Source organism: Ktedonobacter robiniae, assembly GCF_016587375.1.
Classification (GTDB): domain Bacteria; phylum Chloroflexota; class Ktedonobacteria; order Ktedonobacterales; family Ktedonobacteraceae; genus Ktedonobacter; species Ktedonobacter robiniae.
Window position 1 is genome coordinate 3,323,700 of record NZ_BNJG01000001.1, and the last position, 115,343, is coordinate 3,439,042.

Below are 115,343 nucleotides of genomic sequence, written 5' to 3' on the forward strand. Positions count from 1 at the left end.
AGATGCCCAGGCCACGCCAACGGACACGGCCCCAACCCCAACCCCCACTACAGATCCCGGGCAGTATCCCGCTTCTCAATATGTCAGCGACGCCCAGATGGCGCATTCGGTGGATATGCAGACTGCCAAGCCGACGGATACGGGCGATACCTTTCAGGCGGGACAGAAAATGTATGTGACCTTTGGACTGCCTGCGGGCAAGGGTGGGGCGGCCTGCTTGCAGTGGTATATTGGTGACCAGCAATTTGCTACCTATCCTATCGCGGTCAAGGCAACCTCTACCAGGACGTACTCCTATGCTATTACAGGTGGCAAGGGGCAAGGTCACGTGGAGATTTACTGGGCCTCCTCGACCGCCTGTGGCGATAAGCAACTGGCACAGAAAGTTAATTATACTGTGCAGTAGCTTTTGTAACGGCATACTACTCGGCCCGACGCTACTAAAGTACGCGTCTGCATATGATTTAACAACATGCCCGTATCATCATATGCAGACGCGTACTTTAGTAGCGTCGGACTATCACAGCTACACGTGTGCTGCATCCATGGGCGTAGCTGCCAGGAGACGCGATAGTTGTTCGTGTTCAGGGGTGCTAAGTGGTTGCAGGGGCATACGTGGCCGCCCACCATAGCCGTTAAGGATCTCCAGAGCCGCTTTCAAGCCTGGGACGCCATAGGTGGTGGTTACTGCCGTATTGGCGGGAATCAGGCGCGCCTGAAGCGCACGAGCCTCCTCCAGTTGCCCTGCCTCAAAGAGGGCCTGTACCAGGCAGACCTCGTGGGGAAAGATATTGGCCAGCGCCGCAATGGTGCCAGCAGCGCCAATCGCCAGGGAAGGTAGCAGGAAACTGGCACTCCCGGCGAAAACACAGAAGTCTATTGGGGCCTGGGCGACGATGCTGGCCATTTTGGCGACGTTGCCGCTGCTGTCCTTGAGTCCAATGATATTTGGATGCTCGGCGAGTTGGCAAATAAGGTTGACATCCATGTCGAGGCCAGCAGTGTTGGCGGGCATGTTGTAGAGCAAAATTGGTATGGGGCTGGCGTCGGCAACGGCGCGATAGTGTTTTAGTAGCGCCTGAGAATCCATGCGGCCACGAAAATAAAAGGGTGGCAGGACGAGCGCAATGGTGGCGCCGGAGTGTGCCGCGAGCTGGCAATGGGCGATGGTTGTTCGTGTTGCTTGATCGCCACAACCAACTATCAGAGGAAGCGTGTCTGTGCTTTCATCCATCATCTCGCGTGCTGTGGATACGAGTTGAGCACGCTCTTCAGAGGTCACATGGGCTGCTTCTCCGTTGCTGCCTAACAAAACATAGCCCGCGATACCGCTCTCCTGGAGGGCTCGCATATGCCTTTGCAATGTGAAGAGGTCCAGATTCTCCTGGGCGTCGAAAAAGGTGGGTAGTGGGGGATAGACACCATTTGGTAGTAAGGTCTGCACGGTACGCCTCCTGTGCTGAGGATGAGTGCGAGAAGCCACTCGGGACGATGAATCGAAAAAATAAATGTGTCAAGCGAATACTCTATGACAGTATAAAAGGCATTGTAGCATCCACAAAATTTGGCCTGGCCTGGTCCCTCATTGGTCCTGTTTGGTTCTAGCGAAGAAAACCCAGGGCTATGATGCCTACAACAACGACAAACACTATGATCGTGCTAATCCAGACGAGGCGCTGGGTCTCCAATTTTTTGCGCAGCGTGCTTACACGATGATTTTCCGCCGGGCACCACTGTGACTGCCCACAATAGGGACAGAGCGGGAAGAGCTCGTAGGGAGGGCAGCGATCATCCCTGGTGTGATGTGGTTTGCTATAGGTATATGCACCTATCTCGTAGCGAATTTGTTCGCTTTCAAAAATAGCCTTGCAGTGGCTACAGCGCAGCAATAGATATTCCTGCCAGTCGCGCACATGACATTTTGGGCAGGCCTGGGGCAGCTCTCCTTTATGACCAGAGTGGCTCCAGTGATGGTGACAGCGATGACAGTAAAACTCATCATCCGTGGGACGGCGTGGGGCATTGCCACGTAACAGCCCCTGCTCAGCCAGGGTCAGGGCCTTGTCTGACGAGAGGGTATAACTCATCTCTCCCAGATCGACCACCATTGGCTCTCCAACCCTGTAGGCAGGGAAGGCATAGTGACGCAGGCGATCTCGCCTGGCACCCGGCGAGACCTCGTGCTTATTGCCACGGGCTGCCCCTCCAGGCGTGTATGCACTTCTGGCCTGTCCTGGGATGGTTGTGGCGCCATTCCCCCGCTTGCGTTGGGCGTCATAATTCTTGCGTTCTTCCGGATTATTAAGGGCCTGATAAGCCTTCAAGAGTTCGCTCATACGCTCGTTGGCGTCCGCGCTTTTATTGCGGTCGGGGTGATATTGCAAGGCCAGCTTCTTAAAGGCTTCCTTGATCTCGGCTGGCGTAGCGCTTGGGGCCACGCCCAGAACGGCGTAATAATCTTTCTCTGACTTCATATCCTTGTCGTTAATCTCGCTGCATGCTGGTCTGCGCGGTGGCAGGCTAAACATTTATTCCTCTATTGTATAACGGCAGAAGTCCAAAATGGTTGTAAGGAGAAAACTTTTCAGCGAATCGTACCGGAGGAAAAGAAAAGAGAGGATGAGCATTTGCTCATCCTCTCGCGGATCAACCAGGGAGAGTAGGAGGTGTGCTATTTGGTGGCGATCCGATTCTGCATCTCTTCGCGCCCGCCCACAAAGTGGGAAGCGTTCTGATGCGTGTTCTCAGGCTGGACGCGCCAGATGCGCGGCAGGACAAACTCCCACTGTTCCAGCAAGCGCTGCGCGTGGCTGCTATGCGTCTTGCGCGCGTGCCAGTCGATGACGGTGCGCAAGGCATCGCTCTCCTGGGTGTCCTGTACGCGTGCGAGTTGCGCGGCTGCCAGGTTGCAGCGCGTGGGGAAGGAGCCATCCATATCGAGCACATAGGCCACCCCTGAGGACATACCAGCGGCAAAGTTGGGTCCGGTCTCACCCAGGACCACTACCATACCACCAGTCATATATTCGCAGGCATGCGCCCCTACGCCCTCGACCACCGCCAGTGCACCGCTATTGCGGACGGCGAAACGCTCGCCAGCGCGACCCGCCGCGAAGAGCTGACCGCCTGTTGCGCCATAGAGCACTGTGTTGCCGAGGATCGTGTTCTTGTGCCCTTCGTAGGCTGCCTCCGCGGGCGGGAGTATCACGATCTGGCCGCCGGTCATGCTCTTGCCAACATAATCGTTGGCCTCGCCATTGAGGATGAGACGCATGCCGGGCATGCAGAACGCGCCAAAGCTCTGGCCCGCGGCCCCATGGAAGGTACAGGTAATGCTGTTGCGCGTCAGACCCTCGTTGCCATAGCGCCGCGCGATCTCGCCTGCCAGGACAGTACCCACGGAGCGATCATAGTTGGCGATAGGATGCTGGGTGAGGATGCTGCGCTCGCCATGCAGGGCGCTCTCAACCTCCGTTAAGAGTTCCTGCTCAACGCGAGCTGGCGCGTCGTGCATACGCTTTCCGGCTTCGGAGCGTACAGGAAGTGAAACCAGGAGCGAGGTAAGATCGATGGTGGCATCGGGCGCGCTCTCTAGCAACTCGGTGTGTCCAATCAAGTCTTCGAAGCGCGCGATTCCAAGCTGAGCCATGAACTCACGGACCTCTTCGGCGACCAGGGTCAGGTAGTTGACCAGGAACTGAGGGCGCCCGGTAAACTTGGCCTTCAGATCCTCGCGCTGTGTGGCAATGCCCGCTGGACAGGTGTTGAGATGGCACTGACGCGCCATATCGCAGCCCAGAGTGACCAGGGCCGCTGTGCCAAAGCCAAACTCCTCCGCGCCCAGGAGCGCGCCAATAATCACGTCACGGCCAGTCTTGAATCCACCGTCAACGCGTACTTTGATGCGCTTACGCAGGCCGTTGCGGACGAGCACCTGTTGTGCCTCGCTTAATCCAAGCTCCCAGGGCATGCCCGCGTGCTTGATAGATTGCAGGGGCGATGCCCCAGTGCCACCATCATTGCCGCTGATGAGCACATAGTCCGCGTGACCTTTGGCGACCCCGGCGGCGATGGTGCCCACGCCCAGGCAGGAGACCAGCTTGACACCTACTTTGGCTGTTGGATTAACCTGGTGCAGGTCGTAGATGAGCTGTGCGATATCCTCAATGCTATAGATGTCGTGATGGGGTGGAGGCGAGATGAGCGAGACGCCTGGCTCGGTATGGCGTAGGCGCGCGATAAAGGGTGTGACCTTGGCAGGAGGAAGCTGTCCGCCCTCACCTGGCTTAGAACCCTGAGCCATCTTGATCTCGATCTCTTCCGCGCGTACCAGGTACTCGGTGGTGATGCCAAAGCGGGCTGAGGCCACCTGCTTGATCTTGCTGCTGACGGGATAGCCTTCCAGCGTCTCATGATACCAGGCTGGATCCTCGCCACCTTCGCCGGTGTTGTTGCGTCCGCCAATGCTATTCATTGCGGCAGCGATGGTGCGATGCGTCTCAGGGCTGAGCGCGCCCACGGACATCGCGGAGACCACGAAGCGCGCGCGAATCGACTCCATCGACTCAACCTCTGCCAGAGGGATAGGTTGGCGAGTGGTAAAGCGTAGCTGGTCGCGCAGGTTGGTCGCGGGACGCTGATAGACCATACCGGTGTACTGGCGATAATCCTCTGTCAGGCCAGTCTGAGCCGCCTTCTGGAGCGAGCGAATGATGAGCGGGTTATAGGCGTGGTACTCGGCATCGCGGCGGAAGCGGAAGCGACCCATGTCGGCCAGCTTGCGCTTCCGCACGGCTGGACCCGTCGCCGGGGCCTGCTGCTCTTCTTGGATTTTCGTGACCTGCTTGCGTATCTCTTCATTGACCTGGGCGAAGGAGACCTTGCCGTAGCGGGCCGCCGAGTCGGTAAAGCAGCGCTCAACCAGTTCAGGAGCCAGGCCCAGGATCTCAAACTGGCCCGCGCCAATGATATTGCGCAGGGTAGAGATACCCATACGGGCCATGATCTTGCACAGCCCATCCTCAATCACGTGCCGGTAGCGTGCCACGGCCTCCTCAGGGGTAACATGCTCAAGGCGGCGTTCTCCAGCCAGCGCACGTACGCTTGCCAGTGCCAGGGTGGGGACGACGGCTTCAGCGCCGTAGCCAAGCAGGACCGCGATCTGGTGTACATCGCAGACCGTACCGGTCTCGCAGATCAAGGAGACGCGTGTGCGTTGCCCATGTTTGATCAAGGCATGGTGAACCGCGCCTACTGCGATAAGCATGGGTAGGGGTGGCTGCTCTAGAGTTGCGTCCTGGTCACTCAAGACTAAGAGGGTTGCGCCATCCTCAATGGCCGCGAGCGCCTCCTGCTCCAGGCGATCCAGCGTCATCTCGACAGTGTTGTCTGGATGGGTAATATCCAGGGTGGTCTTCAGTGTTGCGGGGCGCAGGTGGCTCTGGGTGGTATCGCGTAGAATGCTCAACTGCTTCTCGTCCAGGATCGGCGAGGTGAGACGGACCAGGCGTGCGTGCTCGGGAGTCTCTGTCAGCAGGCTCTGGCGAGGACCAAGGTAACTATCCAGGGACATTACAATGCGCTCGCGGAGCGGGTCAATGGGAGGATTGGTGACCTGGGCAAAGCGCTGGCGAAAGTAATCCGAAAAGGTGCGCGAGATGGTAGAGAGCGCGGCAAGTGGGGCATCATCGCCCATGCTCCAGGTTGGCTCTTTATTCTCAGCCAGGATTGGCCTGAGCACCATTTCGACATCTTCATGCGTATAGCCAAAGAGCTGCTGATGCGTGAAGAGCGTCTCGGGATCGCTCACAACCTCTTCTGACGAGGTCGCTTCCAGTTCTGTGAGATGCAGGAGATGATCTTCCAGCCATTGGTGATAGGGCTGGCGCTGCGCCAGGTCACTCTTGACCTCGACATTATGCAGTACTTTATGCGCGACCAGGTCGGCAGCGATAATCTCACCGGGTCCCAGGCCACCCTTCTCGGCGATATTCTCTGGATCGCATGGGACCACGCCGGCCTCGGAGGCGACGATAAGCAAGCCATCGCGAGTCAGAGTGTAGCGTGCGGGACGCAGTCCATTGCGGTCCAGCGCGGCCCCCACGATGCGCCCATCACTAAAGACCAGGGCGGCGGGTCCATCCCAGGGTTCCACCAGGCCTGCGTGATACTCACACCATGCGCGCTGGGCCTCGTCAAACTCGGTGTCCTGCTCCCAGGCGGGAGGCACAAGCATCTGCGCGCTATGTAGCAGGTCACGACCAGAATGTGTCAGAAGCTCAAGCGCGTTATCAAGCTGAGCCGAGTCGCTGCCAGTGGCGGGAATGACGGGTAGAAGGTCAGCGATCTTTTCCTGCCAGAGTGGGGATGCCAGCGCCTTCTCGCGGGCCTGCATCCAGTTCCGGTTGCCCTGAATGGTATTGATCTCACCATTATGCGCGAGCAGGCGGAAGGGCTGGGCTAGCGGCCAGGAGGGCAGGGTGTTGGTACTATAACGCTGGTGAAAGACCGCCAGCGCACTCACATAGTCAGGATCAACCAGGTCCAGGTAGAAGCTCGCGAGCTGGTTGGGGGCCAGGAGGCCCTTATAGATGATGGTGTTGCGTGAGAGCGAGGCGATGTAGCAATCCTCAAGCTTTGCCTGTGCAAGACGCTGTTCTATAAGGCGCCGTGCGTGGTAAAGCGCTCGGTCATACGCTTCAAGATCAAGTTGTTCGGGACGAGAGATAATGACCTGGCTGATGGTTGGAGCCGAGGCGCGCGCGCGTGTTCCCAGGGTGGCGTAGTTGATGGGAGGCGTACGCCAGGTAAGCGCCGGTATGCCCACTTCTTGTAAGGTCTGCATAATGATCTGGTGACTGTGCTCGTAGGCCTGGGGCGCGCGTTCCTGTTGGGGTAAAAAAAACATGCCTACGGCGAGATCTTGAACAGAGGAAGGAGAGATGTGCTGCCGTTCTAGCTCGGCATAAAAAAGTGGCAGGGGAATTTGTGTCAGGATGCCTGCACCATCGCTTGTCTCGGCGTCAGCATCCTGTGCTCCACGATGGGTAAGGTGTGTAAGTGCTGTTAGAGCGGTTTGCACGAGGGCATGATCGGCCTCGCCTGAAAGCCGGGCGAGAAAACCGGTGCCGCATGCATCATGTTCCCAGCGGGGATCATAGAGCGGATAGGTCGTGTGTTGTGCGGTGTGTTTGTGCTGCATGCAGTGTCCTCCCAAATAGATAATCACGGTCTAAGAGGGTACTGGGCACCTGCGTTGGAGCCTGTGTGTAGCGACGATCAAACAGCGAGCGTCGTAGTCATTGCTGTGAAGCTGTGCATAGTTCCCTTGTAAGGGGCTGGTCTGGTTTTGTAGGCGAAGATTGAGTGCGCAAGGCTCTGACCTTGCGTATGGGCAGCACCGGAGTATGAGCAACTTAGCCCAGGGGGTAAGGCAACATCACCTTATTAGAGCAAGTATAACATAGGGCCAAGAAAGCATACAAGGGTAAGAAAAGCCTTTTCTTGTCTGGTTGGTAGAAAATAAGGAAATTGTGCCTCTGATAGGAGTATAGGGAAGAGGTTATCTGTGTCTAGGAGGGTATGGATGTGCGATGGCCGTGGCGAACGCCACGGCCATCGCACATCCATACCCTCCTAGACGGGTGTTGTCAGCATCTCCTGGTAGACGTCATAGGTCTGTTTCGCGATCTGTTCCTGTGTATAGTTCTCAAGCACGCGCTGGCGACCGCGTTTGGCGAGATCTTTGTAGAGGGCGGGATCATCCAGGAGCTTGCGCACACAGGCGCTTAGCGCATCGGCGTCACCCTCCTTAAAGACCAGGCCAGCATCACCGAGTACCAGGGGAATCTCGCCTGAGCTAGAGCCAATAACCGGAGTTTCGCAGGCCATAGCCTCAATCAGGACGCGGCCAAACTGTTCCGCCCAGTTGGGGCGGCTCAGCGAGGGGAGGACATGAACGTCGATCTCCTGCATCGCGCGGGGAATTTCATAGCTGGGTAGGCTCCCCTTGAAGGTGACACGCTCGGCAACGCCCAATTCGGCAGCCTGCTTCTCCAGGACTTCGCGCATGGGGCCGACCCCGACAAAGACGACCTGGCAGTAGTCAGGAAGTTTGGGGAGGGCCTCAATCAAGGTAGGCAGGCCTTTGGGCTCGACCAGGCGCCCCACATAGCCAAGGAGGAAGGGTTCGCTTGCTTTGTGCTCTCGTGGAGGCAGCGTACGCTGGTAGATGCTTGGGTCAATGCCAAACTGGCGAATGACATGCAGGCTGCCCTTGTAGCCCTTACGTCGCAAGACATCGGCGGCATCCTGGTTCCCCGCCAGGGCCGTGGTGGCGTGCTTATAGTTGTAAAGCTCCATCTGGCGGAAAGGGAGGGGATATTCGCGGTAGAGGTTCTGGAAGGCGAAGAAGAGGGGGCGCGCCTTATGCTTGACCGCCAGCCGTGTGGCGTGATAGGTGGCGAAGTTGTATGGTTCCTCGTCGATGTGGACGATATCGGGCCGCACCTCGCGCATAATCTTGCCCAGCTCTGGATAATAGTGCAGGTGGTAGCGACCATTGAAGCGCATGGGTGTCTCGATTATGCGATAGCCGCTAGTGTAGAGCCGCTCAAGGGTTAGCTTGCTACCATCATCATGAAGCCAGTAGGGAGGCGTTACCAGGATCAGCTCGACGCCTGGGCATTTCGCCAGCTCCTCAAGCTTTTTCTGTGAGGTCCCCACAACGAGGGCCTTTGAGATCATCAGTACACGCATATATCTTTTCTCTTTTTTGTTTGCTAGGTAGGGACTGCTCGCCACTGTGTGGCTCACAGGGTAGGAGTATATGGACAGTTGCATGTCATGCCGAAGGCATGACATGCAACTGTCCATATACTCCTACCTTATTGTTTAAGGTGAGTGCGTTTGTAGGCCTGCTCGTAGACGTTGAGCGTCTGCGTCGCTGTCGTGTGCCAGCTAAAGATTTTGGCGCGTTCAAGCGAGCGGGCGCTAAGGTTGGCGTGAAGGGTTTCATCAGTAAGGACGCGGTACATGGCATCTACAAACTCACTCAGATTGTCTGGATCGATCAGGAGCGCGGCATCGCCCACCACCTCGGGCAGCGAGGTGCGATTGGAACATACCACCGGGGCGCCACAGCCCATGGCCTCCAGGGGATCGAGTCCAAAGCCCTCGTAGAGCGAGGGGAAGGCAAAGAGTCTGGCCCCGCTATAGATAGTAGGCTTATCTTCATCTTCGACAAAGCGGCAGATGACCTGCTTCTCGATCCCCAGCTCGCGGGCCACGGGACGTGGATCGGGGAAGAAAGGTCCGCTCTGTTTATCGGGATTACCGGAGATGAAGAGCTGTAAATCGGGATCCCCCAGTCGCTTATAGAGTTGCGCGAAGGCTCGCACCAGTTGCGGAACGTTCTTACGCTGGTCGATTCCCCCCAGGTAGAAGATATAGCGCTCGTTGAGGCCATAGCGTGCCCTGGCCCGAGCCAGCACTTCGGGATCACGAATGGGCTGGAACTGCTCGCCAGCAGCCTGGTAAATGACGTGAATGCGCTCCTCCGGTATTTTGAGTACCTCAATAATGTCTTGCCGGGCATGCTGGGAGATCGTAATCACCTCGGTCGCGTTATGCGCGGCCCTGGCGGCCAGATTCATATACGCCTGGACCTTCTTGTTGGGCAGGTAGGCCGGGAGGCGCAAGGGAATGACGTCATGAATAGTGACAACCGTAGGCACGCGTGGCAGGAGCGGAGGCGCGAAATAGGGGACATGCATCACATCGACCCTGGCTTTGCGCGCCGCGGTCGGAGCCGTCACCTGCTCCCAAAAGATTTTGCGCAGGTTCTCGTTGCGCTGCGCGAAGACTGGCACAGGTTGCACAACATAGGGATAGGATGAAGTCGTATTGCTGGCTGGCTGAGGCCCGAAAAGGACGTATTCATTTTGACGATCGATGGCGCTGAGCGCATCGAGCAGGTGGAACATATATTGTCCAGTCCCGGACGCGGGATGCTGGTAGAAAAGCGCGTTTATACCTATTTTCATGAAAGGGCGTCCTCGTCTGAGAAATTGGTTTTCCCCTCATAGAGGCGTTGATATACTGAGAGCATTTTACGGGCTGATTGCTCCCAGGTAAACTTTTGGGCCTGCGCATAGCCCTTCTGGCGTAGGTCATTGCGTAACTGTTCGTCACCGCTCAGGCGTGCGATGGCATGTGCAAGTTCATCGATATTATGGGGATCGACGAGGAGCGCGGCATCACCCGCGACCTCAGGAAGGGAGGAGATATTGGAGGTGATGACAGGCGCGCCACAGGCCATGGCCTCGATCGGCGGGATGCCAAAGCCCTCGAAGAACGAGGGAAAGGCGAAGATCTGCGCCATGCTATACAGGTGTACCAGCTCCAGGTCGCTCACACGGCCCAGGAAGCGCACGCGCTTCTCTAGTTTGAGTTGCTGCACCAGTTCGCGTGTCTCGTCGTAGAGCCAGCCTTTTCCGCCTGCAATGACCAGCATCGCGGGGGCCTTCTTCTGCTGGTAGAGCTGATAATACGCCTTGATCAGGCCCAGGTGATTCTTGCGTGGCTCCAGGGTTCCCACGGCCAGCAGAAAGGGGGGTTTCAGGCCAAACTTATTGCGCGTGGACTCAAGCAGCACAGGATCGGTGACGCGCTTAAAGTAGCTGCCAACGCCGTTAGGAATCACGGTCAACCTTTCGCGCGGGGCCTGAAAATGTTTGATGAGTGTACGACTGACCTCGTGCGAGACCGTAGCGATGACATCCGCCTCCTCCAGAGCCTCGGGAACAACTTTTTTTAAGTAGGCAGCCAGCGAAGGAGCGGCGTATTCGGGGTGCTCAAGAAAGGCTACATCATGAATGGTGACGACCTTGCGCGTCTTCTTGGGAAGTGGTGGTAGCACAAAGTCCGGGCCATGATAAATATCTGCGGCGCCTGTAAAGAGGGTCGCGGTGAGTGGCACGCGCCAGCGATACCAGAGAATATTGAGATAGCGGTCCGGGATGAGCACGCTGCGTCCACGCACTCGCTCTCCCTCTGGGAATGGTTGCTCCTGTGTTGGGCGCCCACTGGTCAAAAGTGTGTACGCGTTGGTGGTGTCCTGGTCAAGCATCGCGTCCACCAGGCGACGGACATAGGTGCCAATGCCTGCCCCTTGCCTGATGGCCGCGGTATAGTCAATTGCAATACGCATGAACAATTCCTTTATCTTGGAGGAAAGGGTGGCCAACCCATTGGCTTGCCGCCAAGCAGGTGGAAATGCAGGTGAAGTACGGATTGTCCTGCATGAGGGCCTACATTGGTGACGAAGCGGTAGCCATCCTCCAACTTGCGCTCGTGGGCTATCTGTTTAGCGACAGTAAAGATCTGGGCCAGGACCGGACCATCGTCTGGCTCAATGTCGCTCATTGAGGCGATATGACGCGTGGGAATGACCAGGAGATGTACGGGGGCCTGGGGATGAATATCTTCAAAGGCGACGACATGATCATCCTGGTACACAATTTTGCTCGGTATCTCGCCCGTGACAATTTTACAGAAGAGACAATTCTCCATCAAACTTATCAACCTTTCAACGTGGCACAAGGCACGCATCTACCTAGTGGCACGACGCTGCTAACCCCCATTCGGGGGCAAGCGCACGCGTCTACATATCATGGATCACTAGACAGTACTATTCTCTATGAGTATACGCGCTATAGGCTACCCGTGGCACGCTTGTAGCAAGCGAGAGGGGGTTGCCTGCTGGCTTCCTCCTCTCGGGACCGCGTTCGCGGTAGTCGCGCACAGAATAACTCTGGTTGTTTGCTAGTTTGTCGTCTGTTCGGGGGCCTCTGTTGGGACAGGGGCTTCCGCCGAGGCGGCTAGCTTTTCCTCCTCGGAGGGAGTGGAAGCTGATGTGGTGCCCTCAGGCTGTTGGGTTGCGCCTGTCTTTTGTTGCCCATTAGCTGGCTGATGGTGACTCGCGTTAAAGTCGCCATGCAGTGAGGGATCGTTATACTGCGGCAGGTTCATCTCCAGGCGAATGGCTTTAATGGCCTGGTATACGACGCCTGGCTTGACCGAGAGCTTCTCCGCAAGGATTTTATGGACGCCAACGGGGGGAATGGGGAGCAGCGGCAGATAGGCCTCTTTGATGCGCTCCAGCTCTTCATTGCTCCCTTTATAAGTCTGTACCTCCCACCAGCTCGGCATATGCTGCCGGTCGCGCAGGTCCTTTATAATTTTCTTGACCGCTTTTTTGGGGATACCTACCTCGGTGGCGATCTGGGTGCGGATACCATCATATTCCGAGGGTTTCGCGAGCTCTAGATAGCGCTGCTCAACCTTCTCCACCTGTTCGGTCGAAGGCTCAAAGGGCTGTGGTGGTGGAATCTTTTCGCGTTTGGGCTTAGCGATTGCCGCTGTGGGGCGTCCAGGCTTGCCTCTGGGAGGGCGATTGGGCATGGGACGACCCTGTCCTGGTCGCTCGGGTCGGGGACCACGTCCCGCGCCGTTGTCATAGGGAGGACGTGGGCGCTGGCCATAGGGGCCTGGCTGGCTCTGATCGCCGCCCTGGCGATAGCCGCCGCCTGGACTACGATTATACCCGCCTTCGCGCGGACCGCCACCTTGATACCCTTCGCGGTAACCGCCTGGGCCACGATTATACCCGCCTTCGCGGTAACCACCGGGACCACGGCTATATCCACCCTCGCGCGAACCACCTTCACGATAGCCTCTCGGTCCACGCTGGCCGCCTTCATGATAACCTCCAGGTCCACGCTGACCATATCCACGCTCGCCGTGATGTGCCTCGCCTGGCCCGTGCTCTTGCGGATGCGCTCCAGGAGCAGATGGGGGCGATAGTGGTGCGTTAAAGCCATTTGGCTGTTGTGTATGTTGTGTCTCGCGTGGTCCAGAGGGTGGCTGTGGTTTGGGGCGTGCTGGCTGGTCGGGCTCTGCGACCTTAATATCATCCAGGGCATCAAACCAATGACTGGTACCACTTTGCTCAGGCTTAGCTTTCGGTTTGGGTGGTGGTGTCTGACGTGTTGTGCCTGGGCCAACAGGCCTATTAGCTGGTGCGGACGGCGCATTTTTCGCCGCTAATTTTTCTTTCCTGGCCTTCTGCGTGCAATCGGGGCAAGTTACTTCTTTAGCATTTGCCGACTGAAACCACTTGCCGCAGGTGATGCATCGCATCTTAATTTTGCTCATGCGCGAACTCCCCTGTACCATCAGAATAAAACAACGTGTCGCGTGTCGGAATGCACTTTCTATTGTAGTTGTTCGCGCAGCCTTTGTCTACCGTTGGTATTTTAGGGGCGTTTGAGCTTATGACGATGTATATCTATCAATTGATAAGCTTTATTGCATGTCAGAAACAGAAGGCACCAGGGAGGGGCACTCTATCCCACTGGCGCCTTCTCTTTAAAGAAGCCCTGGACGTCACGCAGGTTGGATGAGCGCTGCGCGGGTGGCAGCGCGTTGAGCACGAGTTTGCCATAGCCCTTGGTATGCAGGCGCGTATCGAGGATGGCCATGACGCCAGTGTCGCTACGCGTGCGTAGCAGGCGGCCAATACCCTGCTTGAGGCGCAGGACGGCCTGTGGCAAGACATAGGTCCCAAACCAGTTCTCGCCCCGGGCTTTCATTTGAGCGACGCGGGCCTCGTGGACCGGGTCGTCGGGTGGATCAAAGGGGAGCTTGTCGATGACGACAAGGGAGAGGGCATCGCCCGCGATGTCTACGCCCTCCCAGAAGCTTTTCAGGCCGAAGAGGACCGAGCCTTTCTCCTCGCGGAAGCGCCGCGTGAGTTCCATGCGCGTCATCTCGCCCTGTTTGAGGCAGGGGAGGTTGAGGTTTAGCAGGTGCTCTTCCATTATTTCATAGGCGAAATCGAGCATGCGCTTGCTGGAGAAGAGCAGGAAGGCACGTCCCTGCGAAAGCCTGACCAGGGAATACATCTCGCGCGCGATGGCGAGCTGGTAGTCCCCCAGGCCATCACCAAAGGTGGGCGCGGGCAGATGGCGCGGTAGGTAGAGCAAGGAATTGCTCTCGTAGTCAAAGGCCAGGGGCAGGATGTTCTCCTGGACCTCAGGGCGCTCCTCCGGCTCCAGGCCAACGCGGCGACGAAAATAGTGGAAGTTTGCCGCGCGTTCCTCGGGACTGGAGGCCGTTGGATTGACGGTCGCCAGGGTTGCCGAGGTGCAGATAACGTTGCACTTATTGAAGAGGCGCTCCTTGAGCCAGCTGGTGACGTCCAGGGGCGAGGCCGAGGCCTGGAGGAGTGCGCCTCCACGTCCCCCCTCTACGCGGTCAACGTAGTAGACAAATTTGTCGGTCTCCGCAACCGAGAAGACGGTGCGCACGTTCTCGGAGAGGTTTTGAACCCGCTTGAGCAGCTTGTCATAGAGTTGCCCCTCTTTCTCTGGCAGGTCCTTGGGGCGCTGTTTGCGCAGAGAGTCCGCCAAGTCTGAGAGGGCGGAAGCCAGGCGCAGGCCCTCTTCCAGTGGTTGCTCTAAGTTCATACGCCCTTTATAGCCGGGATCGGCGACCTGTTCCAGGCTTACCCACATATTCTGCGCGGCGCGGAAGGCATCATCTTGCAGGCTGACCTGGCTATGATCCTTGAGCATGCGTTGGGCCAGCAGGGTCTGTACCTGGCCCGGGCTGATGGTAATCGTAAAGGAGCGCGTGGCCTCCTCTTCAAGATGGTGGGCCTCGTCCAGGATGATCACGTCGCGCTCAGGCAGCAAGAAGCCGCCCATGGCTGCGTCCAGCAGCAGGAGCGTATGATTGACGACGATGACCTGTGCTCGCTCGGCGCGTTCGCGCATCTGGCGCACATAGCAGTCAGAGAAATAGGTACACTTGCTCCAGGCACACTGGTCGCTATCCGTGGCGATGCGCCCCCGGACGTCGCCTGCTAGCTGAAAGTCCAGCGTCTCGAAGTCGCCAGTAAAGGTTGATTCAGGATCATTGACCATGTCGACCAGGCGCTGAAATTCCTTGTTTTTGGTATAAAACTGCATGCCGACGCGCTCGGTCTCCATGCGGTCGATGCAGAGATAATTATTGACGCCCTTGACCAGGGCGGCTTCAAAGGGCTGGATGTGCTTCTGCACAAAGGGAATATCTTTGTAGAAGAGCTGCTCTTGCAGGGCCTTATTGGCTGTGCTGATGATGGCAACCTTGCCGGAGCGTACGACGGGAACCAGGTAGGCCAGAGACTTACCCGTACCGGTGCCGGCCTCGATGATTGCGGGAATGTTCTGTGTGAGGGCGCGTGCCACGGTGCGCGCCATCTCGATCTGGGCCGGGCGCTCTTCATAACCTGGCAGGCGTCGCGAAAGCACGCCGCCCTGGCAGAGATCGGCCGTAATCTGGCGATAGAGCCTGGCGGTCTCCGAACTCTCGCCTTCGCCCTCACCAGGCTGCCTGGGTTCAGGCGTGCTGGCCATGGTCGTAAGCGGCAGTGAGTGGGGAATCGCGGCTGGCCTGGCTGCCTCGGCAGTTGCCTCGGCCTCGCTCTGCTTGCGCCGCGTGATGCGTAACGTTGCGGGGGCTGGCTTTTGTGCCTCGCTCTGCTTGTTGACTGGTTGGAGCATTGGTGGGTTCGCCAGCAGTGGTGTCCGGGCGGGTTCTTCAGGTGTGGGTTCTGGGGCCACTGGTGTCGGTATCGGTGTTGTTGGGATGGATCTGGGGGTGGCCAGGGGCGTGGCCTCCTGGATCGGCTGGTGCATCAGGGCGCGAATATAGTTATCAGCTAATGATTGAATGCGGCCAAAGCGCTCCCGGGGCTTACGCTCAAGCGCGCGTACCAGGACATGCTCGATATAAGGTGTAATCTTAGGATTTAGCGTGCTGGGCATAGGGAAAGCGGTTTCTTCCTGCTGGCGTAGGAGTTCATCGCGTTCAGTTGCCTCATAGGGACGGCGCCCGCAGAGCCATTCGTAGAGCATGACCGCCAGGGCGTACTGGTCGCTGGCATCGTCAGGCGTACCTCGCAAGTGTTCGGGTGCCATGTAGAGGAGGGCTCCTGACTCAGGTGTAAAGGGAGCATCAGGCGTAGGTAGCTGAAGCGCGAAATCGGTCAGGAGAATCTCGCTATTCTCGCTCATCAGCAGGATCTCGGGATACAGATTGCCGTGAATGACATGATGGGTATGGGCGTAGCTCAGAGCCGAGGCGCTCCGCGAGATTGCCAGGCGTACTTCATCGGGAGCGTATTGTTTCCCTGGCGCAAACCGCTCGCGAATGCTCTGCCCCGCCTGGTAGTTCATGACCAGGTAGGGGTGCTCGCCATCCAGGCCCGCGTCCACGGTTCTGATAATATTGCGGTTGATCAGCTTTTTTAGCTGTTTGGCACGCGCGAGAAAGGCTTCTTGCGCCTGTACGTCGCTGAGAGGAGCATGGAACTTCTTGATGAGGAGCGTCTTTTTGCGCTGCTGACTCAGGTATGTGGTGCTGGTTGGCCCGGTATGAAGTGTGGTGGTGATGGGATAAGAGCCGATTTGTTGCAGCTCGACTTCGGACATGATCTCCTCGCTTCCCCCGAAATATGAACATCTGTTTGGTGCGCATGTGCAGTATAGCACAGCGAGGGACGAGGAACAATGCCGTCACCCCCTGGTTGGGCTTGCCCTCCAGCGTAGGTGAAAACTATGCCTACTTGACAGGTGCTCATATTTACAGTACTATTAGTGTATATTCTACACTAATAGACCACATGCTGGCTTGCTGCCTGTTCGAAGGGAGTGCTCATTGGTGTAGAGGGTGTAACAGGAGATTGAGTGTCGAGTTTGTATAACAGTATTATACACCAGAAGACCGTAAGAAGTGAGACAGATGGAAGAGCAAAGTACAGCAAGTAATGGGCTGCAAGAAAGCGGGCGTGATGAGCCTCAGGGGCGGGAGGTAGTGGCGACGAGCGAGGCCGAGGCGCATAAATATGATGCCAGCAAGTATGAGCGTCCATCGGTCACCGTGGACGTTGTCATGATGAGCCTGCGGCAGAAGGATCTGCAAGTACTGCTTGTCAAGCGGCGATCATGGCCGTACGAGGGCATGTGGGCTATTCCTGGTGGCTTCGTCAATATCGACGAATCTCTGGAGGATGCAGCCAAACGTGAGTTACAAGAAGAGACGCAGGTAGAGAATGTCTACCTGGAACAGCTCTATACCTTTGGCGAGCCTGGGCGCGATCCACGTACGCGGGTCATCACCGTCGTATACTTTGCCCTGCTGGATTCAGAGCGCCTCCAGGTCAAGGCCGCGAGTGATGCTGTAGATGTTGACTGGTTTCCGGTGTATGATCTGCCGCCGTTGGCCTTCGATCATCAGCAGATTCTGGAGTACACGCTTAACCGCCTGCGTGGCAAGCTCGAATACACCACGATTGCCTTTAACCTCTTGTCAGAGCAGTTTACACTACGTGAACTGCAACGCGTCTACGAGATCATTCTGCATAAGAAGCTCGACAAGCGGAACTTTCGTAAGAAAATCCTCTCAACTGGTATTCTGGAGGACACGGGCGCGAAAAAGATGGAGGGCACGCACCGGCCTGCCCGCCTGTACCGCTTTAACCCGGCGGCTGAGCACGAGCTATAAGGTTTTTCTCTTGCGGATGTCGTGCTTGTGGGCAACCGGAGGTTGCCCACAAGCACGACATCCGCAAGAGAAAAAAATGCATAGGAGGCATAGACAAGCATGGCTCAATCCACTCTTCCCGAGAACTTTATTGAACAGGCAACTCCCTTCCTGCAGGAACTTGTCAACTGGGAGCGCGATCTGCCCTCGCTTGCCTGGGGTGATTTTGTGACCGAGGCGCAAAAAGGCCGTGTGACCCTCTTTAGCGTGGATATGATCAATGGTTTCTGCCACGAGGGGGCACTGGCCAGTCCACGCGTGAAAAACATCATTCCGGCGGTCTCCGCGGCCATCAAGGGGGCCTTTGGTATTGGCGTGCGCAACTTTGTGCTGGCCCATGACTGCCATCCGGAGGATGCCCCAGAGTTCGCGAATTTTCCTCCACACTGCCAGGTAGGTACTACCGAGGCCGAGACCATTCCTGAGCTGCTGGAGCTTCCCGCCGCCGATCTCTACACGGTGATCCACAAAAACTCGCTCAATGCCTTCCACAACACCGAACTGGGGGCCTGGCTAAGCGAGCATCCCGATCTGAGCGTGGCCGTGATCGTTGGCAATTGTACCGATCTCTGTATTCACCAGATGGCCCTGCACCTGAAGCTGCAAGCCAATGCCCAGCATCGCTCCCTGCGCGTGATTGTTCCCGAAAATGCCGTGCAGACTTATGATATGTCCGTAGAGACCGCGCAACAGGTTGGCGCTCTCCCGCATAATGGCGATTTTATGCACTTGCTCTTCCTCTATCATATGCAGCTCAACGGCGTTGAGATCGTGCGCGAGATCAAATAGCCTTTCCTCGGTATGCTGGGAGCCAGGCGTGGAGAGCAATCTTATGGCACTACTCTTGTGGGCTTTCCAGGCGTGCTGTACAATACGCCACCTGCGATGGGGTCCAGCCGATATAGTCGATGCGCGTCCCCAGGGGGGTATCAAGTAGCGTGCCCTCGACTGTGATGGGTGTGTCGCTGGCTCGATCCCAGAGCACTGGTAGGCCCGCGCTTATCTCTTGCTGGCTCTTCGTCACTGGCAGGGGATAGAGGCGGTGAACATAGGCGTCAAAGGGGTGGCTGGGAACATGCAGGACCTCGCGTCGCCAGATAAGCTGGCGCTTCTCCATTATTTCCTGGCTCTCGTCGTCCTGTTCTCCCATACTTTTCCCCTGTATGGCGTAGACAAACTGGTGCGCCTCCTGGGGGCTGAGCGTGACGCGCTCGACATAGTGGTTGCCCATGTTCAGGACCGCAAGCGCCTGCGAGCCATGATGGAGCAGGCGGCGGAGCCATGGCGCGGGATTGACCAGGTGCGCTCCCCATTCCTGGGTGACAATCGTGGCGCCGCGCCACTGGTGCCGGCTATGAAAGACCTGGAAGAAGGCCTGTTTGGCTTTAAAGTCACACTGGCACTCTTCCCAGGATGGATATCCGCGTCGTTGTACCTCGCGCCTCACATAGCCTACGAGCGTGGTCGCCATAGCGGTGGCCCCCAGCGCAAGACCGGTGAGAAGCAGGTTACTGCGTTTAGTAGCGAAATTGATCATGAGTGGGGAACCTCCAAGTGATCGAGCAGTTCAAAGAGGGAAGTGACTACGAGACAATCAACCTGGTGCGAATGGAGCTTCTGGTGGCGGTCCAGCAGGACCGGCGTGATGCCTACCGAGCGAGCCCCCAGGATATCCTGGACATAGGTGTCGCCGATATGCAGCGAGAATTCTGGAATGGAGTTGGCGCGTGCCAGCGCCTCTTCATAGAGCATGGGCGAAGGCTTGGCGTGCCTGGTGGTCGCGGAGATGAGGACGCAATCAAAGTACTGCGAGAGCCGCAGTGTGTGGAGGATGGTGTTAAGGGCTGATCCCCAGTCCGAGATGATGCCCAGGGTATATTTATGGGCTTGCAGTGCCTCCAGTACAGGCAAAACATCGTTATAGAGCTGCCAATTGCTGGGCTTGTCAAACTCTCGCGTGATGGTATGCGCAAGCTGGTAGAGACGCTTCTCGTCATGCTCTTCGACGAAGGGACGCAGCAAATTCATATAGTACCCGGTCCAGAAGTCGATAATACCCTGCTCACTAGCCCAGATATGGCGATTAAGGCGTTGGTGGTGGTGGAAGTAACCCTCGGCCCCTTGCATCCGCTCTTTGACATCATCGATATGGATATGTAGATCGAGACTATGTCCCACATGGTGACAGATTTCGGGTGTCGAGAGGGTGGGCTGAAGGAGGGTGAAGCCCGCGTCGAAGAATACGGTACGAATAGCTTGTGGCTGCTCAATAAGCATGATAAGACCTTTACTTTCCTGGCGGCAATCATCGTGGTTGTGTGCAGTCTAGCACGCGCTAAAAGGCCGTGTCAATAAGTGCCAGTATGCTTCAAGCAACATGTGAGTGCCGCAGGCGCGAAGGAATAATAGCTTGACCATGCACTGGCGTGTATGTTACGATATATGTATGAGCTATCCAATGTCGGACCTGGTGGATTACACCCAGGTCTCATCTCCTCCAGGTAAATATCAATCGCATGATATTGCCGCATAAGCCTGGCGCTTCTGCTTATGCGGCGGAATCGTAGCGCGGATAAAAGGGTATGCCCGTTGCTATTGTGCAACGGCTAAGCATAGCCTAGATATTCCTCTGTGTGCTGCTTTTCCTCCCCCTTGTTTTTCTCTTCATAAGCTCACTGTGTGCGCTCCCTTCTCTGCATAGGTAGTTTTCTGCCTGCCAGGTTACCCTCTGTTTTTACCCATCACGGCATTTTTTCTGCCCTGTTTTTCTGTTCAGAAGGAGACACCTACCTATGTTGCTAGTCAATTTTTCCCGGGTGCGCAAAGACTATGGTGGCAATCCCATCTTTCGCGATATCGATCTTGAAATTGTAGAGAGAGAGCGTATCGGCCTCGTCGGTGAGAATGGCAGTGGCAAGTCAACCCTCTTTAAACTGCTCTGTGGCCGTGAAGATCCAACGTCCGGCACGATCTCTCGCAAGCGCAATTTGACCATCGGTTATCTCCAGCAGGAGATCGACGAGGCTCAGCTAGAGCAGAGCGTCTTTGACGTAGTCGCGACCAGTAGCCCTGAGTTACAGACTTTATCCACGAAGATGAAGCGCCTGGAGGCACAGATGTCCAGCGTGGAGATCATGGAAGATCCTGAGCAGATGGAGCGCATTCTCGCTGACTATAGCGTCACGCAGGAGCGCTACGATGCGTTGGGCGGCTATACCATTGAGCATCGCGTCGAAGGAGTTCTCTGTGGCCTGGGCTTTCCTCTCTCCGAGCATAAACTGCCGGTGAAATCCTTCAGTGGGGGCGAGAAAAAGCTTATCAATCTGGCGCGTATTCTCTTGCAGATGCCGGATCTGCTCTTGCTCGACGAGCCAGATAATCATCTCGATCTGCACGCCAAGGCCTGGCTGGAGCAGTATATTCGTGACTACCCCGGTACTGTGCTGATCATCTCACATGATCGTCATCTGCTTGATCGCTCGGTGAACAAGATCTATGAGCTAGAGGATGGCGAGATCTCGGTCTTTGCAGGTAACTATAGTGCTTATGTCGCCGAGCGTGAGCGGCAGCTCCAGCGCTTGCAAGAGCAGTATACCGTGGAGCAGAAGGAGATTCGCCGCCTCAAGCACAGCATGCACCGACTCAAAGAGTGGGCGAAGATGAATCCCAAGTTCGCTGGCCGGGCCGAGTATATGGCCAAACGCGTCGAGAAGCTGAAGCAAGAGGCGGTCGATAAACCTATCTTTGAGCGCGACCGGATCAAGGTCGATCTCAATGGCGAGCGGAGTGGCAAACGCGTGCTGGAGGTCAAGCAGCTTAGCAAGGAGATTGGTGGGCGCCTGCTCGTCAAGCCTTTTGACTTTACCGTTCTCTATGGCGAGCGCATCGGCATCGTGGGCCACAATGGCGCGGGCAAGACAACATTGCTCAAGACGATGATGGACCTGCTTCCAGCGACAACGGGAACGGTGAAAATCGGCGCCAGCGTCGTCACCGGCTACTACTCACAGGAGCAGGAGACACTACCCTTTGAGAGCACGCCCCTGGACTTCGTGCGCCGCCTGAAAAAGCTCACCGAGGGCCAGGCCATCGCCTTCTTGAGCCGCTTCCTTCTCTCGGTGGAGGAGGTGCGAACGCCTATTGGTAACCTGAGCGGGGGGCAGAAGAGTCGCTTGCAGATCGCGCGCCTGATGTTACAAGAGTCCAACTTCCTACTCCTTGATGAGCCAACCAATAACCTGGATATTGCCTCGACCGAGGTCCTAGAGGAGGCGCTGCTCGATTTTGAAGGCACAGTCCTGATGGTCTCGCACGACCGCTACTTCCTCGATAATATCGCCACTAAGATTCTGGAGATCGGCCTGGATGGGCAGGTGCGGGTCTATCCCGGCAACTACTCATACTATGCCGAAAAGCGTGCCGGCTAGTCATATAGCTGAGATAAGGTACAACACCACCTGTTTCCCATATGGCATAATATGGGAAACAGGTGGTGTCCCTTTCTTTCACACAAAGAAATACCTTGGAATTTGATGTGTGGTGTGATGCGGCAGGATGCCAGAGGCATCCTGCCGCATCACACCACACATCAAACTCCTGCGAAGCACCGTAGGTGCTGAGGAATACTATCAACACGAGGAGGCGCTAAAATGAGCTATGAACTCATTGAGGTCGCGTACGAAGAACAGTTCGCGACCATTACCCTCAACAATCCAAAGCGGCGCAATGCCCTCTCCCTCAAATGTATGCAGGAGCTGACCACGGCCCTGCGGGAAGTAGGGGAAAGCTCGGCACGTGGTGTCATCCTGGCCGCGAACGGCCCCGCCTTTAGCGCTGGTCATGACTTTGCCGATATGGCCGATGGCGACCTGGAGTTTATGCGCAAACTATTGCGGACCTGTACGACGATGATGAATACGCTTCAAGAGATTCCTCAGCCTGTGCTGGCGCGTGTGCATGCCATCGCGACCGCGGCTGGCTGCCAACTGGTGGCGAGTTGTGACCTGGCGGTGGCCTCGACGGAGGCCGCGTTCGCCACGCCGGGTGGTAGGGGGGGCTGGTTCTGCACGACACCTATGGTCGCGCTCAGCCGCAACGTCGGGCGCAAGCGTGCTCTGGAGATGCTGCTGACCGGCGATTCCATTGATGCGCAGACCGCCGCCGATTGGGGCCTGGTCAATCGCGTGGTGCAGCCTGAACAGTTAGAAGAGGAATCGCTGCACCTGCTGAGAGCGGCGACGCGGGGAAGCTTCTTCTCAAAGGCGCTTGGGAAACAGGCATTCTACGCCCAGATGGAGATGCCGCAACCGCTGGCCTACTCGTATGCTATGGAGGTCATGGCGGCCGCCTCGCAAATTCCTGACGCGCAGGAGGGCATGCGCGCCTTCCTGGAGAAGCGCAAACCCCAGTTTGAGGAGCGGTCGTAGCCTCAAACATGGTCGCGTTGCATGAGTGATCACGCGACCACGAAGTAGCGGCGCAGGCGCCTACGCGTGAAGGAGAGCGAGGCGCGCAGCCTGTTCTCATCGACCTTGTCACCGGGCCAGTTGTAGCTGACGATATCTTTTCCAGCCAGCTTAAAGCTGCGTGCGAGCGACGCCGGATCGTCGTGACGTTCTTTGAGCGAGCAGATCATTGCCTGTTGCTGGCGGTGTGGTAGCTGAATGACCAGGGCGATAAGCCTGCGTGTGCATTCTGCGATGGCCTCTTTCTGTTCAAAGATCGTGACCGGGTCCAGTATACTCTCGCTCTGGCTCAGGGGTGTGTAGTCCTGGCTGACTTCATTCTGCTCATCAACGGGCAGGGGGATGACCTCCTTATGTTGCTGGCGGATGCGATTGATGGCCTCGTTGTGGGCGATGCGTCTGATGTACGCCTTGAGATTATCCACCCTGGTCTTCTGGAGCGTTTGCCATAGCTTGACACGTGTCATCTGTGCGATCTCGTCGATCTCCATATCCAGGACCTCGGCTCGCGTGGCCGAGCGAATCACTGCCTGGCGCGCCAGGGTCAGGATGTAGCTATCGTAGTCTTCCAGGATGCGTTCAATCGTGTCTAGACCTATGCCCACGGACGTCTCGGAGTTACCTAATGTACACATGCTCTTCTCCTTATATCGATGCTCCTCTATGGTAAGAACCGCGCGGTGTGCTTATGTGGATCTTTGATGGGCAGGAATGCCTGGTGAGCCGTTATTCTCTGACCCTCAGGAGCGTGGCCAATGTGCGTTTTGTTTTCCCATGTAAATGATAGAATGGAGAGAACGCATTGAACACCGTGGATACGAGGCATACAGGGGACAAATAGAGGACATTTTCCACTTTCTTTGAAGACGTGTATTTGAAGATGTATCGTTTTTCATGAGAAGACAGTATGAATATGAATGCTCTTGTTTGGAAACGGCCAGTTTCTCTGCCACCTATCACCCAGCATGAGGTACATATCTGGCGTGTACACCTGCCCCTGGTGCCTGCGCGCTACGCTGATCTCTGGCAGGTGCTCAACGAAGAGGAGCGCGAACGTGCCCGGCGCTTCCACTTTGAACATGATCGGCAATGCTCTGTGACGTCTCGGGGTATCTTGCGTCTGCTGCTTGCCTGGTATGCCGCAGGTGAGGATGGGGCAGAACTGAAACCAGTGAGCCTGAACTTCCGCTATAATGCCTATGGCAAGCCAGAGCTACCGGGCATGCGGCTGGCTTTTAACGTTACTCACTCAGGCGCCATGATCCTCCTGGCGTTTAGCTCGCTTCAGCCTCTAGGTGTTGACGTGGAGCACATGCGTGCGCAGAGCGACCTGGAGAGCCTGGCCCGGCACTTTTTCGCTCCTGAAGAGTGTGCCGCGCTGCTGGCTCTGCCTGCCGAGCAGCGCGTTCAGGCTTTTTATAACTGCTGGACGCGCAAGGAGGCGTATATCAAGGCGCGTGGTCTGGGCCTCTCGTTGCCCCTGGACTCCTTCACCGTCTCGCTCAAGCCTGGTGAGCCAGCGGCCCTCCTCGCATGCACGGATGATAAGCGTACGCCAGCCGACTGGAGCCTCTTCGCGCTCGATCCAGGCCAGGAGTATGCAGGAGCCCTGGCTGTTTGCCCTGGCCCCAGCCCCTGCGTTGTACGCTGCTGGGATTGGCACGACGCTCTCTTTTAAAAGGTGGGCAAAGCGAATGGCGGACGAGAGAGAGTCGTCCGCCATTCGCTTTGTTTGATTGGTAAGAGGATGAGGGTGGGTGGTCTATGCTGATCTGGTTAATCATCATAGTGCGACATAATGGGTATCCTTTCTGCTGGCGTTCGTGTTGTAAGGGGCGTGTCGGCTCGCCAGGCCGCCACTTGCTGACGAGACCACGCGCCCCCGAGATCTTATTCCGAAACCCAACGTCACTCGCGTGTCTAGCGCTTCGCGCTCAGGGTGTTCGGATAGGAAGATACTGAAAACGGACAAGGACATGAGCAGTTGTCAGTACTTGAATGATTCATTACACGGACGCGCTACGAAACCGGGGGGACGATGCATCATTTGCACTCTAGTTATACCGGAGAACTGATGCGTGCTGCGCTGTTTTCTTCCGTTCTCTTACTCGACGCTCTCTATAGGTGGAACTCGAAATGCGTCTCTTGTTGCGATGTAGTACGCATGTTTTCCCGTGATGGCATCGCAAATTCTCTGGATGTTATGTTATTATCTTCTCTAAAAGCATCTGGGAATGCTCCCAATTGGAGGTAAGGCATGCAGCGGCTTGATTGGTTCGCAGACGTGAAGGCGTATACCGAGCGGCTGGTGGCGATTCGTGGTGTCAGCCCTAGCGAAGAGGAGAACGTTGTTGCCAGTGAGATCCTGGCCTTGTTGCATAAAGATGGCCTGGAGTCGCTCTATACGGCGAGTGGCTTTGATCTGATCCAGGATGACCCTTATGGGCGCAAGAATGTCTATGCTTTCTTGCGTGGGCAGGGGTCGGAGACGCTGATCTTGCTGGGCCATTTTGACACTGTGGATACCGCCGATTATGGCGACCTGGAGCCGTTGGCCTTGCAACCTGCGGAACTGGCGCGACATATAGATGAGCTGCTCCCTCCTGATGTTACCCTGGAGGGTGAGCGGAGCGACTGGCTCTTTGGGCGAGGTGTTGGCGATATGAAGAGTGGTGTCGCCGTCAATATTGCCTTGATGCGCCACCTGGTCGCAAATAGTCACGAGAGTCCGCTCCCATTTTCGGTCCTGATGCTAGCGACTCCCGACGAAGAGAATGAGTCTGCGGGCGTTTTGCAGGCGGTGCGTTTCCTGGTGCGCTGGCGCGAGGAGCAGCAATTGCACTATCTAGGTGTGCTCAATACCGATTACGCCTCTGCGCTCTATCCCGGTGACCCGCATCGCTATGTCTATGGCGGCACGGTTGGCAAGCTCCTGCCAAGCTTCCTCTGTATCGGGCGCGAGTCGCATGTTGGCGCGCCCTTCGCCGGCCTGGATGCCAATCTGCTGATGGCCGAATTGATCCGCGATCTAAGTATGAATGACGAGTTAAGCGATACGGGCAAGGGACAGCACACGGTTCCTCCGGTAACGCTCCACGCCACCGATCTCAAGCAGCACTATGATGTCCAACTTCCCTTCGCAGCCTATTTCTACCTCAATGTCCTGACGCTGACCAGTGGCCCTGAGGAATTACTACAACGCCTGCGCCAGGTCGCTCAGACGGCGCTAGAACGGCTCTTGCAGCGCGTAGATGAGACAGAGCGCCGTTGGCGGAGGGCCACAGGCCAGTCCGAGCATATTGAGCCTCGGCACGGCGCCATTTTGAGTTATGCGGAGCTGTATGCGGAGGCGGTGCGTCGTCTGGGCGAGGCGCGCGTGCGCCAGGCGCTTGACGAGGCCTGGCAGCAGTTGCCGCCAACTCTGGATAAACGCGAGCACTCGCTGCATCTCGTGCAGCGGCTCTGGTCGCTGAGCAATCTACGTGGTCCCGCGGTCGTCATCTACTATGCGCCGCCTTACTATCCTCATGTCCCTGAGAGTGCGGGCCTCTTATCCCAGGCCATCGACGAGGTGGTGCATGCGCATCCTGAGCAGCACCTGGCGCGGCGCGAGTTCTTCCCGCTTCTCTCCGATATTAGTTACCTTCAGCTCGATGAGCAGATGGATATCAGGGCCTTAACTGCCAATATGCCGATCTGGCTCGAGGACGAGGAGGAGCCGCGCCCTGGTGCCTATAGCCTGCCGCTGCGCTTGATGCAGCAGCTACAGCTTCCTGTCTTCAACTGGGGTGTGCATGGGCGTGGTGCGCACCAGCGCGACGAGGCCGTCTTGATGTCCTACTCCTTTGGTGCCCTGCCCCAAATGCTCTACGAAGTCATTCAGGTCCTGGCCCAACGCCTGCGCAGAGCATAAATGCTATTTACACATAGATGGTTATACGGCCAGAGGTGCGCTGCCGCACCTCTGGCCGTATAACCATCTATGCCTGGGCGCTGTTTTTCGTGGTGAGCTGCCCCATTCCTTGTTTGCGAGCTTTTCGTTTGTTGGTGAGGGTGAGCACTCCGCCAGCAATTGTGACGAGCATAAAGAAGATGGTGAGCAGAGAGCCTATTCCCAGGCTAACGGTTGCCTGCATCTGCGCCGGGTAGACCCCCTGGATGCGGAGTATGACCAGGAAATAGGACCAGAGATAGAGGACCAGGCTGGCGATGCCAAGCGTCGTAATGATCTCGCCCGCCCAACGTGAATGATAGATCTCTTCAGATGTATTGGACTTGGTATTCTGTGTCAGCGTGTAGAGCGCGATACCAATGATGGCGAGCAGGAGGAGCACGCTGAGCCAGACCACGCCCAGGGGGAGGGTGAACCAGGCGCCATTGCTGGTAAAGTCTCCAGCCGTGATGGTAATGCTCCGCTGACTGCCCGCCATTTGATAGCTAATGGCACCAAAGGGCAGGAAGAGAAATGTGAAGGCGGCGATGAGCGCGCCAAGGCTGGCAATAAGATAGCTGCGAGACTCAGGTCGTGTAAGCATGAGGGAAGAGTCCTTTCTAGATGACGATGAGTTGCGTTTTTTGTACTGGTATGCAGGCTCCTGTATTATAGAGAATCGGCCTTGAAAGTTCAAATGAGGCGAGCTTGCGAGCCGAGATGGAGATCTGGAGAGCAGTCTGGTACACGTTGGAACAGAGGATATGGCTGTGATACAATGTGCACGGTTCTACCTGCGCACTATTCTCTTTGACCGCAGCTTTTCTCCCGGTGCTTCTGCGGCATGCCCCATATTGATAAGTGTGCATAAGTTGGAAGGAGGCCGTATGCCAGTTCAAGGATATATTCGCTATCCCCACATTTTTCAAGACCAGATTGTGTTTGTGACTGAAGATGATTTATGGGTTGTGCGTGACGAAGGTGGGCGGGCCGAACGCTGGACCGCCGGTGTCGGAGAAGTCAGCCATCCACGTTTCTCCCCCGATGGCAAGTTTCTTGCCTTTGTGGGCCGCGAGGAGGGTCCCAGCGAGGTCTATGTAATGTCCGCGACGGGCGAGCCTGCGCGTCGTCTGACGTTCCAGGGAGCCACCTGCCGCGTGCTTGGCTGGTCGCCCGATGGTCACGAGATCCTCTATGCTAGTAACGCCGGGCAGTTTACGCCTCGCTTCCAGACAATCTTCGCGATTTCGCCCGAGGGTGGCCTGCCACGCGCGCTCTCGTATGGTATGGCGAATGCTATTTCTTATGGCTCACAAGGCGGTGTCGTCCTGGGGCGCAATATCCGTGAACCTGCATACTGGAAGCGCTACCGTGGCGGCACGGTTGGGCATCTCTGGTGCGATGTGGAGGGCAATGGTACCTTCAAACGCCTGCTCGCCCTCGATGGCAACCTTGCTGATCCCTGCTGGGTTGGTGAGCGCATCTACTTCCTGTCTGATCATGAGGGTGTTGGTAACATCTACTCTTGCACGCCTGCTGGTGAGGATTTGCAAAGGCACACCACGCATCATGACTTCTATGCGCGCAGCCTGGCAAGCGACGGCCAGCGCCTGGTCTATCACGCGGGAGCTGATCTCTACCTGTTTGATCCCCAGACGGAGGAGACACGCCAAGTGAGTGTGCAGATGCCGAGTATGCGTACGCAGCGCAATCGCAAGTTCGCTACAGCCAGCCATTACCTGGATACCTATGCTCTGCATCCCCAGGGCTATGCCGCTGCCTTTACGACGCGCGGCAAGGCTTTTACGATGGGAAACTGGGAGGGATCGGTCCTCCAGCATGGTGAGCCAGACGGTGTGCGTTATCGCTTCCTGGAGTGGCTGAATGATGGTCAGCGCCTGGTTGCGGTCAGCGACGCCACGGGCGAGGAACGCCTGATAATCTTCAATCCTGAAGATGCGAGCGAGCCACGCGTATTAGCTGAGGCTGAGTTTGGTCGTGCGGTGAACCTGGCCGTCTCCCCAACCGATGACGTGGTGGCGATCACCAATCATCGTCAGGAATTGCTCGTGGTCGACCTGGAGACTGGTAGCTTGCGTGTGCTTGATCGCAGTGAGTATGCGCGTATCGCGGGCATCTCCTGGTCACCGGATGGCAAGTGGCTGGCGTACGGCTTCGCCATCTCGGGCCAGAAAACCGCCATCAAGCTCTGTGAGCTGGAGAGTGGCGCCACACATCAGGTGACCGATCCCATTCTGGAGGATGTCTCCCCTGCCTTTGATCCCGAGGGGAAGTTCCTCTACTTTATCGGTGCTCGTCACTTTACGCCCCAGCACGATAGCCACCAGTTTGAGTATAGTTTCCCCCGTGGCTCTAAGCCTTACGCGATCGTGCTTAAACGTGATCAGCGCTCACCCTTCATTCCCGAGCCCAAGGCTCCAGGTGAGAAAGAGTCATCCGCGAACGCCAAGACCGAGGAGAATGGCTCGACGCTTGACGGCAAGGCGCAGGAGAATGGCACGCTGAATGAGAAAAGCAATGGCGAGAAGGGCAAAGAGGGCGAGGAGAAGAAACCAATTACCATTGACCTGGAAGGGATTCGTGAGCGCGTGCTACCCTTCCCCGTGGGTGAGGGACGCTATACCGCCATTCGTGGCATCAAAGGCAAGGCCCTCTTCTCTTCCTGGCCAATGGAGAACACCGTTCCCGATGAGCCGGACCATGCCCATCCCAAGGGTATTATTGAGAGTTACGACTTCGAGAACTACAAGACAGAGAAAATTCTAGAGGGCGTGGGTGGATTCGACCTCTCGCGTGACGCGAAAACGTTGATCTACCGCTCGCACCATCGCATGCGTGTGGTAAAAGCAGGCGAGAAGCCTAAGACGGAGAACGGCGCCTCCAATCGTGAGACTGGCTGGTTGGACCTGAACCGCATCAAGGTCTCTGTTCTGCCCGCCGCTGAGTGGCGCCAGATGTTCGCCGAGGCCTGGCGTTTGCAGCGTGAGCAGTTCTGGAACGAGGATATGTCTGGTATCGACTGGCAGGCTGTGTATGCGCAGTACGCGCCCCTGGTAGAGCGTGTCAGTTCTCGCTCAGAGCTCTCGGATCTCTTCTGGGAGCTGCAAGGCGAGCTGGGTACCTCCCATTCCTATGAGATGGGGGGCGAGTATCGCAAAGCGCCTCACTATCACCAGGGTTTCCTGGGCGTTGACTGGTCGTATGACGCGGAGAAGCAGCGCTATCTCATTACGCGCATTGTCAAGGGCGATACCGCCAATAGCCATGAAACCTCGCCACTGACCCTGCCGGGGCTGGAGGTCGCAGTTGGCGATGCCGTCCTGGCGATCAATGGTCAGCGCGTGAGCTCCGAGCGCACGCCGCAGGAACTGCTCGTGAACCAGGCCCGGCACGAGGTGCAGTTGACCATAGAGGATGCGGAGACGCAGGAGATCCGTACCGTTACCGTGAAGACCTTACGTAGCGAGTATCCTGCGCGCTATCGCGAATGGGTGGAGGAGAACCGTCGCCGTGTCCATGAACTGTCAGGTGGCAAGGTTGGCTATATCCATATTCCCGATATGGGTACACATGGCTTCTCCGAGTTCCACCGTAGCTTCCTGGCGGAGTATGACGCTCCCGGCTTGCTAGTGGATGTACGCTGGAATGGTGGCGGCAACGTCTCTGGCCTGCTCTTAGAGAAGCTGGCGCGCCGTCGCATTGGCTATGACTTCCAGCGCTGGGGACAGCCAGATCCCTATCCCCAGACCTCCCCTCGTGGTCCCATGGTGGCCCTGACAAACGAGCATGCTGGCTCCGATGGTGACATCTTCAGCCATAGCTTTAAGTTGATGGGGCTTGGCCCCTTGCTAGGTAAACGTACCTGGGGAGGCGTGATTGGCATTCATCCTCGTCACCGCCTGGTCGACAATACCGTGACGACCCAGGCCGAGTTCTCCTTCTGGTTCAAGGATGTGGGCTGGAATGTCGAGAACTATGGCACCGATCCCGATATAGAGGTGGATATCGCGCCTCAAGACTTTGCCCGGCAGGAAGATCCGCAGCTTGAGCGCGCGGTATCTGAAGCGCTGCGCGTGATCGACGAGTTCGAGACGCTCGAGCCTCAGCCTGACGAGCGTCCGCGTTTAAGCCGTTCTCTACAGCTTTAATAGAGCTTATAGCAGGACGCAAACACTCCTGACCGACGCTACTAAAGTACGTGTCTACATATTCAGGTATGGAGAAGGTCGTACCTGAATATGTAGACACGTACTTTAGTAGCGTCGTGCCATACTGACTCCCCCCTTTCCTCTCTATAAAAACGCGACGCGATGGTAGAGGTTTTTCTTATACCCAAAATAGAGGAACGAAACAGCGCTTTTTTGGTGGTAGGATGTGGTACACTGAAGAACAACAAAGCACTATTACGCTTCAAGAATCACAGTGCTAAGAGCTTATGCGGAAACCAGCCCCCATTCGGGGGCGCAGCGTCACTGCCTTGGCTAGCGCTTCCCCCATTCGGGGACAAGCGCGCTCAGGTTTTCGAATAGGATAATACCTGTTTCTTGTGTATTGGCACCGTTGACCTATCGTGATAGGATTATAGCATTGTTACTAGTATCGCCACTTTTGGCTATATATATAGCGTTTAACTATTTTTGCCTTCTTGAGTTGGCTGCATACACGCTATACAAGTAGTAAAAGGCATGCACTATACACCGAAGGCAAACGGCATGATCTGTCGCCAGGCTTATCTGGCGCAAGCAAGAAAGGGGGCTTGCCTGTTCCTGATCTTTCGCTCAAGAGCTTTGTACCCCTAACTCAGACGAAGCGTGAAACGTGTTCTTATTGCTTATATTCCTAGTATAGTCGCAAGAAGGCAGGAGTTGTCTTCTTGCCAGGAAGCATTAAACCTTGAGTAAACGTATTTCAATTTCAACGCTGGATATTGCCAACTGGGTTGATTTGCTTCAATGGAGAGTCGAGCATCAGCCCGAGCAGCGGGTCTACTCATTCCTTGCCGATGGGGAGAACGAGAAGGGACATTTTACCCACGCCGACCTCGATCTTTACGCCCGAACAATTGGTTCACTCCTCCAATCCCATGCCGCGAGTGGAGCGCGTGCCTTATTGATCTATCCCTCTGGACTGGAGTTTATCGCCGCATTCTTTGGTTGCCTCTATAGTGGAATTATCGCTGTTCCAGTCTATCCTCCGTCCGCCACTCGCTCCGACCGCACCCTTTTCAAGTTCCGGGCCATTGCCCAGAATGTACAACCCGCTGTCATTTTGACCACTACCGCCCTCTCCGCCCGCGTCCAGGGCCTGTTAGATCAGTCACCAGAATTGCAGCATATTCCTGTGATCTCGACTGACACCCTGTCAGCCGATCTGGCTCAACAGTGGTCAAAGCCTTTGGTGAATGGCGAGACGCTGGCCTTCTTCCAGTATACCTCTGGCTCGACTGGCCTGCCCAAAGGCGTGATGGTTACACATGATAATCTGCTCCAGAACTCTTTGCTGGTTGAGCAGTATTGTCAGCATCCCGATGATGCGCATGGCGTCACCTGGTTGCCCCTCTACCATGATCTTGGTCTGATTGGCGGCATCTTGCAGCCGCTCTACGCGGGCTATGCGTCGACAATCATGTCGCCAGCCGCCTTCTTACAGCGCCCCATTCGCTGGCTGCGGGCTGTGTCTCAGTATAAGGCCACGATCAGTGGTGCCCCTAACTTCGCCTATGACCTCTGTGTCAGCAAAATTTCTGACGAGCAGAAGACCACGCTCGATCTCAGCCACTGGGAGATCGTCGCCAATGGCGCGGAACCGGTACGCTCTGAGTCTATGGAGCGTTTCGCCGAGGCTTTTGCCTCCACTGGTTTCCGACGCAATTATTTCTATCCCTGCTATGGCCTGGCTGAGGCGACGCTGGTGGCCTCGGCTGGACGCAAGGGAGTTTACCCGCTGGTGCGCTCCTTCTCGGGCGAGGCTCTGGAGCAAAACCAGGCTCAGGAAGTGGCGTCTGAGGAGAAACATAGCCGCACCCTGGTCAGTATCGGCAATAGCCTGCCTATGCAGCGTCTCCTGATCGTGGATCCTGAAACCTTCACTGAGCTACCGCCTGAACGCGTTGGTGAGATCTGGATCTCTGGTCCTAGTGTGGCTCAGGGTTACTGGCAGCGTCCAGAGGAGACGGCACAGGTTTTTCAGGCCCATCTCGCCAATGGCGAAGGTCCCTTCCTGCGTACCGGTGACCTGGCCTTTATGCATGAGGATGAGCTCTTTATCACTGGCCGCTTGAAGGACCTGATCGTTATTCGTGGCAGCAACCATTATCCCCAGGATATTGAGAAGACCGTTGAACACGCGCACCTGGCCATGCGCACCAATGGCAGCGCGGCCTTCTCATTGGAGGTAGCGGGTGAGGAGCGCCTGGTGATCGTAACTGAGATCGAGCGCCAGTATCTCAAAAAAGATCCCGCGGAGATCTTTACTACGCTGCGCCAGGCTATTGCCGAAGGCCATGATCTTCAGGTCTATGAGATTGTGTTGCTCAAAACTGGTACTCTGCCCAAGACTTCTAGTGGGAAGGTGCAGCGCCGGACTACACGCGAGAGCCTGCTCGCGAATGAACTCGACATCGTGGCACGTTGGACGCTGGAACTGCCATCAGAGGCTTCCCAGGTGAGCGAGACTGCTCCTGAAGTTACTGAGACGCGCGAGACCGAGCCCCTCTCGGCTCCCACAAAACGTGCTGTGGAGATCGAGGCCTGGCTGCGTACTCAGGTGGCCTCGCTGCTCAACCTCCGCCCTGAGGTGGTCGATGCCCAGACGCCCTTCGCGCAGTATGGCATGGATTCCGTGCATGCCGTGTCCCTCTCGGCGGACCTGGAGGATTGGTTAGGGCGTGAGCTCTCGCCGACCGTGGCCTATGATTATCCCAACATCGCGGCCTTGGCCCGGCACCTGGCAGGAGATGAGAAGCCCCAGACACGTGAAGAGGTCCAGCCTGCCGAGACACGCGAGTATGCACAGGAACCCATTGCGATTGTGGGTCTTGGCTGCCGCTTCCCCGGTGCGGAAGGGCCTGCTGACTTCTGGCAGCTCTTGCGCGAAGGTGTCGATGGGATCTCAGAGGTACCAGCCTCGCGCTGGAACGTCGACGAGTATTATATGGCGGAGCGCGCCGTTCCTGGCAAGATGAATACGCGCTGGGGTGGCTTCCTCAAAGAGGTCGACAAGTTTGACCCTTATTTCTTCGGTATCTCGCCGCGCGAGGCGACCGCTATGGACCCTCAGCAGCGTATCCTGCTTGAGGTGGCCTGGGAGGCCCTGGAAAACGCCGGTATTCCCGTTGAGCGCCTGGCAAACACCCAGACGGGTGTCTTTGTGGGCGTAAGCAGCAACGATTACGCGCGCCTGCAATTTAGCGATCCCACTTTGCTGGATGCTTATACAGGTACTGGTAATGCGCATAGTATTGTGGCCAACCGCCTCTCGTACCTGCTGGACCTGCGTGGACCCAGTATGGCCATCGATACGGCCTGCTCTTCGTCGCTGGTGGCGGTGCACCTGGCCTGCCAGAGCCTGCGTACCGGCGAGTCCGAGGTGGCCCTGGCGGCGGGCGTCAATCTGGTTCTCACGCCTGAGCTGACCATTACATTCTCGCAGGCGCATATGATGTCCGAGCATGGGCGCTGTCGCACCTTTGATAACGCGGCGGATGGCTATGTCCGTGGCGAGGGCTGTGGCGTCGTTGTGCTCAAGCCGCTCTCGGCGGCCCAGCGCGATGGCGATAACATTCTGGCCTTGATTCGCGGTTCAGCGGTCAACCAGGATGGTCGCAGCAATGGCCTGACCGCGCCAAATGGCCCCTCGCAGGAGGCCGTCATTCGCCAGGCCCTGCGCAACGCGGGCGTCATGCCTGGACAGATCAATTATATCGAAACACATGGATCGAGTACGCCCCTGGGTGACCCCATCGAGGTCGACTCGCTCAAAAATGTGTTGATGGAGCAGCGAACCGGAGACCAGCCGTGTATTATTGGATCGGTCAAGACCAACATTGGACATTTGGAGGCCGCGGCAGGCATCGCTGGCCTGATCAAGACTGTGCTGAGCCTGCATCATGGCGAGATCCCGCCGCATCTGCACTTCCAGCAACTGAACGAGCATATCTCGTTTAATGGCACGACGTTTGCTATCCCGACGCAGCGTACACCCTGGCCGGAGGCGCAGCAACGCCTGGCTGGTGTAAGCGCCTTTGGCTTTGGTGGCACCAATGTGCATGTGGTGCTGGAGGGCGCTCCGGCTCAGGAGCCTGCGGCCAATGCCGTTGAGCGTGGCGCGCATATCCTGCCCCTCTCAGCGCGCAATGAGCGCGCCCTGAAAGAACTGGCTGGAAACTATGCTACCTTCTTGAAAGAGGAGCCCGCTACTTCGCTGGCGGATATCTGCTATACTGCCGCGACGGGGCGTATGCATTTTGCCCAACGCCTGGCCCTGGTAGCTACCTCTCGTGAGCAACTCAGCGCGCAGCTTTCAGCCTTTGCCGCGGGCCAAGCCATTACGGATGGTGCGACTGGCCGCGTAGCGCAGGGCAGCCGTCTACGGATTGCCTTCCTCTTTACGGGCCAGGGATCACAGTATGTGGGCATGGCGCGTTCCCTCTATGAGACGCAGCCTACCTTCCGCGCAGCACTGGAGCGCTGTGACCAGATCTTAGAAGAGTATCTCTCGCGGCCGCTGCTCTCGGTGCTCTATCCCGACGAGGAGACCGCCTCGCCGCTGGATGAGACCGCATTTACGCAGCCCGCGCTCTTCGCCCTGGAGTACGCGCTCGCCGAACTGTGGCGCTCCTGGGGCATCGTACCTGATGTCGTCATGGGCCATAGTGTGGGTGAATACGTCGCCGCCTGTGTCGCAGGCGCCTTGAGCCTGGAAGATGGCCTGAAGCTAATTGCGACGCGTGGCCGCCTGATGCAGGAGCTGCCCGAACGTGGTCAGATGGTGGTCGTTTTTGCCGCCTCTGAACGGCTTGAGTCGTATTTAGAGCCGTATCGCGAGCAGGTGTCTATCGCGGCCATCAATGGCCCCTCCAATACAGTGCTCTCTGGTCGGAGCGAGGAGCTTGCAGCCATTGTTGCTCGCCTAGAGCAGGATGGCTTGAAGACGTATCCTATGACAGTCTCACATGCCTTCCACTCGCCAGTGATGGAGCCAATGCTTGACGCCTTTGAGCGTGTCGCTGGCGAGGTCCATGCCAGTCCGCTGCGTATCCCGCTGGTGAGTAATCTGACGGGCGAGCTCCTACCAGTTGGCGAGGTGCTCGATGCTGGCTACTGGCGACGGCATGTGCGCGGTGCCGTGCAGTTTAACGCTGGAATGCAGACCCTGGCGGCTCAGGGCTATACGCTCTTCCTGGAACTGGGACCGAATGCGGTGCTTGGCAATATGGGTAAACGCTGCATTCCAGAGACAGAGGCAACCTGGCTGACCTCGTTGCGCAAGGGGCAAGATGATTGGCGCATGTTGGCTCAGAGTGTTGCGGCGCTCTATACGCAGGGCGCGGCCATCGATTGGAGCGGTTTCGAAGGCGACTATACGCGCCAGCGCGTTCCGCTGCCTACTTACCCCTTTGAGCGAGAGCGTTTCTGGCTGGAGCTTCCCGTCAGTCGCCCGGCTCAGCAGGCACCAGCATCTGAGCCAGTTGTTGCGCAAGAAGCGTTTCTGGCGGGACATCCCCTGCTCCATGCGCATACTGAGCTGGTTTATCCAGCTGGCACGCATGTGTGGGAGAGTGTCCTGGATCCACGCAGCCTGTCTTTCCTGAGCGGACACCGCATCCAGGGGGCGATAGCGGCTCCGGTCTCGCTCTACATTGAGATGGCCCTGGCTGCCGCACTTGAAGCCTTTGGCGCAGGTCCACATACCCTGGCCGAGATCGAGCTCAAGAAGCTGTTGATTGTGCCAGAGCAGGGAGCGCAAAAGGTTCAGGTAGTGCTCTCCGCCACGGCGCCAGAGCAGGCCGTGTTCCATGTCTATAGTCATGCCGCCGGTCTCCCCAATCAACCTCGTCAGGACTGGACACTACACGCGTCTGGCAAGATCGCCAGCGCGGTTGAACGACCAGTTGCTGAGGCTGTGACCAGGTAAGTTGAACAGGAAGGATGTTCCACCCTCCTTTTTCTTTAAAGGATAATGTGGCGCTTATGAATAGACAGAGTCACAACCAGGGGATTACATTTGGTCTCATCTTCTTTGCTAGTAGCGAGACGACCCATGACCACGACAAGTACCGCCTGGTTATCGAAAGCACAAAATATGCGGACAGCCACGACTTCTCATCGGTGTGGATCCCCGAGCGGCACTTCACCCGTGATGGCTGGCTGTATCCCAATCCTGCCATTTTGCAGGCAGCATTAGCGCGTGAGACCCGGCAGATTCAATTGCGCGCCGGGAGCGTCGTGCTACCGCTGCACAATCCGCTCCGCGTTGCTGAGGAGTGGGCGATGGTCGACAATCTTTCTGGGGGTCGTGTGGGCCTCTCCATCGCCTCGGGCTGGCATCCTAATGACTTCGCACTCTTCCCCGATCATTATGAGCGGCGCAACGAGGTGATGTACGAAGGCATCGAGACGGTGCGTAAGCTCTGGCGCGGCGAGTCCGTGCAGGTCAAGGGTGGCGATGGCAAGATGGTCGATATTCGCACCTATCCCACGCCCATCCAGCCCGAGATTCCTATCTGGGTGACCGCCGCGGGCAATCCTAAAACCTTCGCCAAAGCGGGTGAGATCGGCGCCAATCTCCTGACGCATATGTATAACCAGAGCGTCGAGGAGCTGGGCGAGAAGATCAAGATCTATCGCGACGCACGCGCCGCTCATGGCTATGACCCGCAGACTGGGCAGGTCTCGGTCATGCTGCATACCTTCATCGCGGAGAGCGAGCAGGCCGTCAATGACCTGGCCAAGGGTCCCTTCTGTGATTATTTGCGCTCGGCGGCCTACCTTCTGAACGCCGTTGCCTATAGTCGTGGACAGAAGGTTGACCTGGCGACGCTCTCTGAGGAGGACGTCAACGAGTATCTGAGCTTTGTCTTTGAGCGCATGATCTCGACGCAGCGTGTACTCTTTGGCACGCCCGAGAGCTGTCTCCCCCTGGTGCGCCAGTTGCAGGCTGTGGGGGTCAACGAGATTGCTTGCCAGCTTGACTTTGGTATAGAGACCGAAGTCGTAATGGCGAGCATGTCCCATCTCAATCGCCTGCGTGAGCTCAGCGTCGAGGAAGAGCCTCAATGGCCGGAGCCAGAGCCCAGCTCATACACTCTTGATCCCTTTGCGCCTTCCATGCCTGAGCAAAGCAACGGGCATGCTTTCAATGGCAACTCACAGCCGAATGCTCATCATGGTGCGGCATATACCGGGGCAAGCGATGAGAGCTTGCAGGCAGTTCAGCGGCGCTGTCAGGAGGAGGTCGCGCTTGATGCCTTCTATCAGCGCCTGGAGCAGCATGGTATTGAGTTGAATGAAGACTATCGCAGCATCCGTCAACTCTGGCGGCACGATGGTGAGGCGTTGGGGCGCGTTAGCCTCTCACCTGCCTTCGAGCTAGAATGTGAGCATTACCAGGTACATCCCGCCCTGCTCGATTCATGTCTCCAGGTCCTTACCTCAGCACTTCCCCAATCCCTGGGCGCAGGTGAGGGTGTGCTGTACCTTCCCGTGGGTTTGCAGGGCTTCAAGCTGCATGAACGCCCCGGCAAGATTGCCTGGAGCCATGCGACCCTGGATCAGCAGATTCGCCCGGATGCGACAACCCTGGAGGGCCATGTACGCGTCTTCTCCGAGGATGGACGTCTGCTGATCGAGGCAAGGGGCATTCAACTCCAGCGCTCGACACCTTTGGCACCGCCCGCGCCCGCGGTCGATCTCTCCTCCTGGCTGTATGAGCTGCGCTGGGAGAAGCAGAGCTTCGCTCCTGGCGAGCAGACAAACTGGCCCGAGGAGCGTTCTGGCACCTGGCTGATCTTCGCGGATCGCCAGGGCGTGGGCCAGCGCTTGGTACAATACTTGCAGGCGCGTGGCCAACAGTGCGCGCTTGTCCAGGCGGGGAGCCACTATGGTGAGCTCGGCTCGGGCCGTTACCAGGTCCAACCCGCGCAACTGAACGATGTACAGCGCGTTATCAGTCGCGTTCAAGAGACCTTTGCGACCCCGCTGCGGGGCGTAGTGCATCTCTGGAGCCTAGACTCGATGCCAAGCGAGCAGACAACTGCGCAGACGCTTGAGCGCGATCTCGCGCTGAGCACGACCTCCGCGTTGGGCGTGATGCAATCCCTGGCACAGAATACGAGTGCGCAACTCCCGCGCCTCTGGCTGGTCACGCGCGACGCCCAGGCCGTGACCTCCGATAATGCCGCGCTGGCGGTGGCGCAGTCTCCGCTCTGGGGCCTGGGGCGCACCTGCGCGATGGAGCATCCCGAGATCTGGGGTGCGCTCATCGACCTCTCTAGCCAGGAGGGCATTGAGGAGGGCGCGCAGCAGCTCTATGCGAGCCTGCTTGACACCAGTCGCGAGGACCAGGTGGCCTTCCGCCAGGGCGAGCGCTATGTCGCGCGCATGGTGCATAGCCACGACTTTGTCGCGCGCGACCTGCATATTCGTGCGCAGGGTAGCTATCTGGTGACTGGAGGCCTCTGGGGCCTGGGCTTTGAGGTTGCGCGCTGGTTGGCACAGAAGGGCGCACGTTCGCTTATTCTCGCTGGGCGCACCCAGGTACCGCCGCGCTCCGAATGGGAGCGCATTCCGGCCACGGATCGCCTGGCGGGCCTCGTTCGCGGCATTCGCGAGCTAGAGGCCGAGGGCGTGACGGTTCACTGTGTTCAGCTCGACGTGACGGACGAGGCGCAACTTCGTGCCTTCCTGGCCGATCACATGCGGCAGGGCCATCCCCCCATCAAGGGTATTCTGCATGCCGCCTCTGTCTGGCAGGATGCGCAGGGACAGCCCCTGGTCAAACCGCTGATCAACCTGGATGCATCTGCCCTGGGCGCGGTCTTCCGCCCCAAGGTCATCGGGAGCTGGCTCCTGCATACACTCTTTCAGGAGAGCCGCCTGGACTTCTTTGTCTCGTTCTCGTCGGGTGCCTCGCTCTTCGGCTCCGCAGCCCAGGGGAACTACGCGGCGGCGGGTGCCTTTATGGATAGCCTGGCGCACTACCAGCGGGCACAGGGCCTGCCCGCCATCAGTATCGACTGGGGCGCGGTCTCCGAGATTGGCTTTGGCGCGACCGCCGAGGGCCAGCGTGTGCATGAGTACTGGGAGAGCCATGGCATTCAGCGTATCTCGCCTCGTGATGTCCTGGCCGCCCTCGAACTGCTCATCCCGCAACAGGCCGCCCAGGTTGGCGTGCTAAAGCTCGACTGGCAACTCTTGCGCGAGTTCTATCCCCAGATCGCGGCCCTACCGCTGGTCTCCTACCTTGTTGAGGATACAAGCGAGCAGTTAGCACCGCGGACGCCGACATCGACGGGGAGTGGAATTGATGCCATCCTGCGTGCCACTGGCTCTGAGCGCCTGTCGTTGCTAGAGCAGTATCTAAGCGAGCAGGTCGCGGTTGTGCTGCGTGTTCCGGCCGAGCGTCTGGATAGCGATCAGCCACTCACAACCCTGGGTCTGGACTCGCTGATGGCGATTGAACTGAAGAACCGTATTGAGCAGGCGCTGGGGGTGCGCGTTCCGATTGTCACATTCCTCCAGGGGCCAAGCATCGCGCAGTTCGCGAGCCAGCTCCTTGAGCAGTTGCCCACTGTGACCATGGTAGCCGTGGAAGCACCTTCTCAGCCGGAGGAGGCGCTTAACCAGGACCAGGCTCAGCAGTTGCTGGATCAGCTCGACGAGCTCTCCGATCAGGATGTAGATGCCTTGTTGCAACAAATGCTTGCGGAACAGGGTGAGCAACCAGCCGCAGCCCAGGCTCAGGATGCTGGTAAGATGAGTCCGCAGGAAGCGGCCGCGCTCCTGACTCAGCTCGATCAGTTGCCCGAAGACCAGATAGACTCCTTGCTCAAACAAATGGTACAGGGAGAGGAATAAAACGAATGAGTGAAGCGTCCAAGAAACTTGCAGGTCTTTCTCCCGAACAGAAACGAGCGCTTCTGGAGCGCCTGCTCCGTGAAAAAGCTGCGGCGAAGGTCGAGCCAGAGTGGGCCACGTTGTCCCAGGGACAGCGTGCCCTCTGGTTCCTCTATCGCCTCGCTCCCGAAAGCGCTGCCTATAATCTGCTCTACTCCGCGCGTATTCAAGCCGCGTTAGATATCCAGGCACTACAATCCGCCTTCCAGGAGCTGGCGCGTCGCTACCCGATCCTGACAGCGACCTATGCCACCAGGGAGGGCGAGCCTGTCCAGTATTTCCAGCGCCAGCAGGAGATCCCCATCGAGCGCATCGATGCCTCCTCCTGGTCTGAAGAGGCGCTCAAGCAGCGCCTCCTCGTAGAAGGCAATCGTCCCTTCAATCTGGAGAAGGGGCCTATCATGCGTATTCAGCTCTTCCAGCGCGCCCCCCAGGAGCATATCCTGGCGCTCACGGTGCATCATATCGCGCTGGACTTCTGGTCGCTTGATATTCTGATTGATGAACTCTATCTCCTCTATGCCACGCGGGTCGCGGGATCACAGGCGGCGCTTCCCGCCGCAGGCCCTGCTTTTACGGAGTATGTCCGCTGGCAGTCCGAGCTGGCGAAGAGCCCAGAGGGCGAGCGCCTCTGGTCCTACTGGCAGGAGAAGCTGGCAGGCGAGCTACCACTGCTGAACCTGCCTTTGGATCGTCCCCGCCCACCAGTGCAGACCTATCGTGGCGCCTCGCATAGCTTCCCCTTCAGCGCTGACCTGACGCGCAAGCTACGCGCCCTGGCTCAGTCTGAGAAGGCTACCCTCTTTATGATAGTACTGGCGGCCTTTAAGACTCTGCTCTATCGTTATAGTCACCAGGATGATGTGCTGGTGGGGACGCCCATGCTCGGTCGTAGCCGCGCCGATCTGGAGAAGATCGTCGGCTACCTGGTCAATCCAGCCGCTTTGCGCACCAGCCTGGCGGGCAATCCCAGCTTTAAAGAGCTGCTGAACCGGGTGCGCGAGACTGTTACCGGGGCCTTGGAGCACCAGGATCTCCCCTTCCCAGTCATCGTTGAGCGCTTGCAGCCCAGGCGCGACCCCAGCTACTCGCCGATCTTCCAGTCGCTCTTCATCTGGGACCGCCCTCGCAAGCGCGACGAGAGTGAACTGGCCCTCCTGAGTCAGATGAGCAGTAATGGGCAAAATGGCTCCCATGCGCATAATGGCGCGAATGGACATCATGCGATCGCCCTGCCCGCGCTCAAGCTTGAACCGTATGTCATGGGTCAGCAGGGTGCGCCCTTTGACCTGACCCTGACCATCTTTGAGATGGATGGTGGCCTCTCCGCCGATTTTCGCTACAATGTTGATCTCTTCGATGATGCGACGATTGAGCGCATGGGCGGACACTTGCTGGTGCTGCTGGAGGGTATCGTGGCTCAGCCTGAGCAGTCTATCCTCTCGCTTCCGTTGCTGACCGGGGCGGAGAAGCGTCAGGCCCTGGTTGAGTGGAACGCGACCGAGGCCATTTATCCAGAGCAAGCCAGCATTCCCCAACTCTTTGAAGAGCAGGTTCAGCGCACCCCCAATGCCGAGGCGCTGGTGTATGAAGGCAATTCGCTGACCTATCGTGAGCTGAACCGACGCGCGAATCTGCTGGCACGTGAACTACGCTCGCGTGGCGTCAAACCCGATACCCTGGTTGGCGTCTGTATGGAGCGCTCCGTCGAGATGGTAGTGGCCCTGCTGGGTGTGCTAAAGGCTGGGGGCGCCTATGTCCCGATGGACCCCGCCTATCCACAGGAGCGCCTGGCATATATGCTTGAGGATGCCGCCGTGTCAGTCCTGCTGACACAATCGGCGCTGTTTGAGCAACTGCCGCAACAGAGCGCCCGCGTGCTCACGCTGGACGCCAACTGGGGCACGGACAACGGTGGCGAGCCGGATAACCTTACGCTCGACCTGCGCCCGGAAAATCTCATCTACATGATCTATACCTCTGGCTCGACGGGCAGGCCTAAGGGCGTGATGAATACGCATCGTGGTGTCTGCAACCGTCTGCACTGGATGCAGCAGGAATACCACCTGACTGCCGAGGACCGTGTGCTGCAAAAGACGCCCTTCAGCTTTGATGTCTCGGTCTGGGAGTTCTTCTGGCCCCTGATCAGCGGCGCTACCCTCGTCATGGCTCGCCCCGGCGGGCAGTCAGATGCGGCCTATCTGGCGAAGCTCATTCATGATCAGCGCATTAGCACGTTGCACTTTGTGCCTTCGATGCTGCACGCCTTCTTGCTGGAGCCTGATCTAGAGGTGCGTTGTCAAAGCCTTAAGCGTGTCATCTGTAGCGGCGAGGCCCTGATCTATGATCTACAGGAGCGCTTCTTTGCTCGCCTCAAGTCCCAACTGCATAACCTCTATGGGCCAACCGAGGCCGCGATTGATGTGACCTACTGGGCCTGCCAGCCTGGCAGCAAGGAAACGGTAATTCCGATTGGCCGCCCCATTGCCAACACACAGATCTATATCCTGGACGAGGCCCAGCAGCCTGTCCCTGTAGGTGTCTCAGGCGAGCTATACATCGGTGGTGTAGGCGTCGCACGCGGCTATCACCAGCGCCCCGAGTTGAACCGCGAGAAGTTTATTCCCGATCCATTCAGCATGTCTGAGGGTGCGCGCCTCTTCCGCTCGGGCGACCTTGCGCGTTATCGCCCGGATGGCGTGATCGAGTTCCTGGGTCGTATCGATCACCAGGTCAAGATACGGGGCTTCCGTATCGAACTGGGCGAGATCGAGACCGCACTAAGTCAGCATCCAAACGTGAAAGAGGCAATCGTCATTGCGCGCGAGGATATGCCTGGAAATAAGCGCCTCGTGGCCTATCTCGTCCCTGAGCAGGTGGGTGAGCATATCCCTGCCGTGAGCGATTCGCCTCTGCTCTCACCTCAGGAGGCGGGCCTTACGCTTGAGGAACTGCGCACCTTCCTGGGTCAGCACCTGCCATCCTACATGGTTCCCTCGGCCTTCCTCTTCCTGAGCGCCTTGCCGCTGACACCAAATGGTAAGGTGGATCGCAAGGCCCTACCTTCGCCCAATAGCGAACGTCCTGAACTGGAAGAGCAGTTCGTCGAGCCTCGTAACGCGACGGAGCAGAAGCTGGCGGAGATCTGGACTGAGGTGCTGGGGCTGAGCCGCGTCGGTATCCACGACAACTACTTCGACCTGGGCGGAGCCTCCATCCAGAGCCTGGAGATTGTCGCGAGGGCCAAAGAGGCTGGCATTGACCTGCCGCTGGAGAAGCTCTTTGAGTTTCAGACCATCGCTGAACTCGTCAGCGTCCTGGGGAATGCGCCTACTTCACAGACAATTGCGCTGTCTGAATCCTCGGCACAGCCTATCGCCGAGACCGCGCTTCCTGGCGTAGAGGAGCCTGTGGCACCAACGCAGCCGGAACTGAAGCCCATGCAGGCTGACTCCTCGCCGACGCTATTGATGAATACAATAATCGAGAGCCTGGGAACTTATCTGCCGCCCAAGGTCGTGACCTCGGAAGAGGTAATCCAGGGTTGTGTCAGTCCTATCCGCTTCCCCTTCGCTCGTCTGACCGGCATCAAGTCGCGCCGCATGGCAGGTGAGACCGAGTTCTCGATTGATATTGCGCGCCAGGCCGTGGCGGATTGTCTTGAGCGCTCAAAGTACAATCCTGAAGATATCGATATGATCGTCAGCGGAAGCATATCGCGCTGCGACGCTCCGAACTTCAGTTTCTCTTTTGAGCCAAGCACGGCGATCCGTTTGAAGCACCACTTTGGCCTGAAGAACGCCATCGCCTTTGATATCGACAACGCATGCACAGGTCTCTTTACCGCTATCAATATTGTCGATTCCTTCCTCAAGGCTGGTCTGATCCGGCGCGGTATCGCCGTAAGCGGTGAGTATATCACGCATATCGCGCTGACCGCTCAGAAGGAACTGGAGGGCTTTATGGACTCGCGCCTCCCCTGCCTGACGGTGGGTGATGCAGGCGCGGCAGTCCTCCTGGAGCGCGCTCCCAACCAGAAGGTGGGCTTCCACGAGTTCGACATGTTCTCTCTGGGTCATTACAGCCGTGACTGTATCGGTAAGGTAACAGATCGCGAGCATGGCGGCTCGATCATGTATACCGATGCCGTCAAGGTCTCGGCGGTCAACATGAAACATGCGGTAGCTCACGCGGCGAACGTCATCGCAAGCTCCGGCTGGCCCAGCGATTCCTTCCAGCATGTGATTATTCACCAGACCTCCAGCACGACGATTCGCGATGCGGCGCGCGAGATCAATAGTCACTTCGGTAAGGAGATCTGCACGCAGGAGAATGTAATCAACAACATCGCCGAGCGTGGGAATACCGCGACCACGACGCAGATGATTGCCATCGCTGACCATATTCGTTCGGGTCGTATTCAGTCAGGCGATAACGCGGTCCTGGGTATTACCGGCTCTGGCGCGACCATCGGAGCCGCCATTTATACCTTCGATGACCTGCCTGAGCGCATGCGTCGTGTCGACGCGGGCGAAAAGGTGCAGAAGGTTCCACCTGAACAGCGTCATACCGTTCCTCTCCTGCCACCAACGCGACGCGTGCGTGTGGAGAGCATCGGTACGCTGCCCGCTCAGTCTCCTGTGAAAAAAGAGGCGTTGGCCCTGGTTAACGCCGCTGCCGAGAACTGCCTGGCCGCTTCCTCATATGATCGCAAGGATATCGACCTGATGATCTATGCCGGTGTCTATCGCGACGAGTTCTTAAGTGAACCTGCGATAGCCGCATTGAGCCAAGGTGACCTGAAGATCAACGAAGAGATCGAGAAGGTGACAGATAAGAAGACCTTTGTCTTCGACGTCTTCAATGGCTCGATTGGCCTGCTGAATGCATGTCATACTGCGATTGGTATGATCAAGGCCCAGAAGGTCAACAACGCGCTGGTCATGGCCTCCGAGATCGAAAATAATCGCGAGTATCGACCTGATGTGTTGCGTGGCATCGAGGAGACTGGCTCGGCCATGATCCTGGCCGAGAGCGCCGATGGGCAGTGCGGGTTCGGGAACTTCGTCTTCAAGTACTTCACGGATTATCTTGGAGCCATCAATTCCCATACCGAACTGCACAACGGTAAGATGACGCTCTCTGTCGCAACCGATCCCCGCCTCCAGGAGTACTACCTGCAATGTATTCGGGAGACGGTGCAGGAGCTTCTGGCGCTTGAGCAACTGGACCTGGAGCGGGTAAAGGTTATCCTGCCGCCCCAGATCTCGTCCCAGTTTATTGCCAACCTGGGCAAGACACTGAATGTAAGCGCCGAGAAACTGGTCGATGTGCAGGCGGAGCACGATCTCTTTACCTCGTCGCTTCCCTACGCGCTTGAGCAGGCGCGCCAGCAGAATCTGGCACGCCCGGGCGATATCGGCCTGATCATCTCGGTTGGCGCTGGCATTCAGGTTGGTTGCGCCACGTATTACTTCTAAGCTCTTCTAAGTCCATGCCAGCATGGACCCTACACATTGCGTGTGCCTGTTGTAGGGTCCATGCTGGCATGGACTTATGCTCACTCATGGATGGGGTATGGCTTCCAATATCGAAACTTCTTCCTGGATTACCTGTACGCAGGATACTGAGACGCGCCTGCGCCTCTTCTGTTTTCCCTATGCTGGTGGTGGCGTGGCCTTCTACCGGCGTTGGTCTACATCTCTGCCACACGAGGTTGCGCTCTGCCCAGTTTACCTTCCTGGACATGAGCAACGCATCGCGGAGCCAGCGTTTACCTCGCTGGAGCAGCTTGTCGCGACACTCATTGAAGTCATGCAGCCTTATTTGCATGAGCCTTTTGCCTTTTTCGGGCATAGTATGGGAGGCTTGATCGCATATGTGTTGGCGCGCACGCTTCAGGAACAGTGCTTGCTCCTACCACGTGCTCTCTGCCTCTCAGCGATAAAAGCTCCCCATCTCCCAGCGCGTCAGGAACCGCTACACACGCAGCCATTGCCTGGGTTCCTGCGTTCGCTCTATCGCCTGGGGGGGACGCCCCTGGCCGTGCTCCAGAACGCGGAACTGATGCGTTTAATGCTACCGACCCTGCGTGCGGATTTTACCCTCTACGAAACCTATACTCACACCCCCTCTATCCCCTTGACCTGCCCCATTGTCGTCTATGGTGGTATGCAGGATACGCTGGTCAGCCGCGGAGAATTAGAGGGCTGGCGATCATATACCAGCGCCTCGTGTACTGTGCGCCAGCTTCCCGGTAATCACTTCTACCTGCATTCCGTCCAGGACCTCCTCTTGCCCCTCCTGGCCCAGGACCTCCTGGCCAGTCTATAGGGTAACGTCGTCGAGAAAAAGAGCATACTTACTTGATAGGTAACCGCTTTCTTCCTCGCCAAAAAGAATAGTCAGGGTAAGTTTTGTTTTCTAGTATTTCTGATCCGAAAACCCTGAGCGGGCTTGCCGTGCCACCGCTTGCCCCCGAATGGGGGAAGCGCTAGGCACGCAAGTGACGTTGGATTTCGGAATAAGATCTTAGCCTGTTTTAGAGTGAACCAGCAAAGGCGCAAGGCAAAGGAAATTGACCGATGAAATTACCACTGACGCTGCGTTGCTATGTGCGCGAGACAGAGATGCTCTACGACTTTGAGGTGCTTCAGGCCCTCTTTACTGCCCTGACGGAGCAGGGCTACTACTTCGTGGCCGAAGAGGAGTTTGAACCCTCATTTCGTGTCTGGTGGAGCGCTATGTGTGCTCGCCCGTCTCGTCTCGACACCCTGCCTGCCGAGCGTCAGCGGCTCTTATTGCACTTGCGCCAGAGCGGACTCTCTGCCCAGTTGCGCTGCGAACTGGCTCTCTATCATACCCTGCACGAGCCGCACCTGGTGTGCCGTGCCTATCATGGTGAGCACCTCTTCTCCTTTGATCTCGATTTTACGCCGGGTGGGCCAACAGGAACGCCCCTGGTATTGTTGAGTATCGAGCCCGAGTACCTGACTGCTGCGCATGGTGAGGAGAGCGCGCGTATGCATGCGCTCTGGATTGCGGTACTCAAGGCTCTCTATCAGCATCTGCATCCCATTTATGGCTGGGTACATGATATGGATTTTGATCGTCCAGGCTTTGCCTGGGCTATGGATATTGATCCTGAGCACGTAGAGGAACGGACAGCGCTCGATGCCGTCCTGCGTAACGACGCTGCCGTGGGACACCTGCGTTTCCTCTCCCTGGCTAATATGCTTGGGCCAGAACTGGTGGCACACTATGGTCTTGAGCGCATCTTGACGACACCGGCCTGGCATCTTGAGCCGCTAGAGGATGGTGGGGTCCTGCTTCTGCCTGAACCGTTCTCCTGGGACTATGTGCCGGTCTGGAACGAGGCCGAGCAACACCTGGCAATCGTTTCGGGCGAGAGTATCACGGTTGCCCATCTCGCCGCGACCTTGCACTCGCATGGTCTGCTCAAGCATATCTCCGTGCCTCAACTAGAGCAGGCAACCGCGAAGAGCTGCCTCTTTGATATCCTGGCGGTGTTGCTTCCCCAGCGTTATGTGACCCTCAAACGCCACTACCAGTATCGCGAAGAGGATTATACGCGCTTGCTGCTCCACCTGGCGCGTGTCACAAGTGGTGAATGGGAGTCTGAACAGGTAAGCACCTTCTTCCTGGCTGACGAGGCCCTGATCGAGTTTGAGTGCGCTGGTGAGTCCTTCTACTGGCGCTTCCCATTGCCTCAAGGGTATGCTGGCGTGGCTCCTGGTTTTCTTGAACACCTGCGCCAGTTTGCGCGCTCGCACCTCGTGGGTACGTTCTTGCCATTACGTGGCAAGGGGCATGGCCTGACGTACTTTTATCTCTCCGCGCGTGCCTGGAGAGAATTGGAATATATGCTGCCCAGGCTTCGTAGCGGATGGCCCTCGCTCTCGGTCTTGCGTTCGCTCTTCCCCCGGCTCTCCTCGGCGCATTGGCGCCAGTTGCGCGAGCATGTTGAGGCGGAGGAAGCAGAAGCTGGTGAGACGAGCACGCCTGGCGAATCTCATAAGCGTACTGATCGCCCCTGTCGCGAATGCGCCACACGGCATCTGGAGCGGTGTCGCCTAGTCAGCGAGCCACTCTGGAACGTGTAGACTGATACCTCCTGTAAGCTATTAGCTCGTGGGCGGACGAATATCGCCGGGCTGGCCTGGATAGCGGGTTAAGCCTGCTTTGGGTCCAAGCTCGTTGGTTGGGATATGGAGTCGCTTAGCTTTGCGCTCGACCCCCAGGGTGATAAGGTCCGTTACTGTATCCAGGTCGAGTATACCGCTATTGATGACCAGATCGTACAGGGTAGGATCATCTGGATTGCGTCGATACTGCGTTTGTAAGTAGCGCTCGCGATCATGGTCTTTCATCTGGATGCGTGCTTCGGCATCGCCCTTCCCTAGCCCTTCGCGCCGCATCACATACTGGACGCGCAGATCAAATGGCGCGACGATCCGCGCATGGAATACATCACGTCTGCCCGCCAGGAGCACCTGCGATCCTCGTCCGACGATGATGACATGCCCACGTGCTATGGCTGCCTCGACGACCTTTGTGAGTGCTTCGTGATAGATCCGTGTATTGGTGAGTACGGGTTGCGGCTCCAGCGTAAACATCGCAGGCTGTAAGACACGCATACTGCTGATGAGATAATTAACGAGTGACTCGCCTCGCTCATCATGCTCCTCTGCCTCCAGCTCTGTGATATTGAGTTCCTGCGCGACCCGGACCACGATCTCATGGTCTACCAGTTCCCAGCCCAGGCGGTGCGCCAGGCGCTGTGCTACCTCACCACCTCCGCTACCATACTCACGCGAAATGGTGATGGCACGCATCTGTGCGATCTCGGCATGATTCTCTGGCATATGTTCGGCTTCTTTCTTAACGAGCTACTCTTTATTTGACAAGCATTTCGTGACGATGTAACTCCGATTGTTTTGACCTACAAGGATACGTTCCTACATAAGCATATGTCTATCGTAAAACTTCTTACTATTCTATGTTCTCTTTGATTATATCTTTTTGGTTAGTTGTGCTTCCTCTTCGTTATGGAGGGGGTTGGGTTCCTCTTACTATGTCCCACTTATATCACGTTTGAGTGATACTCTTCCGATGACAGTATGCAGCGTCCAGCGTGCTTGGAATTGTGGCGAGAGGAGTTCGATGGTGAGGTCGCGATGCCATTGCGCCAGCTCTTCCCGGGTTGCCAGATTCCAGTGCTGGGCCAGGGGCGCGAGATAGAGTGCCATCCAATGCCAATCTCGTGCGAATAGGTGATACCCAGGTGTTCCCGCGGAGAGGTCAATAATGCTTGCCTGGTGTTGTACGTCACGCCAGCCTGCCTCGTGCAGGTGCCTTACCATTTGCGCCCCGGTGCAGAGATGGTGCCCCTCTCGTTGGAGCAGTGTGCGTAGTAAGGAATACCAACGTGTGCAGGCACTATGTGGCGTCTCAAGCTCTCCGGCTTCAATCCAGCAGATCTGGCCTTTGCCTATTCTCAAGCCTTCGCGCAGCATGGCGGAAAGCTCCTCTTCCTGGCAACGCAAGCTAGTGAAGCGCAGATGCACCAGGTCATAGAAGTGGCCCCTCCGAGTTCGTATGTGGGCTGGCGATCCATATATAAAGTGGGCATTCTGGCGCCGCTGAACCGTGCGACCCGCCAGGGCATACTGATAAAGCCCCTTGTTACTTTCAATTCCCTCGACTTGAAGGCCGGGATCGCTATGGGCCAGGTCGAGCACCCAGCGTCCCGCGCCACAGAGCATATCTAGTATGTTTTGGCACGTTTGATCGTCAATCAGTCCTGGAAGCAAGCCTTGCATATGATATTGCAGGAGTACATGCACATAAGTTTGTAGGATAATCCAGATGGTATTGGTGACAAGAGTATGTACCGCCTGGTGCTGGTTTCCTTCTCCCTGTGGGGTTTGCATCTCATCCTCCAACCGCTACTCTTCTCTGCCCTTGTTATAGTGTCTCTTTCTTTTTACCTTCTGACCGTCAGGACCTGTCCTGGTGCGTCCTGGTGCCCTGCCTGGCGCAGGCAGGTGCGTGTTGTTTGTAGGATGTCATATGTGGTGAATGGCTTGGTAATATATGCTCGCGCGCCTGAGATACGAGCCATGATCCGACTTAATAAGCCGTTCCTGGCTGTAAGCATCACAATGGCCATTTGCCTGTATATTGGGAGGCTGCTGAAGTAGCAGGCAAGCGAGCAGCCATCGACGATGGGGAGACCAATGTCCAGAAAGACCAGCGCGGGTACAAACCTTCCCTTCTTCTCTAGCCAGCGAATAGCCTCCACGCCATTGCTAAAGCTCACGACATCGTAGCCTGCACGCACGAGGCAGACCTCGAGAATCTTGCGCACAATGGTGGAGTCGTCAATAACCATAATCAGATTAGGGTGTGTTCTGCCAGGTTGCATCTTTTTCTCTCCTCTCCCTTCTACCACCCTTAAGCGACGGGCCGCTCGCCTACCACGCTCACGAGATGACAGAGACCACAAAAATCCTTATCCTGGAGGTCTTCAATCAGTTCTTCGTACAGATAGTCGGCCTCGAACTCCTCCAGGAAGGTATAGGTGCTCAGGAGGGGGAGGATCTTTTTATAGAACACGCTGACCTGGCGCACGAAGCTATAGTGCAGATTGGTGCCATAGGAGATGTCCAGGGCATAGGAGTGTAGGTGGACATTGTGATAGCCTATGGCGCGTAGCCAGGGGGCGAGGCAGTGGGTAATGCCTGTAAAGCGTTGAAAGGCAAAGTGCATCAGGCATTCGCCCATTTTCTCCACCTGCTTCGTCTTGGGATCAGTATAGAACGAATATTCGCGCTCACGCAATGCGCGCCCGATATCCATGGCAAAATCTTCAAAGGCGAAGCTATTGGTGGTTGGCATCGCCGCTTCGGTCCATCGTAGCAGTCCACCAGGGCTACAGAAGGTTACCACTTTTTCAAGTAGCTCTGGATAAGTTACCTCTAGCAGAGACTCACTCAAGAAGGCCATATTGACTAGGTCGAAGCTTCCTGGTTGCAGGATCTGTTCGTCGAGCTTGTTGATATCCTGTACCTGAAACGCCACATTATGGACCTGGCTGGCCTGGGCTTGCTGCCTGGCGTAGGCTACCAGGCGTGGATTTTTATCGATCCCCATTACTTGCATATCAGGGTGCATGCTTGCTAAGTCAATGGCCCAGGCTCCGCTCCCGCTGCCGATATCGAGTACTCGGCGTATGCGTCCGAGTTGCGGAATATCTGGCAGGAGGCCGCCTATGGCATTGCGCAGCTTATAGTGTTGGAGGAGCTGGCGCGCCATCTCTACATCGTCTACTGGCGACGGCCCATCAGGGTTCAGCTCTTTGATCCGCTGTGGCCGTTGCTGGTATTCATACTCCTGGTACATAAAAGCTTGTGTATGCATATATCCCTACTTTTCCTCTCTTAACGCATCGTTATATGAAGGCAAACATCTTTTTGTCGCCTCTATAACTGTCTATACATCCCTCAGAAGGAAAAGCGGAAAGTTATTTTCAAGATTCCTTACTATTCGAGTAAAGAGACGTGGCGTAAAAATGCCGGAGGCATTTTTACGCCACGTCTCTTTATCTCTGCGAAGCACCGCAGGCGCTGAGAGTACTGAGAGAAAGGCTTAGCCTTTGAGGCCCCCACTCACACCCTTGACAAAGAAGCGCGAAACAAAGGTATAAAGCAGAACCGCGGGGAGCGCATACAGCATGGCATAGGCCGCGAGCTGTCCATAATTCACCTGTCCATAGGCCCCGAAAAAGGTATAGATGTGGACGGAGGCGGGTAAGAGGTCCTGATTTTGCAGGATAATGAGTGGCACAAAGAAGTTCGTCCAGGCGCCCAGGAAGCTCCAGACGCCCACGACGGCGATACCCGGCGCCGCTAGCGGCAAGAGAATATGGATGAATGAACCCAGGATAGAGGCACCATCAATCCAGGCCGCCTCCTCTAATTCCAGGGGAACGGAATCCAGAAAGTTCTTCATAAGCCAGATACTGAAGGGAAGCGAGCTAGCGGTGAAGAAGAGAATACAGCCCAGGAGCGTATCTTGCAGGTTCAACACAACGTACATTGCGTACAGCGGTGTGACCAGGGCCAGGATTGGCAGCGCACTGGCGAAGAGAATCAAATACATGATCTGAGCTTTGAAGGGGAATTGATAACGCGAGAGGGGATATGCAGCCAGCCCGGAGAGGAGGATGACCAGTACCATTGTCGAGACGGCCATAATGAGGCTATTCATAAATGGCTGAATGACGAGGCCATTGCTGATAATGTCGATATAATTGCTCAGGTTGGGAGCCGTAGGAAGCGTAAGCGTTAATTGCGCGTTGGGATTGATACTGGCAAATACGGGCCAGAGCAGCGGGATTAAGAACAACAGCCCTATCACCGTCAGGATCAGGTAGAGCAGCGAGGGAACGATAATACGGCGGATAACCATGCTCAGATCTCCTTTAGATGTCAATACGCAGGATACGGATATAGAGGAGCGAGAGGATCGCGCCTACGATAATGATCAGGAGTGCGATCGCGCTGCCATAGCCAATCTGGTAGAACTGGAAGGCCTGGCGATACTGATAGATGGTAAGCAGCTCATTATTAGTCGTGCCACCGCCTGTCATCACATACACAAGCGTAAAGTCCGACAGCGTCGCAAGCGTGATGAGGAGCAAATCCGTTGCAATAGACCCCTTAATGAGAGGGAGTGTTACATGATAAATCTTGGCCCACACACCTGCGCCATCGATAGACGCCGCTTCATACATATCTTGAGGAATGCTCTCCAGGGCCGATGCATAGAGTAGCATGGAGAACGCCGTCCCTCGCCAGATGTTGGCGATAATAATCATTGGCAGGGGATATTCTTGTACCCAGGCATGTTGTGGCAGCGTCAGATTTGCTATCACCGTGTTGAGCAAACCCGGCGAAAGGACGCTTTGTGGCCCACCCGCTAGAAATGCCTGCCAGATAAAGCCCGCGACGACATCCGGAATAACCCAGCAGGCGATGATAATTCCGCCCAGGATCGCGCGAAAGACGTGGTTTCGCTTCTGCATCATAAGCGCGAGCAGCAGACCCAGGAGTGCCTGACCAATCAAGGCCGAGCCAACCAGGTAGATAATGGAGACGCGAAAGGCGTTAAGAAACTCGCCATCACTCAGAATGCGCACAAAATTTTGTAGACCCACCCACTGGGGAGCCTGCGCGCCCACGCCAGTCAGGGCCATGTTGGTAAACGAGGTATAGACGGCCCAGATGGCGGGGCCGAGCATAAAGATAAGAATAATCAGAAACGCAGGCGCGAGAAAAAGCAGACTTGTGCGCAAGCGCTTTCTATTGGCCCTCGTAACAACACGCTTTGGTGGGGATGCCGTGGCCTCAACTGACACGGCGGGAGTTTTTACCTGCATCGTTGCCGCTCCTCAAATACTATAATTACCCATCTCTATAAGCTTATGCTGTGGTGGTGAGCTGGCTAAGCCAGCTCACCACCACAGCATAAAACTTGGCGAAGCACCGCAGGTGCTGAAAGTGCTTAACCTCTCTTTTCTACCTTATCGTCGCCCGCAATACTCTTGACCGCGTTATAAAAAGCGTTCATGGCATCGCTGGAGCTTTGGCCCTGCATGACGTTCTGCATGGCCCGGTCGATCTCAACGGAGATCTTGGGATAAGCTGGGAAGCCCGGGCGGAATTGCGTAACGGCAACCAGGCCGGTGAAAAAGTCCGACAGGGGGAGATTCTTATAGTCGGCGACTTCGGCAACATCTTTGCGTGGCGTAATCTGAGATGCTTTCACATCATAGAAGGCCAGGTTATCTTTGTTGAATGCCGTTTTGATAATGTTGAATGCATCGCTCTTGTGCTTCGAGTTGGCGCTGATGGAGTAGGCCCAGCCGCCGGAGAGCGTGACATACTGAGGATCCTCGCCATTTTGTGTAGGCATCTTGGCAACCCCTAGCGTTTTCTGCCAGGCGGGCCATTCAGCGGCACCACCCTTCTGCCAGCTTCCGGGGAGCCATGAGCCATCAATATCGATTGCCAATTTGCCCTGTGGGAGGAGTTGTTGCCCAACTGTATTGGCCGCCTGGGTATTAAGGGCGATATCATTGGTGGGGCCCAGTAAGCTCGATGAACTGTAGACCTGTTTAACAAAGTCTAGCGCATCCTGGAAACCTTTGCTCGAAGCAATCCATTTGTTGGTGTCGTAATTGTAGAGCGGGTCTTTGGTGCCATAGAGCAGCATTTCAAAGCCCTGCATGGTCGAGGCCTCGTCCATGGGGATGCCCGAATAGAGGTTTATCGGCACCACGCCTGGGACCTTGGCTTTAATCGTGCGTGCGGCGGTCAGGATATCGGCCCAGGTCTTGGGCTGCCAGTCGGTAGGTAGGCCCGCCTTCTGGAAAATATCTTTGTTGTACCAGATGCCACGTACATCGGTGCCATCCATAATGCCATAGTTCTTGTTATTGAAGGTGGTAATCTTCTGCATGCTGGGGAACCACTGCTGCTTATAATCTGGCCATGAGTTGATATAGTCATCGAGCGGCGCCAGGTAACCAGCGGTCACATCCGAGCTAATGAGGAAGCTATCTTCGCGCACAATATCGGGGGATTGTTTGAACGGAGCTGAAGCGCCAATTTTGTATAGTAGCTGCCCTCATCGGCGATGATGGGTTGTAGTTGCAGCTCAATTTTGGGATTCGCGGCCTCCACCTGCTGCTTGACGCGAGTCCACCATTCCTGTTCATAGTAGGGTGGAGGTCCAAATTGCTGGTAGGCGACACGGATCACGGTTTTGCCATTATCACTGGAGCCACCACAGGCGGGCAACGCGATAAGACCTACAAGAAATAAACAGAGCACCAGTAGATGTAAATTCAGTCCTTTGAAGCGAGACTTCATGACTTTTCTCCTTTGTTCCTCTTGACAACATTGAAGGAAAAGACATCACTGTCTTGGTGATGGAGCAACACTCTGGAACAGACAAACGTCGAAAACGAAGAAAAGCTCCACATTGGGTAGAGGAAAATAGACACTCCTTTCTCTAGTGAGCATGTGCCCTTAAGCACGAAACATGTGAAAGAAGAGGCTCTAGTGCCTGCTCAATAGACAGTTACTATAGAAAGCAAGCGTTCAAATATACTTTAGTGTTGGTATTATGATAACGTTGTCTTTAAATATATGTCAAGGCAAAATGGGCCTGGACGTGCCAGGAAAATACAAAGTGATATTAACGCTTGAAGTGTGTCGTAATGTTGAAGTGTATTGAGTGAAAGTATGTCGTGGAATCGTATAAAACATGGTGAGAATCAGCCATGGTGATAACGTAGTCAGCGTTAGCTTTCGTGTATCATCAGGATATCAAATGTGGCCTGGGGGATGGCGATGATCTCCTGCGTATGCGTGCCAACTGCTGATAGCTGAGGGCAGCTAAAGCTTCCTTGCATACGATTAACATTAGGCTGGATGGCAGGCTCATCCTGTATAATGGTCAGCTGGCAGCTAATGCCTGCTTGCAGTTGGAGATCCCAGGCTCCTCCTTCGTGTCCAAAATCCAGGCGTACATCGCCTCCATTGATAGGCCCTTCCAGGATATATGTCCTGGCGCCTTCATATCCATAGAAGGCGATGATGAGACTGTGGTCCTGGTCCTGGAGGAAGATGGTAAACTCCTTCAATCCGTGACGAAGCTTAGAGGTGAAGATATGGCTCTGCCAGGTATAGCTACCGCTCCTGGCGCCTGTGACGTGAAAGGTTGCGCTACTACTCTGTGTACTGTGCATTCCTGTCTGGATCCAGGTAGGCGTGGCTATTGGTGCGCTTGTGTTGGTGCTGATCTCATTGCCTGGCGCGCAGCCAGTGACCAGAAAGGCACTGATGAGTAGCAAGAGGAGGCAATATTTTAGGTGCAGGAAGGTTGGAGGCCAGGATTGGGCGCGCATGCTATTGCATCCTCTCATATGGGTAAGCCACGCTGCTCGCGTGGGAGTAGATATCGCTTATCGTGCTTCATTTTACCATACACGCAACGCGAACAGGTGCTGATGAAAAGGCGGTTCAGCAGTCTCTGGCGACATATGCTATACTGACGTTGGTGTTTTTACCAGCTAAACAATTCGAACAATGGAGTTACTCGTATGTCACAGAATGTACCGATAACTGTTGCGTCTGGAGATGGCATTGGACCAGAAATTATGGATGCCACTCTGAGGGTGATTAAAGCAGCAGGAGCACGCATAGATATTGAAGAGATAGAGGTTGGAGAAAAAGTCTATCTGCGCGGTATCAGTGCCGGTATTGAACCCAGCGCCTGGGAGTCGCTTAGTCGCACCAAGGTATTTTTGAAGGCCCCGATTACCACTCCACAGGGCGGCGGCTATAAAAGCTTGAACGTTGCCGTGCGTACCGCTTTCTCCCTCTATGCAAATGTACGCCCCTGTGTCGCGTATCATCCCTTTGTCGATACCAAGCATCCTGGTATGGATGTGGTGATCGTTCGCGAGAATGAAGAGGACCTCTACAGCGGCATTGAGTACCAGCAGACGCCCAATATGATGGAGAGCCTGAAGCTCATCAGCCGTCCAGGTAGCGAAAGGATTATTCGCTATGCCTTCGAGTATGCGCGTAGCAATAATCGGAAGAAGGTCACCTGCTTTATGAAGGATAATATCATGAAGCAGTCTGACGGCCTCTTCCACAAAGTGTTTGACGAGATCGCCGCCGAGTATCCCGACATCGAAAACGAGGCCTGGATAGTCGATATCGGCGCCGCCAAACTGGCTGATACCCCCGAGGCCTTCGACGTTGTCGTGATGCCAAACCTGTATGGCGATATTCTCTCCGACGTCGCGGCCCAGATCGCGGGCTCCGTTGGCCTGGCTGGCTCTGCCAATATTGGCGAGGGCTGTGCCATGTTCGAGGCCATCCACGGGTCGGCTCCCCGCCGCGCGGGACAGAATCTCGCGAACCCTTCCGGCCTGCTCCTGGGAGCTGTATTGATGCTCGTGCACATCAATCAGCCAGAGGTTGCGACCGCTGTGCATAACGCCTGGTTGCGCACGCTGGAAGATGGCATTCATACCTATGATATCTATGCTGATGGTGTGAGCAAGCAGAAGGTTGGTACGCGTGAGTTTGCCGATGCGATCATTGCGCGCCTGGGTCAGAAGCCTGAGCAATTGAAGGCCGTGAGCTACTCTTCCGCGCCCGCGAAGGAGCGCAAGACACAGTCCGCAAAGGCTCAAGTTCCCACCCTCAAAGAACTGGTCGGCGTCGATGTCTACCTCGATTGGAGCAAGGGGAGCGCAGAAGAGTTAGGTAACGCCTTTAAACAGGTCAGTGGTGAGGGCCTGGAACTGAAGCTGATTACCAATCGCGGAGCCAAAGTATGGCCCAATGGCCTACCATATACCTTCTGTACCGATCACTGGCGCGCCCGTTTCCAGGCGCCTGAGATTGGTACAAAGATTGAGCATGCCCAGATCATCTCGCTTCTGGAGCGTGTGCATGCGGCTGGATTTGATTGTATCAAGACGGAAAACCTCTATAACTTCGACGGTAAGCCCGGCTACTCCCGCATTCCCGGCGAATAATCACTCCTAGCACAAGACTGAAAAGGATGAGATACCTATATAGGTGTCTCATCCTTTTTTCTGTATAGTGAGATGCGGGAAAGATTTTCATGCCTTTTTTATATCTTACACATAGACAGTTACCTAATCACGTGCTACACTCCACTATTAGGTAACTCTGTTTCTTCCTGTTACCGATCTATATTTGCATTGGAGAGACGACAGGTATGGCACGCACCCAGATTCCAACAGCCTCCTATGATCGCTTGCTTTTGCTTGATAGCGCAGGAAGCCCACTCTCACATATCGTCATAGGCTCCCCTGAGTGGTATAAATGGTTGCAAGATGAGCAACATGCCTCCTTCGCCTATAAAAGCGAGAGTGGCAACTTTACCGCTCGACGTGAGCAGCTACGCCGAGGTTGGTACTGGTATGGGTATCGCAAACGCGAGAACAAGCTCCACAAGGTTTATCTAGGGAAGTCAGAAGAACTCTCCCTTGAGCGCCTGAGCCTGGCGGCGCGTGCCCTTTCGGGACAGAGTCTGGCCCAGGAGAATCTCAAGCGTCGGCAGGTGGTGGAAGAGCTACTTACAACTATAGAACCTGCAGATAAGCGTGCCGCCCTGGATGTAAGCGATGAGGTTGCCTCGCCCCACAAAGATGATGTCGGGGGCATGGTGGCCAGCAATAAATACTATTTGCTCTCCCAACTGACTCCCCTGGTTGGGCGTGACCAGGAGGCACATGAGGTCGCTGAACTGCTCCGCGCTACGCATGTGCGATTGTTGACCCTGACGGGAACAGGAGGGATTGGGAAGACGCGCCTGAGTTTGCAGGTTGCGACTGAGCTTCTTAATACCTTTGCCGATGGCGTCTATCTCGTTCTCCTGGCGACGGTGACGGTTCCCCGCCAGGTGCCCATATTTATTGCCAATGCCCTCGGTCTGGGCGAAGCCGGTGAGGGAGCGCTTGTGGAACGCCTGTATGCCTTCTTGAAGGAGAAGCGCTTACTCCTGATCCTGGATAACTTTGAGCAGGTGATCGCCGCTGCCCCGCAACTGGTGGAGCTGCTAGCGCGTTGTCCACAAGTGAAAATTCTTGTGACTAGCCGGGCTGTCCTGCACGTGGTGGGCGAGCAGGAATACCCAGTGTTACCCCTGCCGCTTCCTGTCCAGGACCAGGTGGATACGCAAGTTCTAGCTCAATCCGCGGCGGTACAGCTTTTCGTCCAGCGGGCGCAAGCGGTGCAGCCTGGCTTTCGCCTTACGGCTGAGAACGCGGCGACTATTGCTGCTATCACGCGCCGCCTGGATGGTTTGCCCCTGGCTATTGAATTGGCGGCAGCTCGCATGAAGGTCTTTTCTCCCCAGGCCTTGCTCCAGCGGCTGGAGAAGCGTCTCCCTCTCCTGACGAGCACCACTCAGGATGTGCCTGAACGCCAGCAAACGCTGAGCAATACCCTAGACTGGAGCTATGATCTCCTGGCGCCACTCGAACAGCGTTTATTTAAACGTCTCTCCATTTTCGCAGGCGGTTGTACGCTTCCTATGATCGAACATCTCTATGCATCGCTCGAGCAGGCGCTGGGGATCGATCAGGAGCGCTCACTCTTACTGGATGACCTCACCTCTCTAATCGATAAAAGCCTGCTTTCGCGTGTAGAGCAGGAGGATCACGAGGCCCGCTTCTTTATGTTGGAGATTATTCGCGAATATGGTCTTGAGCGATTACAGCAGGAAGAAGATGTTGCAGAAGTGCAGCGGGCATATGCATATTACTGGCAGCAGCAGGCCCTCATGTCTGAAAAGGATATGGATCGCCATCAGGATCAGGAGATGTGGCGCATTCGCCTGGAGCATAAAAACCTGCGAACCGCTCTCATCTGGTTTGCCCAACAGGGGCAGTGGGATGATGCCTTGAAGCTGGCCTCTGCCCTCTGGTGGTTCTGGTGGGCGAAGGGCTATATTGGTGAAGGGCGACGCACGCTTGAGTGGCTGCTGTCCTCGGCCAAAGAGGTGAGTCCCTTCTGGTATGCCAAGGCTTTGAGTGTGACAGCACTTATGATCGTCCTCCAGGGTGAATATAAACAAGCTATTGCGCTGGCTGAGAAGAGTCGGGTGATCTTTGCGGAACTTGAGCAAGAGTTTGGGCAGGGGATGGCGCTCTGGACGATTGGCCACGCCTATGTCATGATTGGGGAGGGTGAGCAGGCGCGAACCGCGCTTGAGGCAGCAGGGGCGCTCATGCGCAATAAGGGGCATCGCTGGGCTAATGCCGCCGTTCTTGAACGCCTGGCCTCGCTTGCGCGCGATGAGGGAGACCTGGAGCAGGCTCTCTCCCTCTGCGAGCAGAGCCTGGCGATTCATCAACAGGCGGGATCGACCTGGGGACAGGCCCGTGCGCTCTGGATGCTGGGCCTTATTCACTTCTCACGCGCCGATCTGCTTAAAAGTACCCTGGCGCTCGAAGCCTGCATTGAGCGTGCTGGTCGCGTAGGAGATCGCATCAGTATCTCCTACGCCTCTGTGCTCTTAGGTGTCCTGAAAGGTCTCTACGGCGATATGCAGGAGGGAGGCGCGCTTATTGAGCAAGGCTTACAATTGGCGCGCGACCTGGGTGACCAGCGTGGAATGTCCTGGGGCTTGACGCTGTTGGGATGGAGCTATGCCCTCCAGGGCGAATATACCCGTGCGCGTGAGTGTCAGGAGGAGAGCCTGTCCTTGCTTGCTGTAACGAACTATGAGTATAAATCCTTCGTCGCGTATGCGCTGGATGGCCTGGCGCTGGCGGTTGTGGGCCAGGGATACCCAGCCTGGGCTGCGCGTCTATGGGGAGCGGCCCAGGCGGTGCGCCAGGGGGGACGTAGCGTTCCGGCTATCCCCTCTACAATCCAGAGCATTTTTAGTGAATTTGTGCAGCAGGCGCGCGCTTTGCTTGGCGAGGAACCCTTTAAACTGGCTTTTGCTGAGGGGCTGACTATGACGCCTTCGCAGGTCCTCCAGGCTCGCTCACAGGCTCCTCTCTCCCTCTCTTCGGCTTCTATCCCCAACAACGAAGAGTCTCACACAGCAGCTCCAAACTCAACTGTCCTGGCTGGACTAACAACGCGCGAAATTGAGGTATTGCGCCTGCTGGCAACAGGGATGACCAGTGCCCAGATAGCAGAGAAGCTCGTCATTAGTATTCTCACTGTTAATACGCATGTGCGCTCTATTTATAGCAAACTTGGTGTGACCTCGCGTAGTGCCGCAACACGTTACGCGCTTGAGCATAAACTCTTACCTTAATGACCCCTCTCGATGACCCGGTGCGAGGACTTTACGTTGCAATTGACTAGTTAAGTATATAAGCTCTACAGAGTTTTGGGTAAGCCTGCTTTTTGAGGTCCCTCGCACCTCCTCTGACAATTACCCTGTTTTAGGGACGCCACATGAACTTACTTTGTATTACACTGTAAACACTGTTTGTTATATATGTGTGTATGAGAATATTTAGTAAGGGGTGTGCGGCGGTGGATGGATTCCGTTCTTTGTGTAGTGTTCAAAGCCCTGGGCTGGCGTATGTAAAGGATGCAGAAATGCAAAGTCAACAAAAAGATAGAAACGCCTGTATTTTGAATACTTTATCTATTTCTGAGCTTGCCGATGCCTGCAAGCGGGAGTTTGACATGGTTGGGGATAGTGGTGCCGTCTCTTTTGATAATGCAAGTCTCGCGCTCCTCCGCCTGGCGACGATACGCGATAGCAAACAGGCCTGGCTCGCGCTTGAATATGGCTTTTGCCAGAAGCTCGTCATCTGCCTGCGTCAGCACCCACGCTTTCAGGAAGCGCTTCGTCTACAGTCAGAGCAAGAATACATTACGCGAGCCTTTGCCCATTTTCGGCAGACAACCGTCAGCAAACAGATGGAGTTTGCTTCGCTCAATGCAGCGTTGCGTTGCCTGGCTGTCAGCCTCAATAGCGTTATTTTCGATATGCTCCGTTCTGCACAGCAATCTACACGTGAGCCACAACAGGTGTTCTCATCACCAGCGGAAATCTGGCGCGTTCTCAGCCAGAAGCTGACGGAGGAGCGTGAACGTCGTCTCGCCTATCTCCTTTTCCAATGTGGCCTTAAGCCCACTGAAATTGTTGAGCATTGTGCGCACGAGTTCCGCGACCTCGCCGAGGTGCAGCGTCTGCGGATCAATATCCTGGATCGTCTCGCTGCGATCTCCCTCTGTTAACCTATGTAGACAACTTTCTTTTCTTTGGGATGGTGCAAGAGAGCCGTCTGAACCGCTGGGGTCCCTACCGCGGTGACAGACGGCTTTCTTGTTCATCCCTCCCCGTTTGAGGGGAGGGACTTCCCGCGTTGTATGTTAATATTTCACATTCCCATAGATCGTATAGTACGGATCGCCAGAATTAACGTTGCGTGCCTGTAGCTTAAACTGTGTGCCTGTAGACAGACCCGTCAGAAGGGTCGACCAGGAACCCGTAGTGAATGAGACCCATGGTCCATAGTAGCCACCCGTGGTAAAGGCGCGCATTTGGGTCGCATACGGCGGAGCCGAGTACGGCGTGACATACACCTTTCCTCCACAATAGGGCGTAACCGTAAACACATCACTGCCAGTAGTGCCACCAAGTGGGTGCAGCGACCAGTGGGTATAGAGCGTACACCCTGGAGGGGTCGGAGTCGGCTTCGGCGTTGGTGTCGATTTTAACGTCGGCGGCACCGTGGATGACACCCCCGGCACAGAAGTAGGCGGCAACACCCCCGGCACAGAAGTAGGCGGCACAGTGGAGGTCACGCCAGGTCTTGGCGTGCTCGTCGATCCACCATTTGGGGAGGGATTGCCAGCCAGCGCGGTAAGCGAGGATGTACTCCCTGATGTGCCAAAATTTCTTGCACCCAGGCTATTTGCACTATCGCCTATGTTACGCAAGGAAAAGATGCCCGCAGTGCTGAGTCCCAGCAACGCCAGCAAGATCAACGCCACAAGTAATAGCTCTTTTCGGTTGAAAACCGATGCACGACGGCGACTTGCTATATCTGTAGTATTGATGGGGAAATATGGAGCATCCCCAGATATTGGTCCTGGCTGAGAAACCGGAGTTGCTCCAGATGCTGGCCCTGTTGGCGTGGATGAAGATAAAGCAACAACAAGCGCTGGCGCAGAAGTGGCAGTGTGATGTGCGACCGACTTGGAAGGATCCGATGGCTCACTCTGCAGGGCACCAGGCACGGGCGTGACAAGTGGTGGGTGAGGCTCTATCGTCGAAGACAAAGGTTTGTCCGTGTTTGGCGACGCTATGGGCGTCATCTGCCCTATACCAGGCAGAGGGGGTTCACCTGGTTCATAAGCTCCCATGGAGTCATGTGGAATCGCTGACTTAGCCGGCGCCAACGACGCAGCAGAGCGCTTACTGATATATGTACGCACGTCATGCTGGCTGGCCTGTTCAAGCGCGAGCGCAAACGCTTTGACATTGGCAAAACGCTTGTCCGGCTCTTTAGCCAGCGCGGTGAGCACCACTTGCTCGACATCTGGCGAGAGCGCTGGAACATATTGATGCAGCGGAGCAGGAGGAACCGCCAGATGTTGATTAAAGACTTCCACCACCGTGCCCTGAAAGGGGCGCGTGCCACACAGCCACTCGTAGGCAATGATGCCCAGCCCATACTGATCGCTCGCGAACTGCGGTTTTCCTTGCAATTGCTCTGGTGCCATATAGGTTATCGTGCCCGCAATGCCTTTTTCCGTAGTGCGCGAATGGGTCGTGGTCTGCGAGATGATCGCGACCCCAAAATCACTGAGCAACAGCTCTTCCTTCTGCCCGATGAGCAGGTTATCTGGCTTTAGATCCCGGTGAATCAGCTTTTGGTCATGGGCATATTGCAGACCATCAGCAATCTGCTTGATATATGCAACAACGGTAGCCAGTGGGAGCTTTGTGGATGACGGGTAGCGCCGCCTTACAGTACCATGCGGAGCATACTCCATCACCAGAAAAGGGGTACCATTGGCCTCAAGCCCAAAGTCTAAGATATGAATGATATGAGGATGGGTGAGATGTGCCAGAATACGTGCCTCGTTGAGAAAACTCTCCTTTAATTCATCAGTTAATCGTGTATACAGTACTTTAATTGCAGCTAAACTCTTGAGGTGAATGTGTTCTCCTAGATAAACGTCTGCAAAGCCTCCTTGCCCTAGTAAACGTATTAACTTGTAATTGCCTAATATTTGCCCAACACGTTCCGTCATGTGCTCAATACTCTTTTCATCAGAATAGATGATACAGAAATTTGCTCTGGCGAGGCAATTTTTTCCGTCAATTCCATTTGCATGTATGCGATCGTAAATTCTACCATAGAATATCTACAGTATCCACCAAACCGCTTCCAAAGGGTATTTAATTCTCCCCTTTGAAGGAGGAAGAACCAACAAAAGCCTCGGTCTGGGTGCGGGTAAGGTGGAAGAGGAGGGTATGCTGATAAGTAAGAAGTCAGGCTTGATGTCAGCCTACAAGACGCTGCCACCCTGGAATTCAGCAGGGGAAATGCCGAGGGGTGTACAATTGGTGGGTAATGCGCTTGCGGGATGGAAAGAGGCGAAGAAGACGCTGCAACAGAGCAAGCAGCACGATTCGGAACAGCGCTTTGTTTATGGTAAGCTCTTGCAGGAAGTCTTCTCCGCTTTGATGGCGCGATGCAAGCCTTCTTTCGGCGGGCCAAGAACGGAGAAACCCCTGGATTTCCGAGGGTGCGGCCACGGCATTGCTTTTTCGCGCTCATCTACCAGGCCATGTATATCCAGGTAGAGAGGATGTCTCTCGGGCTTCCGACAGGGGGCAAAGGTAAGAACAAGCGATCTCCCGATGTGGTGCCCAAATTGATGGAAGAAGCTCCAACCTGCTACAGAGACATGGCGATCTCCAGAGATGGGCAGGGACACTACTATGCATCGTTTGTCCACGAAAAAAGAAGAAACGCATGAATACAATTTCCTGCGGTGTGCGGGCGTTTTCACCGCAATTGAACATGTTAAACACATTTAGAAAGGCAGGATTCTATGTCGACTGTCGCTCAACGTGTCGCCTCATTTGGCACAACCATTTTTACCGAGATCAATCAGCTTGCCCAGCAGCATTCAGCGCTCAACCTTGGCCAGGGGAAACCAGATTTTGATACGCCGCCAGAGATTGTGGAGGCGGTCGTACAGGCCCTGCGCGCGGGTAATCTCAACCAGTACGCGCCCGGCGATGGAACGCCCGCGCTACGCCAGGCGGTGGCCGATCATGCCGCGCGTTTCTACCAGGTCGAGGTCGATCCTCTGCGTGGCGTGGTAGTGACCTCGGGAGCGACAGAGGGTATTTTTGCGGCTATTCTGGGGCTGGTAGATCCGGGCGACGAGGTCATTGTGCTCGAACCATTTTATGACTCGTATGTTCCCAATATCCTGATGGCGCAGGCGGTACCAGTATATGTGCCTCTCCATCCCCCGCATTGGCAGTTTGATCCTGACGAACTGCGGGCCGCATTCAGCAAGAAAACGCGTGCGGTGATCCTCAATACGCCCCACAACCCCACCGGGCATGTTTTCTCGCGTGAGGAATTGAGCTTTATCGCGGAGCTGTGCCTTGAGTATGATGTAACGGTGATCGCCGATGAAGTCTATGAGCATCTGACGTTCGGTGAGGCCCAGCACCTTCCCATCGCCTCGCTACCAGGAATGTTTGAGCGGACCGTGACTGTGAGCAGCTCAGGTAAGCTCTTTAGCGCGACAGGCTGGAAGATTGGCTGGGTCTATGGCCATCCAGACTTGATCGAGGGTGTGAGGCGTGCGCACCAGTTTATTACCTTCTCGGTGCATCATCCAACCCAGGAGGCCATCGCCTTTGCGCTTAACCTCCCCAACGACTACTACCAGGATTTTCGCCAGCTCTATGCCGAGAAGCGTGATCTCTTGCGCTCGGCGCTGGACGCTGCTGGCCTGCGCTACGCGGTACCAGATGGTACGTACTTTATCATGGCCGACTATAGCGCGCTCTTTGCTGGATCAGCCGTGGAGTTCACGCGCTACCTGATTCAGGAGGCGGGCGTTGCCTGTATTCCCCCGGATTCATTTTATAGCCCGGCGCATGCGCATCTTGCCCAGGGCTATGCGCGCTTTGCCTTCTGTAAGTCTGATGAGATGTTGCACCAAGTGCATGAACGCCTGCTTCTCCTCCACCGCTAGCTAAATACGATGTGTATGTTGGTGGCGTAACGCCTCGCGCCTACGGCGCTTACTTTGGTTATTGGTGTGGTCCCTCTTGCCAGCCGCAGTCCGGCAAGGGGGACCACACCAATAACCAAAAATAACTTGCACATGGAGGCTACTAGATACCCAGGCCCCGCACTGGTAACAGGGTTCCAGTGACGCCGCTACCAGTGTCCGAGATCAGAAAGAGCGCGGCTTCGATAATCTGCTCTGGATGAACCCATTGTGTTCGTAGCTCTTCCTCGCTCGGATGCATCGCCTCCAGATTAGACTGCGTGATAATAAGGCCAGGGCCAAGCGCATTGACACGAATGTTGTGTGCCTTGCCCTCCCTGGCAAGGGTGGCCGTTAAAGCGTCTACTCCTGCCTTGGCGCAGTTATAGGCGAGCATGTTTGGGCTTGCGCTCCAGACATCACCCGCGCGGCTAAAGTTGAGGATGGTGCCTTTCCCTTGCTGCTGAAAGATGGGCCAGGCGGCTCGACAGCAGAGAAAGGTCGCGCGCAGGTTGTTCTTGAGCTCGCCCTCCCATTGCGCGAGCGAGAGTTGTTCAAAGGGACCAAACTGTGTCAGGCCGCCTGCCAGGTTAATGAGGATGTCGATCTGCCCATAGGTATGCCGGGTTTGTGCGATGACTTTTTGTGCCCCAGTCTCGCTGGTCAGGTCCGCGGGAATGGCCAGGACCTCTGCTCCTTGTGCTCGTAGCTCTGTTGCTCGCGCCAGAACGCGCTGCTCGCTGCGCGCGCTTATGGTCAATCTCGCTCCCTCGCGTGCGCAGGCTTCGGCTAGCGCAAAGCCCATCTGCCCTTTCTGGCTGACTCCCGTAATGATAACGCTCTTCCCCTCCAGGCGCATAGTCTAGTTTCCTTTCTGTTGCCCTCTCATATTTCTCTTGTGCTTAAGAGACACATCCAAAAGATGTACTGTCCTCTCTTTATTCTACGGGACAGAGTATATCCAGGTCATATCGAGGTGCTGTGGGCATATGGCGTGATTTTATCGTTTCTATTCGCGTTCGCGTTCGCGAAAGGCGTAGCGCAGAAAGAGGTGGCTCCCAACGAGCCTGACGCTCTGGAGGGTGCTCCAGAGTGGACGATCAGGCGCAAAATGCGCTCCCATGACAACTGCGGGACGTTGATCGTTATGTATATGCCCGGCGAGCTGGGGGGCGAGTGTCAGGAAGAGTTCGTCTAGTTGGCCCTCGCTGAGAAAGGCGTTGAGCAGTTGGGGACCGCCCTCGGTCAAAAAGAGCTGCCCATGACAGGCCTGCTCAACAAGGGTGAGGATGTTTTGCGCACTAATGTTGCCTCCTTGCTGCGGTTGTACGCTTGCAAGTTGTACCCAGGAGGGAATTTTTTTGGTGCGCACACGCTTCTCTCCCTCGGGCGTGGTAATGATCAAGACCGGGACCTCTCTCCGCTGAAATAGTCCCTGGTTCAGATCGATATGACCGCTCGCACTTACCAGAACGGTAAGTGGAGGTATCGTTTTGCCCAGGGCCAGGCGCAGATCGCGGTACTCCTGGGCGAAGGCTGGATAAATATACTCCGCTGTCCATCTATGCCCTGGCTCATCGCGTAGTGTGCCTGCGCCAACAATGATGGCGTCTGCGGCTGCACGTAGTACCCCCATCAATACATGATCCGAGGCCAAAAAACCACTGATTGGCCCGCCACCTGTATGCCCCTGCTCATTTAGGGAGACAACACCATCAATGGTCGAGGCGAAGTTTCCAATGACATAGGGTGATTGAGTCTTGAGCGGAAGGCGAAAGTCACCGAGCAGAGCCGCAAGAGACGCTGGCAGTGGAAGCTTATCGCCTCGCTCCTGGCTATAGAGGGGGACAAATGTCTCTGGACGTTTATCTGTGCTCATGGGCGAATATTGGCGGTAGAGAAGAACTCAGAGCGAAGTTCAGCGTTATGCTCGTACTCACCTCGCCACGCGGTAGTGCGAGTCAAGGCTGAGCTTTCACGGACGCCGCGCATGGCCATACAGAGGTGATTGGCCTCCAGGTAGACAGCGACTCCCTGGGGTTGTAAGATCGCTTCAAGTGAACTAGCGACCTGCTGGGTGATGCGCTCCTGGACGGAGAAGCGTTTGGCGAAGACGCGTACGAGGCGCGTCAATTTGGAGAGGCCAATGATGTGCTCGTCCGCGATATAGCCCACATATGCCTGGCCAAAGAAAGGAAATGCATGATGCTCACAGAGGGAGAAGAAGTGGATTGGTCCCTCAATAACCTGGCTTAAGTGGCTGTTGGTGCCGTTAGGATGCTCAGCTGGGAAGACTTTGATCAGTTTGGGATCACCATCATAGCCCTCGGTCGCGTCAAGCATGGCTTTAAGAAAACGTTTAGGCGTATCTTCTGTCCCTGGAGTCGAGACATTCATTCCCATCGCGTCGAATATTTCTGCCATATATCCTTCAAATGTGCGCATCTGCTCCACCGAGATATGGCGTTGTTTAAGTTCTATTGCATCTTCAAATTCAAGATCATCCAGGTCTATATTTAGCGTCATTCTAATCCTCTTTTCGCTCAGAGACGAGCCATTTCTTTTCCTACAGCCTCTAACGTTCTGACGGCCGATTTTATTCTCGCTTGCCTCCTCACCACGCCCCTCTTCTTTTTATCGACAAGTCAGAAACGCTGTCTCAGTCTGTGCCAACCTGTGACAGTAGGCGCGAGCATAGCTTATTGCCAGGTGCGCGCTTTTGCACCTCTGTGGATTGTGTTGTACTTCACTGTATTCTTGACGCTCCCTTGCCTGTGCATGGGTAGGAGATTCGGCGGCGTATTCCTCTCCCATGCCCTTTCTAGGGAACACTTCCAATTGCTCTGATTGGTAACACTCTTGTATTATCTCATATCAAAACAAGAATAGAGCGCAGCGAGCCGAGGCAAAGGGGAGAGGAGCACTGGAAATCCTTGTCCAGGCAAGAAGCCAAAAGTAAAGGGCGCACTACAAATTCCTCTCTTACTGCCGATGTATTTTCCTAGACATCGAATGTGACAAGTTGCATTGGCTCATGTCAGGCATGATTGTGTACTCCTATCGTTGTCACCATGGTGGAATGTCATCTTTGCCATTCTGCGTCATGCTTCTGGTGAAGCTTGTATGTATATTCATTCGTGTTTGTAGGCAAGGTTGTGTAACGAGCTCTTTTCTTATATCAAGGCGAGTTGACCATGCTTTTGCGGTAGGAAACGAGATGAAAGTTGTCAGATGTTGCCAGTTGGTAATTTGTGCCAGGCTTTCACCAGTTGGCGCAGAAGGTTGCGCGCCTAAGAAGGCATGATTCCTGAAACTGCCGCGCTCTAAGGCTTCTCTTCATGCCAGCGTAGCTTGCATGTGCCTCTAAGGTTCAGTGGTTATACCAGTAGTACTACTCGCTTGCTGATTACTGGACATCGTACGCTTGCTTCCGGTACATTTATAATGCTCAGGGGGGAGTATAGATGAGAAAGCGGTCTGCGATAGTACTTTCGGCCGTATGGCCTTCCCCGCTTACCAGGTTGCAGCGTGGATATGTGACCTTTCAGTCCTCAGGTTCGTCTAGAGTCGCATGTTTGATTTGTCTGTTTTCTTGTGCCTGGACCCATTTTATTTGTACAAAAGAGTAATCTGTGTCCTTTGCAGTAGGGAATAAATTTAACCGTAGAAACGTATTATATATGTGGAGAGCATAATCAGGTACGTAAAAAGCCTGGTACTGTTTTGAGTAGGAGTGCTTTTCCTGCGCTCATATTATGAATACCATGTGTTTTTCCTGTCATTGCACTCTGCTCTTGATAAGAGAAACCCTTGACAAGAGCTCCAAGCACTGGTAAAGTTCAATTAATAGATTTCTACATCTAATAATCGTTTCTTCAGGCTAACCGATATGAAGTGAGTTTTTCGCTTTGCCTGGCTAGTCTCCCTCTAGAATGATGTCGCGCTCCTCAAAGTTTATAGTGGCGCCGTATCCCTTAGCGTCTTATAGCTTTGGTAATGTAGACGACAATTTGTAATGGCAGTAATCCCTCTGCCCTAGTTTCATTCTAGACTTACTCTTTACAAATCTTCTGCATTGTTATACAATGCAGTCGACCTGTTTTCTTGTGTATATACCATCGGTAAATTTCACTGCATGCCCCTGTGCCCCAGGGTTATTTAATCCTGATGTGGGTAATGCAGGCATATCAAGTACAAAAGGAAGTGAGTAGTTTCCATGAGCAACAGTGAGCTTTTAACCGTTTCCGAGGTCGCCCGCATTCTCCGTGTCGATGACACCACCGTTCGTCGCTGGGTGAAACAGGGTGCGCTCGAGGCCGTCGTTCTGCCACACGTCAATGCTCGCCAGGCCTATCGCATTAAACGTGAGACCCTGAATAAGGTTCTGGGTTCGAACGGTCAGATCATCGCCTAAGCCTGTTCGCGCGTCATTCGCGGCCAATTGGCTTACACACTTCCCTAGCTCTTCCAGATGCTTCTCTCGTCAATTAGTATCAGGGCCGGGGAAGCGTTTTTTTGGGGCCTCATACGAACAAAACGCGCCACGGCTGATCAGCCATGGCGCGTTTTGTTCGTATGAGGCCAATCTCCGTTTACAAGCTGGCGAGCAGGTTGTTTAAGCGATTGACGAAATCGATAGGATCTTCGAGGGCTTCGCCGCTGCTGAGCACTGATTGCTCAAAGAGCACGTTGGCCCAGTCGTTGAAGCGCTGTGTATCGCTCTCGCTCTTTATGCGGTTAATAATGGGATGCTGGGGGTTGATCTCCAGAATCTGTTTGTCATGGGGCACCTTCTGTCCCGTTGCCTCCAGCAGGCGTTTCAAGCTTGGATCAATTCCATACTGGTCAATAACCAGGCAGGCGGGCGAACTGGTCAGGCGCTGGGTAATGCGTACATCTTTGACTTTCTCTTGCAGGGTCTGTTTCAGGCGCTCCACCAGGTCTCTGGCCTCGTCGGCTGTTTTCTGCTGCTCTTCTTTCTCCTGCTCGTCGGTGAACTTGTCCAGGTCGATCTCACCCTTTGAGACGGACTGCAACTTTTTGCCTTCAAACTCGGAGAGTTCGCTGCCCAGGAAGTGATCCAGGGGATCGGAGAGCAAGAGGACCTCGATGCCTTTCTTCTTAAAGATCTCCAGCAGAGGACTGTTTTTCGCCGCGGCATGGCTCTCGGCAACCAGGTAGTAGATGCTATCCTGCCCATCCTTCATCCTGCTGACATAGGCCTCCAGCGACACATCCTGGGTCTCACTCTCCGCGAGGGTGCTGGAGAAGCGTTGAAGTTTGGCGAGGGTGTCGCGGTTGGCCCGATCTTCAAGCAGGCCCTCTTTCATGACACGCCCAAACTCGCTCCAGAAGTTGGCATACTTCTCCGGCTCATTTTTAGCCATATCCGTAAGCAGGCTCAGCACCTTCTTGGTCGCGTTTGAGCGGATCTGGTCAATCTGGCGGTTCTGTTGCAAGATCTCACGCGAGACATTTAGGGGCAGGTCATTTGAGTCTATCACGCCACGGATGAAACGCAGATAGCGCGGCATGAGTTTTTCGGCATCATCCATGATGAAGACGCGCCGAACGTAGAGTTTGACGCCGTGATGAAATTCGCGTGTATACAGGTCAAAGGGGGCGTGTGCCGGAATATAGAGCAGGAGCGTATACTCCTGAGTGCCCTCCATTTTGCTGTGCAGGTAGGCCAGGGGATCGCCAAAATCGTGGGCGACATGCTGATAGAACTCGTTGTATTCCTGCTCGGTGATCTCGTTTCTGGGGCGTGTCCAGAGCGCGGAAGCGCGGTTGACGACTTCTTCCTCTGGCTCCTTTCCCTCTTCCTGCTCCTCTTTCTGCATGATAATAGGGAGCATGATGTGGTCGGAGTATTTGCGGATGATCTCACGTAGGCGGAAGCCACTCAGAAATTCATCTTCGCCCTCGCGTAGGTGTAGTGTGACCTCTGTGCCGCGCGTGTCCTTCTCGACGTTCTCAATTGTGTACTCGCCCTGCCCCTCGGACTGCCAACGAACACCTTCATCGACTGTCGCCCCCGCTCTGCGGGTTGTGAGGGTAATATTGTCGGCTACCACAAAGGCCGAATAGAAGCCAACGCCGAACTGACCGATCAGGTTGGCGTCTTTCTGCTTATCTCCCGTCAGCGATTTGAAGAACTCACGCGTTCCTGATTTGGCAATCGTCCCGATATGCTCAATGACTTCCTGCCGATTCATACCAATGCCATTATCGCTGACTGTGATGGTACGAGCCTCTTTATCGTAGTCAACACGGATCTTAAATTCAGCATCGCGTTCGTAGAGCGAAGGATCGGAGAGTGCATCAAAGCGTAACCGATCAATAGCATCCGAGGCGTTTGAGATTAATTCGCGTAAAAATATCTCTTTATGGCTATAGAGCGAATGGATCATGAGATCCAACAATTGCTTGACTTCGGCCTGAAAACCGAGCTGCTCCTTGTGAGTCTCTACTGTCATGAATAATTCCTTCCATCATCTGTATGTGGCGTGAGATACGTGGTTGGCCTTCTCTCCTATGAGGTGTGCATTCTACACGTTTATATAGCATAGGAACTATTAGAAAACCATAAGAAAACTATTAGATTTCTGTTGGAGTCTATAATTGCTTGTTTTTGTGAGAGCAGATGTATGAGCAGCGCGGCTCCAGAAGCGGCCTGCGCACCCTTTGGTATACGGCATAAAAAAAAGGGTCACTTGCTTACTCTTCTCCCTATTAAGTTTGTTATCCTCTTCAAGAGAAAATTATCCAAATGCATTAATGCATGCTTTCTTATCTGTTGTGCATAGTGTTCGTATACTATGTGTCCTATTCTGTCACTTATTAGCCATGTTCATACGTATCTTTAACAGAGAGCACAAAAATGGGAGCACCTGGATGCCGAAACAGCAACCATCATCAACGTCACAATCACAGACATTTCCGCAGGGAACGCTTGTCTATAATAGTAGCTCAAACTGCCTGGAACTCGATGGCCAGGAATTAAAGCGCGGGGAGAGTATCGAGATCCGTGTCTTTAGTTCCTGGATTCCGGGTCAGATCGCGATGGACGCTGGCGGTTGGTACCTCTTTACCCTCGACCATGTTGGTATTCGCCTTCATACCGGCTTGCCTGCTCGCTATAGTATTACGCAGCAGGCACAATTCGCAACGCTGATGCCCTCTTCGTTTGCGCCCCCACCCTATGTGCTCATCGTCGACGACGACAAGGCATTGCTCAATGCCTTGCCCCATACCGTCTCGTTGCGTATTCCAGGCATTCATGTTGAGACAGCCAGTACGGCTGAGCATGCGCTGCAACGTATTGAGGCACAGCGCTTTGATGCTATAGTCAGCGATATTAAGATGCCTGTGATGGATGGCCTGGCATTGCTAGCCAGGGTCCAGGAGTTGCAGCCAGAGACGCCTACCCTGCTTATCACAGGCCATGGTGAGCATGATCTGGCTGTGCGTGCACTGCGTGGCGGCGCCTACGACTACATCCAGAAACCAATTGACCGCGATGCCTTTATTGCGGCACTGCTACGTGCCATCCAGTCCTGCCAGCTGCGACGCCGGGTGGAGGAGCAGCAGCTCGCGCTGGAAATTCATGCTCGCTCGCTTGAGATCCAGGTGCAGCAACGCACAAATGAGCTCTTCGAGGCCAATGCGACCAAGGATAAGGTCATTAGTCTGGTTTCGCATGATCTCAAGCTACCTGTGGCGCGCCTCAAAGAGATGACTCAGTTGATCAGGCGCAAACTCGATCATGCAGATGTGGCTGAACTGGTGAGTCGTGGCTTCGCTGACATTGAAGCCTCGCTGGGGCGCACTGAGGAACTGGTGCAGGAGCTCTTAAATACATCACGCATCGATGCGGGACAGTTTATTCTGCATTGTCAGCGCGCCAATCTGGTCGATCTCTGTGCCACCTGCCTTGAGGTTCATGCAGGTCAGCAGGGGTTGCAACTGACCTGTGACTTCCTCGGTTTACCACTGGAGGCTGATGTTGATGACGTGCAAATTTCCCAGGTGTTGCGTAATCTGCTCCTGACGGCTCATGTCCAGGCGACCTGGAGTGATCCTGTGACGCTAACGGTTCAGCAGGCAGGCCACGAGGCGATTATTACCATTCGTAACCTTGATGCTCAGACGCGCGCGGGTATGGATATGTATGTCTCGCGCAATATCCTGGAGCGCCATGGCGGTCATCTGGAGGTGCAAAACTTTCCTGGTGATCGTTGTACCTATTTTGTGATTCTTCCGCTCTCTCAAGAAGCCTCTCCCTCGCAGGCTGATACTCTGACCCTCTTACCGCGCACACATGCTGTCTGGTCAATTCAGCCGCCTGGAGCCATGCTTGGCTCTGCGTCTGAGGATGACGATGAAGAAGATGTAGCCTTGCTCCTGGATGGCTATGACATGGACGGGCTTTAGCCCGCCGCAAGCTGCGCCGTTTCAACGGCGGCAGTGAGGCGTATCCCGGCTTTAGCCCTTGCATAGCATAATATAGAACATACGTTTGACAACTCCAACGTATTGTCGTATACTCTAAAAGAGACGCAATATATTTTTTTGAGAGAAAAAGCACTAAAAATGGCAAAAGCCATGAAAACAATCAGACACGCGTTGCAGTATCCGCCACAGGCAGCCCACTCCTTCGCGGAGAATCAGGCGCTCTACAATCGTGTCGTGGCCTTCTACTTTGAGGTCATCCAGGCCCATGAGGGCATCCTCTCTCTCAAGAGCAAGGAGGCTCTCACCGCCCTGGAGAAACTCACCCATGCGACGGAGAAGAGCCCCCATCCCATTCTGCCACTTTCCGACATCGCCCCAGATATCCCCGCGATGTTCCGCCGCGCCGCCATCAATGCGGCCCTTGGCTCTGCTCGCGCCTTTTTCTCCTCGCTCAAACAGTGGCGAGCACGCAAAGAGAAGCACGAGGCCAAACCATGCAAAAAGGGCAAGAAGAAGCAGCCATTCAGGGAGCGGCCACCGGTCCCGCCGCGCATCTGGAACAAGTCGGCCTCCTTCTACGCGGGCTTGTGGAAAGAACGAGCTACGCACTCCATCATGCTCAGAGTGTGGACCGGCTCGTGCTGGTCCTGGCTCAAAGTTGGTGCGCTTTCTCGCGATATTCCCGAGGGGTACGCAATCGGGAGCCCGCAACTGGTTCGCAAGGGCAACCGCTGGTGGTTGCATACTCCCATCGAGAAAACGTTGGAGGCCCCTGCCAAAGTTGTTGAACAGATAGCATCCAAAGAGACACGTCTCTGCGCGGTCGATGTGAACCTCGACCAGCATCTCGCCGTGTGTACCGTCCAGACCGTCGAAGGCACCATCCTGGCCACTTCCTTCATTGGAAATGGCACAGCGGTATCGGGCTTTAGGAAGCGACTGCTCGGACGGATTGCACGCAACCGATCTCAGACTGGCATCATTGCCCAAGGGGAACAGGACAATGCTGATTTGTGGCGCAAGATCAGGCACGTCGATGAGCACATCGCGCACCAGGTGAGCGCCCGCATTGTCCAGTTCGCTATCGAGCAGCAAGCAAGCATCCTGGTCTTCGAGCATCTCGGCACCCTGCGCCCGGAAAAAGGGAGGTATTCGCGCCGCAGCAACAAGAAACGCGCCTACTGGATGAAAGGGCGCATCTTCAAGTACGCGAAGTACAAGGCGTGGAATGCAGGTGGTCTCATCACGTGCCGCGTCAATCCGCGCAATACGAGCCGGCAATGCCATCGCTGTCACGCGCCCGTCATTCGCTACAATGAGGGCGAGCCGCTTGAGGGATACACGCCCGGCGCGGCGCTTTGCCTGTGCCCACAATGCCAGATGCGCGACCATGCCGACCGCAATGCCAGTCTGAGAATCGGGCAGCGCTTGATCGAGCGCTCCCAAGAACCATTGAAGGAAAAGCCTCATGCTCATTCGCGACGTGCGATGAGGGGGTCGAAAGACCCAGGTGTTGGGATCTCCCAGGATGCCGAACGCGAAGGGCAACCATCTCTTGCTCAAGCCAGGCAAGGGGATCACGCCAACGGGCCTGGCACCGCCCAGGGGGGATTGCGCCGGATGGGTGCGCGCCCCTCAGATATGGCTACCACACTACGCCTCCATTTTGAGTAGTCCCTAGGGGACATATCTCACGCAGGCGCTTATGGAGCCGTGTCAGAAGCTGCTGGGCTTTAGCCCATGCGGAGTGTCACTACTCGCATATTCCCGCTTCAACGGAAGATGTTTCGGGATAGTCGTATCTTCTCTTCTACTCCCGAAACGGTCTATGCCTACCTACACCTCTTTTTCCTCTTGAGTTTTAAGGCTAAATATGGTACCTTCTGTATAATACAGCGCGTGGCGCTCAGGGCATTGCATCATCTCCATGCCTGAGTACTGAAGGGCGTTTGTACTTGTGACAATGATGTTCACACAGTTTTACCATGGAGGTACGCTTTGAGCCTGGCTGGCTGCTCACCACTCTCCCTGATGAGGCTTGGCGCATACATTTCGTGTTTGCCTGATCTCGCCTGTTCTTCTCTCCTCGCAATTTGGTTTCCCTCCCTGGCAGGTGTTTCACTTAGTGCGTCTGTTGTTTCTGGCTGGAGGTTTTTGCTATGGCTGATGCCATTTCCCCTCAAGATGAGGGGCACTCCGTCCCCGCTCCCAACTCTGACACGGTTGCGGATCAGCACACGTCTGCACATGATTGGCAGGCAATCGAGCGTGATGCCGATTTCCGTGAACTCGTACGCACCAAGCGCAATCTTATCATTCCTGCGACCATTTTCTTCCTGCTCTACTACTTCGTCTTCCTGATCGTGGTTGGTTACCTGCCCGATGTGGCGAATGCCAGCGTCATCGGCAATATTAATGTCGCCTACCTGTTCGCGCTCTCCCAGTTCTTTATGACCTGGATCTTGATGGGTATCTATGTCTGGCGTGCCGGTACGTTTGATGCGTTGGTACAGCGCATTGTAGCGCGTGTGAGAGGGAACAACGAATGAACGCAAAAGAGCTCCAAACCCTTATTATGTTTGGTGTGATTGTCCTGATCACGCTTGTGATTACCTTCTGGGCCTCGCGTCGCACGCGCACGACAACGGAATTCTATGCTGCCGGACGGCGTATTAGTGGCTTCCAGAATGGCCTGGCAGTTGCGGGCGATTATATGTCGGCAGCTTCTTTTCTGGGTATCGCGGGCCTGATCGCGTTCTTTGGCTATGACGGGTTTATGTATTCGGTTGGTTTCCTGGTCGCCTACCTGACGGTGCTCTTCCTTGTCGCGGAACCGCTGCGCAACACCGGCAAATTTACCATGGCCGATGTGCTCACCTTTCGCCTGCGAAATCGCTCAGTGCGTACGGTGGCTGCTATTTCAACCCTCGTTGTGACCCTCATCTATATGATCGCGCAGATGGTAGGGGCCGGTTCGCTGGTGAGCCTGCTGATCCCCAGCCTGGACTATAACTGGGCCATCATTATCGTGGGTGTGTTGATGATTGTCTATGTCATCTTCGGCGGCATGTTGGCCACGACGTGGGTACAGATCATCAAAGCTCTCTTGCTTATTGGCGGAACGATTGTGCTCTCGTTCCTGGTGCTTAGTCATTATGGCTTCTCGCTTGGCAATTTCTTTGATGCCATACACGGCGTTGTGGGCAAGTATTGCACCAATGGAGGCGTGTTGAAGGATGGTCAGTGTACCGCTGGTAGCCTGGTGACGCAGAACTATCTCATGCCGGGCTTGCGCTATCACGGTACCTATGGCCAGCTTGATCTGATCTCGCTGGGCCTGGCCCTGGTGCTGGGTACTGCTGGTCTGCCCCACATTCTGATGCGCTTCTATACTGTGCCTACAGCGCGTTCCGCGCGCTCCTCTGTCGTCTGGGCAACCGTGATCATTGGCGTCTTCTATATCCTGACGACCTTCCTGGGCTTTGGGGCCGCGACGCTGGTGGGGAAGGCACATATAGCTAACCAGAATCTTGCCGCGCCCTTGCTGGCTGAGGCTGTAGGTGGAACGCTCTTCCTGGCCTTTATCGCGGCCGTGGCCTTCGCGACCATTCTGGCTGTTGTCGCGGGTCTGACGATTGCGGGTTCCTCAGCCTTCGCGCACGACATCTGGTTGAATGTGGTTAAGGGGGGGCGTGAGGATGAGCGTGAGCAGGTCCTGGTCGCCAAAATTACGGCGGCTGTGATTGGCGTGCTCGCGATTATCCTGGCGATTGCGCTGCGCTATAGTAATGTGGCCTTCCTGGTTGGCCTGGCCTTCGCCGTGGCGGCGAGCGCTAATGTGCCTTCGATTATTCTCTCACTCTTCTGGCGTCGCTTTAACACGGTGGGTATGGTTGCCAGCATGCTGGTTGGCCTGATCTCGTCAGTGCTCTTGATTATTATCAGCCCGGCGATTATGGGCATCGATCCTCCGGGAACAGCCGCCACCGCCGCGCATCTCATTCAGGCCAAGGCGCTCTTCCCGCTTGAGAATCCTGGTCTGATCTCCATTCCGCTGAGTTTTATTGTCGCGATTGTGGCCTCGCTCGCCACGCGAGATGCGTCCGCGGTTGAGACCTTTAGTGAGACCAATGTCCGTGCTAACCTCGGTATTGATGCCGAAGTCTAAGTTCTATTGCTCGTTTGAGACGCCCTCTGCTACAAAAAGCAGAGGGCGTCTTTTTGTGTTCTCTTGTAAGGATGATTTGTGATACAGTATGGAGAAGAGCCGTTCCCCCTGTTTTGTGCATGTGCCCTCTTGCAATGACGCATGATCGGAGCTACATTTCTGCTCGAATCGCCAGGAACGTTTCCTTACTCACGGTATGACTTGCGATGTATACCAAGATGTATTGATGTAGCCTATTAACGAAGGAGTGTATGCAGAATGTCCATTATAAAGCAAGAGCTAACCAGCGATCAGTACAGACCCCGGAAAGAGGACAAATTTACCTTTGGTCTCTGGACTGTGGGCAATCAGGGGCGTGACCCCTTTGGCGACGTTGTACGCCCGGCTCTCGATCCTGTGAAGAGCGTGAAGAAGCTCTCTGAGCTTGGCGCCTGGGGCGTCAATTTTCATGACAACGACCTGGTGCCCTTCGGCGCGACCCCTGCTGAGCGTGACCGCATTGTGCGCGATTTCAAGCAGGCCCTCTCGGATTATGGGATGATTGTGCCGATGGCAACGACAAACCTCTTCTATCACCCCGTCTTCAAAGATGGTGCCTTTACGGCGGTTGATCCTGCGGTTCGTGCCTTTGCTTTGCAGAAAACGATGTCTGCCATCGATCTGGGCGCTGAGGTGGGCGCGACAACCTATGTCTTCTGGGGTGGCCGCGAAGGTGTCGATGCTGAGGCCAGCAAAGATCCCGTTGTGGCCGTGCAGCGTATGCGCGATGCGATCAATTTCTTTTGCCAGTACATTATCGACCAGGGCTACAATATGCGCATTGCCCTTGAGCCCAAGCCGAACGAGCCGCGTGCAGATACCTATTTCCCCACTATTGGCCATATGCTTGCCTTTATCTATACTCTGGACCACCCTGAGATGGTTGGTGTTAACCCCGAGGTGGCTCATGAGCATATGTCTGGCCTGAACTTTGTGCACGGGATCGCCCAGGCGCTTGACGCTGGCAAGCTCTTCCACATCGACCTCAACGACCAGAAGGGGCCGCGTTACGACCAGGACTTCCGTTTTGGTAGCGAGAGCATTAAGAGCATGTTCTTCCTGGTGAAGCTCCTGGAGGAGAAGGGTTATGATGGCCCACGCCACTTTGATGCCCACGCTTATCGCACCGAGGACGAAGAGGGCGTATGGGACTTTGCGCTTGGTTGTATGCGCACGTATAACATGCTCAAAGCCAAGGTCCAGCAGTTTAATGCCGACGCCGAGATTCAGGCGCTCTTGCAGGATCTCAACGGTGGCGACCAGACTTATGGTGGCCTGCTCAGCGGCTATAGCAGCGAAATCGTTAAGAAGTTGAAAGAGACTCAGTTCGACGTCGATGCGCTCGCCAAACGCGGCTATCGTTATGAGAAACTCGACCAGATGACCATCGAGCTGATTCTTGGCCTCCGCTAATTTCCCCCAAGAAATAATTAAGATTCTCCTGTGTATGTGGTTGCGGGCTGGCACTGCCAGCCCGCAACCACATACATAACCTAGTACGAAGTACCGCAGGTGCTGAGGCGAGACGCAAGAAATTCATTTGTATGCATCGCTCTTTAAATCGGCATGCGGCGACCCCTTTCTTCAGATAGGGGGCGGAGCATGCCGCTCCATTCTTGCAAAAACTACGCATATATGCTATACTTTTATCTATAGATAGAACGGTACGGATACAATTGAAGCCGACTCACGAGCAGAAACAGTTGCTTGATGAGACCGCTCAACAATTCACGCAGGTCTTCAACGCGGTGTGTGCCTATGGTTGGCAACATGGTGAGAAGAACGGTGTTCGGCTCCATCACGCAACATACTATGAGTTGCGTGAGGCGTATCCTCGTTTGAATGCTAATGTGCTCATTCAGGCACGCATCAAAGCCACCGAAGCCTTGAAGTCTGCCTTTGATCGCAAAGCCAAAGACCGTAAGGCAAGGCAACCTCAATCCAAACTCTGCCCTATTCGCTACAATGAGCGTACCTATGTCCTCAACTGGCAGATACAGGAAGTCAGTCTCTCTACCATAAATGGACGTATTCTGGTTCCTTTCAAAGTTCCTCCTTACAGCAGCAAGTACGTAGGCTATCAAGTCACGACTGCTGACCTGTGTATCAGCAACGGGCGCTACTGGTTGCATGTCGTGGTAAGCGTTCCTGACCCTAACATTCCTCGCCATGATGAGGTGATCGGGGTTGACCTGGGACTTAACCGCCCGGCTGTGACTTCCAACCGCCACTTCCTTGGCTCTCGCCATTGGAAAGAGATCGAGCGCCGCCGTTTTCGTCTCCGCCGCAAACTTCAGTCCAAAGGAACAAAAAGTGCGAAACGACATCTTAAGAAGGTATCTGGTCGCTCTTTGCGATTTCACCGGGACTGTGATCATGTTCTCTCCAAGCGCATCGTTCAGAACGCCACCTCTGGCAGTACCATCGTGATTGAGAACCTGACCCACATTCGCAGCACCAGCAAGATCAGGAAGAAAACGGAAACAAGCCGACGCCTGCATAACTGGTCGTTTGCTCAGTTCCACTCTTTCCTGATCTATAAGGCGCAGGAGCGTGGCATGCAAGTGGTCAAGATTGACCCACGCCATACCTCGCAAACGTGTTCTCAATGTGGGCATCAGCACCGTTCCAATCGAAAATCTCAATCACTCTTTTTGTGCAAACATTGCGGTTATTGTTTGAATGCCGATCTCAACGCGGCGTACAACATTCGCAACAAGCACCTTGCTAGCCTTGGTATATCTTTGGCTAGTGGGTCGCCGTCAGACGGCCTAGCGTCTCAAGCCTCGGCTTAGGGACAAGCCCCTGGCTTTTGCCACGGGTCTCTGACCTATTTGGTAGACTAATGAGAGATAGTTAGATGCGGATCAACGTGACTACATCTGTGGAGGCTATGCAGAAAAAAATACAGTATGCTCGTCAACGTTACAGTAAGTGGCTCATAGAGCGTTTGCGACCAGCTTTGCTCTGGCTCTTCTCTGAGCCCGCCCGTCCCATTCGTTTCGTCTGCATTGGTGGCTCTGCTGCCCTGATTCAGCTCTGCCTGCTCTACCTCTTCTTACAACTTCACATACATGCCTGGCTGGCAAACATTGTCGCTTTTTTTCTCGCAGCTCAGTTTAACTTCCTCTTTAGTTCTTTTTTCACCTGGCGAGATCGTACCATTTCCTGTTCTGGCAAACTGAAGCCGGGGGCGCAATTCATCAAACGGTGGTCAACATTTCACAGCTCGATTTTAGTCAGTGCCTTGCTCAATCAACTGGTCTTTATGTTGGCCGGAACTGTTATGCCCTCGCTCTGGGCTTCCGCGCTTGGTATTCTGGTTGCGGCCTGTGTCAATTTCTTTGTTATGAACCGCCTGGTCTTTTGCCGAGAGTAAACAGGGGGAGAGGATGTGCTGTGGAAAGGCCATAGGCCTTTCCACAGCACATCCTCTCCCCCTGTAAAAAGAGCGTCGCTCTAGTATGCTGTGGGAAACGCTTAGCGTTTGATCTTGAGCGTGCTCACAAAGTTGGCGGCCAGGGCCTCATAGGCGTCGGAGTAGTACTCTTCGACGCGACCAGCGTCACACAGCGAGGTCAACGCCGAGTCAATCGGCATCTGCCCTAGCAGGGGCGCGCCCGTGACCGAAACCAGTTCCGTTGCGTTGCTGGGGCCAAAGATCTCATAGCGCTCGTGATCGGGAGTCTCAAAGTAGGACATATTCTCAACGACGCCCACGATTGAGCCTTTGAGCTGCTGTACCATGTTAACGCATTTCATGACCACCATGGTGGCAAGCATCTGTGGTGATGAGACAATCACGACGCCATCAAGCGGCAGCGCCTGCATAACGGTCATGGGGGCATCCGAGGTCCCAGGAGGCAGGTCGACCAGCAGGTAATCGAGCTGGCCCCAATCCACATCGCTATAGAATTGCTTGATGGCGCTCGATATCATCGGGCCGCGCCAGACGACGGGATCGCTCTCCTTTTCAAGGAACATATTCATGGACATAACTTTGATGCCGCCCTTGCTGCGTAGCGGCTCAATGCCTCCACTCGCTGACTTGGTGGGCTGTCCCCTGGTACCAAACATGCGTGCAATGCTGGGGCCGGTAATATCGCCATCTAGAATACCCACGCGCTGCCCCTGTCTGCGTAGCGAGACCGCCAACAAACCCGTGACAAGCGACTTGCCTACGCCACCCTTGCCGCTCATGATTGCGATTACTTGCTTGATTTTTCGGTCGGGATCGGACGAGAGCATGTTCAGCGGAATGCCCTTGCCCACAGGAGCCTTCTTCGGAGCCACTGAGGTCGGCTCTCCATTTGCGGCCGCATTGAGATCTTTTACCAGCAGTTCAAGTTTCTCTGGAGAGAAACGATGCGTTCTTGCTCCGCCCGCGACACTTTCACGTGCTCCAACCGCACAGGCGGTACACGGGAGACCATGACCATGAAATACCTTGACTGTTGCTGGATACCTGGTCACGACATCATGAATAACCATGTCGGCAGTAATAGTTTCCGCCATCTCTTATCCTCAATAGCGGCAATAACAGTATAGACACGTGTTTGCCGCCCTGCAATTTGTAAACTAACAAAGGTCAAAAGACACTGCTTCATAGATAAAAAAATGTAATTCCTACCTATTTACTCCGATTATTATAGCACACATCAATCCAACCGGCTATATTTCCTGTGCTCCAGGGTAGGGTTTTGAGAGGCCTCGCTTGATCCTTTTCGCTACATTGCACGCAACTATGGCTTATGTTATGATGGCTGCATCAGGTAGATAACGTGCAGCTGATACACACAGCAAAATACACAGAAAAGGAATAGCGGTCAATGACCTCCGGTCAGAGACTGGAGGCTTGTGAGAGCCTGGCTTTTACAAGCCGATTGACCAGACCAGGTTCTTGAGAGAGCGGTGACGCAGAGAAGCTCGGCACCGCTCCCGTTGAGAGAACGCCGATGCTTCCAAGTGTTCAAGATCGTACTGGTGGGTGCTGCCCCAGCCTGCCACCCTACAACGGCTTCTTTAAAACAGGTGATGAGGTCAGTCCCAGTGAGAAGCCGAAAGTACCGAGAGGCATCATGGTCGAGGGGAAGAGAATACTCCGAAAGGAAGCCTTATGGAGTCATCCATCATCTATGTCCTGAGTGTCTCAGGTCAGCCCTTGATGCCAACCAAACGACACAACAAGGTCTGGTACTGGCTGAGACGGGGATTGGCGAAGGTGGTGCGACAAGAGCCATTCACTATCCAATTGTGTTTTGAAACCTCCACCTATACTCAGCCAGTGATCGTGGGCGTCGATACCGGATCGAAAACTGTTGGGGTGGCAGCCACTACCAATGGCGAAGTGGTCTACCAGGCGGAGGTGTATCTGCGCACTGATATCAGCGCAAATATGACCCAACGCCGCATGTACCGGCGTCATCGTCGCGCTCGTAAGACACGCTATCGTGCTGCCCGTTTTGCCAATCGTCGTCGCCAGGTCGAGTGGCTTCCCCCTTCCTTGCGCTCCAAAGCCGAAGCCACCGTCAAGGCGGTGCGCTTGATCGCGTCCTTGCTGCCAGTGGGCAAAGTGAATGTCGAGGTGGGGAACTTTGATACCCAGAGGATGCAACATCCGCAGATCAGCGGCCTCGACTATCAGCAGGGAACCTTGCAAGGCTACCTGGTGCGCGAATACGTCTTGGAGAAGTGGAAGAGAACCTGTGCCTATTGTCAGGCACGTGGAGTTCCTTTGGAACTGGAGCATATTGTCCCGCGCTCCCGAGGAGGAGGCAGCCGTGAGAGTAACCTGACTCTGGCCTGTTACCCGTGTAACGAGCGCAAGGGGCAGCAAACCGCCGCCGAGTTTGGCTACCCCAAGATCCAGGCGCAGGCTTGTGTCCCGTTAAAAGATGCAGCCCACGTCTCTGTGATCAAAACCAGCGTGCTCCAGCAACTTCGGAGTCTCTTTGGGGACGCTCACCTGAGCGTGACTTATGGCTACGAAACCAAATATAAGCGCATCCAGATGCTTGGCCTGCCTAAATCTCACACCAACGATGCCGTCGCTATTGCCTGTGAGATGGGGGAGCGAGTCAAGCCACGGGAAGAGGTTTATCAGATCCGCTGCCTGCCACGGGGGCAGTATCAGCGCTTCAACGGGCGCCACAGTGAGCACAAGTGTTGGGCACCACGCAAGGTGCGAGGCTACAAGCTCTATGAAGTGGTCAAGGCCAAAGGCGTGGTGGGTTATATTGGAGGACGGCGCGAGAAGGGATCGTTCATCATCAAAGAGCTGAGCAGTGGCAAGAAACTGATCGAGGTCGCACCAAGCAAATTGGAACGAGTCGCGCGTCCAACGCAGGGGTGGATGATCACTCGAAAGCCCATCTTAGAAAACCTTAGAAAGGAGGGCGGCGCTTCCTCCCCCAGTTGAAACATGGGGGTACCCGCGCCGACGAAATCATGGAGGCAGACACCGAAAGCTATTTTAAGCAAGTGAATCTCTTCGCAGGTCTAAGCGAAGATGAAATTCGCGAACTCTCCAGTGCAGCTCGTAAACGCTCCTTTCGCTCTGGCGAGGTCATCTTTCATCGCGATGATCCCGGACAGGTTCTCTACGTTATCAAAGAAGGGAAAGTGAAAATCTGTCTTATCAGTCCTGATGGGCAGGAGATCTCGCTTGTTGTCCTTGGTAAAGGCGAATATTTTGGCGAGCAGGCTCTGCTTGATGGACTGGGGCGTTCGGCCGATGCCATTGCGCTTGAAAAGATTGAGTGTTATACCTTACAGCGTAGTGATTTTCACAAAGCGATCCTCAAAAATCCAAAGATTGCGATCTCTGTGCTCGAAGTCCTCTCTAAACGCCTACGCAATACTGATCAGCAGGTAGAAGATCTTATCTTCCTGGATGTATATGGGCGCGTGGCGAAGAAGCTTCTCGACCTGGCTGATGCGCATGGTATTCAGGCCAGCGATGGTGTGCGTATTGATGTCCGCCTGACGCAGCAAGAGCTTGCTTCGATGGTTGGAGCCTCTCGGGAGAGTGTGAATAAGGTGCTTGGCTATTTTACCGACAAGCAATATATTAGTACAGATCGTCACCGTATCACCATCCACCGCATTGCGGACCTGCGCCGGCGCGTTTATTAGATAATGTCATGTCTGTTTGAGACCTCGTGCTTGTGGCGCTCACTCAGGTTGGTGTGTTGGTGGCTACCTGAGGCTGCCACCAACACACCAACCTGAGCATTTGAGTACCTAGAATATGCCTATATACCTCCTGGACTTTTGGCCTACTCGTTACTGCTCCATGCGCTGAACCGTCTCGTTAATAGCTTATTTTGTTGGGAACATATCAGACATGATATTGAAAGAGAGCGTCTTTTAGGGAAATCTATGCCAACTACTAGTGAACCTAGCGTAAATACATCACAATCTCCACATGGCGGCTTACCGCAACTGACAGCCCAACAGCCTACACTGAGCACCCTGGGACGCCTGCGGGCCCTGGTAAAGGCGATGCGACTGAAACAATGGACCAAGAATGCCACACTTTTTATCGCTATTGTATTTGCCAGCCACCTGTTGCTAGTAAATGAGTTTGAGCGAACCGCTCTGGCCTTTTTCGCATTCTGCCTGGCTTCTAGCACGATCTATCTGCTCAATGATTTGCTTGATATTGAGCAAGATCGACAGCACCCGGTCAAATGTAAGCGTCCCCTGGCATCGGGACAACTCCCCGTCTCCTGGGCTATTGGGGCCATTGTCCTCCTGGTGCTAGCGTGTGCGGCCCTGTCCCTGGCGATCTTTTTCCTTCCCGTTACCAAATCTCAGGATGTGTATGCTAGCCTGGGGGGGCAAATGTTCTCTTCTCACTCTGTGTGCTTTCTTACCTGGTGCTTATGGTTCTGTATGGCATCTGGCTAAAGCATATTGTTCTGGTCGATATTTTTGTGATCGCCTGCGGCTTTGTCTTGCGTGTGATTGCGGGTGCGGTCGTGACTCCCGTTTCAATCTCCCCCTGGCTCTATATGGTGACCTGCCTGCTCTCGCTCTTCCTGGCATTGAGCAAGCGGCGCAATGAACTGGTACTCTTGCAGGGGCGAGCTAGCTCTCATCGCCAGATTCTGAAGGAATATAATATTCCTATGTTGGATCAGATGATTACGGTTGTGGTTACCTGTACCCTGATGGCTTATAGCCTCTATACCATTGAGGCGCCTACTGGTCACCACAGTATCATCTTAACGGTTCCCTTTGTGCTCTATGGCATCTTTCGCTATCTCTACCTGGTCTATGTACGCAACGATGGGGGGAGCCCTGACGAGGTCCTGCTACGTGACCGCCACATGCTGATAACCGTTTTGGTGTGTGCGACAATTATTCTGCTGGTATTCTACTTACCACACTGATGGAGTTGGCTTTTGCAAACTCGTAAGATACGTAATGGCATTGTGGTCTCGCTAATATTTGCCTTCGTGGTCATGCTGGTCATCGCGCTCTACGCCGATGTTCCAAACATGCTGGCGGCATTTGCTGGCTTTCACTGGATCTACCTGCCTGTGATCCTGGGCCTGACCCTGGTGAACTATGCTGGACGTTTTGTGAAGTGGAGTTATTATCTCAAGCGTCTGCGGATTGTTGTGAGACCCTCCATCAGCCTGCTCATCTTTCTCTCGGGCTTATCAATGGCTATTACACCTGGTAAGGTTGGTGAACTGCTCAAATCCTATTTGCTTAGGCAATATACCGATGCACCTATTAGCCACTCGTCGCCTATTATTGTGGCTGAGCGGCTCTCTGATGGCCTGGCTATGCTGGCGCTGGCCTCTTCTGGCCTCTTGCTCTATCGCTTTGGTTTACAGCTGATGCTTCCCCTCCTGATCGTTGGTTTGGCTGGTGTGCTGGTCATTCAGAACCGCACGCTCTCTCTGCGCCTCTTGCGCATTTGTGAGCGTCTCCCTTTTCTGGGACGCTTTGCTCAGCATTTCCAGGCCTTCTATGAGAGTGCCTATACCTTATTGCAGTGGCGCCCTCTGCTTCTGGCCGTTGGCATTGGTATTGTGTCCTGGTCAGGGGAATGCCTGGCATTCTATTTTGTCTTCCGAGGTCTAGGGATTGCGGCAAGTATGGATCTGGTGCTGAAATCTACCTTTATTCTTGCCGTTTCTTCCCTGGTTGGCTCTGCCTCTGGCTTGCCTGGTGGGCTCGGTTCCGCTGATGGCAGTGTGCTGGGGCTGACCCGCCTTCTAGTAACGTCATCGTCGGCATTGGGAGGTGCAGCGACCCTGCTCATTCGTTTCTGTACTCTCTGGTTCGGGCTACTGATCGGAGTTGGTGCATTGATTACGCTCCGAACTGTGCCTGCGCTCAAGGCCGTTCCCCGTGAACGCGCTGAGACTGGTCGTTTGCCTGACTCCCAATCCTTTTCTATTGCTCATCAATCTAACGCCGATCTCTCATCGGTATCGGCGACTCGCGGAGAATAAATTTCCATGAAAACGTTGATTATCATTCCTACCTATAACGAGTACGAGAACCTGCGCCCTCTGCTGGAGAGCATCTTTTCCTTCGCTCCTCAGACGCACATTCTGGTTGTCGATGATAACTCGCCTGACAATACTGGCAAGCTTGCGGATGAGATTAGCGCGAATGATCCTCGCGTTCATGTGCTGCATCGCGCCGGCAAGCTTGGTCTGGGTACTGCCTATATCGCGGGCTTCAAGTATGCTATTGAGCATGCCTATGATGCCGCTTTCGAGATGGACGCCGACTTCTCACATGATCCCAAGTATTTGCCAAACTTCCTGAAGGAGATCGAGAATGCCGATCTCGTCATTGGCTCGCGCTATATCCCTGGCGGCAGCACGCCTAACTGGTCGATCTCGCGCCGCCTCATCAGTGGCTGTGGGAATATTTTTGCACGCTTCATGCTTGGTATTCCCGTGCAAGACTGTACCGCTGGTTATCGCTGCTATCGTCGCCGCGTGCTAGAGACGATCAATCTGGATACCATCGAGTCGCAGGGCTACGCCTTCCAGGTTGAGCTGGCTTATCGGGTGATGAAGCATGGCTTTAAGATTGTTGAGACCCCCATTACCTTTATGGATCGCCGCGTTGGCTCTTCCAAGATGTCCAAGAACATTGTTTTTGAGGCATTCACTTTTGTTATTCGCACGCGCTTTGGTAAGCAGCAGCATACGCCTGTGATTAAGAGTGCCGTCCAGGAGAGCCAGGCCGAGCAAGAGCCGTCCCCTGTCGCTCATCAGTAGCCTTTACATCTATACTCATCAACACGAAAATAGGGGCCGTTGCGACGGCCCCTATTTTCGTTTCTTCTTTTTCTTTTTGCCCCCGGTGTGCTGTTGCAGGCTCATTTCCTCATAGTCCCATTTTGCTTTGTCCGCTGGATTGAGTCCATAGACCTTGCGCACCTCGATGCGGTGCCTGGCTCGGGCCTCAACGTCTCTTGGCCCTGCCTTTAGCTGCATGGCTAAATGTCCCGTTGAGCGTGTTTGGCCTCCCTTCTCTCCCACGGCGTCGCGAATTTCTCCGTCATCGCTATACATCTCTACCTCACGCCCCGCCTCTCTTGCCTGGGCTGCCATCCTGATGATGACTGCGTCAGCCTTCTCCCCATAACGCGAGAAGACAATACGAATATGCTCTTCGTGCTTGATCTCTTCTCGAGCCCCATTCCCATCAAAGACGACAATCAATGTGTGTTCACTGTTGCGGTATCGATTCCTCAACTGTTGAATCAGGACGCGGCGCGCGTGCTCCATATTGTCTATGCCCAGGGATTGAAACATCGGATTCTTTTTGATGACGTTGTATCCGTCGACGAGAATATCACGGCTCATGACATTGGTGGTGCCCCTTTTATTTGAAAAATGGAGGATGTTGCAGCCAGTTCCAGAAAGCAGCTATGTATCCGCGCACATCAATGTGCAGTATCTTCCATAAAAATGTATTGACCTCCATTGAGAGCGTGGCTGCTATGATCCCTCCTACGAACAGTGCCAGCAGGATAATTCCAACGCTGAAGATGGCTTTGCGCATCCAACTGAAGTGTTGCCTGTCTCGGCGCCCCGGAAGGGTCGCGATCTCATCAAGCGCTACCTCGCCTGGCTTCTTCTCTCTGCGGGCCAGGATTGTGCTTGCTTTGAACACAGGTGGCTGTGTCGTTCTCTCATGCACGCGACCCCCATCCTCATCCACCTCTCTCCCCGAAACACTGCGTATGCGTTTCCCTCGTGTGTGCGTTGGATGTGTGGAACTGGTCTTGTTCGTCCATTCCCTATGATAGCGCCCTTCCTCTATACAGACCAGTCCCTCCTGACTATCCTCCCCCCAGGCTGTGTTTCGCTTCTGCACCTGAAGTACTAACCCTGCTTCCTGCACACAGGCGGCACACAGCGCATAGGTCCTATCCCAGCAATCTGGGCAGGCTGGCCGTCGGCAGCGATAGCAGAAGTGGCTGATGTTGAGGAGCAGGTGCTCACGCTGCATGGGCGTCAGTGGCTCCCACAACTGCCATACGCCTGTCACGGTGTAGCGCGCCGCACAAATGCTACAGGTCACCGACTTCTCGTTCCTCCGCGCCTCTGGATTTGCTTCCCTGCTCATATCGGCCTCCTGCTTATGCCAGTGTAAAGAGCACAAAAATGTTAAAGTGTATTTTGAAAGCGAATGGGAAAGTGTAACTTGTTTTTGCCTTTATTATACGTTCTCGCTGCCCCTCCCAACATGCTCAAGCAAACTTTTTGAGTTGACGAAAAATTGCGAAAGGATTTTTTATCACATCTGCAGAATTCTCCGAAGGCCCTACGCAAGCATGAGGAACGATGATTATATGCAATTCGTGCAGACCAGCCTGATGGGGGACCGAGACCGGCTTGGACTCTCACACACTCAGCGCAAAAACCGTCGAACTTTCACGGTATTGGCCAGAAGACGAGGACGAGGACGAGGGCGATTGCAGCCCGCTCGCTCAAAGCATGAGCGAGCGGGCTGCAATCGCCCTCGAAAGGATTATTTACACATTTCGCTTTGGTACTACAGGCAATACTAACGCGGAGGGGTGTACCGCATCATGATAAATCCTCTGGTGAGCAGTAATGTATTCACTGGTCTTACCCAGAGGTGCACCGGTATTTAAATTGCGATCATATTTGGGGAATGCGCTGGAAGAGACTTCTAGCCCGATGCGATGCCCTTTCTTAAACAATTGCGCGGTATCCCAGCATTCGATAGTGTAATGATAGATCTTGCCGGATTCAATCAACGAGGGCTTATCCATGCCATCGCGGAAACGAGCTCGTATCAGGCCATCACATAAACGCTGCCTGAAGCCGGTTGGCCAGACATCAACCAGCTTCGCTGTAAAGTCGGTATCTACGGCAGAGGATTCCGCATAGAGTTCGAGGCGCACCGGACCTGTTACCTCCACTTCTTCCGCAAGCGGCTCGGTGACGTAAACAAGCACATCATCGCGGCGCTCCACAGCCGCGTAATCATCAGGACCACCAATCTGCGATGATATCGGCTCGGAAATAAAAGGGACAGGACGAACTGGATCATAACGATATTCGTCTATCGGTTCTTCACCTTCCGGCATGTGCGTAGATAACATGCCATCTCCAAATAAGCTATTGGCATTGCCACCACTGTGCAGGTAGTAATGGGTCCATTGTGTTCGCGCCAGAGGCCATTCCTGCTCGTCGCGCCACGTATTTTCGCCCATAATAAAGATACGTACAGGAGCCTCCTGGAGATCTTGCGGTTTCTTTTTCAGCCAACGATCAAACCAGCGTATCTCTTCGCTACGCATATCAATCAGAGAACCCAGGCCAAAATCGACCTCACCCAATTTGCTTGTTGTATTTACTGCGTGTCCCCACGGTCCCATCAGTAGACGCTGACCGGCGCGTATCTCAGGCGTTGCCCCCCTGGTAGTCATGCCGTGAAAGTTCAGCGGCGTACCAATTTCCTCGTCATCATACCAACCCGAAATGTGCAGCACGGGAACATTGATACTATCGAACTTGTTCTGGTAGCATATACGTTCCCAATACTCATCGAGCAGAGGATGCTCGATATCCTCGCGCCAGTGGCGATTAGGCCGCCCCGCTCGCTCGTCCATAGTTAATAAGGGGAGATGCCAGTAGACTGACCCCCAGTCCGCTGCCTCCATCACCTGATTGACCTTGCCACTGACATAGTGCAGCCAGCATAAATGCATGGGCGAAGCTAGACCAGTCGGTGTTTCTACAAAGGGATCGGAGGGTGTCACGCCTACTATCATCGCTTTCAAGTGAGGGGGCGATTGCAAAGCCGTAAGCCACTGAATTCGGCCTGGGTAAGAGTTACCAATTGTTCCTACAGCACTGGTTGACCACGGCTGAGCCGCCAGCCACTCGATAGCATCGTACCCATCGATACCATCATTGAAATACGGCGTAAATTCACCCTCAGAATCGCCACGCCCGCGCACATCCATACCGACGAAAACATATCCGCGTTGTACGTACGCCTCAGCACGTTCTAACATCCCCGTGTTGGCCTTGACATAAGGGGTGCGCATGAGAATCACCGGCCATTGTTCGCCGGTCGGGGGGAAATATATATCAGCCGATAGGGTCACGCCGTCGCGCATTGGCACGCGCTGGTCAAAAGCAATCCGAATATTTGAGGCCATTGCATATTCCTTCGTTCTACCGTTCTACGAGATCACTACCTGGAAGCGATGCTTCCATCTGCTCTATAGTCCAGTCTACGTTTCTGCTCCGATTACTGTAGGAAAACGTATGGGCGGGGTCAGATCGCATGCGTCGCAAGCGCTGCTGCCCTTGGGAGAGGATGGCATTATAGAGTTGACGAGCGACTTCCAGGTGGGCACGGAGGCGGGCTGCTTGTCCTAGATCAACGACCAGAGGCAGTTCCAGCAGAAAGGTGGGCGTCGCCGGTCGCTTTTCCTTCTGCTTCCCCTGTCCCTGGCGTTTCTTTGGCATTTCGGCTCCTCACATGCATGTATACAGACAAAACATGATGATACGTCTATTCTACCAGAAAAAATCAGAAGAACACAAGTTCTTAGCCGCGTTTTCTCTGCCCCACTCTTCTGCAAGAGTGGGGCGACCGCGCCCCCGGATGGGGGGCAATCCCGGCATGAATGACCAGGGCTTTCTCGCCACGTTCTCTGTAAAAGGGAATGAGGTGAGCTATGCACTCACCTCGAATAAAGGCTAATCCAATGGCCGCTCAAGGGCCTGGAGATATCTATCGGCAGAGCGCAGCACGGCCTGATGAGCATCTTGCGTCACAACGCGTCCGAACCAGGCCCCATAGAGGCGCTCAAAACGATAGGGGGCAATAGTATCGCGAATACGGTTGACCTCGTAGGCCGGTAAGGGAATCAGATTGGGATAGCTATACATGAAGGAAACCCATTGCCGGTCGGCCACAACGGTAATGATGTCGCCGGACAACAACGCCCCCTTGCCATCGAAACCGGCCGGCCAGTGCAGAACAGTGCCACCGCGAAAATGCCCTCCCAGGCGGATCAGCGTGAGATCTGGCTGCAGAGAATGCGTTTCGCCTGACCAGAATATGATGTGTTCGTCGGGCCGCATCACCCACTGGCGATCAGCCTCGTGTAGGTAGATCGGTGCATTGAAGTGCCTGGCCCACGCCACCATCGAACTGTAGTAGTGAGGATGAGAGATGGCAATTGCCGCGATGCCACCACGCTGCTGCACTTCGGCCAACGTCTGCTCATCCAGCAGACTAATGCAGTCCCAGAGTACGTTTCCCTGCGGCGTCTGAACCAGCAAGGCGCGCTGCCCTATGGCAAAAGAAGGCTCGGTGCCAATGCCGAGAAGATTTGGCTCCTCTTCCTTGAAGACATTATGAAATCCATTGCGGGACATCTCGGCCAGCGTTGTCCATTGCTGTCCGTTGTATCCCACATATTGCCGTTGGTCGTTACAGATCGGGCACGCTTCAGGCTGAGCCTCTCGCGCCGCGAATTGAGAACCACAAGTAACACAGATCCAATGTTCCATCGTACCCTTCCCTTTCCAGAAAAGCTGCTCTCTTTTGATGACATAGATCAGTATAGAATGATGGGAAGCCCGCTGTCATTGTCCAAAGGTGTAATTTTTCTTTCGTACAAAAGGACAGGATCTGAGCGCCAGGATCAAATTACAGCACGTACCATCTCGCGGGCAAACTGATCATCGGAGGGGCCGTGTTGTACCAGCAGATGGTACCACATGGCTCCATAGATCAGATCGGCCAGCACCTCAATATTGCTATCAGGTGGAGGAAAAACAAAAAAGAAGGAAGGCTAGCACATGGGCTAACCTTCCTTCTTTCGTGATCTCAACGTTTTTTCTTAACGTTTCATGCTATCTGATGTTGGGGCTTAGTAGCGTCCGCTCCGATAGCTCGTGTCTGAATACCGTTCTCTTGCCTGGAATCCTCTGCTTCCTGCCGCCTGGCGCTCACGCGCCTCGTTGACGGTGATCGTCCGATTTCCTAGAAGGGTTCCGTTCAGTCGCTCAATGGCGGACTGTGCTTCTTGATCGGTACTCATTTCGACAAAGCCAAACCCTTTGCTTCGCCCTGTCTCACGATCCGTGATGACCGAAGCCTGAGTGACCTGCCCGACCTGGGCAAAAAGATCACCAAGGTCTTGCTCGGTCGTTTGATAAGGGAGACCCCCTACATATAGTCTCATGTGTATCTACTCCTGTGTGAACATCTCTCTATCCATTGATGCTCGGAGAAACCATTTCCCACAGAAGCGATCCAATTTCTTTGTGATGCCATACACTTATAGAAACAGGTTTGGCTAGCAACTTATTCCCTCGCCTTCACATTCAAAGTGGCTTCAGAAAGACCTCGCTCTCGTTCCCTACTTCATGAGCGATCTTGAAGAAGAATCTGTGTATCCATATCGAGCGTTCAGGAAGAATTGAGCAACAGTATCCATTAATACTCAGGGGCCACCCCTAATTAGCCGATTCAAAAGTGTCATTATTTCCCAGGAGAGCAATCGTCATGACCTGGTTCGCTGCTGCGGGTGCGGCAAGTTTTTTTGCGTGAGGCAGAATCCAGGCAACAAGCCGCTGCCACAAGCAGTGTAGAGCACAGAGAGCTTCATTGATGGGTATTGATCGCGTGTGGGCAGGTCCGCACTGACAATCGCCTCTTAGCGAGATTGCCCTCTCGATGCGAAATCGACGAAGAGAGAGGGTGGACCCACTTTCCTTTTCTTTCTGATCGCGCTGTTGTCTCCCATCGTACCACCTCTCCATTGCTAATAAAAAGCATGAAGAGCGAGCTGGTTTGATGCGAAGAGTGAGCAGCACAACCATTGCCACCAGAGAAACCGCTCTTGAAGCGGCTCGTTTACACCCGAAAGTTGTCAATTTACAGGGAACTCTCTGCCCGTGCTGACGGGAAAACAGGATAAAGGATCGTAAATAGCCTTTTATCGCGTCGATACGAAAAGTTATTCAAACAACAATCAGGGCAAGTTCTATCCGTTTTTTGTGGTAATCTCAAATGAGACAACAAGGAAAAATGTGTAGAATTCGAGCGATTCGCGAAAGGAGACGGCCATGGGTAAGCAGACGTTTCTTGATACGCTGCACGGTGAACGCACACAATGGGATGCACAGGTGGCGCAGGTCGACGAGGAGCGAATGACGCAATCTGGTTTCGCCGGGAAATGGTCGCTAAAGGATGTCATTGCACATATCGCAGTGTATGAAGAATGGACCGCAAATGATATCCAGCGCGCACGGCGAGGCGAGCAGCCAGAGTGGGACCCGGAGTTGACGGGGGTAAGCGACGATGAGCGAAATGCGAGATTATATGAGCAGCAGCGCGGGCGGACGCTCGCCGACACGCTGGCTTTCTCTTGGCGGGCATACCAGCAACTTGTAGAGGCAATACAGGCGCTCTCCAACGAAGAATTCAATAGCACCGATGGATTGGGCGGACGGCTGCATTCGTTTTGGGTGGGACGACCGCTGTGGGAAGGGCTTGTCGGGAATGCGTATCAGCATTATCGAGAGCACTCACCAGATCTGAAAGCGTGGCTGGATGGTCAGGCAGAGGTTGGTAAATAGCGCTCGGTTGAGAACCTCTATCGAGCTTTCACTTCAGTTTTTGGGCGATTCAATCTGTTTTGTCTGAACCGATCTCGCCTGTTTTTGCAGTCTCACCAAGCACCAAAAAGTAGCACGCTGACCATCCGAATTGACAACCATCGAGTATTATAGATCGCCTCCTGGGCGGTTTCTCTGGTGTACAATGGTTGTACTGCTCAACCTTTGCGCTTTTTACCAATTGCTCTGGATGAGCTCGACGCAAAAAAACTTGCCGCACTCGTTCGCTGGTTCGCTGCCGGCGGCATGACGATTGCTCTTTTTTTCGTGATCATGACGCCAATTTGGGAAAGGAAAACGATCGTTTCCCTTTCCCAAATTGGCAATTTTACCCAAAAAGAAGCAATGAAATGGCAAAAATGAGATTTTTATCCCCTCCTTGTCCTTAACGAGGATTTTGGGGGAGAAAATGTTGGGAGCCCGTATTGGTGATATCGATTCCATCTTCCTGCTACACTGAATGTAAGGTGACAACAATGCACTGACAACAATGTAGTGAACTCGGCTTCAGTTCACAGGTGGACCAGAATAAGGGGGTGTCTGCTGCTCACCTGTCACATCACGCAAGCAACAGACACCTCAACACCTGTGAACGAACTGAAGATCTGTGATCTTCGCTCTCGCTGCATGTATTTTGACACCCGCGAAAGGAGGTGACAGAGATGCCTCTCTACATGACACGTTTTGCCTACACGCCCGACGCCTTGGCTGCGCTCGTCAAACATCCACAGAACCGTGAGGACGTTCTCCGCGCGCTGATCGAGAAACTTGGAGGACGGTTGATATCTTTCTACTACTCCTTCGGGACATACGATGGTTTGTTTATCGCTGAGATGCCCGATGAGACCACGGTCACGGCAGCTATCTTCACCGTGGTCTCCCCAGGCCATATCAAAAGCGTTGAGACAACTGTGCTGCTCACGACCGAGCAGACGATGGAGGCGATGCGCAAAGCGGGCACCCAGACCTACCCAGCACCAGGGTAGGCATCCGACCTTGACCATCCGACCTTGGAATCCCACCATATTTCCCCCTCTAGATTCCGCTAAGGGCAGGCGCATCTGGTAATGATCTCAACGCATATTCCGCTAAGCTTGAGATTCAGGTGCTCCAGCCCTGATCTTTTTGATAGACCGAACAAGGTCGCACGAAAGATCCCAAGTATCGCAACACGGGCTCCCAACATTTTCTCCCCCGATTTCCCCTCTAAGTAGGGGTAGAGTTAAGGTTGCTGTCACCAACCGCAAAGTAAGCCTATCTCAACCACTAATAAATCAAAAAGGGCACGAGTTGTGTCTCGATAACCATTTTCAGTTCGGGTTCTGCTCGCGCTTTCATTCACAGCGGCCACTTTCAAACACCCTCATGCTCGTGCTACGATAGAGTGATACACTTTAACGTCGATACTACCCACACAGCAAGAGGAAATCATGAGTTCATTTTTCGACCCCACTAATACAAAGAACACGGATGGAGACAACACAACAAATCCCCATGTTCCAGGAGAACAATCAAGGCAACCAGGACACTGGCAGAATTTTGCACAGAAGGTACCTGCACAGTTGCTGGCATTGCTAGCGATTATCTCGGTGCAGATGGGGGCGGCGATGGGCAAAGAACTCTTTTCGGTCATCGGACCGCTGGGAACAACCTTCTTGCGCCTGGGTTTTGCGGCAATCCTGCTTCTCATCCTCTGGCGGCCACAGATACGCGGGCTGACGCGGACGCAATATATCAACGTTCTGTTATTCGGCATCGTGCTGGCAGCGATGAATGGAGCGTTTTACTCCGCGATCCGCTACATTCCGTTAGGCATCGCAGTGGCACTGGAATTTGTGGGTCCGCTAGGACTGGCCCTCATGCAATCGCGCAGGGTGAAAGATCTCGTCTGGGCAATACTGGCTGTGGTCGGCATCTTCCTACTCGCGCCGATCGGGCAAGGGGCAGTGAACCTGCTGGGGATGGGGCTGGCAATACTGGCTGGTATCTGCTGGGCAGGCTATATATTGTGCAGCGCAAAAGTTGGGCACTCGTTTACGGGCGGACGAGGACTGGCACTGGCTGTGGCCGTGGCAACGATTGCTATTGCGCCGCTTGGAATAAGTAACGGAGGAGTGGCGCTACTCAGTCCGCAGGTACTCTTGACGGGCGTGGGCATCGCTATCTTCTCCAGCGTCATTCCCTTCTCGCTGGAACTAGAGGCGCTCAGGCGGCTTCCCTCGCGCGTCTTCGGTATCCTCATGAGCGTCGAGCCAGCGGTCGCCACCCTCATTGGCTTCTTCGTGCTGCACGAGGCCATAGGACTACGCGAGATACTAGCTATCGTGCTCATCATCTCGGCTTCGGTCGGCGTCTCGCTCGACGCGACGGCACAGCATCAATAATGATCTGATGGAAATTGGTCAAGCTTTGTGTGTAATCTGGGTCGACCTCTATTTGATCGGAAAATTCTCCATTGCCTGTTCATACAACGACTGAATGTTTCTACTTGGCGAAAACTCGGCAAAATTTGCCGATAAAAACGCTTGACAAGAAACTTGGAGTCTGCTATTATTATCCACGTCGAGAGGACGCGAACGAACAAGCGAAATCGAGACGATGAATAAACCCCTGGAGCCGTGGTGTAGTGGCCTAACATGTCTGCCTGTCACGCAGAAGATCGCGGGTTCGAATCCCGTCGGTTCCGCCGTCGCCACCGTGATGTGACTAACGTCCCGGTGGCTTCTTTGTATTCAGTAACCTCTTCGAGCAGCCTCAGCACCGGAAGAAATGCCGGACGAGGTGTAATAGCCGCTATTTCTTTTGTTTCCACGTCATAATGCAAACCTCCTAATTCGAGAACCTTTGACCATTTCACAGCGTTCTTCCACACCGCCCACCCTCCAGAGAGCAGCCATACCTGGTAAGCGTTCCCCGGCTTCGATTACATCCTCTAAGCGAACGCCATTCACCTCTGGTGCATCGAGCATTCGCAAGGCTAACTCGACAGCTGCCTTTTCCTTAAAATAAAAACGCCTCTTTCCCCCGCTCAGACTGCATCTAAAGCATTGTTCTTCTATAATTGTTCTGGTTTGGAAGAGCCGGTTAAACTAGAAGGAAAAGTCGTAGAACAATAAGCGAGGCGTTCATTAGGGGCGCAAACAGGCCATTTGTCTGATGCAATAGGAGAAGCTTTCTCCGCCCAGTGCGGAAAGCTTTACTATGGGCTATCTCAGCTCTGTTCAATTTGAACGAGCTAATAGTTGACTTTTTATTTTCATGGGCCTGTAAAATCGGTTCATCCGTATCTTTAATACTCAGCAATTCAAACGATGTTGCGAAAAGCAAGATCGAATGTCCCGTTTAATAGGGTTAATGTTCTAGAAGCGTTAGAGGGGGGATACAGGGCGAGGAAATAAAGAGGGATGATCTTTTTGCCTGGCTAGAGCATACGAGCGGCCAGTCTGCCGTTCGTATGCTTCCGGGTGATCATTTCTTTCTGCAAAGTTCGCAACATTTGCTTTTTAATGCGGTACGACATGACCTGATGAGTTTAGCATGATATCAGAAAACCTGTGCATACAAGAAATTGCCAACAGCAGCAAACAAAGAACCTAGATCTTAAGCGCCAGGAGGACGCCCACAAACGCCCACAAACAAACTGAGCCGACTCCGGCCATCGGCTCTTTTTTTATGCCCGCAAACATGCCATATTTTAAGTTTGACCTGTTTACTCCCACGGGATACTCAACGAGATGCACCTATGGCTGAAGTGGCTCTCGAACGTCCTTCATTGCTGTTATGCTTTCTGTGAAGAAGTGACATTCCCCCCTATTGTCAACAAGCAAATGCTGTGGCCAAGATAGCTTCTGAAGCCGTTTCGCACTCTACCAACTGTGTGCTGCTGCAATCTCGTTGCGCAACCTGTGGGTTCAGCGCGTTCAAGTACATACCCAATTAGGGGGAAGTATGTCCCACTATAATTGAAATATAGAGGTTATCTAAACTTCTCTGGGATAGCACCATGCGTCCCGTTTCATGGTCCTTACACGACCAACGAAAGGAGCAGATATGTCCCATCTTTTACATTACATGCGACGAACCATCATGTACGCTCGTCAACATCATAGTCAGCTGCGCATACAACGAATCATCATGTACGCTCGTCAACATTATAGGCAACTGCAGGGAATGCTCCTCATCGTTGCTCTCCTGGCCAGCATGATCCTGCTTGCCCACTCCCTCGCTATCACCCAGCAAGCGGCAACGCACTATGCACCCTCGTTACATCCATCTATCGGCTATCCACATGGTGCTAGCTCCCCTGCTGCCGTTCCGCATAATTCGACTCCCCAGGTCGCCTACTCGGATGGTGCTAGCTCCCCTGCTGCCGTTCCGCATAATTCGACCCCCCAGGCCGCCTACTCAGATGGCGCTAGCTCCCCTGCTGCCGTTCCACATAATTCGACTCCCCAGGTCGCCTACTCGGATGGTGCTAGCTTCCCTGCTGCCGTTCCGCATAACTCGATCCCCCAGGTCGCCTACCCGCATGGCGCTGGCCTCCTCAATATGACCTATCCTGGGTGGACTCGCTCCTATCATCGCCTATCCTGGCGACAGTTCATCCATCGCCTATCCTGGCGACAGTTCATCCATCGCCTATCCTGGCGACAGTTCATCCATCGTCTATCTATATAGCGGCTCTTCCGCTAAGCTGAAATAGCAACCTGTCACGCAGTGTTGTTGGAAATAAGCAGAATCCCGTCGGTTCCGCTGTCGCCACCGAGATGTGACTAACGTCCCGGTGGCTTCTTTATATTCCATAACTCCTTCAAGCATGCGGAGGATGGGGAGGAATGCAGGACGAGGCGTAATTGCGGCGATCTCCTGCTGCTCAACATCATAGTGTAATCCCCCAGGCTCCAAGATATCCATGACCATATCTCGACGTTCCTCAACAGTGGCAACTTTCCATAAGGCCGCTTTTCCGGGCAAGCGTTCGCCAGCTTCGATGACATCCTCAAGACGAACCCCATTGGTTACTCAGCCGCTGGAGAGATCGCTGCGCTCGCAGGCCAGAGTTTTGCCAATGCCCATGAGATCGAGCGAGCGATGCGGGTGGCCACCGCGCAGCTCAATCACCGAGCCAAACCCTGGATCTGGGGACGGCCTCCCAGAACGCGGCGCCACCTGCATCGCCTCTTTTGTTACCGCCTTTGAGAAATGTAGCACTAATGATATTGATCTCGTTGCAACCTTGTTTCCCCTTCGCCAGCGAGTATTTCAACAGTATGAACAACAGGTTGGGTGCCTTCCCGATGCGGTGTGGCAATGGGCGCGGACCTTTTTGCTCTTCATGCAGTTTCAAAGACAACGACTCCAGCCGCGCTTGGCTCAGATCTATCCACGATTTGCCGAATGCTATCAGCGCTTAACTGTGTATGATGTGCTTTTCGGGGCGTGCTATGATCTTCTCTCCACCTTATCACTCGCCGTGGCTCCTACGCTTCTCGGCAAACCCTCTCGACGTGAAGGGTTTCTTCCCTGCCTGGAACATACCCACTGGGAAACAGGAGAAGCCTCATCGCAAACAGAGACCACAATGATCGAACCTGCTCTCCTCTTGCCTGGAGGGGACCCGATGATGTATCTGCGAAATGAAGTCACCATTGCCTATCAAGAAAACATCTATACCTTCACGCTGGATTTGCCTTCCTTGCCAATGTATTGCGCACATTGGATTACGTCTTTAGTTCTTACTCGCGAGGTCGCTAGCCGTTTACTTTGTGCTGCTCAAGGAAGTTTTGAACGACGTGAAAGAAGATCTCAGGACACTCTAGCCAGCCGAAGTGCCCACAATCCGGGATCATCTGAAAATCGATCGTCGCGCTGGAAAAAGCTGCCCGTGTCTCATCTGCCCACGCCCTCCCAAATGGATCATCCTCTCCATAGAAGATGTGTAGCGGGAGCTTCAAGGCTGCCACTTGCGCGCTCAGATCGAAGTTGCCCAGGGCTTTCCAGGTTTGCTCTCCTACTTCTGGAGTACGATCAAAGGTCTCAGTAAACCTGGGAAGATCGAACGGAGGGTTGGTCCTGGACAAATAGACGGGAAGGATCTGCTTTAGACGCTCTAAATGATCTGGAGACAATTCTGTTGGTATGATGCCTTTCTGCTGGAGAGCTTTGAGACGCGCCTCAAAACATTCAAACCCTGCATGCAGTCCAGCCACTGTTGGAGGAACACTATCGATCAGCAGCAAGGAACGAACATACTCTGGATACTAAATAGCATACTGCATTGCGACCATTCCTCCCCACGAATGACCGAGGATATGGACCTTCTTCTCCTGGGCGACTGTAGAGCGGACGGCTTCCAGATCCTGTGCATAGGTTGTTGGCGCAAAGTGCTCTACCTGCGCTTCTGCTCCCTGAAGTTCCAGGATGGGAGAGCGGCCAGTTCCCCTCTGATCGTAGTTCACCACGGTGAGTTGAGGACCTACCAATTGCTCTAAGCCAAGCAGGTAACGATGGGATAAACCAGGACCACCGTGGATCATAATGAGCACATCGTCTGCATCCAATGCACCTGCGGTCCGTATAAAGATCCTTGTTGACTCGACAGGTTGCTCGATTTCACGAATGCTTAGACTGTTGTCTCTATTTGAATCAGTAAACATTGATATACATGTCTTTCTTTTTTGATATACCCTATGGGTAAATACAGTAAAAGGTTGTTTGTCGACCTGCGTCAACTCGATAGTCCTGTACCTGCTTCTGGCGCTTTATTCGCTTTTATGCTTTTACTGCACATATCCAATTTTTAGAGTCAAAAAGCATTCTGAACGTGATTTTGTCATGACTCTTCAACTAAAACGAACCAGATATATGCAAATCAAAACATATTTTTGACTTATCTCCTATTGTCGTCCGGTGGAAGAGAAGAACTGCCAGGGCCTCGTTTATCCCTTGTGATCAAATTGAATGCCGGTCACTTTCTCCAGGCCAGTTACCCGTCAAACGACAAAATTTCAGCCCCTCTTTGCAGATACAGAGGCTGTGACCTGGTCAGATTACCTTTTGTTTACCGTTGCCAGAAGTGAATACGGCATACTTCTTCAAAACCAAGGCGGCGATAGACTCTTTCGCCCTTTTCTGTCGCTTGCAAAATGGCAACACGATATCCCATATCACGTGCATCAAGCAAAGGCAGGTGGGATATGGCTCGACCAATGCCTCGACCTCGTGCGCTGGGAACCGTTGCGACACAGTAGAGGCCGGCGACTCCGCTGGCGAGATACAAAATTGATGTAGCCACTGGTTGACCATTGAGCCGAGCAAGGTAGTAGCGCACGCTTGGATGAGCGACAAATCCATGTTTAAGAACCATATCCAAGATATAATCGCGACCGGCATCAGGCCACGGCATGCCAGCAGCAATGGTCTGGACCCCAAGTTGTAAGGATTCCGTTGTGTCTATCCGCTCAAGAGTCACTCCTGCAGGCATATCAATGTGCTCATCGAGGTCCTGGAGATCCCTGGCCATGCCGGATGAGTCAAAAATTGACCATCCACGAGCTTTGACACGACTTTCTATGGTTGGATGCTGGAGAGAGGGCCCAACAGGTCAGGAGGTAGGCACTTTATGAGCTTCGATCTTTGAGAGCATGTCGTCAATCTGTTCTCCAGGCGTATCCGGTGTCAGGCGAGCCTGTATCCCCATATTTAAACGCAGAAATGGTCCGCCTGTGATAAACCATGAAGCACCTGCTTCATGATAGAATGTGGCTCCCAGCGCGCGCCCCCAGAGCGATACAAATTCTTCTGTGTTCGTTTCCATTGCTTCGATGAGTGCTGAATGGGAGAGGCTATCAATCATGTTTTGCATGTATGTTGCACTTCCTATGGGAAATAATTGTACTATATAGGTTATGAGAATCTTTCTCAGGAAAAACGGTCAATCATCCTGCTGCGTGTTTGTATGAATGGAAAGCTTAAACTTTGCTTCGGCTCATGTCTACATGCTGAGCCGTGTTACTCCTTTAACGGTTCTGACAATAGATAAAAGTTGAGGTTTTCATACTCTTTGAAGCCAAGGGCACGATAGACCGGTGCTCCCATCGCAGAGGCTTGCAACGTGGCAATATGGTAGCCCATGGCGCGAGTATCAAGCAGACACTGCATAACTACAGAGGTGGCTACTTTCCGCCGTCGCGCGTGTGGAAGAGTAGCGGTACAATAAATGCCCGAAACACCTCCACCAAGAAACAGTAAGGTGGTACTCACTGGCTCGCCATTGAGTCGGCCAAGGTAGTAATACACACCGGGAGTCGCCACAAAGCCGTGTTGCTGGACTAACTCAGCACTACGATCATACACGGGCATTGGTATACCTCCATAGCCAGTCACAAAGGTATGTGCCCATTCCTGAAGGCCGTTGGCCGTGGTCACCCGTTCCACAGTGACGCCCTCTGGAAACGTATAGTGATCGGCCAGCGTGTGTACATCCAGGGCCCAGACCGTCGGTTTTCCTCCCTGCCATCCATGCTGCTTGATGCGCTCAAGAAAGCTATCCGAACTGGAGGCATCCACAACCCAGAATGTCTCATGCTGCTGAGTCGCCCGCATTCGTTCGAGTACAGCGTCCATTCTCTCTGGTGAGGTCTCAGCCGTAAAATGAGTTCTAGTTACCCAGTTGCCGGTCCAATGGGGTATATTGGTGGTGAACCAACTGGCCTCGGCTTCGTGATAAAATTTGGCTCCCAGGGCGTGCCCCCAGAGAGTAGCGAGTTCCTGTATGTTGAATTCAACCGCATCAGTCAACGCGGGTTCTGAAATAGTCCTCAAGTTTTTTGGCACGTATGACGTCCTCTCCTACTTATGGTATCTTTTCTTTAAAAAGTTATTGAACATGCATGGAGTGCTACTCTTGTACGGCGAAAACTACAGTGTTTCCTTTACTCGGACATTACCCCCACTCCTGGCAGCAGGCCTAGCTGTTGCATGATGCTAAGGGTATCGATTTATACCAGTCTTCGACAATGTTGTCTTCCACGACGCGAAAGATCACCACACCTGAAACAGTGATTGGTTTCCCTGTTGCAGGTATTGGCGTGTGCAAGCCGAAAGGGCCTGCATGAGTTCCTTGCAAAATGAGCCTGCACATGACTCGATCGTGTTCTGCAATCAGGTCTTCATTTGTCACATGGAAATCAGGAAATGCGTTGCGGCTTGCAGCTACCCAACGCTTGAAGTCCTCACGAGTCTATACCACTCCAGTCATGCTGACATCGCAAAAAAACTACTACTCTCTCTTGAAAGAGGAAACAGGAGGAGACAGAACCGGAAGTAGTAAGAAACTACCAGCCAGGCTGGTACACTCTCGTTATTCAACCAGCTTATGACGAATGGCGAGTGCTGTAGCGCCAGCGCGGTTACTGACTCCCGTTTTGTTGAAAATGCTGGCAATATGGTTGATGACGGTTCTCTCGCTAATGACCAGCATCTCGCCAATCTGGCGATTACTTTTACCGGTAGCGACCAGACGCAGTACTTCAACTTCGCGCTCGCTGAGATCGAAGGGCAAACGTGACCTGGCGGGCTTTCGCGAACAACGGCGCAGCTGGTTACGCAGGCGTTGCGCCTGGATCTGATCTCCCAGTTGCGTGAATAGCTCCAGAGCTGCTTCCAACTGGCTACGCCAGGCTTCACTGTTCTTGAATCCATCCCTGGCTAAAAACAAGATTGCCGCTGGCTTCTAGCGTCCAGGCTAGTTCAATATTGAAAGCAAAGCGACGGGCCACCGCTTCGGCAACTCTCAGATAATCCTGCGCGGCCTTGAAATCCTTGAGGAGAATTGCCAGGCTTCCCAGCAAACGATCGATTAATATGGCGCGATACTGGCCGTGATACGGCAGGAGAAGCGTATAGAGGCGTTCAGCCCGTTCCCTATCACCAAGAGAGACAACGATCGTGGCCATATGGGAGAGCGCATGGACCACCGCCATCGACCCGGCTGGCAGAGGAAGAATCAGCGTTTCTAGCTCCTCAAGCACAGCCAGGGCCTCCTTTCGTTTACCCTGTAATGCCTGGACTATTCCCATCCAGCCAAGCCACCAGACCAGCGATTGAGGTTCCAGCACACGAAAGCGAGCAATGGACTCTTGTATCAATTCGAAAGCTGCGTCAAGCTTTCCCTGAAAAGCATATATAACACCACGTGTCCACTGAAACATCGCCAATGGCTCTGGAAGCCCCTGCTGCTCTGTCAGCGTCTGCCCTTGCAAGAGATATTCTTCAGTCAGGGTCCAATCGCCGCGCTGGGCGTGAAACGTCGCCAGATGCGAGTAGATATGTCTCAACTGATAGGGATCGTGACAGAGCTGCGCATATTGAAGCCAGCGGAAGAGTAAGTCCTCCCACCCATCGAGCTGACCAGCCCAGCATCTTGCCAGAAAGAGACATTCGCAGCACTCCGCGGCCTCCGTCACATCCATCGCCTCGTCAGCGAGGGCAAGACCCTCTTCCAGCAAACGAATGCCCTCCTCCAGCTTGCCGGCCCGCATAAGTGAGTTACCAAATGCCCGGCTGGCAGACGCCTTCAAACGCGTATCACCGAACTGACGCGCAAGATCAAGCGCACGTTCCAGGTGGCGTTGTGCCGCAGGGTAGTTATGCTGACTTACAAGCAACAGCGAACCCAGTTCCACCAGGGCCCTCACCGTATCGACTGTAGGAGTGCTGGAGAGGAGAGAGACAGCCTGTTCAAAGGTAGCCCGCGCGAGATTGATCTCTTCCAGGCGCCAATAGGCTCGTCCCAGAGCAAGACCTACCTTTCCCATCGCAACCCTGTCGCCTGAGCTTTTCCAGCAGGCCTGAGCAGCCTGAAATGCTTCAACAGCTTCCTGAACAGCTCCAATCTGCAATGAAGCCTCGCCCAGGCGCAGAAGACTTTCTGCTCTCCGAGGATCGTGAGCGGAAAGATGCTGAAGTGCTGTCCGATAATGGCCTATCGCAACCTCAGACGCATAGGTACACATTGCCTCTTCCGCGGCCAGCAAGGAATAGACAGCGCCCTGCTCTTGATCACCACTGTGGGCAAAATGGAAAGCCAGTTCCGCTAGCTGGTGAGTTGCGGGTTGATCAGAGCGAAGCCGGAGAGCAAGCCTGCGCGCGATCAATGTATGCAGGCGAGTTCGTTGAAATAAGGGCAATCCATCGTACAGGCCCGCGCGAATGAGATCGTGGCTAAAGGTAAAGACGCCTGGACTACTACTCCGAATCAGATGCGCTTCAAGTGCTTTCTGGAGGCGCTCTTCCACGATTTCCACATCCTGACAAGCTACACCAGCAAGGAGATCTACCGCGAAGGCACGACCAATAACTGAGGCAACCTGGAGCAAAGAACCAATCTGGGTGTCTAATCCGTCAACCCGGCTTCGTACCGCACCTACGATGCTAGAAGGAAGGCGCCTCGCTCGAACGTCCTCTGGCTGGCTTCCCTGGGCACCCTTTGCAAGAAAGCCCGTCTCTAACCAATCTCTTAAAAGCTCCTCAGCAAAGAAAGGGTTTCCCTCGCTCTGGAGCACAAGCCGATGAAGCAAGAGCGGGTCCACAGAAAAGCGTAAGAGATTGAGCGCAAGCAGACCCATGTCCACCTCGGAGAGGGGCCCAAGGGTGATAGGAGTAAGCAGTCGGAGGCGATGAAGCTCGGTCAGTGTGCGTTCAAAGGCTGGATGATGCGTGATCTCGCTACTGCGGTAAGCTCCCAAGATCAGCAGACGCGCCCTCGGCTGAGTGCGGGCGACATAACAGAGCAAGTCCAGCGTAGAGGTATCAGCCCATTGCAAATCATCGAGCACCAATACCAGACCAGATGTCCTGGCAATCGTTGCGAGAAACAGACCTACTGCCTCATAGAGACGCAAACGGGCTTGTTCAGGGGGTAAGCTATAGCTGTCTGGAAGCTCTCGCAGGCGGAATGAGAGCTCAGGAAGAATCGTTGTCCGCACAGGAGCCATGGCTCCTGTCTGCTCTTGTAGCTCCTCAACCGGAGCGGAGCGAATATACTGACCAAGCGCCTCCAGCAAAGGGAGATAGGGTGGCATGCCTTCAGCTTCTGAGGCGGAACCAGATAATACCATAGCGCCCGCCTGTTCAGCATACTGGGCAGCTTCCCGTAGAAAGCGTGTCTTGCCAATGCCAGGCTCACCGGCCACAAGAGTTACCAGTAATTGACCTGCAATACTTGCCTCAAACTGCTGCTGAAATAGACGTAATTCACTCTGTCTTCCTGCCAGTACTAGCTCAAACAGAGGCCGTTCCACCACCATGGTTTTGTTCCTTCCCATCTACTCGCTGATTATTATTGAAATAAGCTTCTTCTTGCGTACGAGTACTCGCACCGCTTCATAAGAGGCACCAGCACTTCTCCTTGCTGTTTCTTTCTCTTCTTTGAGAGAACATAATAACACAAAAAACTCTTCAGGTTAGTCCAAATACCCGCTCGTTTTGTGGTTGTGTTGCAAGAATCCAACAGGAAACTCAAAGGGGAAAACCTCTCTGTTCCCCCGTTCTGTTTAGATGGCTATCCCAAACAGTTCTGCAACAAACGCTGCTTGTCCAGGGCTGTCGCCTCGATTTACCTCTTGTATTTGTCCTTTTCGGATCATGTTCATTGCCTCATACCCTTGGAGTGTCTTTCTCGCTGTTTCAAACGAAAAAAAGCCCAGCCCTGGTTTGATCAACCGTTTGATGAAGCGATGATCTTGTTCGATCAGATTGTTCAGGTATTTCCTCTCTGTCAGCCCAGCGGGAAGGTACGCTATTGCCATCGTCAAAAGAAGTATTGAACGGCTATCTCCCTTTTGTTGGTGTAGGTGACCTCGCGTTCCATATGGCCGGACCTCGCATTCCTCGTGTCTCCCGTCCCACGAGGGTGGGAGGCTTACAGAGAACGTGGCGAGAAAGCCCTGGTCATTGATGCCAGGGACGAATCGCTACATCCGCTCTCGTGCGCGAATAGAACAGCGTATTTTTCTCAAATAGAACTTGTGTTCTTCTGCTCGTTCTGGTAGAATAGGCGTATCAGTACAATTCATCGGTGGGAATAGAGAGAAGGAGCCGGCATGCCTGGACAACACCAGAGACAGCAGAAGGCAAAACATCCCAAGGAGAAGCGACCGGCAACGCCTACCTTTCTGCTCGAACTGCCCCTCGTCGTCAACCCAGGACAAGCCACTCGCCTGCGCGCTCACCTGGAAGCCGCTCGCCAACTCTACAACGCCATCCTCTCCCAAGGGCAGAAGCGTTTGAGGCGCATGCGGGCTGACGCTGCCTGGCAAGAGGCCCGTGCCCTTTCTCGCACGCAGAAGACCCAACGAGCAGTCGCCTTCTCCGCCTTGCGCAAGCAGTACGGGTTCTCCGAGGCGGCATTGCATGAAGCCGCCAAAGGCTTGCGCGTGGGATGGATTGCCGAGCACATCGATGCCGTGCTGGCCCAAACCCTGGCGACCCGTGCTTACCGCGCGCTCAATCGCGTCTGCCTGGGCCAGGCCAAACGCGTGCGCTTCAAGAGCCGAGGGCGTGGTTTCTCCAGCATCGAGAACAAGCGCAATGATACCGGCCTGCGCTTTGTCCTGCAGCCACCCGAGAAGGGAAACGCAGGGTTCCTGCTCTGGAACGGAGATCAGCTTCCTGCCTTCATCGATTGGAAGGACGAGGTGGTAACCCATGGGCTCAGGCACCGCATCAAGTACGCCCGCCTCGTCCAACGTCCCACCAGCAGCCCCAAAGCGGCCGGAGCCGATGCAGAGGGCTATCACTACGTGGTGCAGCTTGCCCTGGAGGGCACGCCTCACCGCAAGCCCAAGCACACGGTTGGACAAGGGTCGTTGGCGCTGACCTGGGTCCCTCTACCCTGGCTCTCGTTCCTCAGGAGGGGAGGCCAGCCTGGAGGTGTTCTGTGCGGAACTGGCTCCTGATGCCAGAGCCATTCGTCGTCTGCAGCGGCGGATGGATCGGCAGCGGCGAGCAGGCAATCCGGAGCACTACGACGAGAAGGGGCGCATCAAAAAGCAGGGCAACAAGAAACAATTGCGGTGGAAGCAGAGCAAGCGCTACCAAGCCACCCGACGACGCAAAGCAGCCAAAGAACGGAAGCTGGCGGCACACCGCAAGAGCCTGCATGGCCGCAAGGTGCACGAGGTGCTTGCGCTGGGCAGCACCATCATCATCGAAAAGGTCTCCTACAAGGCATGGCAGAGGCGATTCGGCAAGAGTGTGGGACTGCGAGCACCAGGAATGTTTGTGGAACTGTTGAGACGCACCGTTGCGAGCACGGGCGGCACCCTGGTGGAAGTTCCCACGCGTACAACAGCGCTGAGCCAATGGTGCCATGGGTGCGGCAGACGGGTCAAAAAGCCCCTCTCCCAGCGCTGGCATCAGTGCGAATGCGGTATCGGCCCTGTGCAGCGCGATCTCTATTCCGCCTTTCTGGCCGCGTATCTCGATCCAGCACATCCTATTCCCTCGTGTGCCCGATACCAGCCGTATTGGGAAGGTGCGGAGGCGCGCCTGCGGGCAGCACACGAGTGTACCACACAACGTGCGAGAGAGGGGCAGGTGCTGCCCCGAAGCTTGGGTGTGACTCGAGCCAGAGCGCGTCTGCCCGAAAGTCCAGGGGAACCACCACTAGAGCCTGCTCTTCTCCTTTGGTGTGAAGAACGGGAAGCGTGGGCCGAACTTCTGGAACCCCCGTTGCTTTAGCACGGGGAGCTCTCAGGACAAGAACTTATCCAGTGTGATAGGCAGGTCGCGTACACGAATACCTGTCGCGTGATAAGCGGCATTGGCGATTGCGGCCGCTGTACCAACAATCCCGATTTCGCCTATGCCTTTTGTGCCCAGCGGACTGACATGTGGATCATCCTCTTCGAGCCATACCACGTCAATTGTGCCGACATCCGCGTTGGTTGCGATATGGTATCCCCCGAAGTCATGATTCACGTAATTACCAAAGCGTGGATCCAGTACGCTCGCTTCGTGGAGCGCCATTGACAGGCCCCACGTCAGTCCTCCCATAAATTGAGAATGGGCCGTCTTCGGGTTGACAATTTTCCCGGCGGCAAAGACTCCCAGGAGCCGTGGCACGCGGATTTCGCCGGTATCTACATTGATATGCACCTCAGCGAATTGCGCGCCAAAGGAATGCATGGCGAACTGCTGCAACTCGGGATTATCGTCAAATTTGCCGCTTGCCGAGAGCCCTTCCGCTGGTATGACTCCTCCATATTCTTCTTGCAACCGTGTGCGGAGCGCGCTCGCCGCGTTAAAGATAGCCCATCCCCACGAGCCGGTACCCGATGAACCTCCGGCATAGCCCGCCGCTGGCTGGTCGCTATTGCCTATCACGAGCTGAACCTGCTCTAACGGTGCTTCGAGCACATCCGCCGCGATCTGAGTGAGTGCCGTGCGCGCTCCAGTTCCGATGTCTGCGGCGTCGATATGAACCTGGTAATTTCCCTTGTAGTCAACCTGCGCGGACGCCGACGCAGGGGAGTAGTAGACCGGGTACGTTGAGGAAGCGACGCCAGTTCCGATGAGCCAGCGTCCTTCTTGCCGCGCTCGGGGAGTCGGATCACGCTGTTGCCAGCCGAAGCGACGCGCCCCTTCCCGCAGGCAGGCGACGAGCCCGCGACTGCTAAAGGGATGTCCCGTTTCAGGGTCAATCGTGGGTTCGTTGCGAATGCGCAACTCAATCGGATCAATTCCACAGGCAATGGCCAGCTCGTCCATTGCTGACTCAAGAGCGAACATACCCGAGCACTCGCCTGGAGCGCGCATGTATGTTGGCACAGGCATGTCTAGTCGTGCTGCCCGGTGTGTGGTGCGGCGGTTGGGAGCTGCGTACATGCGCCGTGCCACAACAGCAACATGTTCGGCGTAGTCATAAGAGGTCGAGGTTTGTTCGATCACATCGTGCGCAATCGCCGTTAAATGGCCATTGTTATCTGCGCCAAGGCGGATGCGCTGTATTGTTGGAGTACGATAGCCAGTCAGCGAGAACATCTGTTGCCGTGTGAGAGCAAGCTTCACCGGTCGTTTCGTCACCTGCGCTGCCATGACGGCGAGGATGATGGGTGGGTGTGCAGATAATTTGGAACCGAAGCCGCCGCCAACATACTGTGTGATGATGTGAATACGCTCGGGGGGCTGCCTGAACGCCGTTGCAATGGTGTCCCGGATGGCATGGGGTCCCTGGTTTGAATCGTAGATGGTAATGCCAGCGTTGTCCCAGATCGCAATGCTCGCATGCGTTTCGAGTGGATTGTTATGCTCAGTTGGGGTGGTATAGGTCTGGTCGAGCAAGACAGCCGCAGAGTTCAGCGCGCCCTCAACATCCCCATCGAATCTGTCGGTCACATCTTTCCCTTCATGGACTGTCGGTGGCTTGTAGAGAGCCTTGTCATCAGCGCGCAGTTCGACGTGATGGGGCAACTCCTCGTAGTGCACGACCACGAGTTCCGCTGCCTGCCGCGCGATCTCAGATGTCTCGGCAACAACAGCCGCGACAAATTGACCATGATAAGCCACGGCATCTGTCTGGAACACCTCCAATTCCGTGTTGGCAAGGTGCGCAAGCCGTGGCGCGTTCTCGTGCGAGAGCACCGTGATGACGCCGGGCAGCGCTCGCGCCGCGCTCGCATCAATTGCTGAGACCCGTCCCCTGGCGATGGTGCTCTGGACCGGGAAGGCATAGACCACACCCTCGACCGGGTACTCGTAGGCATATTTCGCCTTGCCAGTGGCCTTTTGAATGCCATCGATTCGATTGATTGGCGCACCAATTGAGCGCATAATCTGTTGCATCTTCATGGCTGGTTTCTCTCCTCTACAAGGTCGAGCAGCATACGCGTCATGGTATTGCGGGTAAGAGGGATTTTAAAGGCGTTCCCAGGCAATGGTTGTGCGTCAGCCAGCTCGGCATCGGCTGCCTGGCGGAAGAGTTCCTCGCTCGCGGGTTTGCCGCGTAGCGCTGCTTCGGCCTTCTTCGCCCGCCAGGGCATGGGTGCGATGCCACCAAAGGCAATACGTACGTCGCGGATAACGCCATCGGCGAAATCAAGCGCTGCGGCAACAGAGACAAGCGCGAAGGCGTAGGAGGCCCGGTCGCGTACCTTACGATAGCGCGAGTGTGTCGCTGCGTATGGCAACGGCGGCAGGTCAATGGCTGTAATCAACTCTCCATGCGTAATGACCGTATCGCGCTGCGGTTCGTCACCTGGCAGACGATACAAGTCAATGAGCGGAATGGTGCGTTCCCCGCGTGGTCCCTGCATGCGCACAAGCGCGTCAAGGGCGACCAGAGCGACGGCCATGTCCGAGGGATGTGTGGCAATACAGTCCTGCGAGGTACCAAGGATGGCGAGGTCGCGGTGATATCCATCGCGCGCGGAACAGCCACTGCCAGGCTCGCGCTTGTTACATGGCTTCGAGATATCCTGAAAGTAGACACAGCGTGTGCGCTGGAGCAAGTTGCCGCCGGTCGTGGCAAGGTTGCGCAACTGCCCGGAAGCGCCTGCGAGAAGCGCCTGCGAGACCAGTGGATAGCGCGCGCGGATCGTGCGATCCGCCGCAAGGTCGCTGTTGCGCACCATCGCGCCAATGCGTACGCTCCCATCAGCCAGCACTTCGATATGGTCATAAGGCAGGCGACTGATATCAACGAGCAGATCAGGGTGCCGCACCCCTAGTTTCATATGATCGATGAGGTTTGTTCCTCCACCGAGGTAGGCCCCATTTGGCGCCTGGGCAAGGAGCGCAATGGCATTAGAAGCATCACTGGCGCGCTCGTAGCGGAAAGGATTCATGGTATCACCTCTTTAATCGCCGGAACAATGTTGGCATAGGCGGCACATCGGCAGAGATTGCCACTCATGCGTTCGCGAATCTCCTGCTCATCGAGCGTGATATGTTCAGTGTTCATGTTAGGGCTTACCACACTGGGCCAGCCAGCCTCGGCCTCGCGTAACATGCCGACCGCCGAGCAAATTTGTCCGGGAGTGCAATAGCCACACTGGAGAGCATCGTGATCAACGAACGCGCGCTGAAGCGGATGGAGATTCTCGCCATCGGCCAGCCCTTCGATGGTGACGATCTGAGTGTTCTCAAAGGCGACGGCCAGGCTGAGGCAGCACGTGATTCGTCGGCCATCTACCAGGATAGTACACGCGCCACACTGGCCATGGTCGCAGCCCTTTTTGGGGCCCGTAATCCCAAGGCGCTCGCGCAGTGCGTCCAGGAGGGTCGTACGGGTATCAATGGATAGCCGATGCATCGTTCCGTTTACCTGTAAAGTAATCTCAAGGTCCATTATTTCTCTCCTTTGACGCTTGACGCTTTAAAGACCTGTGAATAACGAATGCTTTCATTTTTCTTCCTCTCCTGTGAGAAAGAACTCGTAGTTTGCGTCAGAAAAGCACCACAATAT

The 115,343-nt window shown here is 54.9% G+C and carries 80 protein-coding genes, 1 tRNA gene and 6 pseudogenes (1 of these 87 only partly in view); 39 read left to right on the top strand and 48 right to left on the bottom strand.

Annotated features, from left to right (window positions below):
* Window positions 1-406, top strand: partial view of a hypothetical protein gene (locus tag JMJ04_RS13915; protein ID WP_201371070.1) — the final stretch only. 461 nt of this gene lie to the left of the window's left edge; 406 of the gene's 867 nt are visible here — the last part of the coding sequence; its start codon lies beyond the left edge, outside the window; its stop codon occupies window positions 404-406.
* Between the two features lie 120 nt (window positions 407-526).
* Here JMJ04_RS13915 and JMJ04_RS13920 read toward each other — a convergent pair whose 3' ends face one another.
* The 9 genes from JMJ04_RS13920 to JMJ04_RS13960 all read right to left on the bottom strand — a co-directional run bounded on the left by JMJ04_RS13920 (window position 527) and on the right by JMJ04_RS13960 (window position 16,538).
* Entirely contained in the window at window positions 527-1,444 is a 918-nt protein-coding gene (locus tag JMJ04_RS13920) for a dihydrodipicolinate synthase family protein (RefSeq protein ID WP_201371071.1), read from the bottom strand.
* A gap of 157 nt (window positions 1,445-1,601) precedes the next feature.
* On the bottom strand, window positions 1,602-2,528 hold the full coding sequence (locus tag JMJ04_RS13925) for a DnaJ domain-containing protein (RefSeq protein WP_201371072.1): 927 nt from the start codon (window positions 2,526-2,528) through the stop codon (window positions 1,602-1,604).
* Between the two features lie 143 nt (window positions 2,529-2,671).
* Window positions 2,672-7,201: a glutamate synthase large subunit gene (gltB, locus tag JMJ04_RS13930; RefSeq protein ID WP_201371073.1), complete on the bottom strand. Its 4,530-nt coding sequence runs from the start codon at window positions 7,199-7,201 to the stop codon at window positions 2,672-2,674.
* A 434-nt stretch (window positions 7,202-7,635) separates the two neighbouring features.
* Window positions 7,636-8,757: a glycosyltransferase family 4 protein gene (locus tag JMJ04_RS13935; protein ID WP_201371074.1), complete on the bottom strand. Its 1,122-nt coding sequence runs from the start codon at window positions 8,755-8,757 to the stop codon at window positions 7,636-7,638.
* Window positions 8,758-8,885: 128 nt separating this feature from the next.
* Entirely contained in the window at window positions 8,886-10,043 is a 1,158-nt protein-coding gene (locus tag JMJ04_RS13940) for a glycosyltransferase family 4 protein (protein WP_201371075.1), read from the bottom strand.
* Window positions 10,040-11,209 carry a glycosyltransferase family 4 protein gene (locus tag JMJ04_RS13945; protein ID WP_201371076.1) on the bottom strand — a complete coding sequence of 390 codons (1,170 nt, stop codon included), beginning with the start codon at window positions 11,207-11,209 and terminating at the stop codon, window positions 10,040-10,042. The genes JMJ04_RS13940 and JMJ04_RS13945 overlap by 4 nt, the downstream gene beginning before the upstream one ends.
* An 11-nt stretch (window positions 11,210-11,220) precedes the next feature.
* Window positions 11,221-11,571, bottom strand: a complete 351-nt coding sequence (locus JMJ04_RS13950; RefSeq protein WP_201371077.1) for a histidine triad nucleotide-binding protein — start codon at window positions 11,569-11,571, stop codon at window positions 11,221-11,223.
* A 252-nt stretch (window positions 11,572-11,823) separates the two neighbouring features.
* A complete protein-coding gene (locus JMJ04_RS13955; RefSeq protein WP_201371078.1) occupies window positions 11,824-13,215 on the bottom strand; it encodes a hypothetical protein in 1,392 nt (463 codons plus the stop codon).
* A 191-nt stretch (window positions 13,216-13,406) separates the two neighbouring features.
* Window positions 13,407-16,538 (bottom strand): helicase C-terminal domain-containing protein, encoded by a 3,132-nt coding sequence (locus tag JMJ04_RS13960; RefSeq protein ID WP_201371079.1) that lies wholly within the window; start codon window positions 16,536-16,538, stop codon window positions 13,407-13,409.
* Between the two features lie 310 nt (window positions 16,539-16,848).
* Here JMJ04_RS13960 and JMJ04_RS13965 point away from each other — a divergent pair, with 310 nt between their 5' ends.
* Window positions 16,849-17,610 carry an NUDIX hydrolase gene (locus JMJ04_RS13965; RefSeq protein ID WP_201371080.1) on the top strand — a complete coding sequence of 254 codons (762 nt, stop codon included), beginning with the start codon at window positions 16,849-16,851 and terminating at the stop codon, window positions 17,608-17,610.
* 99 nt (window positions 17,611-17,709) lie between these two features.
* A complete protein-coding gene (locus JMJ04_RS13970) occupies window positions 17,710-18,438 on the top strand; it encodes a cysteine hydrolase family protein (RefSeq protein ID WP_201371081.1) in 729 nt (242 codons plus the stop codon).
* A gap of 49 nt (window positions 18,439-18,487) precedes the next feature.
* On the opposite strand, the gene JMJ04_RS13975 is transcribed toward JMJ04_RS13970, so the two are convergent.
* Together JMJ04_RS13975 and JMJ04_RS13980 are read right to left on the bottom strand one after the other, a co-directional pair.
* Window positions 18,488-19,186: a hypothetical protein gene (locus JMJ04_RS13975; RefSeq protein ID WP_201371082.1), complete on the bottom strand. Its 699-nt coding sequence runs from the start codon at window positions 19,184-19,186 to the stop codon at window positions 18,488-18,490.
* Window positions 19,183-19,926, bottom strand: coding sequence for an HAD family hydrolase (locus JMJ04_RS13980; RefSeq protein WP_201371083.1), 744 nt, complete (start codon window positions 19,924-19,926; stop codon window positions 19,183-19,185). The genes JMJ04_RS13975 and JMJ04_RS13980 overlap by 4 nt, the downstream gene beginning before the upstream one ends.
* Before the next feature lie 515 nt (window positions 19,927-20,441).
* On the opposite strand from JMJ04_RS13980, the gene abc-f reads away from it, so the two are divergent.
* Together abc-f and JMJ04_RS13990 are read left to right on the top strand one after the other, a co-directional pair.
* Window positions 20,442-22,076: a ribosomal protection-like ABC-F family protein gene (gene abc-f / locus JMJ04_RS13985; RefSeq protein WP_201371084.1), complete on the top strand. Its 1,635-nt coding sequence runs from the start codon at window positions 20,442-20,444 to the stop codon at window positions 22,074-22,076.
* Between the two features lie 222 nt (window positions 22,077-22,298).
* Window positions 22,299-23,075, top strand: coding sequence for an enoyl-CoA hydratase-related protein (locus JMJ04_RS13990; RefSeq protein WP_201371085.1), 777 nt, complete (start codon window positions 22,299-22,301; stop codon window positions 23,073-23,075).
* Window positions 23,076-23,104: 29 nt separating this feature from the next.
* On the opposite strand, the gene JMJ04_RS13995 is transcribed toward JMJ04_RS13990, so the two are convergent.
* A complete protein-coding gene (locus tag JMJ04_RS13995; protein WP_201371086.1) occupies window positions 23,105-23,749 on the bottom strand; it encodes an RNA polymerase sigma factor in 645 nt (214 codons plus the stop codon).
* A 278-nt stretch (window positions 23,750-24,027) separates the two neighbouring features.
* Here JMJ04_RS13995 and JMJ04_RS14000 point away from each other — a divergent pair, with 278 nt between their 5' ends.
* Together JMJ04_RS14000 and JMJ04_RS14005 are read left to right on the top strand one after the other, a co-directional pair.
* Complete coding sequence (locus tag JMJ04_RS14000) at window positions 24,028-24,792, top strand: 4'-phosphopantetheinyl transferase family protein (protein WP_201371087.1); 765 nt, start codon at window positions 24,028-24,030, stop codon at window positions 24,790-24,792.
* Window positions 24,793-25,371: 579 nt separating this feature from the next.
* Window positions 25,372-27,027, top strand: coding sequence for a M20/M25/M40 family metallo-hydrolase (locus tag JMJ04_RS14005; protein WP_201371088.1), 1,656 nt, complete (start codon window positions 25,372-25,374; stop codon window positions 27,025-27,027).
* A gap of 67 nt (window positions 27,028-27,094) precedes the next feature.
* Here the strand turns inward: JMJ04_RS14005 and JMJ04_RS14010 are convergent, their stop codons facing one another.
* On the bottom strand, window positions 27,095-27,649 hold the full coding sequence (locus JMJ04_RS14010; RefSeq protein ID WP_201371089.1) for a hypothetical protein: 555 nt from the start codon (window positions 27,647-27,649) through the stop codon (window positions 27,095-27,097).
* 283 nt (window positions 27,650-27,932) lie between these two features.
* Between JMJ04_RS14010 and JMJ04_RS14015 the strand changes: the two genes are divergently transcribed.
* The 6 genes from JMJ04_RS14015 (at window position 27,933) to JMJ04_RS14040 (ending at window position 49,303) form a co-directional block, all read left to right on the top strand.
* Complete coding sequence (locus JMJ04_RS14015; protein ID WP_201371090.1) at window positions 27,933-31,214, top strand: S41 family peptidase; 3,282 nt, start codon at window positions 27,933-27,935, stop codon at window positions 31,212-31,214.
* A 745-nt stretch (window positions 31,215-31,959) separates the two neighbouring features.
* The gene (locus JMJ04_RS14020; RefSeq protein WP_201371091.1) at window positions 31,960-37,200 is read left to right on the top strand and encodes a type I polyketide synthase; all 5,241 of its coding nucleotides are present in this window, start codon (window positions 31,960-31,962) and stop codon (window positions 37,198-37,200) included.
* 56 nt (window positions 37,201-37,256) lie between these two features.
* On the top strand, window positions 37,257-41,141 hold the full coding sequence (locus JMJ04_RS14025; RefSeq protein ID WP_201371092.1) for a type I polyketide synthase: 3,885 nt from the start codon (window positions 37,257-37,259) through the stop codon (window positions 41,139-41,141).
* A gap of 5 nt (window positions 41,142-41,146) precedes the next feature.
* Entirely contained in the window at window positions 41,147-46,660 is a 5,514-nt protein-coding gene (locus tag JMJ04_RS14030) for a non-ribosomal peptide synthetase (protein ID WP_201371093.1), read from the top strand.
* A gap of 97 nt (window positions 46,661-46,757) precedes the next feature.
* Complete coding sequence (locus JMJ04_RS14035) at window positions 46,758-47,513, top strand: thioesterase II family protein (protein WP_201371094.1); 756 nt, start codon at window positions 46,758-46,760, stop codon at window positions 47,511-47,513.
* 251 nt (window positions 47,514-47,764) lie between these two features.
* Entirely contained in the window at window positions 47,765-49,303 is a 1,539-nt protein-coding gene (locus JMJ04_RS14040) for a hypothetical protein (protein ID WP_201371095.1), read from the top strand.
* Window positions 49,304-49,324: 21 nt separating this feature from the next.
* Here JMJ04_RS14040 and JMJ04_RS14045 read toward each other — a convergent pair whose 3' ends face one another.
* The 9 genes from JMJ04_RS14045 to JMJ04_RS14085 form a co-directional block, all read right to left on the bottom strand.
* A complete protein-coding gene (locus tag JMJ04_RS14045; protein WP_201371096.1) occupies window positions 49,325-50,065 on the bottom strand; it encodes a cytidylate kinase-like family protein in 741 nt (246 codons plus the stop codon).
* A 207-nt stretch (window positions 50,066-50,272) separates the two neighbouring features.
* Complete coding sequence (locus JMJ04_RS14050; protein WP_201371097.1) at window positions 50,273-51,133, bottom strand: class I SAM-dependent methyltransferase; 861 nt, start codon at window positions 51,131-51,133, stop codon at window positions 50,273-50,275.
* A 53-nt stretch (window positions 51,134-51,186) separates the two neighbouring features.
* Window positions 51,187-51,627: a response regulator gene (locus JMJ04_RS14055; RefSeq protein ID WP_201371098.1), complete on the bottom strand. Its 441-nt coding sequence runs from the start codon at window positions 51,625-51,627 to the stop codon at window positions 51,187-51,189.
* A 29-nt stretch (window positions 51,628-51,656) separates the two neighbouring features.
* Complete coding sequence (locus JMJ04_RS14060; protein ID WP_201371099.1) at window positions 51,657-52,622, bottom strand: class I SAM-dependent methyltransferase; 966 nt, start codon at window positions 52,620-52,622, stop codon at window positions 51,657-51,659.
* A 228-nt stretch (window positions 52,623-52,850) separates the two neighbouring features.
* Window positions 52,851-53,672: a carbohydrate ABC transporter permease gene (locus tag JMJ04_RS14065; RefSeq protein WP_201371100.1), complete on the bottom strand. Its 822-nt coding sequence runs from the start codon at window positions 53,670-53,672 to the stop codon at window positions 52,851-52,853.
* A gap of 13 nt (window positions 53,673-53,685) precedes the next feature.
* Window positions 53,686-54,642 carry a carbohydrate ABC transporter permease gene (locus JMJ04_RS14070; RefSeq protein WP_201371101.1) on the bottom strand — a complete coding sequence of 319 codons (957 nt, stop codon included), beginning with the start codon at window positions 54,640-54,642 and terminating at the stop codon, window positions 53,686-53,688.
* 125 nt (window positions 54,643-54,767) lie between these two features.
* Window positions 54,768-55,835 carry an extracellular solute-binding protein gene (locus JMJ04_RS14075; protein ID WP_201371102.1) on the bottom strand — a complete coding sequence of 356 codons (1,068 nt, stop codon included), beginning with the start codon at window positions 55,833-55,835 and terminating at the stop codon, window positions 54,768-54,770.
* Window positions 55,799-56,137 (bottom strand): hypothetical protein, encoded by a 339-nt coding sequence (locus JMJ04_RS14080; RefSeq protein WP_201371103.1) that lies wholly within the window; start codon window positions 56,135-56,137, stop codon window positions 55,799-55,801. The genes JMJ04_RS14075 and JMJ04_RS14080 overlap by 37 nt, the downstream gene beginning before the upstream one ends.
* Before the next feature lie 434 nt (window positions 56,138-56,571).
* On the bottom strand, window positions 56,572-57,177 hold the full coding sequence (locus tag JMJ04_RS14085) for a hypothetical protein (RefSeq protein ID WP_201371104.1): 606 nt from the start codon (window positions 57,175-57,177) through the stop codon (window positions 56,572-56,574).
* Between the two features lie 195 nt (window positions 57,178-57,372).
* On the opposite strand from JMJ04_RS14085, the gene JMJ04_RS14090 reads away from it, so the two are divergent.
* The 3 genes from JMJ04_RS14090 to JMJ04_RS14100 all read left to right on the top strand — a co-directional run bounded on the left by JMJ04_RS14090 (window position 57,373) and on the right by JMJ04_RS14100 (window position 63,031).
* The gene (locus JMJ04_RS14090) at window positions 57,373-58,827 is read left to right on the top strand and encodes an NADP-dependent isocitrate dehydrogenase (RefSeq protein ID WP_201371105.1); all 1,455 of its coding nucleotides are present in this window, start codon (window positions 57,373-57,375) and stop codon (window positions 58,825-58,827) included.
* Between the two features lie 206 nt (window positions 58,828-59,033).
* Entirely contained in the window at window positions 59,034-62,093 is a 3,060-nt protein-coding gene (locus tag JMJ04_RS14095; protein ID WP_201371106.1) for a LuxR C-terminal-related transcriptional regulator, read from the top strand.
* Window positions 62,094-62,383: 290 nt separating this feature from the next.
* Window positions 62,384-63,031: a hypothetical protein gene (locus tag JMJ04_RS14100; protein ID WP_201371107.1), complete on the top strand. Its 648-nt coding sequence runs from the start codon at window positions 62,384-62,386 to the stop codon at window positions 63,029-63,031.
* A 135-nt stretch (window positions 63,032-63,166) separates the two neighbouring features.
* Here JMJ04_RS14100 and JMJ04_RS14105 read toward each other — a convergent pair whose 3' ends face one another.
* Window positions 63,167-65,056 carry a serine/threonine protein kinase gene (locus JMJ04_RS14105; RefSeq protein ID WP_201371108.1) on the bottom strand — a complete coding sequence of 630 codons (1,890 nt, stop codon included), beginning with the start codon at window positions 65,054-65,056 and terminating at the stop codon, window positions 63,167-63,169.
* 276 nt (window positions 65,057-65,332) lie between these two features.
* Here JMJ04_RS14105 and JMJ04_RS48685 point away from each other — a divergent pair.
* Together JMJ04_RS48685 and JMJ04_RS14110 are read left to right on the top strand one after the other, a co-directional pair.
* Window positions 65,333-65,776 (top strand): annotated as a pseudogene (locus JMJ04_RS48685) (nuclease/transposase family protein); the annotation flags it as partial.
* A gap of 87 nt (window positions 65,777-65,863) precedes the next feature.
* Window positions 65,864-67,030 (top strand): aminotransferase class I/II-fold pyridoxal phosphate-dependent enzyme, encoded by a 1,167-nt coding sequence (locus tag JMJ04_RS14110; RefSeq protein ID WP_201371109.1) that lies wholly within the window; start codon window positions 65,864-65,866, stop codon window positions 67,028-67,030.
* Between the two features lie 142 nt (window positions 67,031-67,172).
* Here the strand turns inward: JMJ04_RS14110 and JMJ04_RS14115 are convergent, their stop codons facing one another.
* From JMJ04_RS14115 to folE, 3 genes are all read right to left on the bottom strand, one after another.
* Complete coding sequence (locus JMJ04_RS14115) at window positions 67,173-67,907, bottom strand: SDR family NAD(P)-dependent oxidoreductase (RefSeq protein WP_201371110.1); 735 nt, start codon at window positions 67,905-67,907, stop codon at window positions 67,173-67,175.
* 150 nt (window positions 67,908-68,057) lie between these two features.
* Window positions 68,058-68,927 carry a dihydrofolate reductase family protein gene (locus JMJ04_RS14120; RefSeq protein WP_201371111.1) on the bottom strand — a complete coding sequence of 290 codons (870 nt, stop codon included), beginning with the start codon at window positions 68,925-68,927 and terminating at the stop codon, window positions 68,058-68,060.
* A complete protein-coding gene (folE, locus tag JMJ04_RS14125; protein WP_201371112.1) occupies window positions 68,924-69,574 on the bottom strand; it encodes a GTP cyclohydrolase I in 651 nt (216 codons plus the stop codon). Before folE ends, JMJ04_RS14120 begins: the two co-directional genes overlap by 4 nt.
* Before the next feature lie 1,690 nt (window positions 69,575-71,264).
* Here folE and JMJ04_RS14130 point away from each other — a divergent pair.
* On the top strand, window positions 71,265-71,462 hold the full coding sequence (locus tag JMJ04_RS14130) for a helix-turn-helix domain-containing protein (RefSeq protein ID WP_007907147.1): 198 nt from the start codon (window positions 71,265-71,267) through the stop codon (window positions 71,460-71,462).
* Between the two features lie 178 nt (window positions 71,463-71,640).
* On the opposite strand, the gene htpG is transcribed toward JMJ04_RS14130, so the two are convergent.
* Complete coding sequence (gene htpG / locus JMJ04_RS14135) at window positions 71,641-73,527, bottom strand: molecular chaperone HtpG (RefSeq protein WP_201371113.1); 1,887 nt, start codon at window positions 73,525-73,527, stop codon at window positions 71,641-71,643.
* Between the two features lie 418 nt (window positions 73,528-73,945).
* On the opposite strand from htpG, the gene JMJ04_RS14140 reads away from it, so the two are divergent.
* The 7 genes from JMJ04_RS14140 (at window position 73,946) to JMJ04_RS14170 (ending at window position 83,091) form a co-directional block, all read left to right on the top strand.
* Window positions 73,946-75,484, top strand: a complete 1,539-nt coding sequence (locus JMJ04_RS14140) for a response regulator (protein ID WP_201371114.1) — start codon at window positions 73,946-73,948, stop codon at window positions 75,482-75,484.
* 159 nt (window positions 75,485-75,643) lie between these two features.
* Window positions 75,644-77,179 (top strand): zinc ribbon domain-containing protein, encoded by a 1,536-nt coding sequence (locus JMJ04_RS14145; protein ID WP_201371115.1) that lies wholly within the window; start codon window positions 75,644-75,646, stop codon window positions 77,177-77,179.
* Window positions 77,180-77,664: 485 nt separating this feature from the next.
* Window positions 77,665-78,054: a DUF485 domain-containing protein gene (locus tag JMJ04_RS14150; protein ID WP_201371116.1), complete on the top strand. Its 390-nt coding sequence runs from the start codon at window positions 77,665-77,667 to the stop codon at window positions 78,052-78,054.
* Complete coding sequence (locus tag JMJ04_RS14155; RefSeq protein ID WP_201371117.1) at window positions 78,051-79,673, top strand: solute symporter family protein; 1,623 nt, start codon at window positions 78,051-78,053, stop codon at window positions 79,671-79,673. The genes JMJ04_RS14150 and JMJ04_RS14155 overlap by 4 nt, the downstream gene beginning before the upstream one ends.
* A gap of 258 nt (window positions 79,674-79,931) precedes the next feature.
* Window positions 79,932-81,125: a xylose isomerase gene (gene xylA / locus JMJ04_RS14160; protein WP_201371118.1), complete on the top strand. Its 1,194-nt coding sequence runs from the start codon at window positions 79,932-79,934 to the stop codon at window positions 81,123-81,125.
* A 263-nt stretch (window positions 81,126-81,388) separates the two neighbouring features.
* Complete coding sequence (locus JMJ04_RS14165; protein ID WP_268887336.1) at window positions 81,389-82,507, top strand: RNA-guided endonuclease InsQ/TnpB family protein; 1,119 nt, start codon at window positions 81,389-81,391, stop codon at window positions 82,505-82,507.
* Window positions 82,508-82,605: 98 nt separating this feature from the next.
* Complete coding sequence (locus tag JMJ04_RS14170; RefSeq protein WP_201371120.1) at window positions 82,606-83,091, top strand: GtrA family protein; 486 nt, start codon at window positions 82,606-82,608, stop codon at window positions 83,089-83,091.
* A gap of 101 nt (window positions 83,092-83,192) precedes the next feature.
* Here JMJ04_RS14170 and JMJ04_RS14175 read toward each other — a convergent pair whose 3' ends face one another.
* Entirely contained in the window at window positions 83,193-84,227 is a 1,035-nt protein-coding gene (locus tag JMJ04_RS14175) for a P-loop NTPase (protein ID WP_201371121.1), read from the bottom strand.
* Between the two features lie 601 nt (window positions 84,228-84,828).
* Here JMJ04_RS14175 and iscB point away from each other — a divergent pair.
* The 6 genes from iscB to JMJ04_RS14205 all read left to right on the top strand — a co-directional run bounded on the left by iscB (window position 84,829) and on the right by JMJ04_RS14205 (window position 89,968).
* Entirely contained in the window at window positions 84,829-86,130 is a 1,302-nt protein-coding gene (gene iscB, locus JMJ04_RS14180) for an RNA-guided endonuclease IscB (protein ID WP_201371122.1), read from the top strand.
* A gap of 29 nt (window positions 86,131-86,159) precedes the next feature.
* Complete coding sequence (locus tag JMJ04_RS14185; protein ID WP_007907127.1) at window positions 86,160-86,846, top strand: Crp/Fnr family transcriptional regulator; 687 nt, start codon at window positions 86,160-86,162, stop codon at window positions 86,844-86,846.
* Window positions 86,847-87,092: 246 nt separating this feature from the next.
* Window positions 87,093-87,623 carry a UbiA family prenyltransferase gene (locus tag JMJ04_RS14190; protein WP_201371123.1) on the top strand — a complete coding sequence of 177 codons (531 nt, stop codon included), beginning with the start codon at window positions 87,093-87,095 and terminating at the stop codon, window positions 87,621-87,623.
* Complete coding sequence (locus JMJ04_RS14195) at window positions 87,599-88,108, top strand: UbiA prenyltransferase family protein (protein WP_201371124.1); 510 nt, start codon at window positions 87,599-87,601, stop codon at window positions 88,106-88,108. Before JMJ04_RS14190 ends, JMJ04_RS14195 begins: the two co-directional genes overlap by 25 nt.
* 12 nt (window positions 88,109-88,120) lie before the next feature.
* Complete coding sequence (locus JMJ04_RS14200) at window positions 88,121-89,185, top strand: lysylphosphatidylglycerol synthase transmembrane domain-containing protein (RefSeq protein ID WP_201371125.1); 1,065 nt, start codon at window positions 88,121-88,123, stop codon at window positions 89,183-89,185.
* Between the two features lie 6 nt (window positions 89,186-89,191).
* Complete coding sequence (locus tag JMJ04_RS14205) at window positions 89,192-89,968, top strand: polyprenol monophosphomannose synthase (RefSeq protein ID WP_201371126.1); 777 nt, start codon at window positions 89,192-89,194, stop codon at window positions 89,966-89,968.
* A 51-nt stretch (window positions 89,969-90,019) separates the two neighbouring features.
* Here the strand turns inward: JMJ04_RS14205 and JMJ04_RS14210 are convergent, their stop codons facing one another.
* The 7 genes and pseudogenes from JMJ04_RS14210 to JMJ04_RS14240 all read right to left on the bottom strand — a co-directional run bounded on the left by JMJ04_RS14210 (window position 90,020) and on the right by JMJ04_RS14240 (window position 95,439).
* Window positions 90,020-90,559 (bottom strand): NYN domain-containing protein, encoded by a 540-nt coding sequence (locus tag JMJ04_RS14210; protein WP_201371127.1) that lies wholly within the window; start codon window positions 90,557-90,559, stop codon window positions 90,020-90,022.
* Between the two features lie 19 nt (window positions 90,560-90,578).
* Window positions 90,579-91,325: a hypothetical protein gene (locus JMJ04_RS14215; protein ID WP_201371128.1), complete on the bottom strand. Its 747-nt coding sequence runs from the start codon at window positions 91,323-91,325 to the stop codon at window positions 90,579-90,581.
* 409 nt (window positions 91,326-91,734) lie between these two features.
* Window positions 91,735-93,396, bottom strand: coding sequence for a CocE/NonD family hydrolase (locus tag JMJ04_RS14220; RefSeq protein ID WP_201371129.1), 1,662 nt, complete (start codon window positions 93,394-93,396; stop codon window positions 91,735-91,737).
* A 112-nt stretch (window positions 93,397-93,508) separates the two neighbouring features.
* Window positions 93,509-93,709 (bottom strand): annotated as a pseudogene (locus JMJ04_RS14225) (AAA family ATPase); the annotation flags it as partial.
* Between the two features lie 234 nt (window positions 93,710-93,943).
* Window positions 93,944-94,762 carry an MBL fold metallo-hydrolase gene (locus tag JMJ04_RS14230; RefSeq protein WP_201371130.1) on the bottom strand — a complete coding sequence of 273 codons (819 nt, stop codon included), beginning with the start codon at window positions 94,760-94,762 and terminating at the stop codon, window positions 93,944-93,946.
* Between the two features lie 134 nt (window positions 94,763-94,896).
* Window positions 94,897-95,010, bottom strand: a pseudogene (locus JMJ04_RS48690) (TetR/AcrR family transcriptional regulator); the annotation flags it as partial.
* Window positions 95,011-95,124: 114 nt separating this feature from the next.
* Window positions 95,125-95,439 (bottom strand): RNA recognition motif domain-containing protein, encoded by a 315-nt coding sequence (locus JMJ04_RS14240; RefSeq protein WP_201371132.1) that lies wholly within the window; start codon window positions 95,437-95,439, stop codon window positions 95,125-95,127.
* Between the two features lie 886 nt (window positions 95,440-96,325).
* On the opposite strand from JMJ04_RS14240, the gene JMJ04_RS14245 reads away from it, so the two are divergent.
* From JMJ04_RS14245 to JMJ04_RS14270, 6 genes are all read left to right on the top strand, one after another.
* Window positions 96,326-96,838 carry a maleylpyruvate isomerase N-terminal domain-containing protein gene (locus JMJ04_RS14245; RefSeq protein ID WP_201371133.1) on the top strand — a complete coding sequence of 171 codons (513 nt, stop codon included), beginning with the start codon at window positions 96,326-96,328 and terminating at the stop codon, window positions 96,836-96,838.
* 177 nt (window positions 96,839-97,015) lie between these two features.
* A complete protein-coding gene (locus tag JMJ04_RS14250; RefSeq protein WP_201371134.1) occupies window positions 97,016-97,240 on the top strand; it encodes a hypothetical protein in 225 nt (74 codons plus the stop codon).
* 299 nt (window positions 97,241-97,539) lie between these two features.
* Window positions 97,540-97,863 carry a GYD domain-containing protein gene (locus JMJ04_RS14255; protein ID WP_201371135.1) on the top strand — a complete coding sequence of 108 codons (324 nt, stop codon included), beginning with the start codon at window positions 97,540-97,542 and terminating at the stop codon, window positions 97,861-97,863.
* A gap of 444 nt (window positions 97,864-98,307) precedes the next feature.
* Window positions 98,308-99,261, top strand: coding sequence for an EamA family transporter (locus tag JMJ04_RS14260; protein WP_201371136.1), 954 nt, complete (start codon window positions 98,308-98,310; stop codon window positions 99,259-99,261).
* 228 nt (window positions 99,262-99,489) lie between these two features.
* A tRNA-Asp gene (locus JMJ04_RS14265) sits at window positions 99,490-99,563 on the top strand.
* Between the two features lie 1,364 nt (window positions 99,564-100,927).
* Window positions 100,928-101,554, top strand: a complete 627-nt coding sequence (locus JMJ04_RS14270) for a hypothetical protein (protein WP_201371137.1) — start codon at window positions 100,928-100,930, stop codon at window positions 101,552-101,554.
* A gap of 345 nt (window positions 101,555-101,899) precedes the next feature.
* Here JMJ04_RS14270 and JMJ04_RS14275 read toward each other — a convergent pair whose 3' ends face one another.
* The 10 genes and pseudogenes from JMJ04_RS14275 to JMJ04_RS14320 form a co-directional block, all read right to left on the bottom strand.
* Window positions 101,900-102,052: a hypothetical protein gene (locus JMJ04_RS14275; protein ID WP_201371138.1), complete on the bottom strand. Its 153-nt coding sequence runs from the start codon at window positions 102,050-102,052 to the stop codon at window positions 101,900-101,902.
* A 575-nt stretch (window positions 102,053-102,627) separates the two neighbouring features.
* A complete protein-coding gene (locus tag JMJ04_RS49460) occupies window positions 102,628-103,116 on the bottom strand; it encodes an alpha/beta fold hydrolase (RefSeq protein ID WP_201371139.1) in 489 nt (162 codons plus the stop codon).
* A 21-nt stretch (window positions 103,117-103,137) separates the two neighbouring features.
* Complete coding sequence (locus tag JMJ04_RS49465; protein ID WP_201371140.1) at window positions 103,138-103,533, bottom strand: alpha/beta fold hydrolase; 396 nt, start codon at window positions 103,531-103,533, stop codon at window positions 103,138-103,140.
* Between the two features lie 404 nt (window positions 103,534-103,937).
* On the bottom strand, window positions 103,938-104,360 hold the full coding sequence (locus JMJ04_RS14290) for a GNAT family N-acetyltransferase (RefSeq protein WP_201371141.1): 423 nt from the start codon (window positions 104,358-104,360) through the stop codon (window positions 103,938-103,940).
* A gap of 120 nt (window positions 104,361-104,480) precedes the next feature.
* Complete coding sequence (locus JMJ04_RS14295) at window positions 104,481-104,741, bottom strand: hypothetical protein (protein ID WP_201371142.1); 261 nt, start codon at window positions 104,739-104,741, stop codon at window positions 104,481-104,483.
* A 146-nt stretch (window positions 104,742-104,887) separates the two neighbouring features.
* A complete protein-coding gene (locus tag JMJ04_RS14300; RefSeq protein ID WP_201371143.1) occupies window positions 104,888-105,712 on the bottom strand; it encodes a GNAT family N-acetyltransferase in 825 nt (274 codons plus the stop codon).
* Window positions 105,713-105,845: 133 nt separating this feature from the next.
* Window positions 105,846-106,103: pseudogene (locus JMJ04_RS48695) on the bottom strand (ester cyclase); the annotation flags it as partial.
* Between the two features lie 135 nt (window positions 106,104-106,238).
* Window positions 106,239-106,595, bottom strand: coding sequence for a response regulator transcription factor (locus tag JMJ04_RS14310; RefSeq protein ID WP_201371144.1), 357 nt, complete (start codon window positions 106,593-106,595; stop codon window positions 106,239-106,241).
* Entirely contained in the window at window positions 106,561-109,185 is a 2,625-nt protein-coding gene (locus JMJ04_RS14315; RefSeq protein WP_201371145.1) for an ATP-binding protein, read from the bottom strand. The genes JMJ04_RS14310 and JMJ04_RS14315 overlap by 35 nt, the downstream gene beginning before the upstream one ends.
* Window positions 109,186-109,431: 246 nt before the next feature.
* Window positions 109,432-109,647, bottom strand: a pseudogene (locus JMJ04_RS14320) (DDE-type integrase/transposase/recombinase); the annotation flags it as partial.
* A gap of 333 nt (window positions 109,648-109,980) precedes the next feature.
* Between JMJ04_RS14320 and JMJ04_RS14325 the strand changes: the two are divergent.
* Window positions 109,981-111,619 (top strand): annotated as a pseudogene (locus tag JMJ04_RS14325) (nuclease/transposase family protein).
* A 12-nt stretch (window positions 111,620-111,631) separates the two neighbouring features.
* Here JMJ04_RS14325 and JMJ04_RS14330 read toward each other — a convergent pair.
* The 3 genes from JMJ04_RS14330 to JMJ04_RS14340 are packed head-to-tail and all read right to left on the bottom strand — an operon-like array spanning window position 111,632 to window position 115,226.
* Complete coding sequence (locus JMJ04_RS14330; RefSeq protein WP_201371146.1) at window positions 111,632-113,728, bottom strand: xanthine dehydrogenase family protein molybdopterin-binding subunit; 2,097 nt, start codon at window positions 113,726-113,728, stop codon at window positions 111,632-111,634.
* A complete protein-coding gene (locus JMJ04_RS14335) occupies window positions 113,725-114,723 on the bottom strand; it encodes an FAD binding domain-containing protein (RefSeq protein ID WP_201371147.1) in 999 nt (332 codons plus the stop codon). The genes JMJ04_RS14330 and JMJ04_RS14335 overlap by 4 nt, the downstream gene beginning before the upstream one ends.
* A complete protein-coding gene (locus tag JMJ04_RS14340) occupies window positions 114,720-115,226 on the bottom strand; it encodes a 2Fe-2S iron-sulfur cluster-binding protein (protein WP_201371148.1) in 507 nt (168 codons plus the stop codon). The genes JMJ04_RS14335 and JMJ04_RS14340 overlap by 4 nt, the downstream gene beginning before the upstream one ends.
* Window positions 115,227-115,343 lie beyond the last annotated feature (117 nt).

Coding starts and splice junctions, on each gene's coding strand:
- iscB (WP_201371122.1), top strand. CDS start 84,829: ATGGAGTCATCCATCATCTATGTCCTGAGTGTCTCAGGTCAGCCCTTG.
- JMJ04_RS13945 (WP_201371076.1), bottom strand. CDS start 11,209: ATGCGTATTGCAATTGACTATACCGCGGCCATCAGGCAAGGGGCAGGC.
- JMJ04_RS13965 (WP_201371080.1), top strand. CDS start 16,849: ATGGAAGAGCAAAGTACAGCAAGTAATGGGCTGCAAGAAAGCGGGCGT.
- folE (WP_201371112.1), bottom strand. CDS start 69,574: ATGACGCTAAATATAGACCTGGATGATCTTGAATTTGAAGATGCAATA.
- JMJ04_RS14245 (WP_201371133.1), top strand. CDS start 96,326: ATGGGTAAGCAGACGTTTCTTGATACGCTGCACGGTGAACGCACACAA.
- JMJ04_RS14185 (WP_007907127.1), top strand. CDS start 86,160: ATGGAGGCAGACACCGAAAGCTATTTTAAGCAAGTGAATCTCTTCGCA.
- JMJ04_RS14100 (WP_201371107.1), top strand. CDS start 62,384: ATGCAAAGTCAACAAAAAGATAGAAACGCCTGTATTTTGAATACTTTA.
- JMJ04_RS14010 (WP_201371089.1), bottom strand. CDS start 27,649: ATGCTTACACGACCTGAGTCTCGCAGCTATCTTATTGCCAGCCTTGGC.
- JMJ04_RS14220 (WP_201371129.1), bottom strand. CDS start 93,396: ATGGCCTCAAATATTCGGATTGCTTTTGACCAGCGCGTGCCAATGCGC.
- JMJ04_RS14090 (WP_201371105.1), top strand. CDS start 57,373: ATGTCACAGAATGTACCGATAACTGTTGCGTCTGGAGATGGCATTGGA.
- JMJ04_RS14130 (WP_007907147.1), top strand. CDS start 71,265: ATGAGCAACAGTGAGCTTTTAACCGTTTCCGAGGTCGCCCGCATTCTC.
- JMJ04_RS14055 (WP_201371098.1), bottom strand. CDS start 51,627: ATGCAACCTGGCAGAACACACCCTAATCTGATTATGGTTATTGACGAC.
- JMJ04_RS14070 (WP_201371101.1), bottom strand. CDS start 54,642: ATGCAGGTAAAAACTCCCGCCGTGTCAGTTGAGGCCACGGCATCCCCA.
- JMJ04_RS14270 (WP_201371137.1), top strand. CDS start 100,928: ATGTCCCATCTTTTACATTACATGCGACGAACCATCATGTACGCTCGT.
- JMJ04_RS13955 (WP_201371078.1), bottom strand. CDS start 13,215: ATGAGCAAAATTAAGATGCGATGCATCACCTGCGGCAAGTGGTTTCAG.
- JMJ04_RS14335 (WP_201371147.1), bottom strand. CDS start 114,723: ATGAATCCTTTCCGCTACGAGCGCGCCAGTGATGCTTCTAATGCCATT.
- JMJ04_RS13960 (WP_201371079.1), bottom strand. CDS start 16,538: ATGTCCGAAGTCGAGCTGCAACAAATCGGCTCTTATCCCATCACCACC.
- JMJ04_RS14215 (WP_201371128.1), bottom strand. CDS start 91,325: ATGAGCAGGGAAGCAAATCCAGAGGCGCGGAGGAACGAGAAGTCGGTG.
- JMJ04_RS14030 (WP_201371093.1), top strand. CDS start 41,147: ATGAGTGAAGCGTCCAAGAAACTTGCAGGTCTTTCTCCCGAACAGAAA.
- JMJ04_RS14080 (WP_201371103.1), bottom strand. CDS start 56,137: ATGAAGTCTCGCTTCAAAGGACTGAATTTACATCTACTGGTGCTCTGT.
- JMJ04_RS14035 (WP_201371094.1), top strand. CDS start 46,758: ATGGCTTCCAATATCGAAACTTCTTCCTGGATTACCTGTACGCAGGAT.
- JMJ04_RS13995 (WP_201371086.1), bottom strand. CDS start 23,749: ATGTGTACATTAGGTAACTCCGAGACGTCCGTGGGCATAGGTCTAGAC.
- JMJ04_RS14045 (WP_201371096.1), bottom strand. CDS start 50,065: ATGCCAGAGAATCATGCCGAGATCGCACAGATGCGTGCCATCACCATT.
- JMJ04_RS49465 (WP_201371140.1), bottom strand. CDS start 103,533: ATGTTTACTGATTCAAATAGAGACAACAGTCTAAGCATTCGTGAAATC.
- gltB (WP_201371073.1), bottom strand. CDS start 7,201: ATGCAGCACAAACACACCGCACAACACACGACCTATCCGCTCTATGAT.
- JMJ04_RS14040 (WP_201371095.1), top strand. CDS start 47,765: ATGAAATTACCACTGACGCTGCGTTGCTATGTGCGCGAGACAGAGATG.
- JMJ04_RS14315 (WP_201371145.1), bottom strand. CDS start 109,185: ATGGTGGTGGAACGGCCTCTGTTTGAGCTAGTACTGGCAGGAAGACAG.
- JMJ04_RS14140 (WP_201371114.1), top strand. CDS start 73,946: ATGCCGAAACAGCAACCATCATCAACGTCACAATCACAGACATTTCCG.
- JMJ04_RS13970 (WP_201371081.1), top strand. CDS start 17,710: ATGGCTCAATCCACTCTTCCCGAGAACTTTATTGAACAGGCAACTCCC.
- JMJ04_RS14260 (WP_201371136.1), top strand. CDS start 98,308: ATGAGTTCATTTTTCGACCCCACTAATACAAAGAACACGGATGGAGAC.
- JMJ04_RS13940 (WP_201371075.1), bottom strand. CDS start 10,043: ATGAAAATAGGTATAAACGCGCTTTTCTACCAGCATCCCGCGTCCGGG.
- JMJ04_RS14210 (WP_201371127.1), bottom strand. CDS start 90,559: ATGAGCCGTGATATTCTCGTCGACGGATACAACGTCATCAAAAAGAAT.
- JMJ04_RS14085 (WP_201371104.1), bottom strand. CDS start 57,177: ATGCGCGCCCAATCCTGGCCTCCAACCTTCCTGCACCTAAAATATTGC.
- JMJ04_RS14005 (WP_201371088.1), top strand. CDS start 25,372: ATGCAGCGGCTTGATTGGTTCGCAGACGTGAAGGCGTATACCGAGCGG.
- JMJ04_RS14170 (WP_201371120.1), top strand. CDS start 82,606: ATGCAGAAAAAAATACAGTATGCTCGTCAACGTTACAGTAAGTGGCTC.
- JMJ04_RS14150 (WP_201371116.1), top strand. CDS start 77,665: ATGGCTGATGCCATTTCCCCTCAAGATGAGGGGCACTCCGTCCCCGCT.
- JMJ04_RS14025 (WP_201371092.1), top strand. CDS start 37,257: ATGAATAGACAGAGTCACAACCAGGGGATTACATTTGGTCTCATCTTC.
- JMJ04_RS14050 (WP_201371097.1), bottom strand. CDS start 51,133: ATGCAAACCCCACAGGGAGAAGGAAACCAGCACCAGGCGGTACATACT.
- JMJ04_RS13975 (WP_201371082.1), bottom strand. CDS start 19,186: ATGATCAATTTCGCTACTAAACGCAGTAACCTGCTTCTCACCGGTCTT.
- JMJ04_RS14295 (WP_201371142.1), bottom strand. CDS start 104,741: ATGCAAAACATGATTGATAGCCTCTCCCATTCAGCACTCATCGAAGCA.
- JMJ04_RS14290 (WP_201371141.1), bottom strand. CDS start 104,360: ATGCCTGCAGGAGTGACTCTTGAGCGGATAGACACAACGGAATCCTTA.
- htpG (WP_201371113.1), bottom strand. CDS start 73,527: ATGACAGTAGAGACTCACAAGGAGCAGCTCGGTTTTCAGGCCGAAGTC.
- JMJ04_RS14240 (WP_201371132.1), bottom strand. CDS start 95,439: ATGAGACTATATGTAGGGGGTCTCCCTTATCAAACGACCGAGCAAGAC.
- JMJ04_RS14115 (WP_201371110.1), bottom strand. CDS start 67,907: ATGCGCCTGGAGGGGAAGAGCGTTATCATTACGGGAGTCAGCCAGAAA.
- JMJ04_RS14015 (WP_201371090.1), top strand. CDS start 27,933: ATGCCAGTTCAAGGATATATTCGCTATCCCCACATTTTTCAAGACCAG.
- JMJ04_RS13935 (WP_201371074.1), bottom strand. CDS start 8,757: ATGCGTGTACTGATGATCTCAAAGGCCCTCGTTGTGGGGACCTCACAG.
- JMJ04_RS14155 (WP_201371117.1), top strand. CDS start 78,051: ATGAACGCAAAAGAGCTCCAAACCCTTATTATGTTTGGTGTGATTGTC.
- JMJ04_RS14195 (WP_201371124.1), top strand. CDS start 87,599: ATGGTTCTGTATGGCATCTGGCTAAAGCATATTGTTCTGGTCGATATT.
- JMJ04_RS13980 (WP_201371083.1), bottom strand. CDS start 19,926: ATGCTTATTGAGCAGCCACAAGCTATTCGTACCGTATTCTTCGACGCG.
- JMJ04_RS14095 (WP_201371106.1), top strand. CDS start 59,034: ATGGCACGCACCCAGATTCCAACAGCCTCCTATGATCGCTTGCTTTTG.
- JMJ04_RS14190 (WP_201371123.1), top strand. CDS start 87,093: ATGCCAACTACTAGTGAACCTAGCGTAAATACATCACAATCTCCACAT.
- JMJ04_RS14175 (WP_201371121.1), bottom strand. CDS start 84,227: ATGGCGGAAACTATTACTGCCGACATGGTTATTCATGATGTCGTGACC.
- abc-f (WP_201371084.1), top strand. CDS start 20,442: ATGTTGCTAGTCAATTTTTCCCGGGTGCGCAAAGACTATGGTGGCAAT.
- JMJ04_RS14060 (WP_201371099.1), bottom strand. CDS start 52,622: ATGCATACACAAGCTTTTATGTACCAGGAGTATGAATACCAGCAACGG.
- JMJ04_RS14340 (WP_201371148.1), bottom strand. CDS start 115,226: ATGGACCTTGAGATTACTTTACAGGTAAACGGAACGATGCATCGGCTA.
- xylA (WP_201371118.1), top strand. CDS start 79,932: ATGTCCATTATAAAGCAAGAGCTAACCAGCGATCAGTACAGACCCCGG.
- JMJ04_RS14255 (WP_201371135.1), top strand. CDS start 97,540: ATGCCTCTCTACATGACACGTTTTGCCTACACGCCCGACGCCTTGGCT.
- JMJ04_RS14145 (WP_201371115.1), top strand. CDS start 75,644: ATGGCAAAAGCCATGAAAACAATCAGACACGCGTTGCAGTATCCGCCA.
- JMJ04_RS14110 (WP_201371109.1), top strand. CDS start 65,864: ATGTCGACTGTCGCTCAACGTGTCGCCTCATTTGGCACAACCATTTTT.
- JMJ04_RS14000 (WP_201371087.1), top strand. CDS start 24,028: ATGAATGCTCTTGTTTGGAAACGGCCAGTTTCTCTGCCACCTATCACC.
- JMJ04_RS13950 (WP_201371077.1), bottom strand. CDS start 11,571: ATGGAGAATTGTCTCTTCTGTAAAATTGTCACGGGCGAGATACCGAGC.
- JMJ04_RS14330 (WP_201371146.1), bottom strand. CDS start 113,728: ATGAAGATGCAACAGATTATGCGCTCAATTGGTGCGCCAATCAATCGA.
- JMJ04_RS14120 (WP_201371111.1), bottom strand. CDS start 68,927: ATGAGCACAGATAAACGTCCAGAGACATTTGTCCCCCTCTATAGCCAG.
- JMJ04_RS14105 (WP_201371108.1), bottom strand. CDS start 65,056: ATGACGGAACGTGTTGGGCAAATATTAGGCAATTACAAGTTAATACGT.
- JMJ04_RS14065 (WP_201371100.1), bottom strand. CDS start 53,672: ATGGTTATCCGCCGTATTATCGTTCCCTCGCTGCTCTACCTGATCCTG.
- JMJ04_RS13990 (WP_201371085.1), top strand. CDS start 22,299: ATGAGCTATGAACTCATTGAGGTCGCGTACGAAGAACAGTTCGCGACC.
- JMJ04_RS14230 (WP_201371130.1), bottom strand. CDS start 94,762: ATGGAACATTGGATCTGTGTTACTTGTGGTTCTCAATTCGCGGCGCGA.
- JMJ04_RS14275 (WP_201371138.1), bottom strand. CDS start 102,052: ATGCAGGTGGCGCCGCGTTCTGGGAGGCCGTCCCCAGATCCAGGGTTT.
- JMJ04_RS14205 (WP_201371126.1), top strand. CDS start 89,192: ATGAAAACGTTGATTATCATTCCTACCTATAACGAGTACGAGAACCTG.
- JMJ04_RS13925 (WP_201371072.1), bottom strand. CDS start 2,528: ATGTTTAGCCTGCCACCGCGCAGACCAGCATGCAGCGAGATTAACGAC.